Origin of the sequence: Streptomyces sp. NBC_00057 (genome assembly GCF_045041165.1) — a bacterium.
Taxonomy (GTDB): domain Bacteria; phylum Actinomycetota; class Actinomycetes; order Streptomycetales; family Streptomycetaceae; genus Streptomyces.
In genome coordinates this window covers 8,932,347-9,044,403 of the sequence record NZ_CP108256.1, presented here as the reverse complement: position 1 = coordinate 9,044,403, position 112,057 = coordinate 8,932,347, and the positions used below count along the sequence as shown (strand labels likewise).

The following is a 112,057-nucleotide window of genomic DNA, read 5'->3' as shown; positions in this document are numbered from 1 at the left end:
GACTTCGAGTTCGTAGCGGTTGTCGAGTTCGAGACCGCAGGTATAGCAGTCGAAGTAGTCGGGGAACTCACCCCTGTTCCTGCGGAGCCTTCCTCTCTTCTTCTTGCGGTAGGAGTGCTTGGGCTGGTTACCCAGGGATGCGCGGACGTCACCGTCTGCACCGCATACAGGGCACTTGACCGGCCGGTAGAGGCATTGGCCGAACTCGCTCCTGTCGACGTCCGGCTCCACGATGTCGGCCTTCGCGATCTCTTCCGAGGTCTATCTGGGCTGCTTGGAAATTTTCGCTGCGGAAGTCTTCGGCCATGGCTTCCAGGAGCCCGTCTGCCCAGTACTCCAACTCCGCCTCATCGACGGCTTCGACTCCCGCTTCCTCGATTACCTGCCCCGCCGTGATCTGGGCGCGTTGCTGCATCTGTTCGAGGTCCAGCCGGCCGTCTGCCCACGCCCCCCAGAAGGTGGGAATGTCTTCCTGGAGGTTCGGTCCGGTTGCCCCAGGCGGCGACGTACTCGACGGTGCCGGCCGTGCCGGCGGCGACGGCACAGGCGAACCGGCGGACATCGCTGTACGCCGATCGCTGTATGCAAATTTGAACGGAGCGCTCCGCTCCGATAGATTCGCATCCACCGGCCGGGCGGCATGACAGTCGCGGCGTGAGAGTGCGGCGCACGCGGTTCACGCGCGGTCGTGACGCCTCCGCGTCCCCTGCCCAGCCGCCATCACAACGGCGCCCGGGACGGCGGCCCGACCCATGCCGGGCGGACCGCCCCGCTCCCACGCGGCGTGCTGCCGCCCCCTCAACCTCAGAAGGAGTCGTCAGTGGACGACAACAGAACCCAGCACCGCGGCGCGATGGCATCGCGACCGAACTTGGTGCTGGCGGCACTGCTTGCCGCGGTGGGCTGCTTCTCGCTGATGCAGACCCTGGTCATTCCCGCGATGTCCGTGCTCGCGCAACGCCTGCACACCGACACCGCCACGGCCGGATGGCTGATCACCGCATTCCTGCTCGGCGGGGCCGTCCTCACCCCCGTACTGAGCCTGCTCGGCGACAAGTACGGCCACCGACGGCTCCTCGTGATCGTCCTGCTCATATTCCTCGCGAGCACCCTCGGGGGCGCCGCCGCCCCGAACATCGGCTTCCTCATCGCGATGCGCGCGGTGCAAGGCGCCTCCATGGCCTCGCTCCCGCTGGCCCTCGCCATCGTCCGCGAAGCGATGCCCCGGGAACGGATCGCCTCCAGTTTCGGCACCACCGCCGCCATGCTCGGCGGCGGCGCGGGCATCGGGCTGGTCCTGGGCGCCCTGATCATCCAGCACACCTCGTGGCGCTGGATGTTCGGCGTCGAAGCGGTGTTCATCGCCCTGGCGACCCTCATGGTCATCGCCTGGGTGCCGGAAAGCCCCGAACGCCACAGCAAGCACGTCGACGTGCCCGGGGCCGTTCTCCTGGCCGGCGGGCTCGTCGCCCTGCTCCTGGCGATCACCGAAGGCACGAAGTGGGGCTGGCTCTCCGCCGGAGTGCTGTCGCTCTTCGCGGCCGCCGTGGCGCTCTTCGCCGTACTCGGCGTGGTGTCGGCCCGCCGGTCCGACCCGATCCTCGACCTCCGGCACATCACCCATCTGCCGATGCTCGTCACCAACCTCGCGGCGCTACTGATCGGTGTCGTGCCGTTCTTCTTCTACGTCCTGGTCCCGCAGCTGCTGCAGCTGCCCAACGGTCTGCCGCCCGCGCTCCGCCCGGCGGCCTCCTACGGAGGCGGCCTGACCATCGTCCAGGCCGCACTGCTGGTGCTGCCGAGTTCGGTCTGCGTCGTCCTGGCCGGGCGGACCGCGCACTGGCTGCGTGGGCGGCTCGGAGCCCGGGCACCCCTGGCCGCATGCATGACGCTGATGACGTCGGGAGCCGTGCTCACCGCGTTCTTCCACGGCTCCCCGACGCAGCTCGCGCTGTGGTTCTGCCTGATCGGCCTCGGTGCGGGCTACGGGTACGCAGCGCTCGCCGACCTGGTCGCGGCCCTCGTGCCGCGCCGCGAGATCGCCGCGGGCAACGGGCTGAACACCGTCATCCGGACGGTCGGCAGCGCCGTGGGCAGCCAGCTCTCCGTCGGCTTCCTGCAGACCTTCACCGTGAACGGCACGCCCGTGCCCGCCGAGAAGGCCTTCACGGTGGGTTTCTGGGTCGCCGCCGCGCTCGGCGCCCTCGGTATCCTGCTCGTCGGGGCCCTGCGCATCCGCCCGCACCACGAGGAGCCCACGCCCGAGCCCACCGTGGCAGCACTGGCAGCACCGGTTCCGGTCCTCAGCAACCCACACTGACCCAGTCAACCCGCCCACGTGGCAGGAACCGCGTCGACTGCCGCACCGAAGGAGCACGAGCATGCGCGCCGACCGCACCGGACCGCCCCGCGGACGCCAGAAGGAAGCCGACCGCAACGACGAGCGGATCCTGCGTGCGGCACGTGAAGTCTTCGCCGAACACGGCTGGGACGCCCCCGTCTCGGAGGTCGCCCGCCGTGCCGGCGTAGGCATGGGCAGTCTCTACCGGCGCTACCCCGCCAAAGAGGACTTGGCCCAGGCGCTGCGTGTGGAGGGCATGAACGACCTGGCCTCCCTGGCCGGCACCGCCGTGGCCGACCACCCCGACCCCTGGGCCGCACTCGTCTCCTTCCTGCGAGCAACGCTGTCCGCCACCGGCACCGGCTCCCTCCTCCCTCTCATAGGGGGCCGCCTGCCCGCCACCGACGAAGTGGACGCCGCGGACGACTGCCTCCGGGCGGCACTCGACGTCCTGGTCGACGCCGCCCACCGGTCCGGCGCACTACGCCCGGACTTCAGCTCGGCCGACCTCCTGCTGCTGCTCGCCCACCTCAACGCCCGCCTGCCCACGACCACCGAGCGCGCGGTCGAACTGCACCTGCGCTACCTGGACCTCGTCCTGAGCGGTCTTCGGAACCCCGCGAACACCGGCATCCAACCGGTCGGCCCGCCCACCTGGGCGGAGCTGAGGGATCTCTGGAACGCCCCGTGACCCCGCTCTGCCCGCACTTCCAACAGGGCTGCCCGGGTGCCGAGAAGGGCTTCCAGCCGCCCGGGCCCTGGGCGGGGGCGCCACCGAATTCCCGTTGAGACTGCAGACGAGACCACCCACGTCGAAGACCCCCGTCTACCTCGGCTTCGCGCTCCTGCTGCTCTCCCTGCTGACGCTGTTCCCGCCCGGCGCCGGATACGCCCTTGCCGGCGTCACCCTCGAAGCAGCCCTCAGAGTGCTGTACGTGAATTTATGTCCGGCTTGTCATCGCTCGATGGGGTGATGTTGGGGCATCATGATCCTGCTGGCCGCGCCCGGCCTGGGAGGGCGTCCGGGCCCCCGGAACCCGATGCTGTGACCCCGACAACCCACCCGCCACAGCCATCGTCCGCTGACGTTGCCGTCACCGTTGCCGTCAAACGACCCGAGGGGCCCCTCATATGCGTAATGGCTATCGAACTCTCCATGAGGCACTGTCACGTTGACTGGCCGGGTGGGATGATCTTCTGGTTGGTCGTGCCGGGGAGGGATTCGTTCGTGTCGTCCGCGTCGCCGTCGTACAAGGGCCACCGGTACCCGGTGGAGGTGATCGCGCACGCGGTATGGCTGTACTTCCGCTTCCCGCTGTCCTTCCGCGAGGTCGAGGAGCTGATGCTCGAGCGCGGCGTCATTGTCTCCTACGAGACCATCCGCCGCTGGTCCGCCAAGTTCGGCCAGGCCTACGCGGACGGACTGCGCCGCCGTCGGCCACGGCCCGGGGACAAGTGGCACCTGGACGAGGTCTTCGTGAAGATCGACGGAGAGCAGAAGTACCTGTGGCGGGCCGTCGACCAGGACAGCAACGTGCTCGACATCCTCCTGCAGAGCCGCCGGGACAAGGCCGCGGCAGGACGCTTCTTCCGCCGCCTGATGAAGAAGACCCGTACGGTGCCGCGGGTGGTCGTCACCGACAAGCTCCGTTCCTACGGCGCGGCGCACCGCGAGGTCATGCCCTCGGTGGAGCACCGTTCCCACAAGGGCCTGAACAACCGGGCCGAGAACAGTCATCAGCCCACGCGGCAGCGTGAACGCGCCATGAAGGGATTCCGTTCCGTCGGCGGGGCCCAGCGGTTCCTGTCCGCGTTCAGCGGCATCTCACCCCACTTCCGCCCTCACCGCCACCTGATGACAGCCTCCGACCACCGAGCCGAGATGACCGTCCGCTTCGCGATCTGGGACCAGATCACCCAAGCTGCCAGCCGGCCCACCACGGCCTGACCACAGGCCCGGACCGCGGGCCCCACCAGGCCACGACGCACCGTCAGGCACCTGCAACCCAACAACGTGACAGCACCCCGCCCGGTCCAACCGCTCCAAAGCCGACCAGGACCCCGCCGAATGGCTCCCCCCGGCCATCGGAGCACTGTGCCGCTACGCCTCGGAATGGACCGCCACCAAGCTCCGCTGGGACCTGACCGTCGACGAACTGGAAAAGGACCGCCTGCTCGACATCGCAGCCGGCTGCGGCGGTGACACCGTCACCTACACCCCCGCACCCTAACCAGACACCACACGACAAGGGCCCTGGCACTCCCGGGGCCCTCCCCCCACGAACGCACGGCGGTACAGGCAGCTCAGCCGGCCTGCTGAGTGGCTGTTCCGGTTGGGGTGGACCTCGCGGGGCTGTACGTCGAGCTGTCGTACATGGAAGCTGTACGCGAGCGTCGGCGGCATCGGCTGCTGGGCTGTGTCACGGCCCGCTTCGAAAACGCCGGAACCGTGCCGTAACCCGATAGTTGGCTGAAGTTGCCCACCCGGTCGGCCCGGTCGGCCCGGTCGGCCCGGTCGGCCCGGTCGGCCCGGTCGGCCCGGTCGGCCCGGTGCTGGCCGAGCAGGAGGACGAATGGGCGGAAGCCCACCGCCCCATGGGCCGCGAGCTGTTGGCCAAGGACCGTTTCAACCCGATCGACGGAGGAACCGACGGTCCCGTCCTCCCTGCCGGACTCACCGCATAGCCTGCTAACGGATCAACGAGTGGTCATCGGCACACCATTCCGGAAGCCGTGACAGATCACGAGTGAGGTGTCATGCGAGGACGACCGGCCCTGGTCTTGGTGCACAGCCCGCTCGTGGGGGCCCTGACCTGGCAGCCCGTCGCGAAAGTGCTGCACGCCCGAGGGCACGTGACGATCGTGCCCTCGTTGGCGAAGGTATTCGGGGGCACCGGACCGTACTACCCGAGGCTTGCCGCAGCCGTCGCCAAGGAGATCGACCGACACAAGAGTGGGAGACAGATCGTGCTGGTGGGGCACAGTGGCGCCGGAGCCCTGCTGCCCGCCATCACCAGCACGACGACAACGACCGTCGTTGGCACGATCTTCGTCGATGCCCTCCTGCCACACCCCGGCCTCAGGTGGTTCGACACAGCCCCGGTAGAACTTCGTGAGCACTTGTGTGAGCTTGCTCTGGACGGAAGGCTGCCGCCCTGGAACGGGTGGTTCCCGCCGGGCACCGTCGAGGCACTGCTGCCCGACCCGCACCTACGCGCCCGCTTCTGCGCAGAGCTTCCCAACGTTCCCCTGGCCTACTTCGAGGAGCCCGCCCCGGCACATCCAGGCCCCACCCCTTCCCGGAGTGCCTACCTTCAGTTGAGCGATGCCTACGAGGCCGAAGCTCTCCAGGCCAAGCGGGAAGGCTGGCGCGTCAGTCATCGAACCGCTCACCATCTGACCATACTCACCGAACCGCAGGAGATCAGCGCAGCGCTGGAGGAATTGATCGACGGCCGTGCACTGACGGGGTCCGGATGAGCGGGCGTACCGGCATCTTGCGGATGGCCTCGGAGCTGCTGGCCAGCACCTCGCGCAGCGGCAGAGTGCCGCCCTTGGAAAGCCCTCGGCGACGTCGAGTTGGCACCCGACTTCGCGGGTGCTCCAGAACTCTCCTGGGTACGGCTACTCATGCGGCGCGCAATGCTGGCGCCTACCGTCACATGCATGTTCAAGAGCCCTGTATGTAGAGCCCGGGTCTCCGGGCGGTCCGTCCTGTATGCCGTCACAGGGCTCGTGATGGTGGCGCTGCTAGTCGCTGCCGTGGTGGCGGGGAACGTCGTGTGGAACGGCGCGCCGTATCCTTCGGCCGACCCCAACGCGGTCGCGCAACGGCTCAAGGCCCGGTCCGACGAGGTGTACGCCGGCTTCGCGCTGCCCGAAAAGTACGCCGCGGACTCGGGCAGGGTCGATACCGGCGCCTGTTACTACCGCGGGCTGAGGAGCATCGCCCACATTGACGAGGCACGAAGCGACGTCCGCAGCTTCGGTCTCGATTGGAGCGTGCCCGACGTCCCCGAAGCCACCGCCCGAGACGCGCAGCGGCGCGTGCGCCAGCGGCTGGAACAGAAGGGTTGGAAACTCACCCACGAAGGCGATCGTGCAGGCGCAACCTTCCTCGAACTGGGCTTCCGATTCGAAAACCCGGAAGGCGGCGACCAGGTCGACGTTCGGTGGAACGACTCGACCACGACTCTGTTCATCAGCGTCTACGCCCCCTGTGGGAAGGTTTCCGACGAGTTCGTGGAGTACGACTGGTCTGAGGCGGGCTGGCACCCGAAAGAGCAATTCGCTGGGCTTTGAAGGGTGCCTGCCGCCATTGAGGAAATTTCATCCTGATTTCGCTGGTCACGGGCCTGGTGTGAGCTTGTAGTGGGGTACTCGTGCTGGCCAGAACATGATCGGCAGAGGGAGATCGTCTGCCACCTCTGCACTTCGCTGTTCGCCAGGACGAGCAGGGCCCGCAGGAGGGTGGTCGCGTGGCGGGTGTTCATACGGACCTTGCTGAGGAATCGCCAGGTCCTCCTCCCCGGCCAGACAGCAGCGCGGCCGGGCCGCCATCACCGATCGGCAACTGCTCGACCCCGGTTCCTTCGTGCGCAGGAAGAAAGCCCTCCCGGCCGAGATAGAAGAGCGACGCTGGCCCGAGAGCATCGAGTACAGGCAGCACCGCACACCAGACGGAGGAATAGTCAAGACCTGTGGATCAAGTCAGTCGCGGTGGTGTCCCTGACGCAGTCGGCGACTGGCGTCGGCTCGGACCCGTCGGGTTCTTCCGGCTTCGGCGAGCAGGGTGAGGACGGCGGGTGAGGGCAGGGTCTCGACGGCCTTGCGCTGGAACCAGTCGGATCCGGTGGTGACTTCCTCCAAGCCCCACGGCTCGCCCAGGGTGATTGACCGCAGCAGGGCCCATTCGCGCAGACGGCGGGCGAGGAACTCCCGCTCCGCGCTGATCTCGGCCATCGCGCGGGCCCAGGCGGTGAACCCCTCGTCGGCCAGCAGCTGCGCCGCATGACGGTCGAGGTGGCGGACGATAGCCGACTGCGCCATCGTCGTGTCCGAGTCGCGCAGGATTCTGGTCACCAGATCGGCTTCGTCTTCGTCACGGACGACGGCCAGCTCGTGCAGGTAGCGGGCGAATCGCTGGTGCTCGTTCTCGGCGGAACGGTCATCGGCGCCGTTGGGGCCGTTCACGCGGCGGCCTCCTCGGAGCGCTCGACGAGATAGCCGCGTTCAAAACGGGCGCCGGCCCGCACCAGCGCCACAAGATGGGGTGCGTTGACCGCGCGCCAGCGGGCCTGCGCGGATTCGATCAGCTTGAAGACCATGGCGAGGGCGGCACCCCGGCTGCCGGCACCCTTGGTGACCTTCGTCCGCAACCGGACCGTGGCGAAGGTCGACTCGATCGGATTTGTGGTGCGCAAATGGACCCAGTGCTCGGCGGGGAAGTCGAAGAAGGCCAGCAACTCGTCCTCGTCGTCCGTGATCCGCTTGACGACCTTGGGGTATTTCGCCTGGTAGGCCCGCTCGAAGGCGCGGACTGCCCTGGCCGCGTGTTCCTTGTCCTCGGCGTTGTAGATCTCCTGGATCGCGCGCTTGGCCGCAGGCTGGGCCGACTTCGGCAGCGCGTCCAAAACGTTGGCCGTTTTGTGAACCCAGCACCTTTGATGGCGGGTGTCGGGGAACACCTCGTTCAGTGCGTTCCAGAAGCCGAGTGCGCCGTCTCCGACGGCCAAAACCGGAGCCCGCATGCCCCGGCGAGCGCAGTCCCGCAGCAGCCCGGCCCATGCCTCGGACGACTCGCGGTATCCGTCGGTCATCGCGATCAGTTCCTTCGTGCCATCGGCCCGCACGCCCATCAGCACCAGGACTGCGGCCTTCGCCTCCTCCAGGCGGATGCGCAGGTGGACGCCGTCCGCCCAGACGTACACGTAGTCGGTGCAGGACAGGTCGCGGTCCATGAACGCCCTGTGGTCGGCCTGCCATTGGACGGTCAGCCGCGTCACGGTGGCGGGCGAGAGGCCGGCCGAGGAGCCGAGGAACTGCTCGAGTGCGGGCACGAAGTCGCCGGAGGACAGGCCGTGCAGGTAGAGCAGCGGCAGCACCTCGCTGATCTTCGGGGACTTCCTTGCCCAGGGCGGCAGGATCGCCGAGGAGAACCGCTTGCGTTCGCCCGTGGCCTCGTCGATGCGCTTGTCGTTCACGCGCGGGACCTTGACCTCGACGACGCCGGCGGAGGTCGTGACCTTCCGCGGCTGGTGATGGCCGTTTCGCACGACCAGGCGGCGACCGCTCTCGTCCCGCTCACCGGCCAGCTCGGCTATGTAAGCGTTGACTTCCGCCTCCAGGGCAGCGGCCAACATCCGTCTCGCGCCCTCTCGGACGATCTCGTCGATCAGGGAGCTGTTTGGCGTGGAACCGTCAGCATTGACTACCGGGCGTGCCTTCCCGACCGGCGCTGCGAACGCCGGCCTACTCGGTGACCTTCCATCGATCACTCGGGAAGGTACGCCCCTCGCGTGCCACCCGAGCCCCGATCCACAGGTCTTGAGCATTGCTCAGCTCTTCGTGGGTCATCTTCCGTGCGGCGTCGTCCAGTATTCCGGCCTGGGTGTGCGACATTGATGCGCAGTCATGACTTAAAAGTGACTGTACCAAACATATTCACGCACGCTTTGCCTCATGGTCTCTCTTCCTGGACAAGCTTTGCGGGCGCACTCGCCCCCAGGCCTACGACTAGGGCTTTCCCACCCCAGCGGAGAAACCTTGAAAACGATCAGATCCCTCCTCGCGGCGATAGGCTGCGCTGTGCTCGCACTGACTGGTGTGTTGATCGCGCCGTCGTCCGCGAGCGCCGACACCGTGACACGGGTGACGGCGCCGCAGTTGCGGTTCACCAGCTACAACATCTGCGGCAACATGTGCGGCGACCCGAACTACTACGACAACCAGCGCCGCATCGACCAGGTGGTCGCCGAGACGTCGGCGGATGTGTGGGGCGCGGACCAGATCTTCCTGTCGGAGGTGTGCCGCTCGCAGTACGACGCGATCCTGGCCAAGCTCGCCCCCAAGGGGTTCAACGGCCTGTACACCGCGACACTGTCGGGCTATCCGACGATCTGCCACGGCAGCGACTACGGAATGGCGGTCTTCGTCAAGGGGCCGGCGCTGGAGACCACCGTCCTGGACCTGACCCAGGGCGGCGAGACGGAGCCGATCAAGAACCCCTGCATCAAGTCCCGGCTGCAGGGCCGGATCACCTGGTCCTGCTCGATCCACCTGTACTGGTCGGCCTCGCCGACGCTGCGCGACGCCGAGGCGCGTGAGCTCGCCGCGCAGGCCAAGGCATGGGAAGACGCGGGCATCCCGGTGGTGCTGGGCGGGGACTTCAACGCCCCGCCCGCCAGCACCATGGCCTCGTATTTCTACGAGCCCGCCCTGGGTGGCGGCGCCAAGGGAACCATGATCGAGGTCGACGAGACCGACCGCGACTACTTCACCCCCGCCTGCGTCTCGGCGGAGGTGTCGCAGTGCCGCTCGGGTCAGGACAGCAAGGACGGCGGCAAGATCGACTACGTCTTCCTCAGCGCCAAGTACTTCGCCAACCCCGAGGCCGACGTGCTGCCGATGGACACCAAGGTCTCCGACCACAAGCTGCTGCGCGGTGCAGCAACCTGGAAGCACAGCGGCCAGACCACCGGCAGTCTGTCCAGCTAGGCAGTCGGCGATGACCTGGATCAGCACGCGGGCAGCCCCACCGGCACCTCCGCCGCTCCTTGCAAGAGCGGCGGCTTCTAGCCGGCGAACCTGCCGACCGCTGCGGGGGATTTCTCTGGTGACGGCCGGGCCGACCTGGTCGGCCGGGACACCGCCGGTGACCTGTAGCTCTACAAGGGCGACGGAGCGAGCCACTGCGCACCCCGCACTCACGCGGGCAGCGGATACACCGCAGGCGAGCTGATCTTCCAGACACGGCGGTTACGACGAGATTGTCGCACCGCTCGAACCCCACGTCTGATCCGCTCCAAGAATGAACGGGAGGCCGCCACCCTCGCGGGAGTGGCGGCCTCGCCGTCCTTGCACCGCGCTGGAACCCCGGACAGCTCGGGTGGACCATCGACCGGCAACGCCACTGGGCCGGGCTCACCACACTCCTCGCGGCCGGCGGAAAGCTGGACGAGATCCTGCCCGGCATCACATACCAGGGCGATGACATCGGGCGCTGGCTGGCGAGGCAGGTGCGGGAATGGGTGCGCCTGAACCCGGAGCAGCAACACCGCCTGGACGAACTCGACGTGAAACCAACTGCACGGCCCCAGAAAGCCCCAGCACGAACCAGTGTGAAGACAGGGGAAGGAAAGGGCGCAGCACGCGGTACAGAAGCCTTCCAACGAGGCGTAGCAGCCCTGAAGCAATACATCGCCCGGGAAGGCCGAACCGTCGTCGGAAGACAGCACACCGAGGAACTCCCCGACGGCACCTCCGTACGCCTGGGCGTATTTCTCAGCAACCAAATGAGCCGCCGCGACCGCCTCACCGAAGACCAACTCAGCACGCTGGCAGCCCTCGGGTTGGGGTGGGCGCAGTGACAGGCGGGGCGGTGAAGCCGGACACGTCATACCGACCGGCAACCAACGGACCTGCATCATCACCAAAAGCGTCAGCCCCAGACCGGCATTCGTGTCACCACTCGAATCACCAACCACAACAAGCTGAACAGAAGAAACCCCATACCTGACGCACTGACATCACGATGCCGAACCACCACCGCCAAAAACCCGCAGATCATCACCACTTCCCCTTCACCGGCTGCCTCCCGGAGACCGGGAAGCCCCCGACCACCACGCCGACGCCGAGCGACACCCCCACGACGACGCCGCCGGTGGACGCCACGCCGTCCGCCTCGGTGACGCCGCCCACGGAGAGCGGCACGCCGTCCTCCGGTTCCTCCGAGCCCGCGGCACCGGGCACGCCCGCCCCGTCGTCGAGCAAGACGCCGGGCAACGGCGGCGACCTCGCCTCGACGGGCAGCAGCGGCACCGTCCCGATGATCATCGGCACCGCCGCGGTACTCGCCGTGGGTACCGGCCTGGTCGTGGCGGCCCGCCGCAGGGCCAAGCGAGCCTGACACCCGGCGGCGTCACCCGCCCCGCCCGTCCGGCAACGGACACGACCGACGGCCCGGCCCGGCCCCTGATGAGGGAGCCGGACCGGGCCGTGGGCGTCCCGCCACAGCTGTTCACGCAGATCGCGTCGGGGGTACGTCCCCGGCTCCGGGCGTACGTCCCGGCTCCGGGCCGGGGGGGTACGGGGGGCGGGGATACAGGGCACCGGAGGCCCCCAGGGGGCCGAGGAGCCGCCGTCGTGCGTGTGCCGGCTGCGGGTGGAGTGTCACCGGGTCGTCAGGGCACCCCCGTTGACGTGCAGCACCTGTCCGGTGATGTGCCGGGCGACCACAGACGCCAGAAAGCCGACCGCCTCCGCGATGTCGGCCGGTGTGCCGGGGCGGTGTGTGAGTGTGTCGGCGATCAGGCGTTCCCGTCGCTCGGCGGGAAGGCGGTCGCGGAAGAACTCCGTGTCGCCGGTGTAGCCGGGCGCGACCACGTTGGCGGTGATGTCACGAGGGCCGAGCTGCCGTGCGAGATCGAGGTTCCAGGCGGCCAGGCCCGCCTTGGACGCACCGTAGGAGCCCGCGCCCTGGTCCGCGGCGATGGAGCCGATGTGCACGACCGCGCCACCGGGTGCGAGACGGCTCTCCAGCGCCTTGGTGGTCAGGGCCGCGCTGACGAGGTTGGCGTCGAGGTTGGCGCGGAAGTCACGGGCGTACGCGGCGAGGTCGTCGACACCGTCCGCGTCGAAGTCGGTGTTGCCGCCCGCGTTGTTGACGAGTACGTCGATCCGCTCGGGCAGCTCCGTGAGCAGCGCGGTGAGCGCCTCCGGGCTGGTGTGGTCGCAGACCAGCCCGCGGCCGCCGATCGCGGCGGCCGTCTCCTTGAGCGGACCGGGTCGCCTGCCGGTGATGATCACGGACTCGCCGCGCTCGGCGAAGTGGCCGGCGAGGGCCCGGCCGATGCCCGTGGAACCGCCGGTGACCAGGATGTTGCGTGCCATGTACTGAGCTCCGTATTGTTGGTGTAGACCTAAATTTAGATCTAAACGTAACACCTGGGAGTGACACCGTGGCAAGAGAACCCCTGGTCCCGGCGTCGGACGGTCCGGCCGGCGGTTCCGGCTTTCCGTCCGCCGAGGACATCGCGGCCGCCTGGGAACGCGAGCGTCCCGGGACGCCCGTCTCCTCCATCGGGATCGTCACCCCGATCTGGCAGCTGGCCAAGCTCTTCGGTGACGACCGGCGCCGGGTCCTGGCCCACGCGGGCGTGGACACGGCCACGCTCGACCTGCTCAGCGTGCTGCGCCGCAGCGGTGACCCGTACACCCTGAGCACCCGCGAACTGGGGCACCGTTCCCTGGTCACCGCGGGCGCGGTCTCCCAGCGGGTGGCCCGTGCCGAGCACGAGGGGCTCGTCGTCCGGCAGCCCGCCCAGGGACGCCCGCGAACCGTGCTGGTCACCCTGACCCCGGCGGGCCACGCACTGGTCGAGGCCACCGTCGACCAGGTGCTCCACCGGGAGGCGGAACTGATCACCGCTCTGACGCCCGAGCAGCAGAGCCAGTTGAACGGGCTGCTGCGGGTGCTCCTCCAGGACGTGCAGCACCGGCTCGGCGACGAACGGGTCACACAGGTGGGCGAGCGGCCCTGAGGACCGTCCCGGCACCAGCGGGAGGCCCCGGCCGGGCGGTGGCGGTCAGCGCGGTCCGACCGTGGGCGCGGGCGGGGCCCAGCGCCGGGTGCGCGAGACGGCGGCGGAGACGCCGAAGTCCTTCTTCAGCTGCTCCGGAATGGCGTAGTGCATGACCCGGCCGCGGGTGAGGGAGGAGAGTTCGAGGACGGTCGTGAGTTGGCCCAGCCGGTCCAGGGCCCAGGCTCCGAGCGGGGACCGGTCCTCGATGGTCTCCAGGACACCGAGCAGCCGGGGCACGGCCTTGACCAGGGTGTCCCAGGCGGAACGCGGCACGTCCAGCCAGTCCGCGCAGGTGTCGCCGATGAGATGGCGGATCAGCGCCGGGACGACCGGGTCGAGGAGCGTCCCGGGGACCACTTCCTCGTAGAGGTCGATCAGCTGCCGGGTGAGGCGGGCGCCCTCCTCGCTGGGCCCCATGTGCCGGGTCATGTACAGGTCCAGGAACTGCCGGGCGGAGTCGAGGTCCTCGGGTACGTGGTCCTGGTCGACGCCCAGCATCGCGCCGACCACGCGCCAGGCGTAGAAGTACGCCTCGGCGCCGTCGACGCTCATGTGGATGCCCAGCCGGTGCAGGCTGTCCAGGACCAGCAGGGAGAAGAACATCTGACCGCCGATGATGTCCTCCTGGCAGATCGGGGTCCCCAGCGTCCCGACGTCCCAGCGGCCCTCCCTGCGCAGATGGTGGCGGATGGAGGCGTGGAGCAGACGGACCTTCTGCACGGCGGGGATGAAGCGGCTGCCCGCCTCGAACGCGTCGGGCCGCATCAGGTGGACGGTGAACTGCCCGGTCTCCGCCATCCGCTTGGAGGGGTACTCCAGCGAGTGCGTGGCCGACAGCAGCTTCGCCACATGCGGGACGACGTAGCAGGCGGGCATCGACGCGAAGGACAGCGCGGTGGAGATGTGCACGTTGTTGTCGATGAAGAACAGCCGCGCCTTCTCCATCTCGCCCCAGTCGACCCACGCGGGCGGCGCACCGGTCGCGTGCAGATACTCCAGCGCGACCTCGGGCAGCCCGTCGGGCAGCGGGCTCCCCGCGGTGGACACGTACCGCATGAGGGTGTTGAACTTCCCCACCTCCCCGCGCTCGAACAGCGTGGCCACGGTGGCGTCGGCGAGCTCGTCGCCCCCCTGTCGCAGTGCGTCCATCGACGACTCGGTGTAGATCATGCTCGGTTCCTCGGCTTCTTCCGGCCCGAGGCGCACGCACCCGGCACATCGCCGGAGCGCTGCCGGGCCGCGGTGCGGTGCGGCGCGGGGTTCTCAGTGGTGGCGGACGGTCGCGGACCGGGCCAGCGCGGTCAGGGCGCGTTCGGCGTGCTCGGGGATGTCCGTCCCGTCCAGGGCGCGGGTGGCTTCCTCGGCCCGCGCCCGGATCATCCGCTCGATCCGCTCGGGCGCCTTCAGGCGGCTCATCACCCCACGTACCGCCTCCAGCCCGTCCGGACCGATGTCCGCTCTGCCCAGCAGGCGGCGCAGCAGGTCGCGTTCCGGCTCACCCGCCAGCCGCCAGGTCTCCGCCAGCAGGGCGGTGGGCCGGTGGGCGCGCACATCGTCCAGGCTCGCCTTGCCGGTGCGGGCGGGGTCGCCGAACAGGCCGAGCAGATCGTCCCGCAGCTGGAACGCCTCGCCCAACGGCACCCCGTAGGCGGAAAGCCCCTCCCGCAGCCTGCCGCTCGCACCGGCCAGGGCGCCGCCGATGAGCAGCGGCTGTTCGACGGTGTACTTCGCGGTCTTGTACCGGATCACCTTCAGCGAGTCGCCGGTGTCCGGGGCGGCGCCGGTACGCAGGATCTCCAGGCACTCCCCGGCTATCAGGTCACGGGCGAGAGCCGCCCACAGCGGACGGGCGCGGGCGAGATAGGCCGCGGGCAGCCCGCTGGTGACGAACAGCTGCCCGGCCAGCGACATCAGCAGATCGCCCACCAGCATCGCCAGCGCCCGGCCCGCGCTCCTCGCGCGGGGCCGGGGCCCGAGAGCCGCGCGCAGGGCGAGGTGCGCGGTGGGTCTGCCGTGCCTGAGCGGACTGTCGTCGATGATGTCGTCGTGCACCACGGCGGCGGCGTGCACCAGCTCCATGGACGCCGCCGCCCGCACCAGCGCGTCGTTGTCCGGCTGACCGGCGGCCCGCCAGCCCCAGTAGCAGAACGCCGCCCGCAGCCGCTTGCCCTCGGCCACCGCCGCCTCCACCTGGTCCGCCACCGGGCGCAGATCGGCGTCGATGGCGAGGAGTTCGTCCGTCTCCCGCGCCACGAAACCGCTCAGCACCCCGTCGACGCGGCCCTTGAAGGCGTCCGCCCCGTACGGGTCAGACATCGTGGTCGGCCGCCCGGCGTGCCGCGGCGTGCCGGGCCAGCACCTCCAGGTACGCGGGCGGCACCGTCGTGTACCGGTCCAGCGTCAGCCGGCCCCGGGCCCGGAGGTCCGACTTCGCGTCGGCCGCGAGCTCGGACGTGTCCGACCGGCCGAGCAGCGACCGGAGCGTGCCCACGGTGGTGCCGAGTGTTTCCACCGCCAGGTCGGCCAGCCCCACCGCCATCAGAACCGTCCGCTCCCCCGGCCCTCCGCCGTGCTCCGCTCGGGTCATGTCCTCTCCCCCTGTAGCCGTTGCGCTCGGGCGGCACGGTCGTTGGCCGCCCTGTGCGAGGGTGCGGCTTCCCGGGCCCCGGTGGCCCGGGAACTCACGAACGGGTGACAGGACGGCAGGGGCGCGGGCGCCCTGCCACGTGTCCCCTCACGTCCCGTCACGTCCCGTCACGTGTCCCTCACGCATCCCCGTTGCATGTCCTGTCACGCGTCCCGTCACCTGCACGCCGTCGCGTGCGCCGGGGCTGGCAGGGGTGTTTGACTGACCCGCATGCCGACAACTCTTGGGGTTTCCACGCCCGATCAGGCCGCGTACATGCTGCGGTCCGCTGCCACCGATGCTGGCCGCGCCTACAAGCGGGAACTGCTCGATCTCCTCGCCATCCAGCCGGGCCAGACCGTCCTCGACGTGGGGTGCGGTCCGGGCACCGACCTTCAGGACCTCGCCGACCGGGTCGGTCCGGGCGGCACGGTGATCGGTGTCGACCGTGACCCGGCGATGCTCGGCCAGGCCCGGGGCCGCGTCGATTCACCGGCCGCGGTGGAATTCCGCGAAGGGGATGCGCATGCTCTGCCGGTCGACCCGGGGACGGTGGACCGGGCCAGGATCGACCGGGTCCTCATGCACGTCGACGATCCCGATGCCGTCCTCGCGCAGCTCCGTCTGGTCACCCGCCCCGGATGCCGGATCGGCCTGGTCGAGCCCGACTGGGACACCCTGGTCGTCGATGCGGAGGACATCACGACGAGCCGTGCCTTCACCCGCTACACCACATCGGAGGCGGTGCGGAACGCCACCGTCGGACGCGGCCTCGCCCGGCGGGCGGAGCGGGGTTCACCGTCGACGCCGTACGGACCACGGCCCCGGTGTTCCGCGACTTCCGGGATGCCGACCACATCCTGGGGCTGGGCCGCAACATGCAGCGCGCCATCGAGGCCGGTCACATCGACGAGACCCGTGGCCGCCGGTGGTTCGACTCCCTGTCCCAGGGGCCGTTCTTCGCCACCTTCACCCTCGTCACGGTCATCGGCTCCCGCTGACCACCGCTCAGCCCTCGCGCCAGGAACGCCGTCGGCCGTGCCGGAAACCGATCAGCCGGACCACACGTCCTGGAGGGGGCAGGAGCAAGCGGAGGGGATGCATGGTGCAGCGGGCGGACAGCGGTACGGCGTCGAGAGCGGGGGCGGCGTTCCGGTGGGCGGGCCGGGCCCGGGGCGGGGACGCGGAGGGGCGCCCGGGGAACCGGTCGGCCTGGGTACGGGGGCGGGTGCTCGCCGCGCTCGCGGTGCTGACGGCCGCGCTGCTGGTGTGCCACGGGGTCGTCGCCGACCTCGCGGGCGGTCCGGGCAGTCTGCTGGAAACGTTCCTCCCCTGGCTCGGGCTGGTGGCCGTGCTGCTGCTCGGCCTGGCCCTGCTGCGACGTTCGGCCGTCGCGCTAGTGGCCCTGCTGCTGCCGGTGACGGCCTGGACGTACCTCTTCGGCGGGCTGTTGCTGCCCGGGGACGGGCCCGGGGCGGACGAGCTGCTCGTGGTGCAGCACAACGTCAGCGACGAGAACACCGACCCGGCGGCCACGGCCCGCGCGCTGGCGGACGCCGAGCCGGATCTCATCGCACTGGAGGAGCTGGTGCCTCCGGCGCTGACGGTCTACGAGAAGACCCTCGCTCCCGACTACCCGTACCACGCGGTCCGGGGCACCGTCGGGCTCTGGTCGAAGCATCCGATGTCCAGCACCCGGCTGTTGGACATCAGACCCCGGGGAATCGCGGAGGGCTGGAGCCGCGGCCTGCGGACCGTCGTCCACACACCGCGCGGCGAGGTCGCGGCGTACGTCGCGCACCTGCCCTCGGTCCGGATCGGAGCGAGCGGCCTCGCGTCCGCCCGTCGTGACGAGAGTGCCGGGCTGCTGGGCGAGGCCGTCGCCGCCGAGAAGGTACGCCGGGTAATCCTGCTGGGCGACCTCAACAGCACGGTCGACGACCATGGGCTGGCCCCGCTGACCTCGCGGATGAACACGGCGCGACGCGGCTTCGCCCTCAGCTTCCCCGCCGCCTTCCCGGTGACCCGGATCGACCAGGTCATGGCCCGTTCGGCGACCGTCGGCCACATCCGTACGCTGCCCGCCACCGGCAGCGACCACCTGCCCGTCGCCGCCCGGATCACACTGGACTGAGGCGGGTACGGTTCCCGCCTCCGCCGCCACGGTACGAAACCGGCTGGCCCGCCTGTCCGGCCGGCTGCCAGACTCGCTCCATGCGGGTGATCATCGAAGACATGGCGGCGCGGCTGGCCGAAGTACCGGGAGTCGTGGGCGTACTGCTCGGCGGCAGCCGGGCGCGTGGGGAGCACCGGCCGGACTCGGACTGGGACCTCGGCGTCTACTACCGGGCCGGACTCGACCTGGACGCGCTGCGCGCGCTGGCCGGACCGGACGTCGAGGTGGCCGGGCCCCATGGCTGGGGGCCGTGGGTGAACGGCGGTGCGTGGCTACAGGCCGACGGTGTCGCGGTGGACTGGATCCTGCGGGACCTGGACCGGGTCGAGCGGGTGTGGGAGGACTGCCGCGAGGGCCGGTACGAGGTCGGTGTGCAGGCCGGGCATCCGCTCGGGTTCTGGTCGCCCTGCTATGCGGGCGAGGTGGCACTCGGACAGGTACTGGCCGATCCCTCGGGCGAGCTGACGGACCTCCGGCTGCGGGCGGCGGCGTATCCGGAGCCGCTGCGGGAGGCGTTGACGGCGGGAGCCTGGGAGGCGGAGTTCCTGGTCGCCGCCGCGGGGAAGGGCGCGGCCCGGGAGGACACGCTGTACGTCTCGCTGTGCCTGTCGCGGGCCGTCGGCGTGCTGGTGCAGGCGCTGTTCGCCGGGGACCGGCGCTGGTGCCTCAACGAGAAGGGGGCGCTGGCCGTCGCCGAGTCGCTCCCGGGCGCCCCGGCGGACTTCGGCCCCCGGGTCCGTGAACTGCTCGGAGCGCCGGGCGTGAGCGCCGGGGCGCTGACGGCGACGGTGGACCGGGCGCGGGCGCTGGTCGAGGAGACCCTCGCGGCGCTGCGGGACTCCGCCTGATGACGGCCCGGCCGGGGAACACCCCCGGGCCGGGCCGTCATCCGCGGTGGCCGTACGTCCGCGTGGCTCGGGGCTCAGGCGCCGAGGGCCTCGGCAGCCATGGCCGTACCCTGGATCCGTGCGGCGATCTTCGCGAACGCCAGGTCGCGTGAGGTGGAGGCGTCGTCCGCGAACGGGGAGAAGCCGCAGTCGTCACAGGTGCCCAGCTGTTCCACCGGAATGTGACGGGCGGCCTGCAACACCCGGTCGCGTACCTCTTCCGGTGACTCCACGGCCGGTGAGTTCGGGTCGGTCACACCGATGAACACCCGTGCCCCCGGCGGGAGATGGTCCGCGACGATGCTCAGCACCCGGTCCGGGTCCGCCTCGCTCGCGAGCTGGAGGTAGAAGTTGCCCGCCCTGAGCTGGTCCGAGGAACAAGACGCCGAAGAAGCGATGGTCCGGCCCTTGGCTCTGTCTATGACGAAGAGAGGCTCGCCATGCACTCGGAACCCAGACGGCCGCGAACCACAGCTCTGCGTGCTGGCGTGCCAGCACGCCATAGGGGAGCTGTCGGTGGGTTACAGGCCGCGGGCCTCGACCGCATCGTCCACGCCTCCTACACCGAAGGACTCGGCCCCCTCGACCTCGCCGCCCGCGCCGAAGTCGCCCTCCAACTCGTAGATGGCGAAACCGGCCTGGCCACCGTAGACCTGCTTGAGCCGCCTCGCTGAGCAAGCTGGCGCGGCCACTTCCTCGCCCATCGGAGTCATGGCCGGGTGTGGTCTTGCTCTAACGCCTCACCGCGGGCTCGTGAACCCTGGCCGCGTGGAGCAGAGGCCCCAGCAGCTCTTCCCGAGGACCGGCCAGAAGCATCACCACGCACCGACGCCTCTCACCATTTCTCGGCGAGTCCGTCGAGGGGGTCTTCGACGTGCGCCCGGTTGATGCGGTCCGCGGACGCGATGGCGTCGGTGATCCAGGCGCGGGCGCGCAGGGTGCTGCCGAGATGGGTGGCGAGGGCCGCGGTGATGTCCTTGAGCCGGGCGTCGCGATTGAAGACGTCGAGGACAAACTCGGCGAGCGGTTCGAAGTCGCCGTCCTGGGCCTCCTGGACGGCGGAGGACATGGTCGAACGTATGCGGTAGATGCCTGCGGCTTCCTTGAGTCCGCGCCAGAACCGGGCGTCATCATGGCCGGGAAGGCCGTTGAGGAGGGCGGCGAGCTGCTGCTCGTCGTCAGTCACGGTCGACTCCTTCACATAGACGTCCCGCCAGTATCGAAGCTGGTGGGCAGGGAGTACAGGGGCAGGCCAGGCAGTTGTAATTCAGGGGCTGACCTGGCAGTGCGGGCATCCAAACCGGGGCCGAAATCGGCCGCCAAGCAACGGGCCTGCCACGTTGTGCGCGGGGCAAGCACCCAGCGTGTGAGCGGGAACCGGACCCGACCGGAACCGATGGCCGTCTCCCCCACCGGACCAGGTCCATCTGCAGAAGCCGGCCCGGGAATACCCGGCCCGCTTGGTGTCGTATCCGCCACGCTCGTGAGTCTGCTGACGCGCCCCGCACCCACCGGCGCACCCAGCGCCGGCCAATGCGGGCGGGGTCGACCGGCTCGCGGGGCGCGGCAACGCGAGGGGCGAGCTGTCGGACGCAGAGTAGAGGTCAGTGAGGCGCGGAAATGTTGTCTGTGGGGGACTTGGTGGGCCGAACTACGTGGGGAGGGCCCGGATAGCCTGACGACGAATCCAGGTGTGCATCTGGATCAATCTCCTGACGGCCTTCCCATCTGGCCTTTTACTCGATCGGAAGAACGACATGAACCTCACCGACCGCCGTGTGGTCATAACCGGGGCCGGACGCGACTTCGGCCGGGCCCTCGCCCATCACTTCGCCGGTCTCGGAGCCGAGGTCTTCCTCGCCGCACGCACGCTGGAAGCTGCCGATCGCACCCGCGTCGAGATCCTCAACCGCGGCCATGACCGGGTGCACGCTTTCGCGTGTGACCTGTCCGACCCTGCCTCGATCCGCGAGTTCGCCAAAGCGGTCGGCCAGCACACCGATGTCATCGACGTTCTCGTCAACAACGGGGCGCGGTGGCTGGAAGGCCCAGATCTCTTGTCGGCCTCCGACGAGGACATAGCCGACACCGTCGCTTCGGGCGGCACCGGCACCATCCTGGTGACGAAGAACCTCCTGCCGCTGCTGCTGGCCTCCGAGTGCCCCGACGTGGTCACGATGGTCTCCGTCTGCGGGGTGCCCGGCATCCAACACCCCCGCGCGCATGAGGCGTACTACGCCACCAAGCACGCCCAGCGGGGCTTCACCGAAGCCCTCTCGCACCGGCTACGCCCGAGGGGCGTACGCGTGATCTCCCTGTTCCCGCCGGACTTCGACAGCAGCCGCGACCCTCTGTCGCCACAGTGGGACGAGACGCCGCGTGGCCCTCAGGACCCCCTCGCCGCGCAGTCCCTGCTCGACTGCATCACCTTCGCGATCCGGCAGCCCCGGGACTGCTACATCAACGCGTTCCACTTCGAGTCCATGAGCTCCACGGGCGACGAGCACTCCGACTGAGAGGCCCCGTCGCCTTCTCTCCCACATGGCCGCCCTGCCGCTGCCCTCCTCCGACGCCCAGCTGCTTGCCGCGGTCATCGCCATCCGGGCCGCGCGGGGCGGCACGGGCAAGGTCACGGCCGCCGATCTGCGATCGCTTCGGCTGGACGATGCGGACCGCGCCGTCGCCGAACTGCGCGGCCTGGGCTGGCAGGTTCGGCGATTCTCGACACGGCTCTGGCCCGTGCGGATGCGGCGGCCCACCTGCGGTTCGAGACGTTCCTGTCCGAGGCCGGGCGGCCCGGGTCCGCGGCCGACGGGCGGCGGGTGACGCCAGCGGGGCCGCTGGCCTGGGAGTACGAATCGTGGACTGATGACCTTGACCGGGCCGTGGTCGCTCTCTCTCGGCAGGACTTCACCTTCGCCGAGAGCCTCATCGGCCGGTGGACCAGCCGTTTCACCCCGCTCACGCTGGATGACCGGGGCCTGTATCTCTTCGCTCGCTCGACCGCTCTCCTCGGCGATCTCCAGCGTGACCAGGGCAGCGTGATCGGGCCTATGTCCGCGCAGCACTCCTACGTCACCGCTAGGTCGCTGTTCGTCCAGCTCGACATCCCCCGCCGGATCGCGCAGCTCGACCTGTCCCTGGCCGTGGTTTGCACGGCCCCCCTGTAGGGGCACAGAGAGCGAAAGACGGTGCCCGCCCGGCGGACACGACGTCGCCGCCGGCGCCCGCCCGGCAGGATGGGCCGTGAAGTTCCGGTGAACTCTCCCGCCCCGCATGCCTCCTCCCGCTTCTTGTCGCCGCATCCTCGGTCCGATCTACCGGAATCGATCGATCTTGTACGTGCGCAGCTATGACGCGATTGGGCCCGTAAGGGGAGGGGATGAGTCAGCGTGACGCGAAGTACTCGATCACGGCGCGATTGATGAGCCATGCCCCTGGTTGGATCGTTCGTGCTCCGGACTCAGCGCCGCTTCCGCGGGCGCGGCGGTGCTAATGTCTCGCGGTATGTGCAGCAGGAATCAATCTTGGTGGCCCGCCTTCGTGTGGGCTTGACTCCTCCTGCCACTTCGCAGCTGGCCAGTCGCCCCGCAAGGCGGCCGGCCACGCTGACCGGGTGACCTTGCGGGCTCCGACGTTCATTCCGCAAGGGAGCACATGATGATCAGGCTGTCGGGGATCACCCCGTCGGGCGAGGCCCATCTGGGCAACTACCTGGGTGCGGTACGACGCTGGGCCCGGGAGCCGGGTCCGGACGACCTCTACTTCGTCAGCAATCTGCACGCCATGACGACCCCCCACGAGCCGGAGCGCCTACGGAGTTTGACACAGCATCAACTCGCGTTCCTGGTCGCCTCCGGCGTCCCCTGGGAGAGCATGTTCGTCCAGTCCGACCTGGTCCGGGAGCACATGGCGCTGTCCTGGCTGCTGGAGTGCACCTGCACCTTCGGGGAGGCCCGGCGCATGGTGCAGTTCAAGGAGAAGTCCGAGGGCAACAGCTCGGTGCGGCTTGGGCTGCTCACCTATCCGGTGCTGATGGCGGCGGACATCCTGCTGCACGGGACGGCGACGGTCCCGGTCGGCAATGACCAGAAGCAGCACGTGGAGCTCGCCCGCACCCTGGCACGGCGGTTCAACACCACGTACGGAGAGGTCTTCGTGATGCCCGAGGCAGTGGTTCCGACGGCTGGCGCCCGGGTTCGCGACCTGGCCAACCCCGCGAAGAAGATGTCGAAGTCGTCGTCGGACCAGGACGGCATCGTCTACGTCCTGGACGACCCGGCCGTTGTGCGCCGCAAGTTCCAGCGGGCGGTGACGGACGGCCTCAACTCTGTGCGGTACGTGCCGCAGGAGCAGCCCGGGGTCGCCAACCTGCTGGAGATCCTGGCGTCCTGTACCGACACGACTCCTGAGGCGGCCGCCGAGGGCATCACGGGGTACCGCGACCTCAAGGAGGCGGTCGCCGAGGCGGTCGCCGCGGAGGCCGCCCCGGTCCGGGAGCGGATGCTGGACCTCCTCGAAGGCGGCGCCGAGCTCCAGAAGATCCGTGCGGCCGGAGCCGAGCGCGCCCGCGAGCGGTCCGCGGCACGCCTCAACCGCGCGCTGGAGCTCGCGGGCGTGGGCTGACCGTCCTGGAGTGGTGGCGATCGCGAGGGGCGGCCGGTGTCTTCCTGGCCGAAGATACCTGGCAAATCCGAAGGCCACTTTGTTCTTCGTGGCCAGCCTGCCGCAGTTCACCCCCGATGACAGGCCGGGTACCGCTGTTCCCGTGGCGTGCTTGCTTGCATCGCCGTGGTCTTCAGCCTGACGGGGCTGGGGCTGACCGCCGTGGCAGCCAACCGCCTTCGACGTGTCCTCAAGTCCCCGCGCATGCGTCGCGCCCAGGATGCCGCCTTGGGCGCGACGCTGGTGGCGCTCGGCGTCCGGGTGGCCGTCGAGTAGACCAGCGGCATGGTCGAAGAAGCCGGGATCCTCATCCGACGAGCTTCCGACCTGCTTCTCGGTCTCCCCGCGGCGAACCGCGCGATCGATACGACGCACCGTCACCAGGCGCTTCTGTACGGCCAAGGCCAATCCAGCCGCTGCAAGGCCGACTCAGCTGCTGGAACTCGGGCTCTGGCTCAAGTTCTGTTTGCGCCGTGAGGCGCTGTTGGTTCGAGTGGAGGTGGAAGGCCGTGCGCCACGAGGCGCTGGTGCGCCGTGAGGCGCGGTGAATCGAGGGAGGTGCAAGACCTCCTCGCCGGGTTGTCGCAGCAGCCTGGGGGGAGCTGAGCGCAGTCCGACCCGGGAGACGCCGGGGAGGGCGGGAAGCAGCGCTGACAAAGCCGGGACTGCTCGGAACTACCAGACGGGCCGGGTCCGGCAAGCGAGATCAGAGGGCATACGAGAGGAATCAGTGGTAAAGCTCCGTAAGCGTGGCACCGGCTCAAATCTGGTGGATATGGGCCGGGTTGCAGTGCACAGTCCGTTCGCTGAACGGACTGACTCCGTAGCCGACTTGGCGTGTCGGTGGGGAGGCCACGGCGAAAGTCTGCGGCGTATCCGTGGCGATGCTGCCGGGGCAAAGCTGGATGCCGGACTGATCGATCGATTCACCGTGAACACGGGAACCGTCCCGCGTCGCTCCCAAGGCCCGGAATCCATCCGGGCCGATGGGATAGATGCGTCGTCTGTCGAAGGCGCGGGATGGGGCGGAGGCCCCGTAGTAGTCCGAGCGGACGAGAGGTCCGCACATGGCGAAGGGGGCCAGCAAGTCGGCAGTAAGGATGCTGGAATGCCGGGAGGTCGTTGGTGAATACCGACGAACTGGAATACGCCTTGCTCAAGGCGGAACGCCGGGTACTGGAAATCCAGACCAAGCTGAACCGTTGGGCCAGTGATGACCCTCATCGCAGGTTCGATGATCTGTACAACCTCGCCGCGGATCCGGGCTTCCTGCTGGTGGCCTGGGACCGGGTGCGGAACAACAAGGGCGCGCGCACGGCGGGAGTGGACGGCGAGACCGCCTACTACATTGAGTCCGTGCGCGGGCTGGAAGGGTTCCTTGCGGAACTGCGGGAAGATCTCAAAGCCCGCACCTTCCGACCCCTACCGGCTCGGCGACGCGCGATTCCCAAAGCTGGCGGCAAGGTCCGCTATCTGGGAATCGCGACCATCCGAGACCGGGTTGCTCAGCCTGGATCCACCGGCTTGATGTCTGTGGACAGTTTCTCGGGGAACGAAGAAGTGCCTTGTGACCTGCGATGATGGGGTTTCTCTAGGACCACATCAGGCACGATCAGCAAGGCACTTCCGAGATGCAATCTTCCCATGCCGCAGCGGCGGTCTCATCCGCGTTCGACGACCCGAACCTGATCGCGCACGGCGGCCTGGAGCCGGTGGTGCGGTTGGCCGAGCGGTGCGGTCTGCCCGCACTGGTCGGGGAATACATCCGTCTGCCGGCCTCGAAGGACGGCACCGGTGCCTTCCCCGCGGCGAAAGTGATGTCGCTGGTGGGCGGCATGGTCGCGGGCGCCGACAGCATCGATGACATGCACCGGCTACGGCACGGCGCGATGGGCCGCCTTTTCTCCGGTGTGCGGGCCCCGTCCACGCTGGGGTCGTTTCTGCGTTCCTTCACGCACGGGCATGTGAAGCAACTGCATGCTGTGGCCCGCCGGTTCCTTCCCGAACTGGCCCGTCACGCGCCGTTGCTGCCCGGCGCGGGCCAGGTCGCCTACGTGGACATCGATGACACCATCCGCCGCACCTACGGCTACGCCAAGCAGGGAGCCGGTTACGGATACAGCAAGGTCAAGGGCCTGAACGCGCTGCTCGGCATCGTCTCCACACCCCTGGCCGCCCCGGTGATCGCCGCCACGAGGCTGCGCAAGGGACCATCGAACTCCGCGCGCGGGGCGGCGGCATTCGTCGCCGAGACCATCCGCACCGCTCGCGCCTGCGGCGCCAGTGGCCTGCTGGTGATGCGGGCGGACTCGGCGTTCTACGGCGCCGACGTCGTCAACTCCTGCCGGGCGCTGGGCGCGCGGTTCTCCATCACCGTGCGGATGAATGCTTCCGTCAAGGCCGCGATCGCCCGCATCGATGAGGGCGCCTGGACGCCGATCAAGTACCCCCAGGCGGTCTGGGACGAGGAGGGCCAGTGCTGGATCTCGGACGCCGAGATAGCCGAGACCGGCTACACCGCCTTCACCTCCAAGCCGAAGAAGCAGCAGGTCACCGCCCGTCTGATCGTGCGCCGCGTCAAACGCCTGAGCGCTGAAGCCGTCCCCGCCGGACAGGGCACGCTGTTTGACACCTGGCGCTACCACGCCGCGTTCACCGACTCCCCGCTCTCCTTGAACAATGCCGAGCGTGATCACCGACGGCACGCTGTCGTCGAGCAGGTGATCGCGGATGTCAAGAACAGCGCCTTCGCCCACGCGCCCTCCGGACATTTCCAGGCCAATGCCGCGTGGCTCGCCCTGGCAGCCCTGGCGCACAACCTGACCCGCGCCGCCGGCGCACTGGCCGGAACGTTCCATGCCAGAGCGACCACCGCCACCATCCGTGACCACCTGATCAACGTGCCCGCCCGCCTGGCCCGCTCGGCCCGCCGCCTCACCCTGCACCTACCCGAACGCTGGCCCTGGAGCACGGACTTCACCCAGCTCTTCAGCATCGTGCACGCGCCACCAGCCCTCTGACACTCCCTGACCGACCTGCCCGAAAGGGCCCGACACCTGCGGAAAAGTGGAAAAGCTGGACAGACCAGCGGCCACCTCACGCCCGAATCCGCAACTCAGCCCCGACACGCCCTGCACGACCCCGAACCAATCACACCACAATCAAGCCGGTGGATCCGGGCTCAGGCGTCCTTGAAGTTGGTGTTGGAGCCGATTTTTGAGGCGGATTTCCTCCCGTGCTCCTACGGGTTCCGTCCGAATCGCCGGGCTCACGATGCGGTGGCCGAGGTGCACCATTTCGCATCCCGCTCGTATGAGTGGGTTGTTGAGGGTGACATCAAAGCCTGCTTCGACGAAATCTCGCACTCCGCTCTTATGAACCGGGTGCGGGAACGTGTCGGAGACAAACGTGTCCTGGATCTGGTGAAGGCATTCCTGAAGGCAGGCATCCTCGGTGAGGACGGCACGCTGGTGGATACCAACGCCGGTACTCCGCAAGGGTCGATTCTTTCCCCGTTGCTGAGCAATGTGGCTCTCTCGGTCTTGGACGAGCACATTGCCCAAGGGCCGGGCGGCCCCGGAGCCAGCCCGTATGGAAGGGCCAAGCGACGCCGTCAAGGTCTGCCCAACTACCGCCTCGTGCGGTATGCGGACGACTGGTGCTTGCTCGTGAGGGCACCGAGGCGCACGCCCAAACCCTGCGGGAAGAAATCGCCGGGGTCCTGTCCACGATGGGCCTGCGCCTGTCGCCGGAGAAGACCTTGATTACCCATGTCGACGAGGGCCTCGTCTTCCTCGGCTGGCGCATCCAGCGTCACCAGAAGCGAGGCACCGGCAAACGATACGTCTACGTCTATCCGGCCAAGAAGGCCCTGGCGGCCGTCATGGCCAAGGTGAAGACAATCTGCCGGCGGAGCATGAACCTGTCGCTCGAAGACCTGCTGCGTCAGCTCAACCGGATGCTGCGGGGCTGGACCGCGTACTTCAAGTACGGGTGCTCGAACGCGACTTTCAGCTATTTGAGGGCCTACCTCTGGAAGGAGATCATCAGATGGCAGGAGCGCAAGCGGTGCGCACGAGCAGGTAGTGAAAGGCTCCGCAGGGGCGGACGCCCTCACCACAGGGGCCTGCCCAAACCGCGCAAACCTCACAGGTCGGGACACTGGGTAGCCCAGTGTCTGACCGGTCACGGACGCAGCGATGAGTTTTCCCGGCCCGGCAAGTCTCACCACCGTTGTCGACAACACAGGAGGAGCACGTGGCTCAGCTGCTGAGAGTCCAGAATTTCAACGTCTCGAGTGACGGAATCGGTGCCGGTGAGGACCAGAGCCTCGAGAGGCCATTCGGTCATGTCGAGCCCGAGAGGCTGTTCGCCTGGGCCGGCGCCACGGCGAGCTGGCCCATGCGCACCGACCCCGGGGGCAGCCGGGGCCTCGACGACTACCTCACGCGGGACTACGCACGCAACATCGGCGCCGAGATCATGGGCCGCAACAAGTTCGGGCCCCAGCGCGGGCCTTGGCAGGACCACGAGTGGCAGGGCTGGTGGGGTGATGAGCCCCCGTTCCGCACCCCGGTGTTCGTCATGACCCACCACAAGCGTCCTTCGTTCACGCTCTCCGACACCACGTTCCACTTCGTCGACGGCGACCCTGCCACGGTCCTCGAGCAGGCCCGGAAGGCGGCGCAGGGCAAGGATGTCCGACTCGGCGGCGGGGTTACCACCATCCGGCGGTTTCTCGACGCCGACCTCGTCGACACCATGCACGTGGCGGTCTCGCCGGTGAAGCTCGGGTCCGGAGTACGACTCTGGGAGTCCCCCGATGAGCTGCTCGACCGGTTCCACCTGGAGGTCGTTCCCAGCCCGAGCGGGGTGACGCACCACCTATTCTGGCGAAAGTGACCGGTCCTCAGGGCTGGCCCCGGCCGGCTGTGCCGCGACGCCGTGACGGCCGTTCGCTGCCGCCGATGTGATGGCCTACGTTCTGCCTGCGGGCAAGTGCAAACCTCCAGCCAGTTGCCCGACCTGCTTCGGCTGGGGCGTGCTGCCAGGCCGCACCTGCGGCGCCTGCCAGAGCTTTCGACGCAACGACGAACCCGCCGAGTGCCACGGCTGCCGCCGACCAGGCGACCGTTCCGTCCCCGACAGCTTCGGAGTTGCTCGTATGTCCACACAGATCACCGCGCTCGCAGTCAGCAAGTCCTTCGACGGCAGGCCGGTTCTCGACTCGGTGACCTGCTCGCTCGCGAAGGGCGAGTGCACCGGGATCGTCGGCGAGAACGGGTCCGGCAAGACCACCCTGCTGCAGCTGCTCGCCAAGCGGGAGCGCCCCGACCAGGGGGAGATCATCCTGCAGGCCGACGGCGGCGTCGGCTACCTCGCCCAGGACGGTGGCCAGCCAGCGGATGTGACAGCCCAGCAGGTCATCGACCGGGCACTGGGCGATCTTCGTGCGATCGAAGCGCGGATACGCCGCCTGGAGGCAGCGATGGCCGACGGTAACGAGTCGGCGCTCGACGCGTACGGCGAGGCCGTCTCGGCCTTCGAGCTGCGCGGCGGCTACGACGCCGATGCCCGGCTGGAACGCGCCCTGCACGGCCTCGGCCTGAGGCAGGTGGGCCGTGCCTCGACCATGGGCAGTCTCTCTGGCGGCGAACAGGTCCGGTTGCGTCTGGCTGCGGTGCTGGCAGCGGCCCCGGAGGTGCTTCTGCTGGACGAGCCGACCAACCATCTGGACGAGGCCGCCCTGGCATGGATGGCTTGAGGAGCACCTGCGCAGCCGGCGGGGCACCACAGTGGTTGTCTCCCACGATCGGGGCTTCCTCGAACACGTCGCTACAAGCCTGCTGGAGGTGGACGGGGACCGACGGAGCGTCGTCCGGTACGGCAACGGCTACGCCGGCTACGTCGCGGAGAAGGCGGCGGCGCGGCGGCGCTGAGCCCAGCACCACGACCGGTGGCGTGCCGAGGTCGACCGGGTGCGCGACTCGGCTTCGGGTACCGCCCGCCCGGGTGGCCCCCGGCCGGGCGATGAAGGACGGCAACAAACTGGCCTACAACCAGGCTGGCGCCCGCGTGCAGCAGTCCCTGGCCAGCTGCATCCGCTACGCCGAGGAACGGCTGCGCCGCCTGCTGGCCGCCCCGGTCCCGGCCCCGCCGGAGCCTCTGAACTTCTCGCCTGTGCTGCGCGCCGAACAGCTGCACGGCGCCGTGCTCGACGCCGTCGGGGTCGCCGTCGCCGGCAGACTCGACCCGATCGATCTGACAGTCCGGGCGGGCGAGCGCCTGCTGATCACGGGCGAGAACGGCGCGGGCAAGAGCACCCTGCTGCGCGTCCTGGCCAGCGACCTGGCCCCCGACCGCGGGCACGTCAACAGGCGCGGCCGGATCGGGTACCTCCCGCAGGACCCGGACCCCGGTTCGGCGGACGAGACCCTTCTGGCCGCCTACGCCCGTGGGCGGCCAGGGGAAGCCGACGACCACGCCGAACGGCTTCTGACCCTCGGGCTGTTCGACCGTGCCCGGCTGGCGGTGCCGGTCACGCGGCTCTCCACCGGCCAGCGGCAGCGGCTCGCCCTGGCGCGGTTGGTCAGCCAGCCTGCGGACATCCTGCTGCTCGACGAGCCCACCAACCACCTGTCTCCAGCCCTTGCCGAGGAACTGGAGACCGCCTTGGCCGGTTTCGCCGGCACGGAACCCTCAGCCTCTGATCGCGGGCACTCAAGCGGCGTGCAGAGCCAGGTGGGTTCCTCTCCAGCGCCGCCGAAGCAACCGGTCGTGGCTGACGAGGACGACTCCGTTCCAGAGAGGAATCGACTCACGATGCCGACCGCTCCAGCCGACCCCACCGTCCTGCACCCGATGCCCGAACAGCAGCGGGTGGTGCTGTTCAAGCCGCTGGTGAACTCCCCGCTGATCGAAGTCGGCGAGTACTCCTACTACGACGACCCGGACGACCCGGCTGCGTTCGAGACGCGCAACGTCCTCTACCACTACGGCCCCGAGAGACTCGTCATCGGTAAATTCTGCGCGCTGGGCACCGGAACACGGTTCATCATGAACGGCGCCAACCACCGTATGGACGGCCCCTCGACCTTCCCCTTCCCTACCATGGGCGGCTCCTGGGCCGACCACTTCGACCTGCTCACCAGCCTGCCCGGCCGGGGCGACACCGTCGTCGGCAACGACGTCTGGTTCGGCCACAGCGCGACGGTCAGCGGGAGCACGACGTCCTGGGCGAGGACGTCGCCCGGCTCTCCCCGCTTCGGCACGCGAACCTCAACGTGCTCGGCCGCTACAGCTTCCGGGTCTCCACCTCGGCCGGCGGCGGACTGCGTCCGCTGCGTGAGCCGGGTGCCGCCGGCGAGGAGGACCTGGACGACTAGGTGACTGGAACTTCGTCAGCGGACGACATCGAGGACCTGCTTCTGCAGGCCGTTGCTGTAGACCTCGTGCTCGACCAGCTTCAGCTTCTGGGTGTCCTTGTCCGTGGTGCTGAACAGGCGCTTGCCCGCGCCGAGCAGGAGCGGGTAGACGAGCAGGTGGTAGCGGTCGATCAGGCCCGCGTCGGACAGGGCGTGGTTGAGGGAGGCGCTGCCGTGGACGATGACCGGACCGCCCTCGGTCTCCTTCAAGGCGGAGACCTCGTCGAGCGAGCGCAGGATGGTGATCTCGCCCCAGTTGGAGACCAGGTCGTCGTCGGTGAGGGTGGTGGAGACGACGTACTTCGGCATGGCCTTGTAGTCGGCAAATTCTTCCATGTCAGGCCATACCGGGCTGAACGCCTCGTAGCTGACCCGACCCATCAGGATCGTGGTGGATTCCTTCTGCTCCCGCCCCTTGATTTCGAACGCCTCGGGGACGAACTCGACGTCCTTGAAGGTCCATCCGGAGTTCCGGTAGCCCGGTTCGCCGCCGGGGCCCTCCGCGACGCCGTCGAGCGAGATGAAGGCGGTGCTGATCAGGGTGCGCATGAGATTTCCTTTGCGTCTCGCGTCTGGTTTCCGGACAGGCGTCCGAAGCGGTTGGTGCAGGTCAGCTGACGATTCCGGTCAGCCATTGCTGCCAGGCAGCCTCGGCTCCGTCGGTGTCAGGCCCGAACAAGTGGTGGAACACCAGCGCGATGCCGGAGCCGTGGTGGAAGGTGTAGATCCCGTCGGCGGCGCGGATCTCCATGCGCTCGTCGTCGGACCAGACCACTTCGCCGTCCAGCGGCGGCAGTCCGGCAGGCCGGGCGTGTGCTTGCACGCCTACGGCGATCGGGCTCAGCAGCGTCAGCCCCCGGGCAAGTGCCTCCATCACCTCCGTCGGTGGCCGGCCGGACGGCGCCAGGGCGAAGACGGGAACGCCGGTGCGTCCGGGGAAGTGCGTCAGGTACTCGCGGAGCGTGTGGAGGTGGAAGGGCCAGCCGCGGCGCAGGGCGTCGTACTCGTCCTGCCAGTCGTCGCCGAGCAGGCCGCTGTGGACGACGCGGAGTACGGTGCTGGCGCCGTCCTGTCCCTCGATCAGGTACTCGAAGGCCATGAACCGGCCGTCCTCGCCCTCGGCAGTGCGGGTGGCGAAGCGTTCGCCGGGCTCGTAGGCGGTGATCTCCGCCTCCTCGCGGTGGCTGCCGGTGCTCATGGCGGCGATGCCGCCCTCGCGCGCCTCCACCTCGTTGCGGCCCATGAACCAGGAGTCGATCCCCGGTCCTGTCGCGATCGCTTCCCAGACCTGTTCCGGGCTCGCCGGCAGAGTCGTCTCCAGCTCGATCTCGAACGGGTGCGTCATGGTGCGGTTTCCTGTCCTGCTTCAGGTTCGGTCTTGAACGTCCCCCCGGATTGCTGCTGCGGGCCGGTCTCGCTCCCCTCGGGGCCGGGCGGCGGGGCGGGGATCTGGTGGAGCGCGACGATCACGCGGTGCTTCCGGCCTCCCGGGGCGGCCTCGTCGTGGTAACGGCTGACGAGGGCCGCCACCGCCCGGGCCAGCTCGTCGGCGAAGGCCGTCCGGTCGGCCGCGGTGGCGAACCGCACCTCGGCGTCGATACCGAAGGTGGCTAGGTGCTTGCGGGCCCGGGAGGCACCGGTCAGCAAGGAGCCGACCTCCTGGACCAGCCTGGCCCCCAGTGCCAGCAGCCAGCGGGCGGAGAGCTGGTCCGGGGAGCGGGACGGGTCCGGACTGACGGCGGCCAGGGCGCTCGGGGAGATCACGTAGGAGGCGGCGGTGGCGCGGTACACCCGCTCGGTGACGTTGCCCTTGCGCCGCTCTTCGGCGAGCTCGACCAGGCCGTGACGCTCCAGCTCCTTCAGGTGGTAGTTGACTTTTTGCCGGGGCAGCCCCAGGCGGCCAGCCAGCATGGCGGCCGAGCCGGGCTGAGCCAGGGCGGCGAGGATCCGGGACCGTATCGGGCCCAGGGACGCCTCGGCCGCGGCGGGTTCTTCGATCACAGCGACTTCCAGCACCACTCCAGCATCCATCCGACAAAATTATTTGTCAAGACAATAACTTTTGTCGGTGTATCCCCATCGGCCGCCCACCCTCCTCGCCCGCCTCGGAGAAGATCGGTCGAGGTGCGCTTTGGCGGCTCCACTTCCGTCGACACGGCCAACCCGGCGCGGTTGAGGCGGCTTCGCCGACACCTGCCTCGTCAGCGGACCCGCAGCTCGCTCGTCGAACTTCTGTCCAAGTCGCACCCGACTCGGCCGCCAGCGGTCGCCGTGCGCGCCCTCACAAACCTCCGCTCGCGTCCTCGACCGCAAAAAGGAGGTGGGAACCGTGAGCCAGCTGACTCTCATGTGCTCCCACCCCGTTCCGAGGACGCCGAGGATCTGAACGGGAGCGCGTCGCTACCCGGAAGGGCCCCTCACGTGACCGATCTGGTCATCCGCCCCCTCGCCCCAGGCGAGGAAGCACCTTTCGAATCCCTGCCCGATCCCGGCCTGGTCGGCTTCGCCGCCGGGGACAGGCGGGCGATGTCCTCGTCGCGGATCTCGTGGCCCTCGGCGCGGAGCTGGGCGACGGCCGCGTCGATGTACCGGGTCGTCCAGAGCACCACCGAATTCAAGACGAGACCCAGTGACCCCAACTGGTCTTATCCGAACTAGCCCCAATACCGGTGATTTAGGTCTTTTTCCGGGAGGTCGGGGCTGGTTTGGTGGGTCCGACGAGGGTGACGACTGGGGTGTCCGGCCGGGGCTGGTTGTTGTGTTCGGTGCGTTTGAGGGCCCAGTTGGACATCTTGCGTTTGATGACACGGGGATTGGAGCGTAACCGCCGTGGTTCCAGGAGCCGTTGACCGATTTCAAGCAGAGTCTGTGCGAGGGCTCGCGTGAGTCGGAAGGGGGGAAAATCCCGCCTGGGCGGTGACCTGGCGGCGGACAACGCGCACGGCGCGGGTGAAGGAGCTCCGGTCCGGATCGTGTCCCTCCTGTCGTGCGGCTTCGTGCATGAGGTCCCGCACGGCATGGTGAACGAGGAGGAACGCGAAGATCTCCTGCTCAGCCCCGGCCGGGTGCTGGGAGCGCAGGACCAGACGTGGCCCGCCCAGGTGGGTCTTGATCTCGTCCAGGGTGGTCTCGATCTCCCAGCGTTCGGCGTAGATCGCGGCAAGTTCCGCCGCCGGCGCGGTGTCCGGGTCGAGGAGGGTGGTGACCAGCCGGTAGACGGTGCCGTCCTTCCCGCGTGGGCCAAGGGTGTACTCGATGACGCGGACCCGGGCCGGGTCGGCCCGCCGGTTCCTGTCACGGGCGGCGACGATCTCCGACAGGTAGGAACCATCGGGCAGCGACGTCACCACAGGCAGCACCGCGTTGCTCCTGACCCGCCAGAGCAGGTCGGCGCCGGTTGCCGCGGCGGCCCGCCACAGGTCGAATCCGAGGAACCCGCGGTCTGCCATCAGCAGCATTCCCCGGGTCAACGACGAGAACAGGCGCCCGGCCAGCACGGTCTCGTGCACCGCCAGCGGACCGACCTCGGCAGCGAAGACCGCATGAGTGCCGCACTCGACCAGAGCCGCAACCCTGGCCTGCGGATACGCACTCCTGCCCTGACCACGACCGGTCCCCGGACGCCCGAAAAACCCGGCATTCGCCTCCGTGTCCGGCAGATCGAACGTCGTCCCGTCCACAGCCACCAACCGCAGCCCCCGAAACCAGGCGCCCCGCGACCCCGGGACGGCCACCGGCCGGCACACCCGGGCGAACAACGCCTTCAGTACCTCCGGCCCCAGCCGCAGCCGCGCCCGCCCAATCGCTCCGCTCGTAGGCACCCGCCACCCCTTTGCCCAGCGGCCCTGGCGCTCCAGACCCTGCGTGAGAAGACGCCCGACCTCCTCATACCCCTGCCCCGAAAACAGGCACATCGCCAGCACGAAATACACCACCACCCGTGCCGGAAGCAGCCGCTGACGCTGCTCAACACGCCCGCACTCCGCCACCACCTCGTCCACCAGATCCGGCGTAAACGCACGCGTCAAAACTCCGAGAGCGATGCGATCCGAAAACCGCTCGCCCCCGACCGACTTCACCTGTCCCGGCCTTGGCACACCCAACACAACGAGCCGACACCCTCAAAGTCACCGGTATTGGAACTAGCCCAGCTCGGCGGCGGGTCCGCCTGCGATCTGAAGTTCACGACGGAAAGTAGTCGTGAAGAAGTTGGGTGGACGCGTTCCGTCGGGCGTGTCGATCGCGTCGTCCCCGTGCGCTTCGCGGTCCTACTGTGAGAACGCGTAGGTCCGGACGGGGTCGAGGTGCAGTTCGTTGGGCCCGAAGCAGTCGGCCGCGAGGGTCGCGACCGGAGCGCCGCAGGGGCAGGCCCGGTTGAGCCCCTCGTCTCCGGTCGGTCCGCAGCACCCAGTGCTGTTTTCCCAGTTGGGCAGGGGCTGGAGGCCGGCGGCGTCGTCGGGGTGCACCAGCACTGTCTGTCGGCTGCCCGCCGAGATGACGAAGCCTTCTTCCCGGCAGACCACAGGGCCGCGCGACTGAGCTGGCTTCGGGTCCTCCTGATCGTCCTGCACGACGTAGGGGGGTCCCCAGGGCTCTGGATCGATCGCGTAGTGGCCCCGCGGAACGGTGGAAGGTGCCCGGCGTGTCTCCTTGTCCCGGTCGCGCTCGTCGTCGGAGACGTCAGGGATGGCGGCAAGCTCGGCCAGCTCCGGCGTGATCGCGGTGCCGCACTTGGAACAGAGGAAGACGGTCATCCCCTCGTTGTAGTGCTCAGGGCTACTGCTTCGCATCCTCGTTTCGCTGCTCGGAGTCGATGCGCGCGACGACGCCACGGAAATCGGGCATGCCCAGGTTGACGGTGATGTGCCGGGCCGCGAGGTCACGCATGGTGGCGAGCTTCTGCTCGGCGGCGGCGAGGCTTGCCTCGATCGCGGCGACCTCGCCGAGCCATCCCTGTTCCTTGGCCTCCTGGAGGCGGTCGAGCAGGTTCGCGTGGATCTCCTCCAGCCTGGGCATTTGCTCGGGATCGGGCCGCAGGACGGGGCATCGGATGCAGGCTTAACCGAACTGATCTTGGAGCGGCTTCTTCGCATCGCGGCCGCTGCCCGTTGACTGAAGGTGACCATAGAGATTCTCGTGCTGATGTGAGGTGCGGCGTGTCGCGTCTTTTTAGGGCAGGAGGAGGATCCGGCCAAGCTGAGACCGGTCTTCGAGTAGCCGGTGTGCTGCGGCTGCCTCGGCGAGCGGGAGGCGGGCGTGCACGGCGGTGTGCAGTTGCCCGGCAGTCGAGTATTCGGTGACCTCGGTCATTTCTCGGCGGGCCTGCTCGGGGTCGGCCGCGCGCCATGCGATGAGGGAGAACCCGGCCACGGATTTCAGGGCGAAGAAGTTGGTGACAGGCAGGCTGGTCAGCTCGCCGCTCGCAGCTCCGTAGATGACGATCCGGCCGAACGGAGCCAGTACGTCGAAGCTCCGCTGCAGGGTCTCGCCGCCGACGGAGTCGAGAACGACGTCCACGCCTCGCGGCGCGGCCTTGCGGACCTGGTCGGGCCAGTCGCTGTCCGTGTAGTCGATGGCGATGTCGGCGCCGCACTTGCGGGCGAAGTCGAGTTTGGCCGGTGAGCCGGCGGTGGCGATGACCGTGCCGGCGCCGAGCAGTTTGGCGAGTTGTACGGCCAGGTGGCCGATGCCGCCGGCCGCGGCGTGGATCAGTACCGTCTCACCCGGCGCAAGCCGGCCGGTACGCAGGGTCCGGAGTGCAACCGGGGCGCCCATGGGCAGCATGCTGGCTGCACCGAGGTCGAGTCCGTCGGGTATCGGGGCGAGCCATTGCGCGTCTGCGACGATGTAGTCGGCGAACGCGTCCTCGGCCAGCCCTGCGACTCGTCGGCCGACCTGCTGTGTGTCAACGCCAAGTCCGACGGCTTCGACGGTGCCCACCACGTCGCCGGTGAGTTTGCCGGGCAGGGGACGCTGGAAGATCGCCCCGCTGGACGGCCCGCGCCGGAACTTGGTGTCGACGAAGTTGGCCCCGATCGCCTCGGCCCGGATGAGTACCTGACCCGGCCCCGGCGTGGGGATTTCGACCTCCTCGATCGTGAGGACGTCCGGATCGCCGTATTCGTAGTAGCGGACTCGTCGCATGATGACTCTCCTGAGGGGCCAACGGGCAAGGGGTGCCACCGCCGGCAGCTAAAATGGACTTCCGGTCAACTTCGGCGACCGTACTGGACCGTCAGTCCAGTTGTCCATGCGGGGTGAGGAATCGATGACAGAAGGCCGCCGCGAACGTGCCGACGCGGCACGAAATCGGCACGCGATCCTGCTGGCGACCGAGGAACTCCTGGCGCGGCACCGGCCCGAGCAGATCTCGATGGAACAAGTCGCCGCCGCAGCCGGCGTCGGCAAGGGCACGGTCTTCCACCGCTTCGGCAACCGCATGGGCCTTATGCGGGCGCTGATGGCAGAACGGGCCCTTGCCCTGCACGAAGCCGTCACGACAGGGCCACCGCCGCTGGGCCCGGGTGCCCCGTCACGAGAGCGCCTCCTCGCCTTCCTCGACGCCGTCGTTGGCGTGGTCGCCCGCAACAAGGGACTCCTGGCCGCGCTCGGCCACGCCGTGACGACAGCACACAAGCCCGAAGAGGATCCGCGCAGCGCGCACCCCGTCTACCAGTTCTGGCACGGCCACATCACCTCGCTGATCAGCCAGGAGCGTTCGGACCTGGACGCCGAACTCCTGGCCCATATCCTGCTCGCCACCCTGCACAGCGACCCGATCCTGCGCCTGCTGGAGCAGGACGATGGCCAGCGCCTCGCCGATTCGCTGCGCACCCTGGTGACCGCCTTGCTCAACGCCTCGGCGGGCGTTGTCACGTTGTCGGGGGTATAGGCGTCTGGCGGTGCGTCAGGGCGTGGTCGAGGCGGCTCTCGGCTGTCGGTCAGGCCGTGGTGGGCCGGCCGGCGGCGCCGGTGATCTGGTCCCAGATCGTGAAGCGGACGGTCATCCCGAGGCGGTGGTCGGGTGCGGTGCGGTGGTAACGGCCGGGTCGGAAGTGGGGCGAGATGCCGCTGAAGGCGGCCAGGAATCTTTGGGCGCCACCGACGCTGCGGAAGCCCTTCATCGCGCGCTCGCGCTGCCTGTGGGCTGGTGCGAGTTCTCCGCCCGGTTGTTCAGTCCTTTGTGGGAGCGGTGCTCGACCGAGGGCATCACCTCGCGGTGGGCGGCGCTGTAGGAGCGGAGCTTGTCGGTGACGACCACCCGCGGCACCGTGCCGGTCTCTTTGAGGAGTCTGCGGAAGAAACGCCTGGCCGCGGCCTTGTCGCGGCGGTTCTGGATCAGGATGTCGAGCACGTTGCCGTCGACGTCGACGGCCCGCCACAGGTACTTCACCTCGCCGTTGACCTTGATGAAGACCTCGTCCAGGTGCCATTTATCGCCGGGCCGAGGACGGCGGCGCCGCAGGCCGTTCGCGTAGGCCTGGCCGAACTTCAGGCACCACCGGCGCACCGTCTCGTAGGACACCATGACGCCGCGCTCGAGCATCAGCTCCTCGACCTCGCGGAAGCTGAGCGGGAACCGGAAGTACAGCCAGACGCAGTGGGAGATGATCTCCACCGGGTACCGGTGCCCCCTATACGACGGCAACGCACTCTCCACAGCAGCAAGACCCTCCCGAGCATGATCAACCAGAAGATCATCCCATGCGGTCAGCCAACGTGACAGCGCCCGCTGAGACCTCCCGAAGGACCTTCAAAGCCGGGACGAGACTGGGAACCGGACCGACCAGCCGGAGCCTGACGGGTCCGTGCGCTGCGAGTAGGGCCTCCCGGACATCATCAGGCGCTGGTCCCCGACCAGCGTGTTCGCACAAGTAGGTGCCGCAGGACCCGCAAGAGAACTCCGAGTCCCGGGAGCTGCTTGCGATCTCTCGGGTTGGTGTCAGTGGTGGTGAGAGACAGTCGCCATCTCTGTGTTGTCACTGGTCAGCGGCGGTTTCGGGGTGGGGTTTCGCTGTCTTGGAAGTGAGAGATGGTGTCGGTGCCTGCTGTCACCGGGCGAGAGATGTGCAGGTCAGGCGCTGGCACGAAGGCGAGAGTTCTCAGTCAGGGCAGACGCAGGCCGGAAGGGGCCACCAGCCGTGCTCGGGCCGCGGCTCGCACTTCGGGCGTCTCCATCGGATCATCGCGCAGTACGGCGATCCGCCCCAGGGTCTCCGGGCTCGCGGGTGGCATTTCCTCGAGCGGGCGGGGAACAGCTGGCGGCTTCTCAGTCCTGGTCCGCGTCGTCCGTTGCGTGGGGAAGCAGGGGGAACAGCCGGGTGATAAGGGCCACTGGTAGAGCGCCGTCGGGCCGGGCCAGGGGGCGTTGTTCGCGGTCTTGGTAGGGCGCGAGCGCCTGTCGGATCACGTCCGCGACCCGGCTCATTTCTTCAGGTGTCAGGTAGGCGACGGCGCTGAAGGCTTCGCCGTGGCGCCAATCGGCCGGCGCCTCATCTCGCTGGGTCAGCCATCGCTGCCAGCTCTCGTCCTCCAGTCCTCGGGCCAAGTCACCGAACTGATCCTCCGCGGGCTCGCCAGCAGTGGGTGTGTGCTGCTTCAGACGCCAGGGGCGGGCGCGCCCCCCGCTGCGGGGGGCTTCTTCGATGTATCCGTGGCATGCGAGCTGCCGTAGGTGAAATGAGCAGAGACCAGAGCTGTAGCCCAGTCGGGAGGCTGCTTCGGTCGCCGTGACGGCGCCGACTTCGGCGAGCAGGTCCAGCAGGTGTGTGCGGACCTCGTGCTCGCGCAGTTCTTCGCCCGTCCTGCGTGTCTGGTCGTTCGGTGTGTTGACATCATCTTCAGTCACTTTGCAAACTCTGCTACTTTGCAAAGCGCTTGGCAAGCAGTGCTTGTTTGAAGGCATCAGGCTGCGGCGCCGTCCGCGGCGTCTGTGGTGTGCACCGAAGGGGAGACAGCTATGTCTGTTCGTCACGAGCGGTCCCATCCCGTCGACCGGCGAGTCCGTCTGCAAGGCCGTCCCGTCGACTCATATCCGGCTCTGTCGCCGGAGGCGGAACGGGGTTCGGTGCGCCGGGTCACGGTGGTGGGTGAGGAGATTCTGAACCGTTCGTGCCAGGACGTGACCGAGTTCGGCTCCCCCGAGTTGTCGGCGCTGATCGACGACATGTTCCTGACGATGTATGTGGCCGACGGTGCCGGCCTGGCTGCCAACCAGGTAGACGTCGACCTGAGGCTGTTCGTATACGACTGCCCGGACGACTACGGGGTCCGGCATGTCGGCCACATCATCAACCCGGTTCTGGACCTGCCCGATCCGGGTAGCCGCCGGCTCGTTGACGACTTCGAGGGCTGCCTGTCCGTGCCCGGTGCGGGCATGGCGGTTCCCCGCACCGATCGTGCCGTCGCTCGCGGGCTCGACAAGGACGGCAACGCCATCATCATCGAAGGAACGGGTTACTTCGCCCGGTGTCTGCAACACGAGACCGATCACCTCTTCGGCCACACGTATCTCGACCGGCTCTCCAGGCGGGATCGCAAAGACGCGCTGCGGCAGATGGCAGACCGCCGTGAGGACGTGTTCGCCCGACGCGTCATCAAGGCCGCCAGCCTGGGGCAGTGAGAGTTCGGTGCACTCACTCGCTCCGGGCTGCGAGTCTCACGATGGCTGCATAAGAGGTCGCGCAGATATGCGCGGTGGTGGACCCCGGCAGTAGTACAGGCACAGGTCCTGGCGATCATGGAGTTGCGATGATGACGCTCTTTGAAATTCCCCACCCCGTACTCAGGCGGCGGACAGCCCTGCTCACGTTGTTCCCCATCCTCCTGTTGGGAATGGGATGTCTGATCAACTCGGCACGAGAAGGAGCCGAACGCCGTAAAGTGCCCAGATGTCTGCCGCGCACGCGCGCCCTTGGCGCTCCGCTGTCGAAGCCCTCCTGACGGATCGCTATTCCTCGCCCGTCGAGGTCGACGCCTGGGAACGCCTGGAACCCCGGGCTGTCGCGCGTGCGACACTCCGTGGCGTGGCGGCTCCCAGGACTGTGGTCGTCAAATGGGTGCGGGGTCATCCGAGCGAGACTCGCACCGAACCCTGGCGACTCCGTTCCGAGCTGGCCACGCTCCGGTTCCTCTCCGACGACCTCGGTCTGACGCTTGCCCCTCGCGTCATCGCTGCCGACCTTTCCGAGGGACTCATGGTTCTGGAAGATCTGGCACCCCGCACTGCCCTGGACCACCTGCTCCGCCGTGACGGCGCTGCAGCCCATTCCGATCGACTGGCCGTCTTCGCCCGTGCCTACGGCGAACTCAACGCCGCCACTGTCGGTTACGCCGACACCTACCGCGCGCGACGGGCGTCTCTCGGGACGAGCAACCCGGAAGCCGATCACGTGGGCTGGTTCGCCCAGCTCCGGGACGAGGCGCACGGACATACCGCGGTTCCCGGCGCCGCCATCACTGGACGAGCTGAGATCGAACTCAACGCTGCTCTGACTGAGTTGAGCGAGCCCGGCCCGTTCTTGGCGCTCAGCAACGGCGATGCGGAGACGAACAACATCTTGCTCCACGAGTCAGGTCCCGCCGACGCCCGCCTCATCGAATTCGAGTCAGCGGGCTACACCCACGCCCTCCTCGACGCTGTCTGCCTTCATGTCCCCGGGCCGGCATGGATGACCGTGGGCGACCCCATGAGCACCGGCCTTGGCGACCACTACCGCGGCGCCCTGGCCAGCGGCGTTCCCCAGGCCGAGGATGACCTGCGGTACGGATTCGGCCTGGCGGCGGCTTGTATCTCCTGGGCGATCGTCCGTCTGCAACGGTTCGCCATCCTCGACGTCCGTGCACCCGGAGACCACAGCAGGCCACAGCTCGTCGAGACGTTGGAGGCCACAGCCCGTACCGCCGAGGCCCACGGCGTCTTCCCTCACCTCACAGGCTGGGCCTGCCGCACAGCCGACCTGCTGCGCCGGCGCTGGCCCGACGCGGACGTGGACTTCACCAATCCCGCTGCTTTCCCGCCCTACACGGCGCGCCGCTGACTGACCAGGACGTCTTCCAGCACGCGGCAATATCCGTGATCGCTGCCCCAGGCTGCCGATGAGGTCGGCCCCGGACCTGTTCTTGTTCAGCGGCGCAATCAAGCGGGGAAGGTGAGCGACCCTGGGGAATTTCACGAATCCTCATCACGGTCACAGGCCCCGGGTCCCACCACAACTCATCGTGAAGGATGAACTGGTTCACCTGTCGCACCGCTGTGCTGCCGCACTCGCACCGCGATGTGATCTTTGCTGTCTGACCAGTCACCCGGGCTCCCCCGTGTTCCACTCCCGCGGCAGATCCTCGCCGCAGAAGACGCAGACGAAGTCCTCCTCCCGCACGATGTTGAGCTCCCGGCAGGAGCGGCATCGGCGGAAGACCACCTCGTGCGTGAACCCGGACGGGCGATGGATCCCGATCCGGTCCAGGGCCTCGGCCACGGCTGGCCATGAGCTGACGTCCGGACAGTAGCCGGTCGACTGGTTGCTGACCTCCTCGACCACCCACCGTCCGGACTCCTCGCGGAAGCTCATCTCGCCGGCGCTCAGCACCTCTCCGCCGCCAGCGCACACCACGTGCTCGCTGCGGCGCGGAGCCAGTCGCAGTACCCCGCCGCCATCGATGACGAACGTGAAGGGCTCGGCCAACTCATTCAAGGTCAGCGCAGAGACCCACTCGCCGAAGTCCGCTGATGAGTGGATGCTCCGACCTTTACTACCCGCCTGGACGAGCGCCTTCAGCTCCGCCGGACCCACATACCGATATCTCTGCCCCCGCGTCTCCACGCACACCAATCTAGCGGCTCATGCAGCCCAGCTGACGACCCGAAGGCTGGCCCCGGCAGCCGGCCCCTTGTCCGGGTGCGCCGCCCGGCCGCGCACGCCGCGTTTCTCCTTGACCTGCCTCGCTAGCGGCCATCGTCAGACTGCGGACAAGGGGTGCCCGTGCACGCTGCTCCTTCGGATCAACGCCCCGGGCCGGGGCAGCGAAGGAGACGAGACGATGAGTCCCGGCATGGCCCGTTGCTGTACGCCTTGTCCGCGGCGAGGCTGTCGGGCTTTTTGCGCGGTCTGCCCGGACCGGTGCGCGGAACGCGGATCTTGTCGAGTACGGGGTCCAGTTGGGTGCAGTCGGCCCGTTGGCCGGGTGTGACGCTTCAGGTTCTCGTGGTGGAACAACTCGAAGCTGACGTCGCGGTCGTGTCCCACGTTCCCTCCCGACCCCAGCGGCCGGGCCGAGGCGCGTACGGAACGGCTGCCGGTCAAGAAGTCGCCGTACGGCCCACTGGGCGCCTCCGAGTACGAAACGACCCCCCGTCGGAGCGGTGCCCGAAGGGCGCTCAGATGGCAGCCTGCGGCCTCGTGTTGTGCGCGCTGGCGGAACGGAGTCAGGAGCGCGAAGCGGGGCCGGCTGTCGGTGGCGGCTGCCACAATCGGCCCGTGATCGAGAACCGCTTTGACTGGCAGCAGTTCTTCCGTCGTTGGCAGGAGGAATGGATCCCGGACGAGGACGATGTGGAGGACCTGGCGGAGGGCGGCCTCACCCTCGCCGACCTTGCCCTCGCCGCCTCGCCCGCGGCCGAGGCGGAGATAACCGCCGCTGAGGAACGCCTGGGCACCCGGCTCCCTCCGTCCTACCGGCAGTTCCTCGGGGCCAGCAACGGCTGGCGGCTCGACAAGGGGTCCATCTACCGGCTGGGCGCGGCTCACGAGATCGACTGGTTCGGGGATCCGCTTGAGCTGACCGCGATCTACCAGGAGGGGTTGACCGAGCACTCGACCGAGCAGGAGGTGCTGCTGGCCGGGATGTGGCGGCGGGCACTGCAGTTGGAGACCGACTCGGACATGTCCTACGCCCTGCTGGACCCGGGCGACACCGACGAGGACGGCGAGTGGGCTCTCTACGTCTACAAGGGGTGGAGCGGCGAACCGCCGGATCGGTACCCGTCGTTCCGCGCTTACATGCAGCGGATGTACCAGGACTTCCACTCCGCCCGGGCGGGCAGTCCCGGCTTCGTGAACGACACCACCCGGGCCCTGGACGCCGACGTGGAGCGCGCGCGGCGGGAGGCCCTGAGCGGGAGGTGGGAGAGTGCCCAGGAGCTGCTCACCGAGGCGGAGCAATACGGACGGCCCTGCGCCCGGAGCATGCTGCGGCAGCTGGAGGTGCTGTCGCGCGGCGGCGGGTACTACGGCTTCGGTGAGCTCGTCGCCGATCCGCGCTACACGGGCGAGCTGGTGCCCGTGATGGCCGCCGCGCACCTGCGGGACAACCGTTCCGGCGTCCTGCCCCGCCGGTTCGTGCTGGGCACCGAGACCGACGACGGCGTCACGGCGGGCGCGGACGCGATCCTCGCCCAGGTGCGCGACGGTTCCTACCGCTATGCGCCGGACGGTGCCTTCGGACGGGCGGTGGCCGAGGCGCGGGAGTCGGCGAGGTGGGGGGACACGGACGCGGCGTGGCGCATGATCCGTGCCGCGCTGCCGTTGTGGTCGCCGCCGGGGCCGGACCTGCTGGCGCCGCTCGGTCTGCTGGCGGACCCTGTACTGGGTCCGGTGGTGACGCGGGAACGCGGCCTGGAGCTGCTGGCCACGCCTCGGGCCGGCCGACCGGGCCCTGTGCCCGATCCGGTGCCGGACCTGGATCCGCCGGGACTGTGCTGGCTGGCGGACACTCCGCGGTGGAACGCCCCGCACGACTCCTACCGGTGCCTGTGGGTGGAGGGCACGGAACCGGAAGCGCTGCCCGGCCTGGTCGGAGAGGACGGGTGCGCGGGCCTGACCGCTCCGCCCGGCCGCCGTGCCGGGCGGTTCCACCACGGCCCTGGGCAGTGGGACGATTCGGCGCCGTGGGAGGACCGGGCCGTGGTGTCGGTGGGCCGGACGGGCTCCGGGTGGGCGTTCGCCTGCGACGCGGCCCCGCGGACGTCGGCGCCCGGGAACTTCTTCGTGTCCCCGGCCGCCGCCGCCTCGCGCGGTGGACGCGCGGTGGTGCTATGGGCGCGCCGCGCTCGCAACGGCCGCCTGACGGTGTTCCACCTGTCGGTCGCCGAGCAGGGCGAGGAGCTGTACGCGTACACGCTGCGCGGCACGGACGTCGAACGCTCGGGGCCGGTGCCCGGGACCCTCGATCCGGAATGGGTCCTGCACGGCGTCGGCGAGGCGGACCGCGAGCGGTGCCTGCTGGCCGCCGTGCAGGACGAGTTCGGTCTGTCCCTGCCCCGGCACGCCCTAGTCGAGGGCGTACTGCCGCAACTGACCACACGGTCCTGGAACCGTGCGCCGCGGGAGGGCGAGGCCTACGGGTACACCACGATCCGCTTCGGGCGGTGACGAAGACGCGCCGCCCGGCACGGGCCGGCCACGCCGGGACCACGGGAACTACCGGGAATAGTGCGGGGTGAGGGAGCCCGGTCAATGTGGCTGTCGCCACGGCAACGAGCCAGGGCTGGTGGGTGAGTGCCGAGTGTCCACGCATAGAGCGAGACCACCCGGCACTGAGCCGACGACAAGCGCGCCCACGACGAGCGCGGTGATTCCGCCGGCCCTTGTGGTAGACGGGTGCAGCGTCGACGATGCTGCTATGTCCATCGCATGCCGGTGGTGGACAACTGCTCCACCCGCTTCGACGACAGCGTCGCGATCCTGCTCCGCTGGTTACCGATCCATACCCCTAGCTTCAGCTCTCGGACCTCCTGGTTCTTGCCACTCCCGCCGCCCCCGCCGCCCCCGTCGCCCCCGTCGCCCCCGTCGCCCCCGACGACGATCCGCTCGACGTGCTTCCTCAGCACCCGAGACGCCCCTTGCGCTCGTAGAACTGCCGCGCGGCCTCGTAGTTCTGCCGGCCCGCCCCCGGTGCCGTCGGTGTGGGGCCCCTTTGCCTGCCGACGAGCCGACCTCTACGCCTCCGCCTCTGCTGCCCAGGCGCAGCCCAGCTCGGCGAGGGCCGCCCGTTGTTCCGCATCCAGCCGGTCACGCCTGGCCCTCTGATTGCTGAGAAACACACCCAGCTTGATCACCGTGCCATCCGGCAGCTCTTCAACATGCGCCCTACCCACGACGACCTTGTCCTCCCGAGCGATGTACTGGGCGAGGGCCTGCACGCCCCGCTGGAACGCTTGCTGCGCCCTGCTCGGGCCCTTCGTCGCGCGCCCCGCCGCGGGGGCGGGTGACGGTACCTGAGCGGGCTGTACGCCCAGCTTCGATAGCCGTTCCTGCTGCTCGCTCGACAGTAGCTTCCAGGTGCCTGGCTGTTTCTGCCGCTGGAGCCACCGTCCGAGGTCGTCGCCGTCGAACTGCACGCCGGGTTGGATGTCGGGCAGGCTGCCGTCGGCCTCGACCAGGTCTGCGAGGACGCGGTGGTGGCGTTGCCAGTCCAAGGGCCAGGGGCAGTTCCAGTCCGGGTCGACTGCGGTCAGCTGCTTCGCGCGCTCTGCCGCCCGCTCCGCGTCCTTGCCCAGGCCGCTGTTCCGGCGGAGGTTGGCCAGGTGTTGCCCGATGGGCATCATTGCCTCGCCCTCGCCCCAGACGGCGTCCTGTCGTGGTGCGAGGTGCCCGGTGGCGCGCCGGTACGACCGCAGCGCGGCGAGCTTGTTCTCCCACGCCTCCTCGCCCGGCTCCCAGACCATCCCGGCCTCCGGCAAGTCGAGCAGGGTCTTGCGCCGTTCCTCCAGCTCACCCGCCCGCAGCGCCTTCCGCTGCTGGTGCACCCACCTGCCCAGCGGGAAGTCCTTCGTGACCCCTACTTCGACCTCCACGTCATACGGGACGGCGTGCAGGCCGGTGATCTCGTTCTCCGCCCGCCACCGGAGCAGGGCCTGGTAGCCCTCCAGCCACACCAGGGACTCCGGCCGGTAGACCCGGGTGCGCAGGAACGCCGCGATGGTCGCCGCGTCCCTGGGAGAGGAGAAGTGGAGCAGCGCCGCTTCGGCGGCGGCCTGGGTGTCGTCCTGCTCCTGGTCCTCGCCGTCAGCCTTGCCGCCGGCCCCGACGATCCGTCCTTCCTCGTCGCGCTGGACGTGGTCCTTGCGCTGTCCGCTGGTGAGGGCGCGGGAGGCGAGCTGCTCGACCAGGTGCTCATCGTGCGAGCGCAGGCCCTGGAGTACGGCTACAAGGGGGCGGAAGCTGGCGCTGGCGACCATGTCGGTCGGGTCTTCGCCGGGCTCCAGGAAGACGGGCACGATGATGCGGGCGATCTTCGTGGTGCCGTCGCGGTTGAGTCGGAGGGCCCGGCCGATGTTCTGCACGATCTCGACCTGGGAGCCGCGGGTGTCGGCGAAGCAGACGGCCTCCACGCCCCGTTCGCCGGTGATGTCGACGCCTTCCCCGAGCACGCGAACGCTCGCGAGGAAGGCGCGGTGCACCCGGCGACCAGCCGCGTCGATGCCGTTGGCGAACTGCGGCAGCACCTCGCGCCGCTCACTGACGAGGTGGTCGCCGCACAGCCACGCCGACCAGACCCGGTCCGGGGGTACGTGGCGGCCGGCCTCCAGCTCGTAGAACTCCGCGTCGATCGACGACTTCGGCAGCCGGTCCGCGGCCGCCAGGTCGTCATCGGAGGCGTCGTTGACGTACAGCTCGGCTGCGGTCTCCGGCAGTTTCTCCGCGAAGGCCGCCGCCTCCTCCACCTTCTGGTGGAACGTCATGACTGATGATCTGTAGTTTTTTGTCGGTGGTGGTTCGGCATGGTGATGTCAGTGTGGTGGGTATCGGGTTTCTGCTGTTCAGCCTGTTGTGGTCGGGGATTTGGGTGGTGAAACGGATGCTGATCGGGGGCTGACGTTCTTGGCGATGCTGCAGGTCGGTTAGTTGCCGGTTGGTATGACGTGGCCGCTGGGCACGTGCAATCTCTCGGTTCCGTGTCAGCGGCGGTGATATCAGCGGTAAGGCCGGGCCTGGATGGGGTAGCGCCGAGGTAAGCCCAAAAGCCGCCAATAGTTGATCTTGAAGGGCGGCTCGATGCCTGGCCGTCACCCATTTGACCGAAGGTCGTTGGTGGTGATGCTGACTGCTGTCTGGGCCTGGGGCGGGACTGTGACCTCGATCGAGCGGACCGCGTATCCGCGGTTCAAGCGGCTGATCACCGCGCACGAGCTGCACTTGTTCTTCGCGCCGACGCGGGAGGAGACAGCGTGGGCCGCTGAGCGGATGGACTCCGATGGCCATCAGCTCGCGCTGTTGCTGGCGCTGAAGTCGTATCAGCACATGGGGCGGTTCCCGAAGCCGGATGAGTATCCGGAGATGGTGGTCGACTTCGTCCGCCGTACGGTCGAGCTGCCAGAGGGCACGTTCCCGCTGTACGAGACGGGCCGCACCACTGAGCGGCAACGTACGGAGGTGCGCCAGCGGGTGGGGACGAAGTACAAGCAGTCCCAGGCCCGGCGGATCGCTGAGGCGGCGATCCGTAAGGAGGCCGCGTCGAAGAACCGGCCCGCCGACCTGATCAATATCGCGTTGGAGAAGGTGGTGGCGGCCGGGCTGGAGCTGCCGGCGTTCTCCACCTTCGACACGATGACCTCCACGATCCGCACCGAGGTGAACACCTCAATCTGTTGTGGCATCCACGACCGGATGAGCGCCATGGAGCGGGCAGGGATGCTGCGGCTGCTGGAAGAGCGCGACAGCGACGGCACGACGCGGTTCAACCGGCTGAAGCAGACCGCCCAGGGACCGAGCTGGTCGCACTTCAAGCGCCTGTTCACGCACCTGGAGTGGTTGGACACGCTCGGAGACACCGCGGTGTGGGTGGACGGCGTCGCGTCGCCGAAGGTCACCGACTTCGCCGGAGAAGCAGATGTGGCGGACGCCTCCGAACTGCGGGACTACGCGGCTATCAAGCGGATCGCGCTGCTGGCCTGCCTCGCTCACAAGGCACGGATGCGGGTGCGCGACGATCTGACCACCATGCTCTGCAAGCGGGTCGCTATAAAGATCAAGAAGGCCAAGGAGGAGCTGGAGGAGATCCGGGTCGCCGAGCGGGAGATCGTCGAGGCCCTGATCGGGAACTACCGCACCGTGCTCAAGAACCTCGACGACGGCGGCCCCGCCCAGGAGGCGTTGGCGAAGGCCGCCGCGATGACCGCCGAGGCCGTGAAGGCCCTGGACGGGCGCTGTCACGTTGGCTGACCGCATGGGATGATCTTCTGGTTGATCATGCTCGGGAGGGTCTTGCTGCTGTGGAGAGTGCGTTGCCGTCGTATAGGGGGCACCGGTACCCGGTGGAGATCATCTCCCACTGCGTCTGGCTGTACTTCCGGTTCCCGCTCAGCTTCCGCGAGGTCGAGGAGCTGATGCTCGAGCGCGGCGTCATGGTGTCCTACGAGACGGTGCGCCGGTGGTGCCTGAAGTTCGGCCAGGCCTACGCGAACGGCCTGCGGCGCCGCCGTCCTCGGCCCGGCGATAAATGGCACCTGGACGAGGTCTTCATCAAGGTCAACGGCGAGGTGAAGTACCTGTGGCGGGCCGTCGACGTCGACGGCAACGTGCTCGACATCCTGATCCAGAACCGCCGCGACAAGGCCGCGGCCAGGCGTTTCTTCCGCAGACTCCTCAAAGAGACCGGCACGGTGCCGCGGGTGGTCGTCACCGACAAGCTCCGCTCCTACAGCGCCGCCCACCGCGAGGTGATGCCCTCGGTCGAGCACCGCTCCCACAAAGGACTGAACAACCGGGCGGAGAACTCGCACCAGCCCACCAGGCAGCGCGAGCGCGCGATGAAGGGCTTCCGCAGCGTCGGTGGCGCCCAGATTCCTGGCCGCCTTCAGCGGCATCTCGCCCCACTTCCGACCCGGCCGTTACCACCGCACCGCACCCGACCACCGCCTCAAAATGACCGTCCGCTTCACGATCTGGGACCAGATCACCGGCGCCGCCGGCCTGCCCGCCACGGCCTGACCGACAGCCGAGAGCCACCTCGACCACGCCCTGACCCACCGCCAGACGCCTATACCCCCGACAACGTGACAACGCCCGTAGTCCTTGTCGGTGGCGATGACTGATCACCTCAAGGACCCGCGTGGAGAAGGGCCCTGATGTGCGCCACCAGAGGCGGCGCACATGATCGAGGGGCGGCCTCCATGAGACCGCCCCTCGATCATGTGCCGGACCGCTGTACTCCAGCCGTCCAGCGGAATCCGCAGCTCAGGCAGTGAAATCCTGCCGGAGCGCTAGGAGATGGTGAACGTCTGGCTGTTGCTGCCGTCGTAGGGCCGCTGCTCGAACTGGCTGCCCTGGGTGGCGCCGGCGGTGAGGTAGAGGCCGCTGTAGCGGTTGGCGAAGTGGACGCGGCCGTTGCCGGCGTCTTCCATGCGCCATTCGTCGTTGGTGTGCGTGCCAGGGGCGTAGGAGTGCTGGATGATCTTCGCTCCGGCGGCCTGGGACGCGTCGCTCACGGCCAGGTCCTTGCCGCTGTTCTCGTTGACGATGCGCACGTAGCCCTCTTCGAGTGCCTTGAACTCGAAGCGCTGGCTAGAAACGTCGCCGATCGGCCGGCGGATGACCGGAGCGTGGTCGGCGAGGCTGCCTTCGCTCACGTCGATCACGTCGTTGGATCCGGCGACGGCCACCGTTCGGTAGCCGGTCGGTACGGGCGCCATCTGGCAGTCGACCCGGATCATGGCGGGTGCGCCGTTGGTCGGTCCGTGCTGGCTGGTGGTTACGGGGGTGATGGTGGTGCGGCCGGCGGCCTTGGCCGTGACCTTGCCGTTCTGATCGACGGTGGCGACATCCGGGTTGCTGCTCGTGTAGGTGACCGAGGGCAGCAGCGGCAGGATCTTGTCGGTGCCGTTCGTGGTGATCTCGTCGGCGGTGACCTGGGCGGCGTCCGTGGAGCTGAGGTTGGCGCGGAGGTTCAGCCCGTTGTCGAGGTTGTTGTCCTTGATGACCGCGCCGGACGAGCCGCGGTAGGAGAACAGGGCGGTGGAGTACGGCGACGCGGTGGTGACCGTACGGACGTCGGTCGTGGCGCCCGGCTCCAGGCAGCTGTTGTCGGCCCGGGCGGTGAAGGCGGTGTTGCGGTCGAGGCGGGAGACGTTGTTGCGCTCGAAGGTGATGCCGCCGACGCTCTTGGCGTTGAGGAGCTGGACGTCGCCGACCTTGAAGTCGTTGTCCTGGATACGGATGTTGCGGTGCACGGGCTTGGCGGCGTCGACGACCTGGTTGGTGGGCTCGACGAAGATCACCGGGCTGGCCGGGCGCAGGAACGTGTTGTTGCTGATCAGGACGTCCTGCACGGGACCGGACTCGTACCACTGGTACGCGTCGGAGGAGATGAAGATGCTGGACATCTGATTGGCGTCGAACACGTTGTTCTTGATGACGACGGGCTTGCGGGTGGTGACCAGGATGCCGCGGGTGGGGATGTTGACGAAGGTGTTGCCGCTGATCTCGACCTTGGGCGTGTACGAGGTGTTCTCCACCACGAAGTTCCCGGCGGTGACCGAGGCGGGGATGGCCTGGTCGAAGGTGACCGTCATGGTGGTCAGCGACTTGTCGTGGTCCAGGCCCGTCGGACCGTCGACCGAGACGACCTCGGCGGTGATACCGGGGACCGGCACCATGGTCCGCTTGTCCACGATCTCCACGTCGTCCCCCGGGTAGAACTGGGGGAACCCGGCCGTCTGCGCATGCTTATAGGCGAGGGTGAGCGTCTTGTCCGTGGGGCGGCCGGTGACCTCGACGTACGTGCCGTGGATGTTGATCGCGTCGTCGTGGGCGCCGTCGAAGATGTTGTTCCTGACGTTCACCGTGCCCTTGACGCCGGACATCTGGACGAAGTCGGCGAAACCGGCCGTGCTGCGCCCGGTGGCGGGGTCGGTGCGGAACTCGTTGCCCTCGATGGTGATGTTCTTGCTCATCTGCCCGAGGAAGCCGAACCCGTGCAGGTAGCGGGCCTTCAGGCCCTGAACAACGACATCCTTCGCCTCGAAGATGACGGCGGAAGCGGTGTCCCGGGTGTCCTCACGCATCTGGTAGACGAGGCCTCGGTCGGCCGGCGCCGTCGCGGTCGAGTAGTCGATGCGCAGCTTGTTGCCGGCAAGACTCGTCATCGAGGCGACATTGGTGAACAGCGGATTGCCGCCGCGCCAGGTGCGGTTCGCCACCGGGTCGTGAACCTGTGTGTAGCGCAGGCCGTTGACGCCGGACCAGTACGGCTGACCGGTCTCCGGGCTCTTCTCCCCGAGCCACGTCACCCGGTTGTTCGCCACGGTGAAGCCGTTGCCGGGCGGGATGTCCAGCACCCGGTACCCACGGCCGTTCGACACGCCCGTCTCACTGACGGCGGCATCGATGACCTTGGGGGCGGTGACGTCGAAGCTGAAATCGCGGACGGAGACGTTCTTGGAGCGGATGGCCGCGAACGTGGTCATCAGCCCGTGGAACTGCAGATGCGAGCCGCCGCCGTCGATCGTGACGTCACGCATGTCCTCGACGAGGATGCCGATCCGCTTGTCCCGGTACCTCTGGTCGGCGCCGACGGTGTTGGAGAGGTACAGCTCCCGCTTCTCCGCCTGCTCCGGGTAGATCTGGTAGGTCCCGCGCGGGAACAGCACCCGCACCGGCCCCTTCACGGTCTTCGCCTGGCGCAGGGCCTTCGCCACGGCTGCGGCGCTGTCGCTGTTGCCAGTCGGGTCGGCACCGAACGTCGTGACATCGACGACTGTCTCGGTGGGCTGGGCCTGTGCGGGCAGCGGCGCGGCGAGCAAGGCGCCCACGGCCGCTGCCAGGAGCGCCATCCACGCCTTGCCGCGAACGCCCTTCCTGGGCGGAAATGATCTGGCGGAGGCTGGTGTTGGTGGCACGTCGCTGTCGGGCGACATGGGACTGGTCTGCACGAAGATCTCCTATGAAGGTGAGAGTCGTGATCATGGAAGGGGCCGGGGCACGCAGCCGATCCGGCCGGACAGCGCGTTCACGGAAGCGGCCGTTGGGGACCGTTCCGTGGGGCTGTGTCCGTCGGCACCTGCCCCGCCCCTCCGCACGGGCCGGGTGCGGTCCGTGCGGAGGCGTGTGGGTGTCACGCCACAGGACGTGGCTGGCGCGAGTGTGGACGGGCCTTGCCCGTCCGGGGCGAGGGACGGGGGCCTTGCCCGTCCGGGGGGAATGCCGTGATCGGGTGTCAGTGGGGGAGTCCGACTGGGCGTTCGCCGCTGCGGCGCTGCTGGATTACGACGGCGACGATGAGGAGGGCGCCCTGGGCGACGTTCTGCCAGAAGGTGTTGATGCCCTGGACGGTGAGACCGTTCTCGAGGCAGCCGAGCAGGGCCACGGCGAGCAGGGTGCCGCCGATGCCTCCCTTGCCACCCTTGAGGGCTGCGCCGCCCAGGGCGGCGGCGGTGATGGCCTTGAGTTCGAGGCCCTCGCTGCCGGAGACGGGCTGGCCGGAGCCGGTGCGGGCGGTCAGCAGGATGCCGGCGATGGCGGCGACGATGCCGATGAGGGCGTAGACGCTGATCAGGTACTTGTTGATGTTGATGCCGGCGAGGCGGGCGGCGGTGTCGTTGCCGCCGATGGCGTACAGATTGCGGCCGATGTCCGTGTACTTGAGCAGCAGGTGGACGGTGACGGCGACGACGATCAGGATCCAGACCATGACCGGCAGACCGGCAATCTTGCCGCGCCCGAGGAAGATGAAGAAGTCGTTGTTGAGGACGTAGCCCTGGGCCCGGCCGTCGGACAGGAGTTGGGCGAGTCCCTTGTACGCGGCGAGGCCGGCGAGGGTGGCGATGGTGGGGTTGACCCGGCCGTAGACGATCACGAGGCCGTTGAGGACGCCGATGAGGACGCCGGCGCCGATGGCGGCTGCCATGCCGAGGAAGGCGTTGGAGCCGGTGGTCGTGAAGACCATGGCACTGATGACGGAGGCGACGCCGACCTGAGAGCCGACGGAGATGTCGAGGCCGCCGCAGATGATGACGACGGTTTGCACGATCGCGAGCAGACCGGTGATGGTCGCCGCCTCGGCGATGACCTGCATGTTCGACAGGCTGAGGTAGTTGTCGTTGAGGATGCCGAACAGGACGAGGACGAGGACGAGAGCGCCGACGAGGCTGATGTTCTGCCCGCTGATGCGGGAGAGCAGCTTGGGCCGGGAGGATCCGGCGCCGTTCGAGGATTCCTTCACGGCCGGGTCGGGGGTGCTGGTGAGGGTCATGAGGAGGCTCCGGAGGAACTGGCGCCGGCGATGTCGTCGGCCATGGCAAGGGCGAGGATGGATTCTTCGGTGGCTTCGTGGTGGGCGAGTTCGCCGGTGATCCGGCCGCCCTGCATCACGACGACGCGGTCGGCGAGGCCGAGGAGTTCGGGGAGCTCGGAGGAGATGACCAGCACGGCCACGCCTTCGGCGGCGAGGTCGGCGATGATCTGGTAGATCTCGGCCTTCGCGCCCACGTCGATGCCGCGGGTCGGCTCGTCCAGGATGAGCACCTTGGGCTTGCGGGCCAGCCAGCGGGCGAGGACGACCTTCTGCTGGTTGCCGCCGGAGAGTTTGCGGACCTCGTGGTCGACGGAGGGGGTGCGCACGCGCAGCCGGTCGGTGAACTCCTGGGCGAGGGCACGTTCGGCGCCCCGCTTGACGAATCGGAAGCGGCGCAGGCGGTCGAGTACGACGAGTGAGGTGTTCTCGCGGATGGTCTGCTGGAGGAACAGGGCCTGGGCCTTGCGTTCCTCGGGGGCGAGTCCGAGACCGGCGCGGATGACGGCGCCGGGCTTGCCCGAGGGCAGCGGGATGCCGTCGAGGGTGACGGATCCGCTGCGGAAGGGCAGGTCACCGGCGAGAGCGAGGGCGAGTTCGGAGCGGCCGGCGCCGATCAGGCCCGCCAGGCCCACCACTTCACCGGCGTGCACCTGCAACGAGATGTCCCGCACGTCGTCGGTGGTGAGGTCCTTCACGTCGAGGACGAGGCGGTCGGTGGCCACACGGCCGCGTACGAACATGCCGGCCAGATCGCGTCCGACCATCAGGCGCACGAGTTCGCCCTCGTTCGTCGTGCTCGCCTGCTGGACTCCGGCGAGGGCGCCGTCGCGCAGGACGGCGATGCGGTCGGCGAGCTGGAAGATCTCCTGCATGCGGTGGGAGACGTAGATGACGGCGATGCCCTGGTCCCGCAGTCGGCGGATCAGGGCGAACAGCGCGTCGACCTCGTGCTCGGACAGCGAGGAGGTCGGTTCGTCGAACGCGATCGCCTTCGGCGTCACCGAACCGGTCAGGGCCCGCATGATCTCGACCAACTGGCGCTGGGCGGGGGTGAGGCGGGAGCCGATCAGGTCGGGATCGAGGACACCTGCGAAGCCGAGCCGCTCCAGGTCGGCCCCGATCCTGCGGCGCAGTTCGGCACGGTCCAGCATCCGGCCGGCCTTGCGGGGCAGGGCACCGGCGTAGACGTTCTCGGCGACGGAGATGTGCGGGATGATCTCCGGTTCCTGCGGGATGATCCGGATGCCCGCCGCCCGCGCTTCGGCCGGAGAGGAGAGCGTGACCTCTTCGCCCCCGATCAGGACGTGCCCCTCGGTCGGCTGGTGGTCCCCGGCGAGGATCTTCAGCAGGGTGGACTTGCCCGCACCGTTCTCGCCCATCAGCGCGGTGACCTGTCCGGCCGGGAAGTCCAGGGTGACGCCGCCGAGCGCCTGCACCGCACCGAAACGCTTGGTGATGCCCGAGACCCCGACGGAGTTGGCGGCCGCATCGGCAACTTGGGGCGGCGGGGGGCCGGGATCGGCGGCCGGACTGGGGTCTGTGCTCATGATGGGGTCACCTCGAGGCGCGTCGTACAGGGCGGAGAAGAGCGGTGCCGGCCCCCACGGGCGGGTGCGGGCCGGAACTGCTGTGGTTCCCGCCGACCGCCTGTCGGCCGTCGGCGGGAGGGGGGTCAGTTGCAGGTGACGCCGCTGGACTTCCAGTTGGCGCGGTCGACCATGGTGGTGGGGGCGAAGGCTTCGGCGGGGAAGTCCTTGCCGTTCTTGAGCTTGTCGTACATGGTCTGGACGGCCAGGGCGCCGACGTCCTTGCCGTTGATGAACAGGGCCGCCTTCATGCCCGACGGCTTGTCCGTCTGCCACTCCTTGCAGGCGAGGTAGGCGCCGAGGCCGACGCCGACGACGTTGGCGGGCTTGATGCCGGCGTTCTGGAGCGCGGTCACACCGCCCATGACGTTCTCGTCGTTGCAGCCCCAGACCACCCAGTTCTTGACGCCGGGGTTGGCGGTGACGGTCGCGGCGATCTTGTCCTGTGCACCGGTGGGCGTGTTGTCGGTGGGCACGTCGATCGTCTTCACACCCGGCACGGCGGCGTCGAAGGTCTTCTTCGCCGCGTTGACCCGGTCGCCGCAGACCGTGACGTCCTGCTTCCAGGCCGAGATGACACGCGTGTCGGCCGCGGAGAAGCCGGACTTCTCGAACTCCGCCGCCGCCCGCTTGCCGACCTCGGTGCCCATCTGCTCACCGCTGAAGCCGATCCGCGGCACCAGGTCCTTGGCATCGCACTTGGTGGGGTCGGGTCCGGTGGTGCAGATCTGGTCGTCGGAAGTCAGCAGGGCGACCTTGCCGTCCATCGTCGTCTGCGCGACCTGCGGCCCCACGGCCGGGTCCGGGACGACGATGATGACGCCGTTCGTCTTCTGCGCGATGGCGGACTGGACCTCGCTGACCGTCTTGTTGGCGTCGTTGCCCAGGTTGACCACCTTCAGGTCGATCCCGAGCTCGTCGGCCTTCTCCTTCGCGCCGGCTGCCTCGCCGACGAAGTACTCCTGGTCGCCCTGCTTCTGCAGGTACGTGATCGAGATCTTGCCGTCGACCTTGGCGGCGGTGCCCTCCTTGACTTCCTCCTTGCCGGAGGAACACGCCGTGCTGAGCCCGAGGGTGAGGAGCAGGCCGATCGAGGCGGCGACGGTACGGCGGTGCGGGGTGCTGAGCATTGCGGCTCCAGAGGGATGAGCGGATGGTTCGTGGGAGCAGATGAAGGCGAGCGGTACCGGCAGCACGGCGTTGTTTTCCGCAGGCGCGGCCGGTACCTCAGGCGGTTCGGACACGGCGTCGCTCCGACCGTTTCCGAGGACCTGGAGGCTCGACGGGTGGCTGCACTGTGCTGCCCTGCTCCGTGGCGACCCTCTGTGGTCCCTGGGCGATGATCCTGCGATCGAGAAAGCCTTCTGTCAAGAGTTTGCATAATTAATGTCCACGGGTACGGTGTGGGCCATGACAGAGCAGACAAGCCGCAGGTTCCATGGCCGCGTGGCGGTGATCACCGGCGCAGCCGCAGGTATTGGAGCGGCGGCGGCAAGGCGTCTCGCCGCGGAAGGCGCGTCAGTGATCGTCGTCGACATCGCCGACGAAGCGGGCCGGGAGACGGTTGCGGCCATTACGCAGTCGGGCGGCCGGGCCGAGTACTGGCACGGGAACGTGGCGTCCGCGTCCATGTGGGCCGACCTGGCCCAGCACGTCGATTCCCGGTACGGGCAGCTGGACGTTCTCCTCAGCAACGCCTACGCGGTGGTCGTCAAACCGGCAGACGAACTGACCGAGGCGGAATGGGACACTCAGCTGGACGTCACGCTGAAGGCATCCTGGCTGGGTGTACGAGCCTTCGCCGGGGCGCTGCGCGACAGCGGCGGCTCCGTGGTCCTCACCTCCTCGGTGCACGCGCTGGTCGGCCTGCCGGGCCACACCGCTTACGCGGCCGCCAAGGGAGCGCTCTGCTCGATGGGCCGTCAGCTTGCGGTCGAGTACGGACCACAGGTCCGGGTCAACACCATCCTGCCCGGGCCGATCATGACGGCCGCCTGGGACCGCGTGGACGACGAGGGACGGTCGGCCAGCGTGGCCGAGACGGTGGCCAAGCGATTCGGCACACCCGACGAGGTCGCGTCCGCAGTCGCGTTCCTCGCCTCCCCCGAGGCCTCGTACGTCACCGGTGCCACCCTCGTGGTGGACGGCGGCTGGTCCGTCGTCAAGGCTTCCTCATAACGCGCACGAAGACCGCCCGGCCGTCGTTCGGGCAGGGAAATCAGAAGGGGAGGCCGTTCGTGAATCCGCCGACACGTAACCTGCACCATCAGATTGTCGACATCATCGGTGAGCGCATCGTCAGCGGTACGCACGAGCCGGGGTCGTCGCTCTACCCGGACCGAATGGAGCAGGAACTCGGCGTCAGCAAGACCGTGCTCCGCGAAGCGCTGCGCGTGCTCGCCTCGAAGGGCCTGATCGAGTCCCGGCAGAAGCGCGGAACGTTCGTCCGGCCCCGCTCCGACTGGAATCTGCTCGACAGCGACCTGCTGCGATGGCAGGGAACGGGCGCGGTGGACGAGAACTTCCTGACGAACCTCGGCGAGGTCCGCTCCATCGTGGAGCCCGCCGCCGCGCGACTCGCCGCCCGCCGCCGGGACGACGCCGATCTCGCGACCCTGACCGAGGCGCTGAAGCTCATGGCGGAAGCCGGCGGCGACACCCAGGCCTCCGTGGAGGCCGACCTGGCGTTCCACCGGGCGCTGCTGAGCGCGGCGCACAACGAGCTGCTGACACGCATGGAAGTGGTGATCGAAGCCGGACTGCGGGTCCGCGACCACCTCGTGCACAGCGGGGAGGGGTGGGGCGACCCCGTACCCGCACACCGGAGCGTGTTGGACGCCGTACGCGACCGCGACCCGGAAGCGGCCGAGCGTGCCGTGCAGCACCTGCTCGACCAGGCAACCGCCGATCTCGACGGCCTGACACACGACGTAAAAGATCCGCACCGAGGGGGCACCGGATGAAGATCACATCCCTGGAGACGTTTCTCGTCGCACCGCGCTGGCTCTTCCTGCGCATAGCCACCGACGAGGGCATCATCGGCTGGGGCGAACCCGTCGTCGAGGGCCGCGCGGAAACAGTCCGCGCCGCCGTCAACGAACTGGCCGATCTCCTGATCGGTGAGGACCCGCTGCGCATCGAGCACCACTGGCAGGTCCTCACCAAGGGCGGCTTCTACCGCGGTGGCCCGGTCCTCTCCAGCGCCGTCGCCGGCATCGACCAGGCCCTGTGGGACATCGCGGGCAAGACGTACGGCGTTCCCGTGCACCAACTGCTCGGCGGCCATGTCCGCGACCGGCTGCGGGTGTACGCGTGGATCGGCGGCGACAGCCCCGAGCACGTCGCCGAACTCGCCCGCGAACAGGTCGAGGCCGGATTCACCGCCGTCAAGATGAACGGCTCGGCCCAGATGCGCGCCATCGACACCCCCGCGCAGACCCAGGCCGTCATCGACCGCGTAGCCGCCGTACGCGACGTACTCGGACCCGACCGCGACGTGGCCATCGACTTCCACGGCCGGATGTCGACGGCCATGTCCCGGCGGCTCCTGCCGCTGCTGGAGCCGCTGCACCCGCTGTTCGTCGAGGAACCCGTTCTCCCCGAACACGCCCGCGATCTCCGCCGGCTCGTCGACTCCACCTCGGTACCGCTCGCGGTCGGTGAACGGCTCTATTCACGCTGGGACTTCCGCGACGTGCTGAATACCGGCATCGCCGTCGCCCAGCCCGACCTGTCGCACGCCGGCGGCATCTCCGAGGTCCGGCGCATCGCCGCCGTCGCCGAGATGCACGACGTGGCCATGGCGCCCCACTGCCCGCTCGGCCCGATCGCCCTCGCCGCCAGCATGCAAATCGGCTTCGCGACACCGAACTTCCTCATCCAGGAGCAGAGCCTGGGCATCCACTACAACCAGGGCAACGACCTCCTCGACTACCTGATCGATCCGGCGCCGTTCCGTTTCACCGACGGTCACGCCGACCGGCCCACCGGACCGGGCCTGGGCATCGACATCGACGAGGACGCCGTCCGCCGCGCCGCCGAGACCGGGCACCGCTGGCGCAACCCCGTCTGGCACCACAGCGACGGATCGTTCGCCGAATGGTGAACCACATCACCCTCACCGCCGGGACCGACCCCGACCACGGCGGCCGGTGGACCTCTCTCGCCGGCGCCGGCCGCGAGTGGCTCTGGCGCCGCCCGGACCCCGCTCGCCACACCGTGCGTCCCGGTGATGGGTTCGTCGACGCCGGTGGTCTGGAGGAGTGCATCCCCACCATCCGGGGCGTCCCCGACCACGGCGACGCCTGGTCACGCCGCTGGCGGCGGGTGGGCGACGCCGACGTGGTGGAATGCGGCGACTTCGTCCTGCACCGGAGCGTCGTGCACCGCGCGGGTGCCGTGCGGGCCCGGTACCGGCTGTCCGCGGACCCCGGATACCGCCTGCTGTGGGCCGCCCACGCACTGCTCGACCTCGGCCCCGGCGCCCGGCTCCACGCACCGGCCGGCACGGCCACCCGGATCTTCCCCGAGGCCGCCCGCCTGCTCGACGAACCGTGGCCCGGCAACGCCCCGTACCTCACCGGCGTATGGCCCGCACCGCTCGGACTGGCACTGGACCGCTTCGGGCCCGCCGACGGCACCGCCGTCGGCGCCGTCCTCACGGACTGCTCGGATGTGACGGTCACCGACGGGCCGGATGCTCTCCGTCTGACCCTCCACACCGACGCCGACGTCCCCCTCTCGGTCGCCCTGTGGCGCAACCTCGGCGGCTACCCGGACACCGCGCCCTACCGCAGCATCGGCGTCGAACCCATGCTCGGATCAGTCTTCGATCTCACGGAGGCGGGAAGGGACGATGCCGCCGTCGTTCCCGCCGACGGCGAACTGCGCTGGGAACTCGAGATCACCATGACCCGCACGACTCCTCAGGAAAGCGCCCCATGAAACTGACCGAACTGCCGTACCGCACCCTCGCCATCGTGCGTGGAAGCGACCGCGTCGCCGCACTGCGCACCGTACTCACCCTCGCGGAGGAGGGCATCACCGCGGCCGAGGTGTCCCTCACGACCACCGACGCCCTCTGGGTGATCGAACAGGCCCGCCGCGAACTCGACCCGCAGGCCCTCCTCGGCGCGGGCACCGTCCTGACCTCCGACGACGCCGCCCGCGCGACCGACGCGGGCGCCGGCTTCCTCGTCACCCCGGGCGTCGTCGAAGACCTCAGCACCGCACTGCCCGTCCTGATGGGCGTCCTGACGCCCACCGAGATCATGACCGCCACCCGACGCGGTGCCCTCGCCGTCAAGCTCTTCCCCGCCTCCATCGGCGGGCCCGCGTACCTGTCCTCGCTGCGTGCCCCGTTCCCCGACGTCCCGTTCGTGCCCGTCGGCGGCGTCGACGCCCCCACAGCCCTCGCCTACCTGTCCGCCGGAGCCGTCGCCGTCGGTGTCGGCTCGCCCCTGATCGGCGACGCCGCCGACGGCGGGGACCTGAACGCCCTGCGCACCCGCGCGGCTCAGTGGCGCACCGCGCTGGCCGAGGCGGTGACCGCATGACCGCCCCTGCCGGGCCCGAGGTGGTCACCGTCGGCGAAGCCATGGCCGCGCTCCGGGCCACCGGCTCGATCAAGCTCGCCGCGCCCATGGAACTGTCGGTCGCCGGAGCCGAGGCCAACGTCGCCATCGGCCTGTCCCGGCTCGGGCACCGCGTCGCCTGGGCCGGGTGTGCGGGCGACGACGAGTTCGGCACGCTCATTCTGCGGACACTGCGCGCCGAACAGGTCGACGTCAGCCATGTCCGTACCGACACCGACGGACGGCCCACCGGCCTGCTGGTACGCGAGGACGGCATCGGCGACCTCGCCACGGTCCGCTACTACCGCACCGGTTCCGCCGGATCGGCGATCCGCCCCGAGGACATCCTCCCCGCCCTCGACCGCGGTGTGCGCGTCCTGCACCTCACCGGCATCACCCCCGCCCTCGGCCCGTCGGCCGCCCAGGCGGTCCAGTCCGCGGCCACCCGCGCCCGGGAACTCGGCGTCACGGTCTGCCTGGACGTCAACTACCGCGCCCGGCTGTGGTCGGCCCAGCAGGCGCGCGACACACTGCTCCCGCTGTCCCGCACGGCGGACATCCTCGTCGCCTCCGCCGACGAACTGCACCTGATCAGCGACGACCCGTCACTTGACGAGGACGACGCCGTCGCGGCACTGCTCGCGCACGGCATACGCGAGGTGGTGATCACCCGCGGCGGCGACGGCGCGAGCGTCGCCACCACCGGCGGAACCGTCACCGCCCCCGCCCGGCGCGTACCCGTCAAGGACGTGATCGGCGCGGGCGACGCGTTCGTCGCCGGCTACCTCTCCGCCCTCCTCGACGGCCTCGGCGTCGAGGACCGGCTGCACCGCGCCGCGACCACCGGAGCCTTCGCCGTCGCCACGCGGGGCGACTGGGAAGGCCTGCCCACCCGTGCCGACCTCGCACTCCTCGACAGCCCCGCCGGAACCACCCTGCGCTGACCCACGAAGGAATCACCATGCACCACGACCACTCCCCGGCCGGCATCTGGGCCCAGGGCGACTACGAACTGGGAGAGGGCGCCCGCTGGGTGGACGGCCGGCTGGTCTTCGTGGACATCCTCACCGGACGCCTCTTCGAAGCCCCCGGCTCGGCCCCCTCCTCCGGCCCGGCGCGGGAACTGCTGCGCCTCGACGTCCCGCTCGGCGCCGTCGCCCCCGTCCAAGGGCGTCCTGGCCACTGGATCGCCGCGGCCGGCACGGGCATCGCCCTGCTCGACCCCGACGGACGTACGGAGTGGCTGGCCCGCCCCGAGGACCACACCCGTGTCCACACCCGGATGAACGACGGCGTGTGCGACCCCCACGGCAGATTCTGGGCGGGCAGCATGGCCTACGACGCCACGCCCGGCGCCGGATCCCTCTACCGCACCGACCCGGACGGCTCCGTCCACCGCGTGCTCGACGGCCTCACCATAGTCAACGGCCCCGCCTTCACCGCGGACGGCAGCACGATGTACGTCGCCGACAGTGCGGCAGGTGTCATCCACCGGTGCACGCTCGACCGGGCGGGAGACGTCCTGGAGAAGGCGGAGTTCGCCCTCCTCACCAACGGGGGCAGCCCCGACGGTATGACCGTGGACACCGACGGCCGTCTGTGGACCGCCATATGGGGCCGCGGCACCGTCCACCGTTACGAACCCGACGGCACGCTCACCGCGACCGTCCGGCTGCCCGTGCCCCAGCCCACATCGGTCTGCCTGCTGCCGACCGGCGGAAGCCTCCTTGTCACCACGGCCCGACACGGGCTCACCGGCGACCACGGCCTGTCCGGGGCCGTCCTGTCCGTACCGACCGACGCCGCCGCGCCCCCCGCCGCCGCGTACACGATGCACTGACCACGTTCGCCTACCGCTTGCGCAACAGCGCGCAGACGAAGTACTCCTCCACGGTCCGCAGCCGCTCCAGCAGTTCCGGCTTGTTCGTCTTGTTGCCTGGGTGGTGAGGGAGACGGTCAGCGACCGCTTGCCGTCCGGGGTGGCTGCGATGAGCGGGCCGGTTGAGCAGTGCGGAGCGCAGGAGCGCGCAGGACGGCGACGACGCCGCGTCGGTGCCAGCGGGCGAAGTGGTAGTAGACCGTCTGCCAGGGCGGATAGTCAGCGGGCAGGGCCCGCCACTTCACGCCGTGTCGCAATGCCGTTGCTTGAGCTACTGAAGTATCGCGGGCGTAAGGGTGATGACCTTCTCCGGAACCCGTCGTGTGCCTCGCCTGACCTGGTCTTTCTTGCGCACGATGTACTGCGAGACCGGATGGCGGGTGTAGCGGTCCGCCTCGCGTAGCCGTCGGAGACCGTTGTCGAGCTTGCGTACGACTTTCGTGGCCATCCGTTTCATAAACTGCCGCAGACGGCGGGCCGACCGGCCTACCTGGAGAACAACACTGCGTCGTGTGTGTTTAAGGACCTTGACGAACGAGATCCGGTCGGGGTCCAGACCTTCGCCGTCGGCCAGCCGCATGATGATCCGGTTTAGACAGTGATGGAGGGTCAGGTGAGCCCAGATCTCCTGCCGCACCAGTTCCGGCGACACCGACCGCAGCACCTCGGCCCTCCCCCGCTGAAAGGTCTTCAGCTGTCGGTAGGCGGATTCGATCTCCCAGCGCTCGTGATACAGGGCTGCCAGCTCCTCGGCGGGCCAGGCCTCGGGGTCGAGCAGGTCGGTCAGCAGCCTGGTTTCTCGCCGCCGTCGACCTGGTAGTCGATCACCCTCACTGTCACCCCGCCCGGATGGGAGCGCCGCTGCCCGGCGAGATTCATCCGGGTCAGATAGGTCCCGTCAGGCAAGACCTCCATGGGCTTCGCGGCGACGAAGGTGCGGGCTCTGATCAGCAAGTGTGCTCCGGCCTGCGTGTAGGCCTTCCACAGTGCGACGCCGGGGAAGGCCCGGTCCATGATCACCAGCATGCCGGCGGCACTGCCGGCCATCTCTGTCGCCAGGGCGGGCTCGCCACACCGCCCTTGAAACTGCCTATCCGCGCGTCGATCGTCGCGTGCGTACCGGTCTCGGTCAGCGTCACCACTCTGGCCTGCGGGCCCGATGGGCCGACCGGCACTGTCCACCTGCCCACCAAAAGCAGCACGTGTCATATCGTTTTCCGGCACATCCAGCAAGAACCCGTCGACGGCGGCAATTCTCATCCCGCGCCAGAACGCCGTCTCGAGTGGGGGCGGAGCGATCGCCCCCGCCACGCGGCGGAACACTCCTTCCAACGGTGCGGCCCCAAGGTGCTGCCGGGCCCTGGTGAACGACGACTTGTTCGGGACCGACTGGTCCATCTCGGCCAGGGCCCCGACCAGGTTCTCCGCGACATCGTCGTAGGAGTCCTGCTGGAACAGCGCCAGAGCAAGCACGAAGTAGACCATGAACCGGCTCGATAGGGGACGGGGCTTGGCGTTTCCCCGACCACACGCGGTCAGCACCTCGTCCACCAGCTCAGGAGCGATCCACTCGGTGAGCAACCCGAGCCGGACCTCATCAGATAACCCGATCCATGGATGCATCTCTGGTCAACGAATCAGCACCCCGGCGGTCACCGTGCCGGGGAGAGGGACTACGTGCACCTATCAAGCAACGGCATTGGCCGGTGTCGACCACGTAGCGGATGACGTCGACGATCTCGCGACGGTGCCACTTCTCCGGCCTGCCGCCCGTTTCGGTCTGGCAGGCCGGGACGGGCAGCAAGGGTTCGGGCAGTGCCCACTCCGAGCCGGACATCGAGGCCTGCCAGATCTGCATTCCGGAGACGGGGCTGCTACGGGAGTAGGCCGAGCGGTCAGGTGATGTCGTCCGGAGCGAGGTCGGGGCGCAGGCGGTGCCAGGAAGGATGGCGCAGCCGGCCCGCCCGGGTCCGGGTCCGGGTCGCGTAGCGGACTTCGCCGACCAGACGGGGCAGCACCCACCGTGCGCCGGCCACCTCGGGCACCTCGTCAAATGGGCACTCGTCGATCGCAGCAACCTGGAGCAGGCCTGCGAGGGTGGTGCGTTCCGTGTCACTCCAGCCTGTCCCGACACTCCCCACATACCTCAGGGCGCCCTCGCTCCACTCCCCCACCAGCAACGCGCCGGGCAACCGGCGAGCCGGCCACGGCCGGGCACCCACCCACCGACGATCACGTCGACAGTACGGACGTTGCCCTTGCCGAAAACGTCATCCATTGAGGTCATGCGGCATGTCGGTACTCGTGGAGAATGCCGCCGAGGCGATCGCGGCGGCGTATGTCGAGGCGGGCGATCTCGTCCGGATCAGTGATCGGCGTGGGCAATGGATACAGCGGGCGGGCATTCGCGATGCCCTGATGCGGCCGATGGGAGGTGTAGAACTGTTCGAACGCGCGCAAGGCGTGGAGCAGATGCCGCTGATTCCAGGTCAACGTGCGGTCCAGCAGCTCGCGCCGGCAGGTCTGCACCCACCTCTCCATAATCGAGTTCATTCTCGGCATCCGGACGCCGCTGAGCACAACCTCGATGCCCGCATCGGCGAGGATCGCGTCGAACAAGGCGGGGAACTTCCCGTCCCGGTCCCGGATCAGGAACCGCGCCCGGCAGCGTGCGTCCTCCAGGTCCATGACGAGATTCTTCGCGGCCTGCGCCACCCAGGCGGCGGTCGGGTGTGCCGTGGCGCCCAGAATCCGGATCCGCCGACTGCCGTGCTCGATCACTGCGAGCACGTACATCCGTGCCCCGGACAAGGTGACCGTCTCGAAGAAATCGCACGCCAGCAGGGCGTCGGCCTGCGAGCGCAGGAAATCCGCCCACGTACTTGAGCTCCGTTGGGGTGACGGATCGATCCCGGCCTCCCGCAGGATCTCCCAGACCGTGGAGGGGGCCACCGTCACGCCCAGCACCAGCAGCTCGCCGTGGAGGCGTCGGTAGCCCCACGTGGGATTTTCCCGTGCCAGGCGCAGCACCAGGGCGCGGATGGAGCGCACGGTGCGGGGCCGACCCGGGCGCTTCGGCTTGGACTCGGCGGCGTGGCGGCGGGCGACCAGGTCGCGGTGCCAACGTAGCACCCTGTCCGGCTGGACCAACAGCCGCAGCCTGCGCAGCACGTCCCGCGGCAGCCGGTGCAGCAGCGCCGCCAGGAACGCCCGGTCGCTCGGGCTGAACCGCACCTTCTCCTTACCGAGTTGGCGCTCCAGCACCGACAGTTGGTGGCGCAGGGCGAGGATCTCCACGTCCTTGTCCCGATCGCTCATCGGTAGCAGGCGCAGCAGGGCGAACGCGTTCGCCATGCCCAAGTAGGCCAGTCGCAGCAGCACGGTTGGTCATCATGCCGCGTTGATCGATAGCCGCGCGACGGCGCAGACTCGACCGACCGCGCTCGACATCCCGTACACCCCGCACACCAGCTCCGACCAGGGCGGATGAGGTTATCGGCAAGCGCAGTGCCCGGAGCGTCGGGCCCCGGCATCACGATCTACGTGCACAAGCGTCCATGCGCCCTGCCCGTCTCGGCCCGGCCGCAGACGTACCCGCAGCGCAGGCCCTGATCTCCCGCCCGCGACTGACGCCGATCGGTCGCGGGCGGGTTCTACTCCCGTACGAGGTCGGCGAGCGGTACACCGAGCATGTCGGCGAGCGGGGCACTTTCTCGGTCAGCCGCTCGCGTGCCGCCCAGGGACGGCGTGTGCGGGCTTCGGCGACGACCGTGACGGTTGGGGGCTCACCTGCGGGCGGCCCGCCGCCGGGTCATCCGCCCCTTCGCCGAGTGGTCCGTGCTCCGTGAGGCACGTCGGGAGGCCGCGCAAGGCCGATACAGCGCCAACTCGGCTTCCGCCAACCGCAACGACGTCCGACCGCGCAGTGACCGCTCCTGTCAGCCTCCGTTTCCGGTGCTGACTGTACCCACGGCATGGCTCAGCACGAAGTCGCGCGCCAGGCGTGCGGCCTGCTCACGGGCCTCGAAGGTGATGCCGTGCCGAGTACGCGGCAGGATCACCAGACGTGCGCCAGGGATCTCCGATGCCATGAGTTCGGCGACCTGAGCGCGGACGATGGGGTCCTCCGCGCCATGCAGCACGAGAGTAGGAGCCGTGATTTCATGCAGCCGGGCAGTGCAGTCGTGGTTCTGAATCGCTGTCATGCGGCGTGCGTCGGCGTCTACGGGACGCCCCCGCAGGGCGCGCTTGGTGTCGGCGACGAGCTGCGGGTCGTTCGCCTGCCCTTCGGGTGTGAGGAGCAGGTCCAGCACGAACTGCGCCCGCGCGTCCGGCCCCATGGCGACGATGCGGTCACCAAAGCTCTCGGTCATGGTCCAGCTCGGGGTGGCGCCTGACAGTATGAGAGACGCGACCCGCTGGGGGTAGTGGATCGCCAGGTGCATGGCGATCGCTCCGCCGTACGACACTCCCATAACATGCGCGCGCTCAAATCCCAGCGCGGCAAGGAAGTCGGCGCAGTCAGCAGCTTGCCGAACGATGTCGTACGGCTCGGGCCCGTTGAGTGTGTCGCCGGTGTCGCGCTGGTCGAAGCTGATGGCCAGGATTCCAGCACCTAACAGGGGGCGGAAGGCATCAAACTGCCCCCTATGGCTCTCCCCGCCATGCAACAGAACCAGCGGTTCACCCTGGCCGGACTCAACGTAGGCAATATCGATGTCGCCGACTTTGACGTGCTGAAACCCCTCAGAACTCACGCGCTCACCTCCACAGGCGTGCGTCCATCGCCTCGGCGAAGACGGGATCGGCACAGGACGGCGGGCTCGCTGCCACCGAGCGGTGGGAACGCTCGATCATCTGGTCACTCACTCTCCGATCGCCTCAAAGCTGAGTAAGCATGGGAACCGGGTATCGCCCAGTCGCTGGTTCACCTCTGCCCCGACCACTACTCCACAAACGAACCATTGGCTCGTTGGCCGGTATAGCCGCACCCGTACGAGGGCGTTGTCAACTTGTTCGGGGCGGGGGTGTTGAGGGCGTGGTGGGGCCGGGTGGAGGCCTGATGGTCAGGCTGCTGCGGGCAGGTCGGCGGTGCCGGTGACCTGGTTCCAAACGGTGAAGCGGGTGATCATCTCAGCGCGGTACTCGGACGCGGCCATCAGATGTCGGCGGGGCCGGAAGTGGGGCGAGATCTGGCTGAAGGCGGCGAGGAACTTCTGGGCGGCGCGGCGTGAGCGGAAGTACTTCCTCGCGCGTTCGCGCTGCCTCGTTGGCTGGCGGGAGTTCTCGGCCCGGTTGTTCAGGCCCTCGTGGGAGCGGTGCTCGACCGAGCGCATCAGCTCGCGGTGCGCGACGCCGCAGGAGCGGAGCTTGTCGGTCACCTGCACCCGCGGGACCCGGCGGTGCTTCTTCATGAGCTTGGCCAGGAACCGCTTCGCGGGGCGTTGTCACGTTGGTGCGGTGTTGATCGATTGAGGGCGCGTCAGGGTGTGTAGGGGTTGGGTGGGGGCCTGGCTTACGCTGCGGTGGGCAGGGCGGTGGCGCCGGTGATCTCGTCCCAGATGGCGAAGCGGGTGGTCATCTCGGTGTGGTATTCGGTGCCGGTCATCAGGTGGCGGCGTGGTCGGAAGTGGGGCGAGATACCGCTGAACGCGGCCAGGAACCGCTGGGCTCCGCCGACGGAGCGGAAGCCCTTCATCGCGCGTTCGCGCTGCCGGGTAGGCTGGTGGGAGTTCTCCGCCCGGTTGTTCAGGCCCTTGTGGGCGCGGTGTTCTACGGAGGGCATGACCTCGCGGTGGGCCGCGCCGTAGGAGCGGAGCTTGTCGGTAACGATCACCCTCGGCACCGAGCAGGTCTTCTTGAGCAGTTTGTGGAAGAACCGCCTGGCCGCGGCCTTGTCCCTTCGGCCCTGGACCAAAATGTCGAGCACGTTGCCATCGGCGTCGACGGCCCGCCACAGGTACTTCAGCTCACCGTTGATCTTCACGAAGACCTCGTCCAGGTGCCACTTGTCACCCGGCTGCACACGCCGGCGGCGCAGGCCGTTAGCGTAGGCCTGCCCGAACTTCGTACACCAGCGGCGGACCGTCTCGTGGGAGACGAGCACGCCGCGCTCAAGCATCAGCTCCTCGACCTCGCGGAACGACAGCGGGAAACGGAAGTACAGCCACACGCAGTGCGCGATGATCTCCACCGGGTACCGGTGCCCCTTGTACGACGGCGGCGCGCTGTCCACGGACGCCCCCTCCCAGCACGACCAACCCGAAGATCATCCCACCCGGTCAGTCAACGTGACAGTGCCATTGGAAGGTCTGCGCGCTCACGACGAAGAGGCAATCGAGCTGCTTGCCATTCCGCAGGAGCCGCAGAAGGACGTGGCGCAGCCGTCCGAATACATCGGTCCGCCGCCCGAGGAAGGCGAGGACGAATCCCGCCTGCTGCTGCGTTTTGCGGCCCCGCGTGACCCGGTGATGGTCGCAAACTGGGTGTCCTTCAACGTGATCGGCACGGAGAAGCAGGACTGGGCGCGCGGCTGGGCGTCGCTCAAGAAGTTCACCGAGCGTGAGCTTCACGCCAGGGTTCCGTACAGGCACAAGGAAGGCGCGTACCCGCTTGGGCAGTGGGTCGCTGAGCAGCGACGGGCCTACGGGGCGGGGCAGATGACCGGCCTGCGCGCGAAGCGGCTGGAGAAACTGGGCATGGTCTGGTCACTGGCCGATGAGCGGTTCCGGGAGAACTTGGAGGCCGCCAAGGCGTACTACGAGCAGCACTGGACGCTGTGCGCGCCCCGGACCGCGACCATGCTGGACAAGCCGGTGGGGCAGTGGCTGTCCAACCTCCGCCGCCCGGCGCACTGGACGGCAAGCCGGAGTGGGAAGCCGCGCTGGAGGCCGTCGACGAGGACTGGAACCCGTCCTGGTCACCGGAGTGGCAGCGGCACTACGCCGTGGTACGCGAGATGCTCGCCGAGGAGACCATCCTCGCGTACATCGAACCCGGGGTCACCGTCCACGGGATGGACATCGGGAAGTGGCTGGCCAGACAACGGAAACCGGAGATCTGGGCCGCCCTGACCTCCGGGCAACGCGAGCGTCTGGAGACCATCGGCGTCGTGCCGATGGCGGCAGAACTGGAAACGCTGGCGAAGCCGTCCACGACACCCGTGGGGGCCTTCGAGAAGGGCGTGGCAGCCCTGGCGCAGTATAAGGCGCGTATGAGCTCTGTGACCGTCCCCAGGGGCCACGAGGAGCGGATCGTGATCGACGGACAGGAACACCTCATGAAACTGGGTGTGTTCCTGAGTAACAGCAAGAGCCGCCGGGCCAAGCTCACCGCGGACAAGCTCCAGCAGCTCGCCGCGCTCGGGCTGGAATGGGCAGCAGCGGCAGAGGAAGAAGCAGTGTGATGGCCGCACGCGAAGAAGAGCAGCGCGTGCAGGCAGCCGTACAACGGCACGTCCGCACCAATGCCTTCGCGGAGGCGGACAAGGTCATCTCGTTCGTGCTGTCCGACCCGCAGGTGCAGCAGGCGAGGGCACAGATCGGGGCGGCGGAGACGGAGCTCGGCATGGAGTTGTGCGCCCGCCTTCAGCCGTTCAAGGACTGCTACGAGCAGGCCGTGCGCGATGGCGACGCGGACCGGCTCACCGGGATCTGTCCGGGCAAGCACGGCCACTGGGGCCGGATCTGTGTCCTGGATGACGGCCACGAGACATCGATGGAGGAACCGCACTGGGGCCACAACAGCGAGGGGCAACCGATCGCATGGGTGAGCAGCGCACCCGACGACTGGTGAGTCCACCAGGCCGTGCCGCCGCACTCGGACTGGAGTCGGCGGCGGCACAAGGCTGATGAGCAGGGCCCGGGGCGCGCTGTGCGGCCCGGGGTCTCTCGCTGCTCCGGGCCAGCGGCATCGCACTGGGGTTCGTGTAGGCCCTGGGATCCGGGGCTGCTCCCCTGCGGGCTACGTGACGGCGGGAAGGGGCTCCGTGAGGCGGTCCAGCCGCGTGCAGAGCGCCCGCACGAGACGGGCACGGTTCTGGACGCAGCGGGCGGTGCGCTCCAGCGCTGCGGGTATGCGTCCGTCGCGGGGCCATAGCGCGGTGGCGCCGGCAGGTTGAGTAGCCGCGGCCAGGGGCGTGGGTGGCGTTCACGAAGCGAGCCGAACGGGTCACGATGTGCCTGGCGAGGCGGCATGATCGGGTGATGCTCGAATTAGGGGAGCGCCGTGATCGGCGTAAGTGGCAGGTTGTGCGCGTTACTTGTGCGGTGTTGGTCGTGGCGGGCGTGGCTTTCGCCGTATGGAGCATCGCCAGTGGGCGTGGGCTTAAGCCCGCTGATGTTGCGACTCTTATTGGTGTGCCGATCGCTGTGACCAGTCTGGTGATCGCTGTCGTGGCGTTGCGTAAGCCGGTCGAGGACAGTGGTGCCGAGCTCGCGCGTAAGCGTGCCGAAAGGCTGGCCAAGCAGGTCGAGGACGGTGAGAGCGAGGTGTGGTGGCAGTTGCTCGGTGGCGACACTCAGCGCATCAATCTCGCCTATGTTTTGCACTCCGCGACCGAACGGGCTGCGGCGGCTCCGCCGGCCGGGCATACGTTCACCGACGGCCCCGCCATCTTGCCTGATGTTCTGGAGTATTACCGCTCCACAAGGCCCCGTCGTCTGGTTGTCACCGGGGCGGCCGGGGCGGGAAAGACTGTCCTGGCCCTGGAACTCATGCTCGCCCTCATCAAGGACCGTGCCGAGGGCGATCCTGTCCCGGTGCGGATCTCACTGGCCCAGTGGGACACCGATCAGCCCCTGGCCACCCTGCTGGTGAAGCGTCTGGTCGATGCCTATAAATGGCCTGCCGGTATGGCTGCTGGACTGGTCGGTCACGGGATGGTGCTGCCGGTCCTGGACGGGCTGGATGAGATGGATCCCCTGCGTGCGGACGGTACCCCCGACCCCGAGGCGCCCCGTGCCCGCGCGGTTCTGGAGGCGCTCAATGCCTACCAGGACGGTCGGGAGGCAGGCCCTCTCGTACTGACCTGCCGCACCGGGCACTACGACGCGCTCGCTCCCGTGTCCCGGCTGATCGACGCCGCCCGCGTCGCCATCGCTCCTATCGACACCCGCCATGCCGTTGCCTACCTTCGCGCCCGGGCCCTGGACACACTTCGTTGGCAGCCCTTGATCGACCACCTCGACACCCAGCCCGCCGGCCCGCTCGCCACCACCTTGTCCACGCCCTGGCGGCTGTGTCTGACCGCCACCGTCTACCACCGCGACGGCAACCCCTCAGAACTCCTCCACCACACCGACGGGCACGACCTCGACCAGCACCTCCTGGCCCGCTACGTCCCCGCCACCATCGCCAACACCCACAACCCCCACCGCTACCGGCCCGAAGACGTCCACCGCTGGCTCCACCACCTCACCGGCCACCTCGCCGGCACCACCACAGGAGCCCCAGCCACCGACATCACCCTCCACCAGCTCTGGACCCTCGCCGGCACCACCCGCGTCCGCATCACCGACCTCATCCTCACCACCCTGGTCCTCGCTCCCGGCTGCTGCCTCGCCACCGCCCTCGCCCTCGACCCCGACTTCTGGGGCTTCGAGAGCGGCAGCCTTCCAGTCACCGTTATCGCCGTGTGCACCGCGTTCGCCGGCGTCATCGCCTTCCGACCGACCCCCAAACCCAACCGTCTCCGCAGTATCCGGGAAACACTCCAGCACGGTTTCATGGCCAGGTTCTGGGCCAAATTCAAGACCTGGTTCATCGTCGGCCTCACGATCGGCCTCACGATCGGCTTCACCGCCGACTCCACGGCTGCCGTGACCAACATCGTGGGCAACATCGGGGCCAGCATCGTCACCGGCATCGTGATCGGCATCGTGATCGGCATCGTCGGCGGATTCACGGGCGGGCTGGCAGGTGGGTTCGCAGACGGATTCAAGGCCAGTTTCTGGGGCTGGTTCGTAGTTGGGCTTGTGGCCAGCATCGGGCTCCTGCTCGTCGAAGAGCCCGTAGACAGGTTCTCCGATCTGATCGGAATCGCGCTCTTCGCGGGGCTTGGGTTCGGGCTTTTCGGCGGGATCGCGGGTGGGTTCATACGTGGGTTCAAAGGGGAGCCCACCACCGCAGCCAGCCCTCGGTCAATCATCCGCAACGACACGGTCTACGGACTCCTGATCGGACCCCTGACCGGACTCCTGATGGGACCCCCGATCGGACTCCTGATCGTGGACGAAGCCGCGGGCGTAACACTCGCTTTCGGGTTCATAGTTTGGATTGTGGTCGGGCTCGTGAGCGGGTTCGCCGGCGCGGCGCGGCGGTACGGGGTGTTCTTGCTGTTCTCACGCGGCAAGCTGCCCTTCCGCCTCGCTGTCTTCCTCGACTGGGCCGTCACCGCCGGACTCCTGCGCTTCAGCGGGCCCGGCTACCAGTTCCGCCACCGCGAACTTCAGCAATGGCTCACCGCCCATCCGCACCCCTGAGCTCTGGCGCCGGGCATTCACACCGACGCAGACCTATGGTCCCAGGCGGTCGAAGCGGCCTGGGACCTACGGCACGTGCCGGCACCGACGAAGCCGTGCTCCAGAACGGGGCGCCCCCTGCGGCCGTCAGGCAGCAGCAGGAGGTCACGGCGCAAGACCGCCGTGACATCGAGAGGCTGGCCGCCGCCCGTTCCGCGCCGGCCAGGAACGGGCCGTGAAAGCGCTGCTCCCCGGGGGGCACGTGGAGCAGCTGGAGCACGGGAGTGCGTGTAGGCACGGGGATCCGGGGCTGCTCCCCCTGCGGGCTACGTGGCGGCCGGGAGGGGTTCTGTGAGGCGGTCCAGCCGCGTGTAGAGGGCCCGTACGAGGCGGGCGCGGTTCTGGGCGCAGTGGGCGGTGCGTTCCAGTGGGGCGGACAGGCGGCCGTCGGCTTCGCGGAGGACGACTTCGGCGAGGGCGCCGCGGCCGTCGCTCTTGGGCAGTGCGGCGGCGTGGCGCTGTCGGTTCTCGTGAACATCAACCTGCCAGACCCACGGGACAGGGCGGCCTGCTTCCCGAAACCCGCCTCTCATCATGCGCAGTGCCGGACATCCGGCCCGGCGCGCGCGGCCCCGCCGACGCGCGAGGGGAGGCCCGACGACGCCGGTCCCCCTCAGCGCACTCTCTTTCGGTGTGCTAAGGACGTCGTTCCTGATGTTGATCGTTTCTGCGGTCGCCCATAAGGGTGAGTTCGCTGCCTGGGCGTTCCCACTACGCAGGAGCCGCCGGTACGACTACGACATGATGAAATCTCTTGTGGCGAGCATGGCCGTTGTCACACTCGCGTTCGGGGCCTTCACGCTCGGCTCGACAGCACACGCAGCGGAGTCCCCCGTCGCCGCAGCGGCGTGTGCTGTCGGCGGTCCCCACACCGACTTCAAGGGCACCGACATCCGCATGCGCAACAAGCCAGGCGGGGACGAGGTCGGGTGGGCCAACCAGGGCGACTGCGCGTACTTGATTCAGAGCGATCCCGGTCCCCGGATCGATTGCCCGGACGGCTCCAACACGATCGCCTGGCATTTGGTGCGGAACGAGCGCACTGGCGTGGTCGGCTACGTTTCCGCCTGCTTTCTCTAACGGCATGCCTCATCAGGGCTGTCTGGCCACCGCCTAGCCACGATTTTTTCGTGCTGGCTGTGGGCCCGTCCGCGATGGACGGGCCCACAGTCATGTCCAGAACCCCAACCCGATGCCAACCGCGCTGACATCACGATGCCGAACGACCACTGACAAAAACCCGCAGATCATCAGTCATACCGACCGGCAACCAACTGACCTGCACCATCGCCAAAAATGTCAGCGCCAGATCGGCATCCTGGGGCGCCTGCCCGGCCGCGCGCGGCCCCCGCCGACGCGCGAGGGGAGACCCGACGGCGCCGGTCTCCCTCAGCGCGCCCACCCGCCCACCGTCCCTTCCCACCTTCTCCGGGCAGAGGACGGCAGGGGGCGCAGAGGGGGATGTCTGGCCCCCGACCACACCTCTACGGTCTGGTGACCTGCGAAAACATCCGACACTCCGGAGAGCGGGCGCAGGAGTTGCCGCAGGAGACAGTGCAGGAGATGTCAGGCCGCCCCGGGGCCGCCTGTGCGGGCGCTGCCGGACCGCGCGGCCGGGTCTTCTCAGCCTCGGGTCCACAGTTGCTGGGGCTGGTCACTGTTACAGGTGGTCACCATCACCTGCTCACTGCCAAAGGACGTGGAGGCGATCTCCAGGCAATGCCCGGTCTCAGTGTTCTTCAGGGTCTGGCCTGCCGCGGTGGTGCTCCCTATGCGCCAGTGGACATTGCCAGTCCCTCCGTACCCGTTGCAGGCGCCGAGCAAGGCTCGGTAGTCGTTGTTGTTGGGCGCTGACAGGCAGTATCCGCTCGCGCGGTTGACCAGCTTGAAGGTGTCGCCGCCCGAGGAGCGGAACGTCCACGTGTAGGCATCGCTGGAACTGCAGGTCCCGAAACCGGGGTAGACAGAACCGTCGCCGCACCCGCTCGTCCGGATCGGCGGACGGCACCGCCTCCCGAGGCTGGGCGCCCGGCTTCGCAGTCGCGGCGGTGATGCCACGGCGTTCGCGGTCCCGCAGCACCCACTCACGCAGGGTCGCCCGGTTGACACCCAGGTCAGCAGCGATGCTCTTGTAGATCGCCCCGGGTGTGGACTCGTACAGGGCCACGGCATCGGCCTTGAACTCGTCCGAGTAGTCCTTCATCGCCATCGGCGGTCTTCTCGCTTCCTCCGGATCAAGAAGATCCAGTATCAGCGTGTCCACCACTCAGGGGGAGGCCCCCTGGTCAGCGAGCATCTGATCCAGCCGCGGCTCCGCGGCGAGCGCGAAGCCCTGCGTGTCCTGCTCGCCACCCGTCACGGAGCTGTACTCGCTTCCACCGCGGCGATCAACCAGCTCAAATCGCTGATCGTGTCCGCACCGGACGATCTCCGCGTCGAGCTGCGGAAACTCAAGCGGCCGGTCCTGATCGCACGCTGTGCTCAGCTACGAGACCGCCCGGCACAGGACATCGAGCACCGCATGACCGTGCGGGCCCTACGATCCACTGCCCAGCGCATCCAGGCCCTGCAGGCCGAAGCGAAAGAGCTCGAGGGCGAGATGCTCCTCCTGGTCCGCGAGGTGGCGCCCGAACTTCTGGACCTGCTCGGCGTCGGGCCGATCACTGCTACTCAGATCCTGGTCAGCTGGTCCCACCCGGGCAGGTTCCGATCAGAGGCCGCCTTCGCCTCCTTCGCTGGCGTCTCGCCGATACCCGCCTCGTCAGGGTTGACCAACCGGCATCGACTCAACCGCAGCGGCGACCGACAGCTCAACCGGGCTCTGCACACCATCTCGCTGATCCGAATGCGACTCGACCCGACCACGAAGGCGTACGTCGCCCACAGAGTCGCCGAGGGCAAGACCTCCCGCGATGCGCAACGCTGCCTCAAGCGAGCAATCTGCCGTCAACTCTTCAAGATCCTCGAACACTCCGACCGAGAGACCGGCACGAACTCCGAGAACCTCGTCCAAGCGGCTTGACGCGATATAGCAGCCTCGGGGCACCTCACCAGGTCGTGGAGAACTGGAACAGCGCGAACACCGTGCTGCACTACGGCAAGGACGGGGCGCTCACCGGCCCGGACAAGAAACACGCCGAGACCTCGATGCTCGCCCTGCACCTGCTTCAGTCCGCGCTCGTATGCGTCAACACGCTGCTGCTTCAGAACGTCCTCGCCGAACCGAAGTGGGCGAAGAAGCTCACGGACGAGGACCGGCGCGGGCTGACCGCCCTGTTCTGGTCGGACATCAACCCTTACGGCACCTTCCGCCTCGATATGGACAAGCGGCTCGACCTGCCCCTGTCCCCCGTGGTGCCCGGACCGCGCCATGCTGCCGACGCTGGCGCCTGCACGGCGACCTGACGCGCCGTAAGGACCGTGGAAGAACATGCCCCGAGCCCGCCAAGGATGGGAGCATTCGCAACATCGTCCCCGGGCGGCTTCCGTTTGCCCAAAGGTGATGCAAGTCGGTTATCAGGTCTTAGAGTTGGTGATGCACCGGCCGGGTGCGCCCTGGTGAGGGGGAGGGGTTAGCGTGTCGCGAGGCTGGAAGACTGCGATCGTGGTGGTTGCATCGGCGGGGATCGTCTCCACACCGTTGTTCTGGCTGCTGGACAAGCCGGACACTGGGCAGCTGGTCGGCGCGTCCGTCCAGGGTGCCACGGGGATTGCCGCCCTGCTCTGGGCGCTGTTCCAGAAGCCGGCCGACCCAGGGCCGGCGGACACGGCCGTCGACACTGGCCGGGCAAAGGCTTCTGGTGGTGCTACTGCCAGAACCGGCGTCAAGCGCCGGGGTGCTGGCAGCGGGTCGGCGCGGGCCGAGCGCACCGGGGATGCCACCGCGACCGGTCCTGGAAGCACTGCCAGCACCGGCGTCGACTACAGCTGACCCGGCCGCCAGGCGGATTCGCGAGAACAAGGGGGCTCGGTTGCCATGCGCTGGTGGAAGCGCCACCCCGGTGCCGACGATGGGGCCGGCCGCCAGAAGGGGCCAGGCATTCCCGTGGCCGTCACGGACACTGGAGACGCCCACGCTACGGACGCCTCGACTGCGGTAACCGGTTTCCGCGCATCGACCCCCGAACCTGCCGCCCTCGGACCAGTCAGCGACACAGGGCACGCGTACGCAACCGCAGGCAGCATCGCCAACACCGGACACCTGCAAATCAACGCCGACTTCTCGGGCACTGCGCACACCGTCGTACAGGCCGGAGTCATAAACCGGCTCACGATCGGCGAGACGGCTGCAGCTCCTCTACCGATGCCGCATCAGCTGCCGCCCCGAGTTGCCGGCTTCCGGGACCGGGCAGATGCCCTGAGCACCCTGAATGCGAAGTTGGAGCGGCGTCGGCTGGCCGACGAGCCTGCGGTCGTGATCGTGAGCGGCATGGGCGGTGTGGGCAAGACCTCGCTCGCCGTCCACTGGATCCACGCGATCGCCGACCAGTTCCCCGACGGCCAGCTCTATGCCAACCTGCGCGGTTTCTCGGACGGGCCCACCGCCACGGCGAGCCAGGTGCTCGAACAGTTCCTGCGTGCGCTGGACGTGCCCGCGGACAAGATCCCCGACGACGAGGACAGCCGTGCCGCTCTCTTCCGGTCGATCACCCATGGCCGGTCTTTTCTGCTGCTCCTCGACAATGCCCTGGACGCTCGCCAGGTCCGGCCGTTGATCCCTTCAGCCAACACTTCGCTCACCGTGATCACGAGCCGGAACAGGCTCGCCGGACTCGCGGTCCAGCTCGGGGCGCTGCGGATTGGCCTGGAACCCTTCGACGGCCACGTGGCGATTCAGATGCTCATCGGTGACCGGGAAGGTTTGCCGGAGACCGACCTGCTGCTGGCCGACAACATCGCCCGCAAGTGCGGCTACCTTCCATTGACACTGCGGATTACTCTCGAACGGCTGGCGACCCGAGGCCTCGGCTCGTTCGGTGACTGCGCCACGGAGATCATCGGAGAGCTGCAGGACGCTCGTGCCGCTCTGGACACGTTCTCCCCACTGGACGACGACTCATCTACGGAGCTGCGTGTGGTTCTCTCCTGGTCCTATGCCGACATCCCCCATGACCTGGCCCGGACGTTCCGGCTGCTTGGACTTCATCCCGGAACTGACTTCAGCGCGGCCGACGCTGCCGCGCTGGCGGCCGTCGAACAGGCCGAGGCCGTGCGCCGCATGGACCGGCTGGTCCAGCTCAGCCTGCTGGAGCCATCGGGTTGGTCGCGCTTCCGATTTCACGACCTGCTGCGGGCGTTCGCAGCGGAGCGCGCTCAGGAGGACGAGCCCGGTGCGGAAATCGGTCTGGCGCGGCGCCGACTGCTGACGCGGTATCTCTCCCGCATCGACGCGGCCGATCGCGTCCTCTCTCCAGGGCGCCGTCACGTGTTGTCGGCCGAGGAGGCCGGTGAACCGTTCACCTCGTACGAGGAGGCCCTCGCTTGGTGCGACTCGGAGCGGCTGAACTCCATGGCGATGGTCCGGGCGGCTGCGGCGAACGGCGAGGACGACCTGTGCTGGCGCATCGCCATGGCGCTGATCACCCCCCTTGTCCTGCGCTCCTACCACGCGGACCGCCGTGAGGTCTGCGAGATCGGGCTGGACGCCGCCCGCCGGGCCGGGGACAGCTGGGGTGAGGCGTGGAGCCTAATGAGCCTCGGGGGCGCGCTGCACGAACTGGGCCTGAACGATGAGGCCGCCGAGAAGGATCGGGAAGCGGCGGCGCTGTGGCGTGCACTGGGAGATGCCGAGGGCGAGGGCAAAAGCCTGAACAACCTGGGCAGTGCGCTGATCGCCCAGGGCCGGCTGGCGGAGGCGGCCCAGGCGATGGAAGACGCGCTGCGCATTCGCCGCTCGCTCGGGAACCAGCGTGAGATTGCCATCTCGCTGTTCCTGCTCGGTGACCTGCACTTGGCGCAGGGCGACCCGGAGGCGGCTGAGCAGAACTACCGGGAGAGCCTGGAGCTGCGAGCCTCGGCCGACCGACAGACCATCGGGTTCGCCCTCACCGGCCTGGCCCAGGTCGCGCTGCTGCGGGGCGATCTGAATTCCGCACAGGCGGCCTTCGGTGAAGCCGCCAACGCCCATGGGGACTCCGGCTACCCGTACGGTCAGGCCATCGCGCTGCGCTCTCGTGCGCGCTGCCTCCGCGATCTGGGGCGTGCGGATGACGCGCACGCCACGATGGTAGACGCCTTGGCTCTGCTGCAGGCCGCCGGCGATCCGGCGGCGGACGAGGTGCAGCGCGAGCTCGGGGAGTTCGGGCGCAGCTCCGGGTGAGGGGTCTGGCAGGTAGATGGCTCTGTCCCGTAATCGGTGGTGACCGTACGTCACTGTGTGTCAGGCTGGGGCGTGCTTGAGGTCAATGCCCTTGTGGGTGTGGTGTTTTCGGGTCTGTCTGCCCTGGTCATCGAGGGTGTGGCGGATGAGGGTGAGCTGGTCCGGGTGGTGGCGCGTACCCGCGATGATCCGGTGCCGTGTCCGGTGTGCGGGACGCCGACCGGGCGGGTGCACGGCTTTCACGGCCGGACGGTGGCGGACGTGGCGGTGGACGGCAGGCGGGTGGTGGTGTCGGTGAGGGTGCGGCGCCTGGTGTGCCCGGTGCTGGGCTGTCCGCGGCAGACGTTTCGTGAGCAGGTGCCCGGCCTGCTGGGGCGCTACCAGCGCCGGACGAACCGGCTCACCGACCAACTCGGCAGCGTAGTCAGGGAGTTAGCGGGCCGGGCGGGCGCCCGCCTCTCCCGGGCTCTGGCCACCGCGGTGTCGCGCTCGACCGCCCTGCGGATGCTCATGCGACTGCCGCTGCCTCCGCGCCGGGTACCGCGGGTGCTGGGCGTGGACGACTTCGCGCTCAAGCGCCGCCACCGGTACGCCACCATCGTGATCAACGCCGAGACCGGCGAGCGGATCGACGTACTCCCCGACCGCAGCGCGGACACCCTTGAGGCGTGGCTGCGCGAACATCCCGGCGCTGAGATCGTCTGCCGGGACGACTCAGGCGCCTACGGCGAGGCCATACGCCGGGCCCTGCCCGCCGCGGTGCAGGTCAGCGACCGGTGGCACCTGTGGCACAACCTCTGCGACAAGGCCCTGGCCGAGGTCCGCTCCCACAGCTCCTGCTGGGCCACCGTCAACCCACCCCGCCCCGAGGGAGCACGCGGGCAGACCACCCGCGAACGCTGGCACCAGGTCCACGACCTCCTTGGCAAGGGCGTCGGCCTGCTCGAATGCGCCCGCCGCCTGAACCTCGCCCTCAACACCGTCAAGCGCTACGCCCGCACCCAGGAGCCCAACGCCCTGCGCCGGGCCCCGCAGTACCGGCCCACCCTCGTCGACCCCTACCGCGACCACCTGCGCGCCCGCCGGGCCGCGGACCCCGCCGTCCCCGTGCTTCAGCTCTTCCGCGAGATCAAGGAACTGGGCTACACCGGCAGCCTCAATCTGCTCTACCGCTACATCACCCAGGGCCGGGCCGAGGGCGACCGGCCCGTCATCACCCCGCGCCGCCTCGCCCGCCTTCTCCTCACCCACCCCGACAACCTGCGGGACAAGGACGCCGAACTCCTGTGTGAACTCACCGCCGCCTGCCCCGAGATGACCGAACTCGCGCGTCTCATAAAGGAGTTCGCTGAACTCCTCACCCCCGCCACCGGCAACGACACCAAGCTCACCGAGTGGATCACAGCCGTCCGCGCCTGCAACCTGCCCCACCTGCACACCTTCGCGAACGGCCTCGAACTCGACCGCGCCGCGGTCAACGCCGGCCTCACTCACCCCCACCACAACGGCCGCACCGAGGGCGTCAACACACGCACCAAGAGGATCACGAGACAGATGCACGGCCGAGCCGGATTTCCCCTGCTCCGCCACCGCATCCTCCTCCAATGACCACCACATAGCGCTACCACCGATTACGGGACAGAGCCAGGTAGATGGTGTCCGCTCAGCGGGGTTCGCCATAACCAGGGCCAACCTCGCTCTGTGACGGGGGGGTGCCCCTATCTCTTTCGGCAAGCCTGGTGGGGGCGGTGTGACCAACGATGAGCGGCAGGGGGGATCTGGAACCGTTCCAGGTGGGCTTGCCGGTCCGGGGCGGCGGCTGATCCTAGAGATTGTTGAAGTCCGGGACAGTGATTGATCCGTCTGCGGCAAGTGGGAACCCCGGGTTGTGAGCGACTTCCCAGGCATGGCCGTCAGGGTCGACGAAGACTCCTGCGTAACCGCCGTAGAACGTGGTAGCCGCAGGACGCGTGACGGTAGCGCCTGCTTGCTCCGCCGTAGCGATGAGCTCGTCGACTTCGGCCGGGGATCGCACGTTGTGAGCGAGCGCGATCCCGCCGAACCCGGCCGACTGATGATCTTCAACGCCGCAGTCGAGCGCGAGCTTGTCGCGATCCCACAGGACCAGCGCGAGACCGCCGGCCTGGAAGAAGACGGTTTCCTGAACCGTCTGCCCCTGCCAGCCCAGGGCCTCATAGAACGACCGGGCACGTCCGAGGTCGGAAACACCCAATGTGATCAGACTGATACGCGGTTCCATTGGTTCATTTAACCGCCCTTCGAGTCCTTGCCCGGGCCCGTTGCGGAACTTCCCGACGTGTGTCAGGCGGCGGCTGCGGGTCGTGATTCGTAGAAGGTTCCGTCGCGGAGCATGGCGAACAGCACGTCGATACGGCGTCGTGCGAGGCAGAGGAGTGCTTGGGTGAGGGTCTTGCCTTGTGCGCGTTTGCGGTCGTAGTAGGTGCGGGAGGCCGGGTCGGCGAGGGAGGCGAACGCGGCGAGGAAGAAGGCGCGTTTGAGCTGCTTGTTTCCGCGTCTGGAGGGTTGTTCGCCGCGGATGGAGGAGCCGGAGATGCGGGAGGCGGGGGCCAGCCCGGCGTAGGCGGCGAGGTGGCCGGAGGTGGCGAAGGTGCTGGCGTCGCCGACGTCGATGAGGATGCGCGTGCCGGTCCTGACGCCTATCCCCGGCATCGACGTCAGGAGCTTCGAAAGAGGGTGGGCCTCCAGAAGGTCGGCGATCTGCCGTTCCAGGGCAGCGCGTTGAGCGAGGTGGGCGCGCAGTTGGGCGGCGAGGCCGGGCACGATGATGGTGGCCGCGCCGGTGCCCGCGACGACGACGGTCTGCTCGTCCAGAGCGGTGAAGATGTCCTCGACCAGGCGCTCTGCCATCCGTGGTGCCTCGGGCCGGATCAGGGTGATCAGGCGGCGGCGTCCGGCTTTGCGGATCAGGGCCGGGGAACCGTATCGCTCCAGGACGGTGAGTACGGCCGGGTGCTGGATGCGTGGGCCCAGGACCCGTTCCAGCGAGGGGTGGATCTGGGTGAGCAGGCCGCGCAGCCGGTTGGCGGTGCGGGTGACCTCGCCGGCGAGGTCGTCGTCGTATCCGGCGAGCATGTCCAGCTCGGCGATGGTCTCGTCGGTGGCGGCCAGGGCGCGCAGGGTGTGGGGCATGGTGCGGGCGGCGTCGGCGATGATGAACGCGTCGCGGGCGTCGGTCTTGGCCTCGCCGGGGTAGAGGTCGGCGATCCGGCGCATGGTCAGCCCGGGCAGGTAGGCAACCAGGCATCCCGCGTCGCGGGCGACGGCCAGCGGCAGGGCGCCGATGTTGGCGGGCTGGTCGACGACCACCAGCACAGTGCCGTACTTCGCGCTCAGCTTGTCGAACAGGGCCCGCAGTTTGGGCTCGCTGTTGGGCAGCCGCTTGTCGAAGACGGTCTTGCCGGCCGGGGTCAGGCCCCGCCCGTGGTGTTCGCCCTTGCCGACGTCCAGGCCGAGGAAGACGGCCACCTCGCTGATCTCGATCACCAACAGCCTCCGCTGACGCGCTCGTGTCCCCGGCCTCACCTACGGCACCAGATGCCGGCATCCACGTTACGAAGGCCTGCCGTACCCGTCTCCGGGTCGGCGGTCGTGCCCCTAATCAGCGGTCTACCGGTGCCTCCGGTGCCCGGTGACACCACCCCCCGGATCATGCGTACGACAGGGGGACTCAGCCTGGATCCACCGGCTTGATGTCTGTGGACAGTTTCTCGGGGAACGAAGAAGTGCCTTGTGACCTGCGATGATGGGGTTTCTCTAGGACCACATCAGGCACGATCAGCAAGGCACTTCCGAGATGCAATCTTCCCATGCCGCAGCGGCGGTCTCATCCGCGTTCGACGACCCGAACCTGATCGCGCACGGCGGCCTGGAGCCGGTGGTGCGGTTGGCCGAGCGGTGCGGTCTGCCCGCACTGGTCGGGGAATACATCCGTCTGCCGGCCTCGAAGGACGGCACCGGTGCCTTCCCCGCGGCGAAAGTGATGTCGCTGGTGGGCGGCATGGTCGCGGGCGCCGACAGCATCGATGACATGCACCGGCTACGGCACGGCGCGATGGGCCGCCTTTTCTCCGGTGTGCGGGCCCCGTCCACGCTGGGGTCGTTTCTGCGTTCCTTCACGCACGGGCATGTGAAGCAACTGCATGCTGTGGCCCGCCGGTTCCTTCCCGAACTGGCCCGTCACGCGCCGTTGCTGCCCGGCGCGGGCCAGGTCGCCTACGTGGACATCGACGACACCATCCGCCGCACCTACGGCTACGCCAAGCAGGGAGCCGGTTACGGATACAGTAAGGTCAAGGGCCTGAACGCGCTGCTCGGCATCGTCTCCACACCCCTGGCCGCCCCGGTGATCGCCGCCACGAGGCTGCGCAAGGGACCATCGAACTCCGCGCGCGGGGCGGCGGCATTCGTCGCCGAGACCATCCGCACCGCCCGCGCCTGCGGCGCCAGTGGCCTGCTGGTGATGCGGGCGGACTCGGCGTTCTACGGCGCCGATGTCGTCAACTCCTGCCGGGCGCTGGGCGCGCGGTTCTCCATCACCGTGCGGATGAATGCTTCCGTCAAGGCCGCCATCGCCCGCATCGATGAGGACGCCTGGACGCCGATCAAGTACCCCCAGGCGGTCTGGGACGAGGAGGGCCAGTGCTGGATCTCCGACGCCGAGATAGCCGAGACCGGCTACACCGCCTTCACCTCCAAGCCGAAGAAGCAGCAGGTCACCGCCCGTCTGATCGTGCGCCGCGTCAAACGCCTGAGCGCTGAAGCCGTCCCCGCCGGACAGGGCACGCTGTTTGACACCTGGCGCTACCACGCCGCGTTCACCGACTCCCCGCTCTCCTTGAACAATGCCGAGCGTGATCACCGACGGCACGCTGTCGTCGAGCAGGTGATCGCGGATGTCAAGAACAGCGCCTTCGCCCACGCGCCCTCCGGACATTTCCAGGCCAATGCCGCATGGCTCGCCCTGGCAGCCCTGGCGCACAACCTGACCCGCGCCGCCGGCGCACTGGCCGGAACGTTCCATGCCAGAGCGACCACCGCCACCATCCGTGACCACCTGATCAACGTGCCCGCCCGCCTGGCCCGCTCGGCCCGCCGCCTCACCCTGCACCTACCCGAACGCTGGCCCTGGAGCACGGACTTCACCCAGCTCTTCAGCATCGTGCACGCGCCACCAGCCCTCTGACACTCCCTGACCGACCTGCCCGAAAGGGCCCGACACCTGCGGAAAAGTGGAAAAGCTGGACAGACCAGCGGCCACCTCACGCCCGAATCCGCAACTCAGCCCCGACACGCCCTGCACGACCCCGAACCAATCACACCACAATCAAGCCGGTGGATCCGGGCTCAGTCATGCCGGGCCCGGAGGCCGGGAGCCCCATTTCGGGGCCACGAAAAAGGTAACGGGGAAGCTGGAGATGCGGTTGGGGCGGCAGCCGCCTTCGCCGAGCTGCTGGCCGACCCGCACACGAGTGCTGGTCCCCCACCGACCCAAAGCCGTTACCACACGAAAGAACCTTGACGTCTGGGAGGCAAGGCTGCGGGATCGTGTGTCGGATAACGACCGCCTATCGACACTCAGGGAATCGATCACGAACCTGTAGATGGACAGTGCCAGCAACTCGTGCCGAAAATCAAAGTCGGTGAACGGTCCCGCCGATAGATTCCGGCACATGCTCATCCGCTACGCGCGGGGCTCGACCGCCGATCAGAACCCCGACCATCAGATCGACGCCCTGCTGCGAGCCGGCGTCGACCATGGCCGCCGGGTACGAGCTGGGTCAGCCGCAGTTCGGGGTCTGGCGGTATGCGTGTAGCCAGGCCCGGAGCCCCAGGATGCGCACCTCTTGGCGCACAGCTTCCGGGGAGACCTGACAGAGCGCAATCAAGCCATCGGCATCCGGGATCAGCCCTTGCACGTCCCGGTTCACCGCTTCGGCGACGAAATGGAGATAATCATCGGGTAATTCGGCCCACTCCTGCGGAATCGCCTCCGGGAATCGCTCGAAGACGTCGGCGGCCTCGAGCAGGTAGTACTCGGGCTGGAAGGGCCTGACGTACGATCCTGGCAGGTAGGTAGGCCGCATGATCGCGTGCCGGAGCCGCTCTGCTGCAAGGCGAGATGGAACCGACCAGTCCAGAAGGGGCGTCCCCGGAACGGCTACGTGTTCATCAATGATTTCTTGAGCGAGCGGCACAGAGCGCGCCAAGATCTCATTGATCGCTTCCCGCTCGACGCGGGCTTGGTTCAGGTTGATGCGGCCGACTTGGAGCTCATTCGGTAGTCTGCTGTACCCCTTGGCCCCGAACGCGAGCGGCTGACCAGGCGCGGGGTCCAGCGGACTCGTTTCGGTGTGCACACAGACTTCCCGCAGTGCGAGATTCAGAATGAAGACAATTCCTCTCGAGTCGTGGGGGGATGACGGCTCGGGCCGGACCCAAGAGTCTTCCAAATAACGAACAGTCACCTGATTCCCCAGCATTAACGCGTCCTCTCGAGTCATTGATTCACGCACTGAGGGCGATCTACAGTTCCCGAAGCGTTGGGTCACGGCCAGGATGGCGGAGGACGTGCCAGTAGTCGATCCTCAGCGCTTGCGGCGGGCAGCCGGGTCGCGCCCGGCGATGTGCCGGGCGACAGCGTCGACGCCGGGGCGGGCGTACCGTTCCACGAAGCAGACGGAGGCGTGGCGGGAGCGGGCCAGCAGCATCGGGGTGGAGGTGCCGCCCTCGGCGTCGTAGGTCAGGGCGCTGTGGCGGAGCCGGTGCAGGGTCCAGCCGTGTGGGGCTCGAAAAGTCGTCGTTGCAGGTCACGCGGCGTATCGATACTCGTTGATGATGCCGCCGAGGACCCTGGTGCGGAGCAGGCTTCGGCCGTCGAAGTCGTGCACGATTGCGGGCTGCTCGGTCGCGCTGGGCGGTAGCTGTTGCCGGGATCAGTGCGGCCGGTGTCCGTTGTAGTGGTCCTGGTAGTCAGTCAGGACCTTTCTGGCGTGGTCAGGAACGTTGAGGTTGCCCGGCACGAGAGGCTGATCGCGAAGGGCAGCTGCCGCCTGGACCTGGACCACTACCTCGAAGCCCTCATCCGCAAGCCCGGCGCCTTCCCCGGTGCCACGGCCCTGGAACAGGCCCGGTCCGCAGGCAAGTTCACCCCGGTCCACGACGCCTGGTGGGCCCCGGCCCGCAAGGTCCACGGTGAGCGGGACGGCACCCGGGCGTTGATCGAGGTCCTGCTGCTGAACCGGCACCTCGCCCACGAGCACGTCGTCGCGGGCCTGGCCACCGCGCTGCGGGCCGGCGCCCTGACCGCCGACGCCGTTGCTCTGGAGGCCCGCAAAGCTGCCCAGACGGAGGACGAGCCAACCATCGGCGACTCCGTTCCGGGGCTGCCCGGCGAGACGTCGGCGACCGTCACGTCGCTGCACGAGTGGCGGCTCGCGCACCTCCCGCCGGACACCAGACCGCTGCCGTCGGTGACCCCTTATGACCAACTGCTCCGACGTCGCCGCACCAGCGGCAGCGACCACCATGAGGTAGAAGCACAGTGACCACCCTGCCCCGCCAGCGAGGCTTGACCGAGCAGGCCGCCGACGCCGCGATCGACACCGCCTGCCGCCTGCTGCGGCTGCCCTCGATTCGCACGAGTTCAACGAGATCGCCGACCAGGCGATCAAGGACCAGATGACCTACCGCGGCTTCCTCGCCGAGCTACTGATGACCGAGTGCGACGACCGGGCCCGACGTCGTTCAGAACGCCGCATCAAGGCTGCGGGATTCCCGCGGGAGAAGTCCCTCCGCTTATCTGGGGTAGCGATGAAGGAGCCTTGCAAAGTCGCTGTTCAGGAAGCTGCGGACGCGTCCGAAAGGCGGCTGAGGTTCACCCTCTGCCCAGTTGGAGATAAGTCGCTGTCCTGTTGGGGTGGGGCATCCGTAGGATCGCGTCATGACTGCCGATGCCCCGCTCACCCGAGAGTCGTTCCGGCGCCTCCATCCGATCAACGCGCCCAGGCCGGTGTCTCAGTTGCCCGATCGTGTCTGGACTGACGAGGACTGGGACCGGATCCGGCGCGGATATCGAGCCCGGGACATGGATGAGAAGTGGAACGTCTTCGCCGAAGCTGATGTCGTTTTCATGCACCGGAGTTGGACCGGTCACGGCGTCTATGAGGCGTCCTTTGCCCCCGTGACTGGTGGTGGGAGGAGGATCGCCTCTGCTGTGGTGGAGGCCGATGGTGAGCGCTATCGGAGCAAGGGCGACGAGTACGACCGTCTGATGATGGAGCGGATCATCAGCGCGATCGTCCTTGGTGAGCCAGCCACCGACCTCCGAGCCGGACTCGTGGAGCTGACTGCTCGGGCTTCGGGGAAGAGTGATCTTCCCTCGGGTGTGGTGGAGCACAGTGCTCTGGGTTTGCGTTCCGGGTCGTGAGCTCTGCAGCCAGGCGAGTGCTGTCACGGTCGCGGGTTATGTGACTGGATCACGCGTTGCAAGCGCAGGATCTCTCCGTGTGCCGCGGCCAGTCGTTGTTCGAGCTCTTGGACGCGCTCTCGGTGGGTGGTGCGCTCACGGCGGAGGGCTTCGGTAAGGGTATGAATCACGGTGCCGTCGTCAGCTGAGGGTGCCTGCGGGGGAGACTGGTTGTCGGTACGTTGCTGGCCGCGCAAGGTCTCGATGCGTTTGCGCAGGTCGGTGTGGGCATAGAGGAAATCCAAGCTGACGCCCGCTGCGCGGGCGACGGCCCGGAAGTTGATCTCCTCGCCCTCCTTGACCAGCCTTCGGATGCCCGCCTCCGCTCGTTGGACGGCCTGCTGGTGCTTGTCCTGTGCGGCCTGCCGCAGAGCGGCGATCCGCCGGTCAGCAGGAGGCACGGTCTCCGGGACCGCGTCGTTCGGCCGCTCGTTCATGAGCGTGATGCCCCTCTGCTGTCCGAGGAGTCGGTGGCGTCCTGGTAGCCGGTGCGACCGAGCACGCCGGCGCCGCGGACGGCAATCGTGCTGTCGGTCGGCTGAACTTCGAGGGCGGCGATTTCGAGCTGCATGCTGCGGATCTCCGCGTTGCGCTGTTCCAGCCAGACGTTGGCCCCGCTCATCGGCTCGCCGTACCGCTCGGTGTGGCGAGCCTGCCGGCGGCGACCAGGGACTGGGTCTCGGCGAGTTGACGCTGGATGTCCGGCAGGAAGGTGCGGTCAGTTGCGAAGTGGTCGCAGCCGTGGCATGCGTTTCCCTTGTCGCAGGACCGCGTGGGCGGTAGCAGGCAGTAACCGTTGGGCAGGATGCGGTCGGTGCGGCGGTCGAGCTGCACGAGGTCGAGCATGTCGCGGCGGTCCATGCCGATATCGCGCCCGTCGCGCCCGACCTTGGCCAGGGCGAGGAACTCGCGCTCGGCAGTGCTCGCAAGGGTCGCCGCGTATCGCATCGTCATCTCCGGGGAGAGGTGGCCGAGGTAGCGCTGGACGACGTGGATGGGGGCACCGGCGTTGATGAGCGTGGTCGCCTTCGTGTGGCGGAGCCGGTGGCTTCGTGAGTAGAGGAGGAGCTCGCCGCGCGAGTCGCGCAGGTCCAAGTGGTGGCTGAAGTCCTTCAAGACGTGGTTGTAGTTGCTGGTCTCCCAGGACTTGGCGCCGTGCCGGTTGCCGATGGTCTTCGGGAACAGGTAGCGGATGGTCTCGGAGGGGCCCAGGCGCCAGCGCTCGCGCACCCATGCCTGCTGTTCCCGGATGATCTCGACCACGTCCCGGCCGACCAGGATGGTGTTCGGCGCCGCGTCGATCTTCGTCTGCTGGTAGCGGAGCCGCGCGACTATCCCGCCCTCCGGGACAGCGGCGGCGTCCAGGGCGGGGATGTCAGACAGCGGCTCGAAGTCCATCATCAGCACTTCGCTGGCCCGGCGTCCGGTCATGGCCTGGATGAGCCAGGCCCGCATGACCGCGGGATGTCCGAGCCCGGCCAGCCCGACCTGGCGGGCGTCGCGGACGACGGTGCGGGTCTGCTCGGCCGGCAGTCCGAGGAGCTCGATGTGGGTGAGCATGCTGCTCAGGTCGGTGTCGTTGATGTAGTTGCGTTCGTCGGCCTCGCGGACCTCGCGCGGACGGGGCCGGTCGGCGGGGCGGAACATGCGGGCATGGCTGTCGGTGAGCGCCAGCCACCGTGCATCGTTCAGGGCTTCGGCGGCCTCGGTGCGGCAGTCGGTCATGACCCGGTAGAACAGGTCGATCGTCTGCAGGTTCTTGTTGATCGTCCTCGGCTGGAGGCTGCCGCCGACCTCGGCCCGGCCCGGTGTCTCGCGCTGCCAGTTGTGCAGGAAGGTGCCGAAGTCCAGCGCGAGAGCGCGCAGGCTCCGCTCGGAGCCGTCCGCCAAGGCGGGGTGGTCGATTTCGCGCTTGGTCACGAACGCGGCGAAGCGTGCCGTGTTCACGCGGTGCTGCATCACTGTCGACCAGGTCAGCTGCCCGGATTCCATCTGCAGCCGCAGGTAGAACTTGGTCCCCTCCCGCAGCCAGGGCGGGGTGATGTCGCCCCAGCGGACGGCGGTGTTGGCGCGTGGTTCGTGTTCGCGCCGCGGGATGCGTGGGTCCAGCCGCAGCGACCAGATGTCGTGGCGCCACCAGTCGACCTCGCTGGCGTACTGCCGCAGTAGCCGTTCCAGCATGCCGCGCAGGGCGTGCTCGGCCCGGAGCCGGTGCCCAGGGGCAGGCATCCGGCCCCGGTCGGCGTGGAATCTGCGGGCCCAGGCGGTCATCCACTCGGCCAGCGACCGGTCGGCGAAGGAGGCGACGTGCGCGTGACGTGCAATGACGTCGGCGGCGGTGGCCGCCCAGCGGTTCCACTCGCTGGCGTGGGCCTGGCGTTCGCCGGTTCGTGCGCAGGTGGCCAGCCACCATCCGACCTCGCGGCGCATGACCAGCGGGAGGGCGGTGATGTCCAGCCGGACCTGCCGCGATCCGCGCATGAACACGCCGGCCAGCCGCGGGTCCCGCCCATCGAAAAGCGGCCCGGCGAAGACCGGGTCCAAGCCGTCGATCAGCGCGGCGCTCTGCGAAAACCGGTCCGGGTCGGTCGAACCGCTGGCAGGAACTGACGGAAGGTGGTGGTCGGTCATGCCGAACTTCCTTCCAGACCACGCCAGTTGGTGGTGAACGACTCCCAGTTCGCCAGGGTCTTCAGCTCGGCGTCCTCGGTGACCCAGCCGTAGAGGGTCAGCGTCGCGCCTTCACCGCGTGTGGGAGGACACCGGTTCGAATCCGGTCAGCCCCATCCCGCCTCCCGCGTGGTAGCTCGGCCACCTACCTCCGAATGCCACGCCCTGGCCGGAACAAGAGCCGATGAACGGTCAGGCGGGCGAGACCGTCACGTTTGCCGCCGTCGCCAAGCAGGCCGGAGTGTCGACCTGGCTCGTCTATGCCCCCGGGGCACTGTCACGTTGACTGACCGGCCTGGGATGATCTTCTGGTTGGTCGTGCTGGGAGGGGGCGTCCGTGGACAGCGCACCGCCGTCGTACAAGGGGCACCGGTACCCGGTGGAGATCATCGCGCACTGCGTGTGGCTGTACTTCCGTTTCCCGCTGTCGTTCCGCGAGGTCGAGGAGCTGATGCTTGAGCGCGGCGTGCTCGTCTCCCACGAGACGGTCCGCCGCTGGTGTACGAAGTTCGGGCAGGCCTACGCTAACGGCCTGGGCCGCCGGCGTGTGCAGCCGGGTGACAAGTGGCACCTGGACGAGGTCTTTCTCAGGATCAACGGTGAGCTGAAGTACCTGTGGCGGGCCGTCGACGCCGATGGCAACGTGCTCGACATTTTGGTCCAGAACCGGCGGGACGCCGCTGCGGCCAGGCGGTTCTTCCGCAAACTACTCAAGAAGACCTGCTCGGTGCCGAGGGTGGTCGTCACCGACAAGCTGCGCTCCTACGGCGCGGCCCACCGCGAGGTCATGCCCTCCGTAGGACACCGCGCCCACAAGGGTCTGAACAACCGGGCCGAGAACAGTCATCAGCCGACGAGGCAGCGCGAACGCGCGATGAAGGGCTTCCGCAGCGTGGGCGGGGCCCAGCGGTTCCTGGCCGCGTTCAGCGGCATCTCACCGCACTTCCGACCACGCCGCCACCTGATGACCGGCACCGAATACCACACCGAGATGACCACCCGCTTCGCCATCTGGGACGAGATCACCGGCGCCACCGCCCTGCCCATCGCAGCGTAAGCCAGGCCCCCACCCAACCCCTACACACCCTGACGCGCCCTCAATCGATCAACACCGCACCAACGTGACAACGCCGTTTGCGGAACTGTCACGCTTCCGGGGTGAGTTCTACTCCTGTCTGCCCCGGCGTGCGGATGCGTTGTTCGAGCTTGCGGACGCCGTGTTGTGTGCGGATGGTCCGGTCCGGTCGCTGGTGGAGCTGTCGCTGGTGGGCGAGCATCGTCGCGGGCACGGTGGGCTCTACGACGCCCTGGCCGCGGGCGAGGTCGATGTCGGCAGGCTGCGGTGGGCCCTGGCTGCGGTGTCTTTGCCGCGGGCGGCGGACGGCCGCCTGGTCCTGGCCGCCGACATCACCTGCTGGCTGCGCCCCAGCGCGCATACCTCACCGCAGCGGATCCTGTGCCACACCTACGGACGGGGCAAGGACCAGCACATCCCTGTTCCCGGCTGGCCGTACTCGGTGATCTGCGCGCTGGAAACGGGCCGCAGTTCGTGGACCGCCCCGCTGGACGCACTGCGTCTGGCCCCAGGGGATGATGCCGCCACTGTCACGGCCGGGCAGATGCGTGAACTCGTCGAGCGGCTGATGGCGTCCGGGCAGTGGAAAGACGGCGATCCGGACGTTCTGATCGTGGTGGACGCCGGATACGACGTGCCGCGGCTGGCCTTCCTGCTGAAGGATCTGCCGGTGCAGGTGCTGGGCCGGATGCGTTCGGACCGCGTCCTGCGCCGCACGGTCCCGCGCCGTATGCCGGGCGCCCGGGGCCGCCCGCCCCGCCACGGTGGCGAGTTCGTCTTCGGCGACCCCGCCACCTGGAACACACCCGACGCGCAGACGGTGACCGGGACCCGTCTCTACGGCACTGCCACCGCACGGGCCTGGGACCGGCTCCACCCGAGGCTGACCCATCGATCCGCCTGGACTGCCCAGCTGGGCGCCCTGCCGGTGATCGAAGGCACCGTGATCCGCCTGCAGGTCGAGCACCTGCCCAGCGGCGCGACACCGAAGCCGGTGTGGCTGTGGTGGTCGGGTACCGATGCCACCACAGCCGACGTCGACCGTCTGTGGCAGGCGTTCCTGCGGCGCTTCGACATCGAGCACACCTTCCGGCTGTTCAAGCAGACCCTGGGCTGGACCTGCCCCAAGATCCGCACCCCCGAAGCAGCCGACCGGTGGACCTGGCTGATCCTCGCTGTGTTCACCCAACTACGTCTGGCCCGCCCGCTGGCAGCCGACCTGCGACGGCCGTGGGAGAGACCGAGCCCGTCCGACAGGCTCACTCCCGCCCGAGTCCGCCGCGATTTCCGGCACCTCCGCCCGAAGGCCGGCTGTCCCGCCGGAGCACCGAAATCCTCCCGCCCCGGCCCAGGCCGGCCGCCCGGCCGCAAGAACACCCGGCCCACCCCACGCTATGACGTGCACACAGTCGACAAACCGGGCCCCGCAAAACGACGGACGAAGAAGCCAACAACCCCACGGGCGTTGTCACGTTGGTGCGGTGTTGATCGATTGAGGGCGCGTCAGGGTGTGTAGGGGTTGGGTGGGGGCCTGGCTTACGCTGCGATGGGCTGGTCGGTGGCGCCGGTGATCTCGTCCCAGATGGCGAAGCGGGTGGTCATCTCGGTGTGGTATTCGGTGCCGGTCATCAGGTGGCGGCGTGGTCGGAAGTGCGGTGAGATGCCGCTGAACGCGGCCAGGAACCGCTGGGCCCCGCCCACGCTGCGGAAGCCCTTCATCGCGCGTTCGCGCTGCCTCGTCGGCTGATGACTGTTCTCGGCCCGGTTGTTCAGACCCTTGTGGGCGCGGTGTCCTACGGAGGGCATGACCTCGCGGTGGGCCGCGCCGTAGGAGCGCAGCTTGTCGGTGACGACCACCCTCGGCACCGAGCAGGTCTTCTTGAGTAGTTTGCGGAAGAACCGCCTGGCCGCAGCGGCGTCCCGCCGGTTCTGGACCAAAATGTCGAGCACGTTGCCATCGGCGTCGACGGCCCGCCACAGGTACTTCAGCTCACCGTTGATCCTGAGAAAGACCTCGTCCAGGTGCCACTTGTCACCCGGCTGCACACGCCGGCGGCCCAGGCCGTTAGCGTAGGCCTGCCCGAACTTCGTACACCAGCGGCGGACCGTCTCGTGGGAGACGAGCACGCCGCGCTCAAGCATCAGCTCCTCGACCTCGCGGAACGACAGCGGGAAACGGAAGTACAGCCACACGCAGTGCGCGATGATCTCCACCGGGTACCGGTGCCCCTTGGACGACGGCGGTGCGCTGTCCACGGACGCCCCCTCCCAGCACGACCAACCAGAAGATCATCCCAGGCCGGTCAGTCAACGTGACAGTGCCCCTCGATGGTCTTGATCGCGGGGAAGTGGGCAGCCCGGGTGCGGCCCTCGCCGCCGTGGCTGTCGCGGGCGGACACCTCGCGTTGCAGGCAGGCGACCAGGTATTCGGTGTGGGTCCAGGACTCGGCGCGGGCGCGTTCGGCCAGACGTTCGGCGGCGTCCAGCAGAGTGGGAGCCTTCATCGCACGGGCAAGGAATGCCAGGTCCGAGGCAGTCTGACGGCCAGTGGGCGCTGTTGTGTCCGCAGTTTTCGCCGTGCCGGGCCGGGAGCCGGCCGCTGAGGTGCGGGGCATCAGGTGTCCGCCTCCTCTTTCCCGCCGCCGCCCTCAATGAGGGTGAACATCCGGTCATAGGTGCCCAGTTCACGCTGTTCGACCTCGACGCCGAGGTTGTCCGGTGCCAGGGCGGCAGTATGGGCGGTGGCCGTTCGGGCGGCCTGCTGATGCCAGACCTCTCCGCGCAGGAGGCGGGCCGCCTCGGCGTGCGGGAAGTGGTGGAGGCAGCGGGGCCGATCGGCCGGGTCGGCCCGGCGGCGCCGGCCCACCCCGTGGGCCGCCCGGAAGCGAGGAGTTGGACATGAGCAATCCATCGGCCCGGGAGGTCGGCGAATGGTACGACCGCTTCGGGGGCCTGTACGGCCTGACCATGGGCGACAGCATGCACCTGGGCATGTGGACCGACGGCGTGCGGACGGAGACGGGGGAGCTGACGGCCGACGAGATGTGGGAGGAACTCACCCGGGCCCAGGACTCCTGGACCGGCACCCTCATCGACGTGGTCGGGCTGCTGCCGGGACAGCGGATGCTGGACGTCGGCTGCGGCACCGGCCGGCCCACCGTGCGGATCGGCACCGAGTCGGGCGCGAGCGTGCTCGGCGTGACGGTCAGCGCCGCGCAGGTCCGGGCCGGCCGCGACCGTGCCTTGAAGGCGGGACTGTCCGACCGCGTCACCTTCGAACAGGCGGACGCCATGGCCCTGCCCCAGGAGTCCGAGACCTTCGACGCCGCGTGGGCCATCGAGTCCTTCGCTCACTTCTCCGACCGCCCCGCCGCGATCCGCGAGGTTCGGCGGGTGCTGCGGGGCGGGGGCCGCTTCGTCCTCGCGGACTGCTACGAAGCCGTGCCCTTCACACCCGAGGAAGTCCAGCTCTTCCAGGCCGCGTTCGCCCTCTCCCGCCTCCCCGCCGGACCCGAGGACTACTCCCGCATGCTCGGCGAGGCCGGCTTCGCCATCCAGGACACGCGCGACATGTCCCGGGCGTTCAAGCCCACCTACGAGCTCATCCCGCGCCTGTTCGCCGCAAGGCGCGCCCAGATCGCGGAGCTGGTGGGCACCGACGCGATGGCGCAGCTCGACACCGTCTACCCGCGCATCCTCGCCCTATGCCGGGACAAGATGGGATACACCATGGTCAACGCCGTAAAGTCCCCCTGACTGCGGCCAGTCCCGCCCCCGACTCCCGATTCCGTCGCCGCCAGGCCAGTCACCAAACCACCCGGCACAGCACCCCATCGCCAGCTGCCACCCCGGACTGGCCGGGCCATCGCCTGTAGGGAGGCGCGGTTCAGCGTGGAACGGGCCGGTCAAACTAGCCTGGCAAACGGTCAAGATTACTTGTCAGAGGACACACAGGCCCTGGCCGATGGCTGCTCGCACAGCTGTCCCGTCTCTGTCGACCTGGCCCCGTCTCAAGTGATCTGGTCTGATTCGCTCGTCATCTCAGATGATCTGACTCACCGCGAGCGGCGGTGTCGGCTACAGCGGGTCTTGCTGTTCGCCCTGTTCGGCCTGTTCGGCCTGTTCGGCCTGTTCGGCGGGGAACAGGATGGGGCTGAGGAGGTAGCGGGTACGTTCCCGCGAGGATTCGTTGGCGAGGAGGGGCGCGATGGCGGCCTGCATCGTGCCGATCAGCGCTACGAGCTCGTCCTTGCTGAGCCAGATCGCGTGCTGCCGATAGCCGACGAGGTCGTCCACGGGATCGCTGCCTTCGCGCTCCAGGTAAGCGCCGAACTCCGCAATCAGGGCGGCCATGGCGGCAGCGAATGCCCGCTCGTGGTGCTGCGGGGTGAGCGCGCGCGCGGTTTCCGTGTCGATGCCCGCGCGTTCCTGCCGTAGCCGGTAGCTGCGTTCGACGGCGCCCCGCACTCGCCGTTCGTCGGCGACGTCGAGGATGCCGCCCGCGGCGAGAAGGCCGACGTGCCGGTAGACGGTCGCCTTTGACACGTCCGGGATCAGAGCGCACAACTGCCCCGTTGTCAGGGCCCGCCCGCCACGCAGTGCGTGGACCACGCGGAGGCGGACAGGATGCGCCAGGAGTTCCAAGGTGTCCATCACTCCACTTTCTCACGCATGCTAACTTTCTCAAATCTAAGAAAGGTGAGGGGATGCGGACTGCAGAGGACACCGCCGTGCTGGTGGTCGAGTGGGCAATCGATGGCCGTTTCAGGGAGATCGCTGCGCTGTTCGCCAAGCCGTTGCGCGCTGCGCTGACCGCCGAGACCCTCCAGGCGGCCTGGCTCGCCGAGACCGCGGGAACCGGTCCGGTCACGGACCTCGGCGAACCGTCGAGCGAGCGCCTGCGGCCGGACCTGATCCGGGTTAGCGTTCCCGTGGTCTGCGAACGGGGACAGTTCACCGCCGTTATGTCGGTCGACTCCGCCGGCCTGCTGAACGGGCTGCGCCTCGCGCCCCCTGCCTGCGAACCATGGGAGGCGCCCTCCTACGCGGATCCGGATGCCTTCGAGGAGCACGACGTCACCGTCGGAGCCGGTGCTCTCGCAGTGGCCGGCACCGTCACCGTTCCGCGCGGTGACGGCCCGTGGCCCGGGGTCGTGCTTCTCAGCGGCGGAGGTCCCTTCGACCGGGACGCGACCAGCGGACCCAACAAGCCCCTGAAGGACCTCGCCTGGGGTCTGGCCAGCCGCGGCGTGGCGGTGCTGCGCCACGACAAGGTGGCCTTCGCACACGCGGCGGAGGTGGCTGCCGCGGACGACTTCACGATGACACGCGAGTACGTCCCCCATGCCGTCGCCGCCGTGCGTCTGCTCCAGGAGGAGCCGTGCGTCGATTCCAGCCGGGTGTTCGTCGCCGGGCACAGCATGGGTGGCAAGGTCGCCCCACGGGTCGCCGAGACCGAGCCGTCTGTCGCGGGCGTCGTGATCCTGGCGGGTGACGCCGAGCCCATGCACCGGGCGGCCGTCCGGGTCGTGGGCCACCTCGCCGCCCTCGACCCCGGCCCGCACTCCGAGGCGGTCCTTGCGGAGATAACCCGGCAGGCCACAACCGTCGAGACTGCCCTGTCACCCCGTACGCCCCGAGATGACCTTCCCTTCGGCCTTCCGGCCTCGTACTGGCTGGACCTGCGCTCCTATGACCCGGTTGCCACCGCCGCCCGCCTGGACAAGCCGCTGCTGATCCTTCAGGGCGGCCGCGACTACCAGGTCACCGTCGAGCACGACTTGTCCCTCTGGCGAGATGGACTGACCGGGCGTCCGGACGTCACCATCCAAATCCACGAAGCCAACGACCACCTCTTCTTCCCAGGGACAGGACCGTCGACGCCCGCCGGGTACATGGCACCCCAGCACGTCGACGCGGCGGTCATCACGGACGTTGCCGCATGGCTGGGCTGCCAGCTTGAGCGCGACCCCAGCAAGCGGGCGGAAACGCCCCAGGCGAACCAGATCACCTGAGACGGACACAGGTATCCACTCTCCCCGGACCAGATCACCTGAGACCTTCAATGCCTCCGCGTCTCACTTGATCTGGCCGATCCAGGTCAGAGCCGGCCTCGAAGACCAGATCCTTTGCGACGGGACAACAGCTATCGCACCTCACAGGGCAGCGCTCCTACCTGGGGAAATGGGCTGTGAGACTCACAGATTTCAAAGCGCGCGGGGGCGGCCGGCGCGCACCTACGGTTCCTGTCTGTCTCACTGGACGCGGCCGCGCATCTGACCTGCCGCACTGGCGCGCGAAGCGATCTCAGCCACGACTGTCAGGGGCACGGGAGCGTGCTTCTCAGGAGTGGGACACCGCCTACTACGGCCGGACGGTCGACGCACTCACCTGCGGGGACGACGAGATGGTGAACCTGCCAATGCGCAGAAGCGAGCTGAACGCGCTGGCGCACCTGCTCGAGTTCGCCGAGGGCGGCAGCCATCTGCCGGTCCGTCTGATCGCCGCCCGTCTGGGCAACGACATCACCCAGCGGAGCTCCAACCCCGCTGGTCTTCCCCAGCAACAACAGGCGAGGTCCTACGCGTACGAGGCCGCGGCCCGGCGCGAGGAGGCCCGCCGACGCCTGGAACACGGCAAGGAGTAGCTGCAACCCGCAACCGCTCATCCAGGACGGCCAGGACCGGGATGAGGCACGAGCTCAATATGCGCACCGGTCTGATCGTCCGATTGTCCGGGGCGCCGCGCGGCGTGTATGCCGCGCGTTCCGGAGAAGAAAGGGGTGAGTGTGTCCGAACATGACGGTGCACAGACGGCGGAAGCGTCGCTCAGGAAGGCCGTGGAGCAGCTGAGCGATGGAGCGGGTGACGGTGCCAAGGTCGTGCAGGAGGCCGTGCAGGCGCTTCATGACGGTGCTGGGCGGGAGTGGACGCCGGAGCAGGAGGCGCAGATCCGGGCCTTGGTGGGGCAGATCCGCAAGGTGCGGGATCTGAACCGGCCGGGCGGGGGCTGGTGGCGTCGGCAGCGGGAGGGGTGGGCCCGGGACCGGCTGGTCGACCTGATGATGGCCGGCGACCCGGAGATGGTGAACGAGGCGGAGCTGCGGCACTGGAAGAGCCACGCGATGGTGGAGGTGCTGCTGGAGTTCGCCGGCAGCGCGATGAAGCAGAACAACACCGCGAGGGTGCTCACCCGGATGGAGACGCTGCAGGCCGCGACGTACGAGGACTACCAGCAGGCCAGGAAGATGCTGGCCGACCGGCAGGCCGTCGGCTGACCCAGCGACGGCACAGAAAGGGGGCCCCGAACCGCGTGCTGGGACGCTGTTGGTTTATCCGGGGCCAGGTGTGACGTCGGCCTTCGAGACCCGGTTGTGGTCTTGAAGGCCGACGTTGCCGTATGGGGTGGGTGCGGGTGTCGATGCGGCCGAAGGGGTCGGGCAAGGTACGGGCGGAGACGGCGGGACCCAAAAGACCGCCGCCATGTGCGATGCGCAGCGTGGCGGCGCAGATTCGGGCAGACCTCGGGCGCTGCCACGACAAGTGGGCGAGACGACACCTTGTCTCATGCGGTGGCATGCTCGGTCTACCGCATATCAGTGATCCAGGGTCCGCAGCCGAGTGATGCCGTCGGCGTTAACCGCCAGCTCACTACCGTCAGCACTGAGCGCAAGAGATTTGACGGAATGGTAACCGAACCACAACGGATCATTTTTCTTGCAGTCATTGAACGTTCCCGTGATGACGTAGTTGTCAATCGCGAAGGCCAAGCGTTCGCCGTCATCGCTGACGTGCCACACTTCGGGCCACGCTTTGATTAACTCTTCGAGGCGAAACTTACAGTGTGGCCTTCTCCCGGTTTTCTTATCGCGCCAAGTGACGGACCCTTGCGAGAGCCAGTCGATGTCCACATAAGGGTTGGAATAGATTTCGGCGAGAAGCTTTTTGTTTGGAAGCGCAGAGGGATCGCTTTTCCATTCTGTGCCATTCCATGGAAATATTTTTGCGTTGAAAGAGGGCGGGTTTCCCGCTTCGTCGACGTTGTCCACGCCATCCATAAACGCCAGGAGTCCATTCGGGAGTGCCACGAAGAGGTCGAATTTCTCGTAATCTTCAGGCAAATCCCATTTACCGACGGATGGGATGGCCTTCTTGCGGCCGAGCTCCTTGCCGGTTTTCGTGTTCCATTGCCGCACCTCTTGCTGCTCATTGACCGTAATGAGAGTGTCGGTTCCTGGCCGACCGAAGGTCATGTACTTGACATCGCCTGTGTTCATGAAGTCGCGCGCGGAACGGTCGGGGGAGCTGTCGGGCACCGCGAGTGCAACGGCCAGGAGCAGAGTGGCCGCGGTGGCTGTGGTGGTTGCCTGGATCGTGCGGCGCCGACCGGTCCGGACGCGGGTGGGGAGTGCGCGGTCCTGAGCCAGCGCTCGGCTCGCGAGCCGGTCCTGCAGGCGGATGTGCCGGAACTGATACGCACCTGCTGACTGCCGTAGCAGTTGCCGGTCCCGGGCGTCGGAAAGAAAGCGGATGAGGTTCCAGGGCAGTTTTCCCCGGGCGGCGAGGGTCAGGCGGAGCAGGAGGAATCTTGGCCATGCCCTGGTCAGCAGAACCAGCAGGGCGAAAACCGCTGCGGGCAGCAGGGTGCTCATGACGACGGCCGTTTCCGAGCTGTAAGCGGCGTTGCTGTGGAACCTTTCGGCGATGAAGCCGGTGGCTGAAGGAGCAGCAGGACCGTATGTGAGTCCGGAGAAGACAATGAACGCGGCCGACCAGCCGAGAATGGTCAGCGGTGCGGCGGAGGCTCCGAGAACCGCTCCGGCTGCCAGGGCTCCGGCCAGTGACGATGTCCGGTCCTGGTGCAGGAGGCCCGCGGGGCTGGCCTTCTTGGAGTGGTCCGACGGCGCATCGAGCCAGGCGTGCGCGGCGAGGGCGAGGCTGATCGCGAGAGCCGCCCCGCATGCTGCCGCCACCGGCATGACGTAGTCGGCGAGATTCGGCTCGGTCCACTTGCCCGAGAACGCGAGGGCGACGGCCCCCGCTGCGCCGACGGGGACGATCAGGATGGCGGTCAGCCTCAGACCGGCGGCGAAGCCCTTTCCGAGCCGCCCCAGGGAACCGTGCCACCTGAGTGACAACCTCCCCGGCGACCCGCCCGGTGCCGCGTACCAGACAATCATGGTCAGAATTGCGCTGCCGAACCCGATCATCATCGCAACGTCAGGTCCGTCGGAGCCGTAGAAATTTGTGCCCGTGAGGGACATCCCACCGATCACGGTGAACGCCGCGAGCAGGCCAACAGCGATTCCCAGTCCGAAGCCGGTGAGGCGGGACGACAGGCGCTGGCTCATTTGCCACCAGACGAGGTCGCGTTCGCGGTACCGGTGAAGGTAGGTCGCCAGGTAGGTCAGGTACGCCTCGGCCTGCTTCGCGCTGCGCTGCCATTCGCCCGTGTTCCGTTGTCCGCCGCTGCCCGGCGCCGGGGCGTACGCGGCGGTGATGATGTGGTCCAGAAGGTGGTCCTCCACCGCGTGCGAGCTGTCGAAGTCGAGGAGTTCATTCGGGTCGCGGTCGCAACTGCTGTACACAGTGCGGGTCAGGGTGAGGGCCAGCGGAGTGGACAGGGCAACCGCCGTTGGGCTGTCGGGGTTCGCCCGCAGATGCGTGTACACCGGCTCCCATACGACACCGGCGGGCCAGCTGACATCGCTCAGGTAGGCGACGGCGTCCGCGGCCGACACCGGTGCCACCTCCACCACCGGAGCAAAACGCAGGACGGGCGAGCCTCCCTCGATGACGTCCTGGTACTCGGCCGAGCGGCAGGTCAGCACGACCCCGGCACCCTCACCGCAGGATTCGTTGATCACACATACGGCGCTGCGGCGCGATGCCTCGGGCATCTCGTCCAGGCCGTCCAGGATCAGCAGCAAGCGCTGTCCACGCAGCAGCAGCCTGGGGATGTCGATCCGTCCGCCGTAGTAGGCGGTGCCCAGTGTGCGCTCGATCCAGTCTCTGAGCGATTCGCTCACAGGGTCCCAACTGGACAACGTGAGCAGTACGGGAACCGGCGCTCCCGGCTCGCGTTCGGCGAGCAACCCCAGGTTGAGCATGGCGGCCAGCACGGTCTTGCCCGAACCGGGTTCGCCCAGCACCACGAGACGGCCAGTGGGCACGCGCCGGTACCCTTGGGCCAGCCGTCGAGCGGCCTGGTCGAAGTCGCCCTCCAGCCGGCCGTTCAGCGACAGTCGCAGTACACGGGCGTCGACGGTGCCTCCGTGCGTCTCCTCGGGCGGCGCGGCCACCGGTCGGCGGGTAGCGGACCAGGACAACGGAATCACGCGCGGAACACGTAGGTTGCGGGCCGTGACCTCTTCCTCCCACTGCTCACGCACCGAGACCGCCAGGTCGTCCGCGAGCTGCGCCGCGTCGGTGGGCGGCGGCAGTGGCGGGAAGAACTGGGCCAGGGACACCGCCAGGGCGGCCAGTGACACAAACAGGCCGAACCAGGCGACCAGTTGCTCGTTATCCAACTTCTGATCGGAGGCCAGCAACACCCAGCCGAGCGCCACCGACACCAGCGCGCACAGCACCAGAAGTCCCAGCCGCACCCACCGCCGCCGCTGGTGTAAGGGAAGTCGAGTCACCGCAACAGGATGCCGGACGAGATCCGCCTCTACGCACGGAACAGCCTGCTCCGCACCAGCGGTGAGCGAGATCCGGACAGGATGAAACCTCGCCGAACTTCCCGGTACCGGCCTCCCCGGGCCGGTCCCTGAATTCCGACGGCACCGAGAAGTTGGCCCGGATCATCCAGTGCCAGGCACGGCGGCGTACGTGAAGTCGATCCGTGCCCGCACTGCTTGTGCGGCCTGCCGGTCCGTCAGCTCCTCGACGAACTACAGCACCAGCACCAGTGCCAGCTGCCCCAACGACCAGGCGGGTTTCCCCGGCACTGGGAACAGGTCCGCGAACTTCTCGTCCGTGAATATCGGCCCCAGCTCGTCCCGGACCCGGATCGCCGGACTCCCCTTCGGGAATGCGGCCCGCGCCACCCACACCGTCTCCGCTCGAACCTCGCCCCGACCCTTCGGCTGCATCGATACCCGCACCCACCCCATACGGCAACGTCGGCCTTCAAGACCACAACCGGGTCTCGAAAGCCGACGTCACACCCGGCCCCGAATAAACCAACAGCGTCCCGCGTGCTGGCTCGGGGCCCCTCCCACGGGCGGGCGGTCACAGCTGGATGTCGATCCGCTCCACGTCGGTGAACTCCACCCCGAGCCCGTGCGCGCGGGAGTTGTTGGCGCGGAAGTACATCTGGGCGAGGCCGTCGGCCGCGATCTGCTGGAGTTGACGCTCGTTGGCTCCCTGCTCGCGGGCGGTGAACAGGCGGTCTGCCCACTCGGGTGGCAGGGCCTGGGTGATGTCGCGGATCCGGGCGTCGTCGGTCGTTCCCGAGGCGGCGGTGAACCCGAAGCGGGCGCGGGTGGAGACGACCAGCCCGCCCGTGGACGCCGCCTTCTTCCTCGCCTTCGCGCGGATCTGCGGCTGCCACCTCTTCTTGACCTCACGTTCTATGCGGTCGCGCAGGTCGCGGCGGGGCCGCTTCAGCTTTCCCGCGACGTAACGTTCCACCGTGCGCTGGGAGATCCCGAGCGCCTGCGCAGCGGCCTTGGTGCCCTTGAGCTGCTTGACCAGGTACTTCATCTGCGCCTGGGCGCTCTGCGGGATGCGGCGGGTGAACGCCCCCTCCAGCGCGCGGTCCAGACTGTCCCCGAGCGAGTCGACCATCGGTTACTCCCCTTCTCCGGCGCTCTGGTCGGTCTTGTGTAGGGTCTCGCCGCCGATGACATGTCGATCTTCTGTGACCTGCTGGTTCTCTGTTGTCTCACCGCGATGTCACCCAAGATCAGTCTCAGATCGATGCCATTTCCTCGGCGGAACGATGAGTCTGCGGCTGAGCCACCGAGCACGAGGACTACATGTGAGCTCAGGTCGCGCACCGATGAGTTTCCCGCGCCGCGCCGGTCTGTACGCGTGAGACCGACTCACGGAAGGCTGGCGCCATGCGGAAACTGATCTACGGCATGAACCTGACCCTGGACGGCTACATCGCCGCGCCCGGCGACGACATCGGCTGGAGCGTGCCGAGCGACGAGCTGTTCCAGTTTTGGTCCGACCAGTTGCAGGCGACCGACCTGTCGCTGTACGGGTGCAAGCTGTGGCAGACGATGAGCTCCTACTGGCCGACCGGCGACCAGCAGCCCAACGCCACCCCGGCGGAGATCGAGTTCGCGCGCCGCTGGCGGGACATGTCGAAGGTGGTGTTCTCCTCGACGATCGACAAGGTCGACTGGAACACCCGCCTGGTCACCGGCGACGCGGTCGCCGAGATCACCCGGCTCAAGGCCGAGGACGGCGGCCCGATGGACATCGGCGGCGCGACGCTCGCCGGGGCGGCCATGCGGGCCGGGCTGATTGACGAGTACGTGCTGGCCACCGCGCCGGTCCTGGTGGGCGGCGGCACGCCGTTCTTCACCGCGCTGGACAACTGGGTGAACCTGAACCTGGTGGAGACGCGGACGCTTCCCTGCGGCGTGATCCTGACCAGGTACGAGACGAGGCGCTGAGCGCCCGTCACGCGACTCGACCGCCTGCCGCTCGCGGGCCGCCGCCAGGGCGGCCTTCATCTCGGGGCGTTCCCTGACCCGGGTGCTGATCTGTTCCTGGAACAGCCGGTGCACGCCGGACGCTTCGAGGGCGTCGATCTGAGACTGGATCTCCTGTGTCCGGCTGGAGACGCGGGCGTACGCGAGGCGGACCTCCATTGCCGTGGCCGGCGCCGCGAGCTTCTGCACCGGCAGGGCCGTCCAAACGGAGCCGGGATGCCGTACGGCCGGGGTGGCGACGTGGAGTTCGGAGCGGAGCGCGGGGACGAGCTGAAAGCGGGCGGTGTGGTACTTGAGTGCGACTCTCAGGGCGGGCCGGGTTGTCAGCCCGTCTGGGCCGTTCGGGCGCGGTCGGAGAGGAGTCGGGTGAGGCTTTCGAGGTCTGCGCTGCTGTAGCTGCGGCTCTCGTTGTCGTTGCCGACGACGCTGGTGAGGACCGTTCCGGTGCGGACCACAGTGCTGCGGGTGGTGTGGGTGACGTAGGCGTCTCCCTGACTCGTCGAGATCGAGAACGCTGCGACCCGGTCCCCGATCTGCGCCATGGTCAGTGAACTCGCACCTTCCTTCCGCGCCTTGGAGGATATCGCGTCGAAGGCCGTCTGTGCCGTGTCCTCGTCCGGGTAGGAGCGAACCAGGAACTGGGTCTCCATGCTGTAGCGCCCCAGATATTCGGCCTCGCCTTCGAAGGTGGAGCCGTCATCCTGCGCGGAGACGTCTGCGGTGGGTGCTGAGCTCTCGGTCCAGCCCGACGGCAGGCTTGTCGCGTCCGGCAGTACGTTGCGGACGGCCTCTGCGTCGGCGAGTGGCATCGCGCGGTCCGCATTGCCGATGCCTGCTGTGTCGTTGCCCGTTTCGTTGCTGTCGGTCCCGGTCTTCTGTTGGCCCTGCCCCGGCTCCGACCCGCCTCTGGCCTGGGAGCCTGGAGAGTCACCGTCCAAGGCTTGGATACTGCCGTAGACCAAGAGCGCCACCAAGGTCGCCAGCGCGACGCAGATCGCACCGAAGGCGGTGCGTCCCGCAGGAGTGTTGTTGAAGGTCACCGGCCCGAGCGAAATGGTGTTGCCGCGCACCCGCGACCCACCGTCGATCACCACACTGTTCTGGATGGTCTGCATGGGCGGCTCCTCGGGCGGCGGCCCGGCAAGAACCGGAGCAAGGGCCGCAGTCAACGCGGCGGAAAAGTCCTGGTCGGCCGCGACCCCGGCGTTGAGCTCGTTGTGCAGCCCTGCGACGGCAGCCGGGTCATCAGGCTGCGCGTCCACAGCTGCCAAGGCCGCCTGTCCCGATGGCGTACCGCTGAGCCGCTGCCGTACGAGGTCGGAGACGGCCTGCCCGACTCCGGTGGCCGCCGCGGTGGCTGCGCCCCCGGCAAACTCTGTTACTACTCGCACGGTCTGTGACGCGAGCTCCGTTGGATCCATCGTTTCCCCCATGAGTCGGCTGTGTACATGCTAAGACCGGAGGTGGCCTCCTCTAAGTCAACTTACTGAGAAGCAAGGCGAGTTAGCTGAATCGAGCCCCTGGAATGCGTTGCCCCAGATCCTCGCGGACACCGAGCGAGCACAGATTCCACGTCTGGCTCGCCAACGACTACGACCCGGCCAGCTACCCCGCCGCCCTGCGCAAGCCGGTCCCGCCGGTGCGCTGGCGAGGGCCGGTCACCGAGATGACCGACCTGGTCCTCTCCCGCATCGATGGGCGGTGGTCTGAGGCGTAGATCGTCCGTCACCGCGAGGCCCGCGCCGCCCCACTACAGGCACGGTTCCGTGTTCTCAACGAGAGACAGATCGCCTTTGCCGGGGCGGGAGACGAAACCGACGGCCGATGTACCCAGCCTGAATTCTGTTCTCGGCTGGGAATCCGTCCCGCCTTCACAGACCGAAGGGCGTGTCAGTGCTCGCCCTTAACCTTCCGCCATGGGAAGCACACAAAGTCAGGATGATGGGCGCTGCTACGCATGGCGGGATCTGCTGCAACGGTGGAGTGACGAGTGGCTCGACCCCGTACTGCACGAACAAGAGCGGGCCGAGCCGTTTCCCGACAAAGTGCGCAAAGCTCGCTGGCTGGGGGCTGCTGGGGCTACCGGCGAGGAACTCAGCGCGCTCGAACAGCGACTGGGCACCGTTCTGCCGGCGAGCTACCGGCAGTTCCTGCTGACCAGCAACGGCTGGCTCAACACAACCCATGGCATCGACCGAATCTTGCCGCTCCAGGAAGTCGGATGGGCCCGGGACCTGGACCCGGAGCTCATCACAGGCTGGACGGGTGGACCCACGGAGACGGCGCCTCGGGTGAGTGACAAGGAGTACTTCGTCTACGGCGAGGCCCAGGACCCCGCCTCGCTCCGCCCCGAATACCTGCCGCACACCCTGACGATCAGCCATACCCCGAACGCCACCGACGTCTACCTGCTCAACCCCTGCGTGGTCACCGCAGACGGAGAGTGGGAAGCCTGGTATCTCGCCCACTGGCTGCCCGGAGCGGTCCGCTACCGGTCCTTCTGGGACCTGATGAATGACGAATACAACAGCTTCCGCGACGAACAGTGAAAGTCATGGGTCATCGACCCTGTGAGGACAGGGCAGGGATCGTGCTGCTGGATCAGCGTGCGATCCCACCGCGTCAGAGGTGGGGGTGATCAAAATCCGCGGTTGACTTCGAGATTCGTCAACACGAGCAGGGCGCGCAGGAGCTGGGTGGAGCGGGCGGGGTCGGTACGGAGCTTGAATCACCGCCGCCCGCCACGACTACGTCCTGGCCCACCTGCGCGCCGCCGGACTCGGCGCTCTCGCGGACCTCGGCTTCCGCGGCCTGGACAACGACGTACGCAATCCTGTGATCGTCACCGGCTTCACCGCCAGCCGCACCCACAAACTCACCCCCGGCCAGAAGACCGCCAACCGTGTCCTCGCCGTCGGACGCGCACCCGTCGAGCACGGCTTCGCCCACCTCAAGAACTGGCGGATCCTCACCAAGCTTCGCGCCGACCCCGTCCGCACCACCTATCTTCTGCGTGCCCTGCTCGTCCTGACGAACCTCGAAATCAACCGCTGACGACGCTCTGGAAGGGGACCCCCCTTCCTGTTCGCTTGCCCCACCAGGTATCTTGCATCGCATGGAACCAGGTGATTCGACCAAGCAGGCCCGGGCAGCCGCCCAGCTGCGCAAGGGTGTCCTGGAGTACTGCGTACTCGCCCTGATGCGGGACCGCCCCCGCTACGGCGTGGAACTCCTCCACGCCCTGGAGGACTCCGGCGCCCTGGCCACCAGCCAGGGCACGGTCTACCCGCTGCTCTCCCGGCTCCGCCGCGACGACCTGGTCACCACCACCTGGCAGGAGTCCGCCTCCGGACCACCCCGTCGCTACTACGCGCTCACCGACAGCGGCCGGGCCGCGCTCGACGAGTTCACCCGCGTCTGGCCCGGCTTCCGCAACGCCGTCGACGCCTTCCTCACCACCCCGCACCCCTCCACCGGAGACCCCGCATGAAGACCTCTGCCGACCCCGTACGCGACTACCTCTCCGCCGTCGAACGCGAGAGCTCCGCGCTCCCCGCCGACCGTCGCCAGGAACTCCTCGCCGACCTCGCCGAACACATCGAGGTGACGCGCACCGAACGCCCCGATGCCGCGATCGGCGAGGTCCTGGCGGAGCTGGGGGACCCCCGCACGATCGCGGCGACGGCGCTGGCCGAGGCGGAAAACGGGGCCGCCGGGGCCCCGGCCCGGGGCGGTGCCGGTGCACCCGCCCGGCGTGGCAAGGTGCACCCCCTGGTCCCGCTCCTGATGCTCACCCTCTCGCTGCCCTTCACGATGATCTTCTCCATCGGCCCCGACGCGGCGTTCGACCCCGGCCCGGTGTTCGGCTTCCTGTTCCGTGTCACCGGCGCGGTACTTCTTTGCACCTCAGTGCACTGGACCGCCGTCCAGAAGACCACCGGCGTGCTGCTCACCGTCATCGTGCCGACCACCGTCATCGTCACCTGGAACCTGATCAGCGGCTGGGCGGCGGGCGAAGTCCCGGCCCTCCTGGGCAACCTGGGAAGCCTCGCCCTGATGGTCGGCACGGCAGTATGGCTCTGGCGGGCCCGCCGCGCCTGAGCGCGGCCGCCGACGTCCCGGTCCACCAGGACGTTTCGGCGCAGACTTAGAAGACTGCTGAAAATCTTGTTGTGTGGGCTGTCCGGCCGCAGGCCGGGCGGCCCTTTTCGCTATGGGGTGGCTGGGGCGAGGTGCCAGGTGGTGCTCCTACTTCTCATCAACTTTCATGCGCTCTACGGACAGTGAGTGATGCCGAAACCCACCGACAAGTGCTCTCGCTTCTAGGTTCTGGCACAGATCTTGGGGAGCGGTCGCGGAGAGTGACCTGTCGTTCGATTGCAGGGGAGGGTCACGAGCCGGGACCCCATCAGCGCTCGCGCATTCCGGTGCGCCGCACTCGATGTCCCGCACCGCACCGGTGCGTGCGCCGCTGACCGACCTCTTGACCAGGTTTCGGCCCGGCTCGCATTCCCCCTTGACCAGGTCCGCCACCCGGCACGTTTCCTTGACACAGCCCGTCCCGGCCGCCGATCAGGTCGCGGTCAAGAGGGTGTGTGATAGAGGCCGCCGTCGTGAAATGCGCACCCGGCGCGGTGCAGTGGGGGCGCACCCGATGCATGCGATGCGGTGCACCGAGCCTCTGCCAACTTGAAGTCACAGGTCAAAGGGCTGGTGTGACGGTCTTCCGGAGTACTCGCGCTGGTCGTGCGCGGCAGTCTGCGGAGTAGATCGTTTGTCAGCGGTCGGCTCGATGGTTCTTGAGGTACGCCTCGCCATCCCAGCCAGGTGCACGGAAACGTGCTCGGGCAGCGAGGTTCGGGGCCGCATGATGTCGGCCTCTCACGGGCGGGCGGGTTCACACCTGGGACCATGAGCGCATGTCCGAGGAGTCGAACCTGATGTCAAGCCTGTGGCCGCGCGTGCCGTCCGGGGCCACCGACTGGCTGCTGGAGCTGTGCGGCGACGGCATCACCGGGTTCATGCCTCCGGCGATGCCTGACGCGGTGTGGGTACTCAACGCCATGTATGAGCACGAGCAGGGGCCGGCCGATGTGTCGTACGACGAGTACCACCAGGCACGTCATACCGACGGAAGCACCCTGCCCCACATCGTCGCGGGCATCGACCTCGACGCCGTGGGCGTCGCCACAGGAGGAGGACTGGGCCGAGCCCAGCACCCGGGCCCCGGCTGGCGACGGCTGCGCTGGGCCGAACTTGCCCGGCGAACCGGCGGCCCGGCCGTGCCCGACGGCTGATGCCCTCCTACCGTTGCTTTCCCTCGGCCAAGAAGAAGGACAGCTGGCCGCTGGGCATTGTCCCGCCGACCGAGGGAAGCCTGGACCGTGAGACCTGGAACCGGCTGATCGTCACCCTCACCCAGTACAGTCCCGCGGGCCCCGACACCCGCTGCCTGGCCTACTACAACCCGCTGACGCTCGGAGCCACCGACTTCGACAACCTCCACGTGCGTGCGGGCCGGCTCGGCGACGCCGAGATCCTGTACGACCAGTCCGAAGCCGACTTCAGCCCGTCCAACCTCTGGGCCGATGACCGCTCCTGGGTCCTGTGCACCGACTACGACCTGTGGGCCACCAAGATTGCCGGGCTCCCAGCCCTCATCAACGCATTGCTGAACGACTCTGAAATCGAGGCGGTTCGGCTGCCCTGGGCGCACTGACGACGAGCCGCTTGGGACCCTTCTCCAGCCCCGAAGCGCGAGGGAGGATCGCGGTGATCGTTCTGGCTGTGCTGCGTCACGACCAGCGCCTGGCCGACATGGCTGGCGGCAACAACGTGTCCGAGTCCACGGTCCGCCGCTGGCGCGACGAGCTGATCACCCTGCTCGCCGCGCAGGCCCCGCGCCTGGACCGCGCCCTGAAGAAGATCGCCAAGCAGGGCGGGGAGGTGGTCCTGATCGACGGCACTCTCGTCCCCACCCAGCGCCGCACCGGAAGAGCCGACCGACGGAACTACTCCGGCAAACACCGCCGCCACGGCCTGCACTTCCTCGCCCTGACCGACGAGAGAGGCCGCCTGATCTGGATATCCGCCGCCCGGCCCGGCAGCACCCACGACAACACCGCTGCCCGCCACGACCACATCCTGGACCACCTGCGCGCCGCCAGCCTCGGCTTCCGCGGCCTGGACAACGACCTGCGCGACCCCGTGATCGTCACCGGCTACACCGCCACCCGCACCCACAAGCTCACCCCCGGCCAGAAGACCGCCAACCGCGTCCTCGCCGTCGGACGGGCACCGTCGAGCATGCCTTCGCCCACCTCAAGAACTGGCGGACCCTCAGCAAACTCCGCACCGACCCCGCTCGTGCCACCCACCTCCTGCGCGCTCTGCTGGTACTGACGAACCTCGAAGTCAACCGCTGACTGTCTTCGATGGGTGGAGAGGTCTCCCTGCAGGAAGGGGAGTCAGCTCCACTGTCGATATGCGCTCTAGCTGGATTCCTCGCTGCTGCGCCGATCCGTAGGTTTCACGTCATGACGCTTTCAACCAGGCACTTACCGCTCGTCAACCGGCGACGTGGTCTGTTCATCTTCCTCGGCGTCGCTTACATCGGCATGTGGGCGGCCATGTCACCACTCCTGGCCAGCGGTTACCAGCGCGGTGACGCACGCGAGGAGACTGGTGCACTGGAGCAGGTGTGCATCGCGGCCGCGATGTTGGCGCCTGCCCTCGCCGCAATCCTCGTCGTCCGCTGGGTCGAGCGCAGCGGCCGGGTGCGGGAAACGCTCGCCCTGCGCTGGACGAAGCCCTGGGGGCGTGCTGCACGGGCGTGCCTGATGGCTTTCGTCGTCCCCGCCGGCCTCACCACGGCTGCTCTTGTCATCGGCACCTTCGCCGGCCGCTACCCGTTCGGTGGAGTGCACTGGAACGGGCTCGGCTCGTGGGCGGCCGCAGCGGTGCTGAACATGCTGGTGTCGCTTCCGCTGTTCTTCGGCGAGGAACTGGGCTGGCAGGGCTACCTTTTTCCGCGCCTCGCACAGGACGGTGACCGCCGGAGCCTGATACGGGCGTACGCAATCACCGGCGCGGCCTTCGCCCTGTGGCAC

At 68.4% G+C, this 112,057-nt stretch carries 106 protein-coding genes and 20 pseudogenes (2 of these 126 only partly in view); 69 read left to right on the top strand and 57 right to left on the bottom strand.

The window, feature by feature from the left end:
* Positions 1-231: the 5' portion of a hypothetical protein gene (locus OG953_RS42900; protein ID WP_405691499.1), read on the bottom strand. It extends 45 nt beyond the left edge of the window; only the first 231 of its 276 coding nucleotides appear in the window; its start codon is at positions 229-231; its stop codon lies off the left edge, out of view.
* Positions 232-820: 589 nt separating this feature from the next.
* Here OG953_RS42900 and OG953_RS42895 point away from each other — a divergent pair.
* From OG953_RS42895 to OG953_RS42865, 7 genes and pseudogenes are all read left to right on the top strand, one after another.
* Entirely contained in the window at positions 821-2,320 is a 1,500-nt protein-coding gene (locus OG953_RS42895; RefSeq protein ID WP_405691497.1) for an MFS transporter, read from the top strand.
* Between the two features lie 61 nt (positions 2,321-2,381).
* Entirely contained in the window at positions 2,382-3,032 is a 651-nt protein-coding gene (locus OG953_RS42890; RefSeq protein WP_405691495.1) for a TetR/AcrR family transcriptional regulator, read from the top strand.
* A 498-nt stretch (positions 3,033-3,530) separates the two neighbouring features.
* Complete coding sequence (locus tag OG953_RS42885) at positions 3,531-4,289, top strand: IS6 family transposase (RefSeq protein ID WP_405691493.1); 759 nt, start codon at positions 3,531-3,533, stop codon at positions 4,287-4,289.
* A gap of 79 nt (positions 4,290-4,368) precedes the next feature.
* A pseudogene (locus tag OG953_RS42880) lies at positions 4,369-4,572 on the top strand (HNH endonuclease); the annotation flags it as partial.
* A gap of 235 nt (positions 4,573-4,807) precedes the next feature.
* Positions 4,808-5,026: a hypothetical protein gene (locus OG953_RS42875; protein WP_405691491.1), complete on the top strand. Its 219-nt coding sequence runs from the start codon at positions 4,808-4,810 to the stop codon at positions 5,024-5,026.
* A 72-nt stretch (positions 5,027-5,098) separates the two neighbouring features.
* Positions 5,099-5,821 carry an alpha/beta fold hydrolase gene (locus OG953_RS42870; protein WP_405691489.1) on the top strand — a complete coding sequence of 241 codons (723 nt, stop codon included), beginning with the start codon at positions 5,099-5,101 and terminating at the stop codon, positions 5,819-5,821.
* Positions 5,822-6,007: 186 nt separating this feature from the next.
* Positions 6,008-6,643 carry a hypothetical protein gene (locus tag OG953_RS42865; protein ID WP_405691487.1) on the top strand — a complete coding sequence of 212 codons (636 nt, stop codon included), beginning with the start codon at positions 6,008-6,010 and terminating at the stop codon, positions 6,641-6,643.
* A 408-nt stretch (positions 6,644-7,051) separates the two neighbouring features.
* On the opposite strand, the gene OG953_RS42860 is transcribed toward OG953_RS42865, so the two are convergent.
* Positions 7,052-7,534, bottom strand: a complete 483-nt coding sequence (locus OG953_RS42860; protein WP_405691485.1) for a hypothetical protein — start codon at positions 7,532-7,534, stop codon at positions 7,052-7,054.
* The gene (locus OG953_RS42855) at positions 7,531-8,739 is read right to left on the bottom strand and encodes an IS256 family transposase (protein WP_405692424.1); all 1,209 of its coding nucleotides are present in this window, start codon (positions 8,737-8,739) and stop codon (positions 7,531-7,533) included. The genes OG953_RS42860 and OG953_RS42855 overlap by 4 nt, the downstream gene beginning before the upstream one ends.
* 367 nt (positions 8,740-9,106) lie before the next feature.
* On the opposite strand from OG953_RS42855, the gene OG953_RS42850 reads away from it, so the two are divergent.
* From OG953_RS42850 to OG953_RS42840, 3 genes are all read left to right on the top strand, one after another.
* Positions 9,107-10,057 (top strand): endonuclease/exonuclease/phosphatase family protein, encoded by a 951-nt coding sequence (locus tag OG953_RS42850; protein WP_405691483.1) that lies wholly within the window; start codon positions 9,107-9,109, stop codon positions 10,055-10,057.
* A 533-nt stretch (positions 10,058-10,590) separates the two neighbouring features.
* Positions 10,591-10,929: a Helicase associated domain protein gene (locus OG953_RS42845; RefSeq protein ID WP_405691481.1), complete on the top strand. Its 339-nt coding sequence runs from the start codon at positions 10,591-10,593 to the stop codon at positions 10,927-10,929.
* A 164-nt stretch (positions 10,930-11,093) separates the two neighbouring features.
* The gene (locus tag OG953_RS42840) at positions 11,094-11,468 is read left to right on the top strand and encodes an LAETG motif-containing sortase-dependent surface protein (RefSeq protein WP_405691479.1); all 375 of its coding nucleotides are present in this window, start codon (positions 11,094-11,096) and stop codon (positions 11,466-11,468) included.
* 263 nt (positions 11,469-11,731) lie between these two features.
* On the opposite strand, the gene OG953_RS42835 is transcribed toward OG953_RS42840, so the two are convergent.
* Positions 11,732-12,451, bottom strand: a complete 720-nt coding sequence (locus OG953_RS42835) for an SDR family NAD(P)-dependent oxidoreductase (protein WP_405691477.1) — start codon at positions 12,449-12,451, stop codon at positions 11,732-11,734.
* Positions 12,452-12,519: 68 nt separating this feature from the next.
* Here OG953_RS42835 and OG953_RS42830 point away from each other — a divergent pair, with 68 nt between their 5' ends.
* The gene (locus tag OG953_RS42830; protein WP_405691475.1) at positions 12,520-13,101 is read left to right on the top strand and encodes a MarR family winged helix-turn-helix transcriptional regulator; all 582 of its coding nucleotides are present in this window, start codon (positions 12,520-12,522) and stop codon (positions 13,099-13,101) included.
* Between the two features lie 45 nt (positions 13,102-13,146).
* Here the strand turns inward: OG953_RS42830 and OG953_RS42825 are convergent, their stop codons facing one another.
* The 3 genes from OG953_RS42825 to OG953_RS42815 form a co-directional block, all read right to left on the bottom strand.
* Complete coding sequence (locus OG953_RS42825) at positions 13,147-14,313, bottom strand: oxygenase MpaB family protein (RefSeq protein WP_405691473.1); 1,167 nt, start codon at positions 14,311-14,313, stop codon at positions 13,147-13,149.
* A gap of 93 nt (positions 14,314-14,406) precedes the next feature.
* Positions 14,407-15,459 carry a polyprenyl synthetase family protein gene (locus OG953_RS42820; protein ID WP_405691472.1) on the bottom strand — a complete coding sequence of 351 codons (1,053 nt, stop codon included), beginning with the start codon at positions 15,457-15,459 and terminating at the stop codon, positions 14,407-14,409.
* On the bottom strand, positions 15,452-15,730 hold the full coding sequence (locus OG953_RS42815; protein ID WP_405691470.1) for a polyprenyl synthetase: 279 nt from the start codon (positions 15,728-15,730) through the stop codon (positions 15,452-15,454). Before OG953_RS42815 ends, OG953_RS42820 begins: the two co-directional genes overlap by 8 nt.
* A gap of 270 nt (positions 15,731-16,000) precedes the next feature.
* Between OG953_RS42815 and OG953_RS42810 the strand changes: the two are divergent.
* The 4 genes and pseudogenes from OG953_RS42810 to OG953_RS42795 all read left to right on the top strand — a co-directional run.
* Positions 16,001-16,378 (top strand): annotated as a pseudogene (locus OG953_RS42810) (methyltransferase domain-containing protein); the annotation flags it as partial.
* A gap of 218 nt (positions 16,379-16,596) precedes the next feature.
* Positions 16,597-16,770, top strand: a complete 174-nt coding sequence (locus OG953_RS42805) for a hypothetical protein (protein ID WP_405691468.1) — start codon at positions 16,597-16,599, stop codon at positions 16,768-16,770.
* Between the two features lie 101 nt (positions 16,771-16,871).
* Positions 16,872-17,903 carry an endonuclease/exonuclease/phosphatase family protein gene (locus tag OG953_RS42800; RefSeq protein ID WP_405691467.1) on the top strand — a complete coding sequence of 344 codons (1,032 nt, stop codon included), beginning with the start codon at positions 16,872-16,874 and terminating at the stop codon, positions 17,901-17,903.
* An 80-nt stretch (positions 17,904-17,983) separates the two neighbouring features.
* Positions 17,984-18,793: a nucleotidyltransferase domain-containing protein gene (locus OG953_RS42795; protein WP_405691466.1), complete on the top strand. Its 810-nt coding sequence runs from the start codon at positions 17,984-17,986 to the stop codon at positions 18,791-18,793.
* A gap of 74 nt (positions 18,794-18,867) precedes the next feature.
* Here the strand turns inward: OG953_RS42795 and OG953_RS42790 are convergent.
* From OG953_RS42790 to OG953_RS42780, 3 genes and pseudogenes are all read right to left on the bottom strand, one after another.
* Positions 18,868-19,200: pseudogene (locus OG953_RS42790) on the bottom strand (5-methyltetrahydropteroyltriglutamate--homocysteine methyltransferase); the annotation flags it as partial.
* 153 nt (positions 19,201-19,353) lie between these two features.
* Entirely contained in the window at positions 19,354-19,536 is a 183-nt protein-coding gene (locus tag OG953_RS42785) for a hypothetical protein (RefSeq protein ID WP_405691464.1), read from the bottom strand.
* Positions 19,537-19,667: 131 nt separating this feature from the next.
* Entirely contained in the window at positions 19,668-20,018 is a 351-nt protein-coding gene (locus OG953_RS42780) for a hypothetical protein (RefSeq protein WP_405691462.1), read from the bottom strand.
* 571 nt (positions 20,019-20,589) lie between these two features.
* Here OG953_RS42780 and OG953_RS42775 point away from each other — a divergent pair.
* From OG953_RS42775 to OG953_RS42725, 11 genes and pseudogenes are all read left to right on the top strand, one after another.
* On the top strand, positions 20,590-21,348 hold the full coding sequence (locus OG953_RS42775) for an SDR family oxidoreductase (protein WP_405691460.1): 759 nt from the start codon (positions 20,590-20,592) through the stop codon (positions 21,346-21,348).
* 132 nt (positions 21,349-21,480) lie between these two features.
* Positions 21,481-21,984, top strand: a pseudogene (locus tag OG953_RS42770) (hypothetical protein); the annotation flags it as partial.
* Between the two features lie 505 nt (positions 21,985-22,489).
* The gene (trpS, locus tag OG953_RS42765; RefSeq protein WP_405691458.1) at positions 22,490-23,458 is read left to right on the top strand and encodes a tryptophan--tRNA ligase; all 969 of its coding nucleotides are present in this window, start codon (positions 22,490-22,492) and stop codon (positions 23,456-23,458) included.
* Positions 23,459-23,605: 147 nt separating this feature from the next.
* Positions 23,606-23,773, top strand: a complete 168-nt coding sequence (locus OG953_RS42760; protein ID WP_405691456.1) for a hypothetical protein — start codon at positions 23,606-23,608, stop codon at positions 23,771-23,773.
* 849 nt (positions 23,774-24,622) lie between these two features.
* Positions 24,623-25,078 (top strand): hypothetical protein, encoded by a 456-nt coding sequence (locus tag OG953_RS42755; protein WP_405691454.1) that lies wholly within the window; start codon positions 24,623-24,625, stop codon positions 25,076-25,078.
* Between the two features lie 50 nt (positions 25,079-25,128).
* A complete protein-coding gene (locus OG953_RS42750) occupies positions 25,129-26,517 on the top strand; it encodes an IS1380 family transposase (protein WP_405691452.1) in 1,389 nt (462 codons plus the stop codon).
* Between the two features lie 180 nt (positions 26,518-26,697).
* Complete coding sequence (locus OG953_RS42745; RefSeq protein ID WP_405692422.1) at positions 26,698-27,261, top strand: reverse transcriptase domain-containing protein; 564 nt, start codon at positions 26,698-26,700, stop codon at positions 27,259-27,261.
* Positions 27,156-27,770 carry a group II intron maturase-specific domain-containing protein gene (locus OG953_RS42740; protein ID WP_405691450.1) on the top strand — a complete coding sequence of 205 codons (615 nt, stop codon included), beginning with the start codon at positions 27,156-27,158 and terminating at the stop codon, positions 27,768-27,770. The genes OG953_RS42745 and OG953_RS42740 overlap by 106 nt, the downstream gene beginning before the upstream one ends.
* Positions 27,755-28,399, top strand: a complete 645-nt coding sequence (locus OG953_RS42735; protein ID WP_405691448.1) for a dihydrofolate reductase family protein — start codon at positions 27,755-27,757, stop codon at positions 28,397-28,399. Before OG953_RS42740 ends, OG953_RS42735 begins: the two co-directional genes overlap by 16 nt.
* 262 nt (positions 28,400-28,661) lie before the next feature.
* Positions 28,662-30,187: pseudogene (locus OG953_RS42730) on the top strand (ABC-F family ATP-binding cassette domain-containing protein); the annotation flags it as partial.
* 132 nt (positions 30,188-30,319) lie between these two features.
* Positions 30,320-30,712, top strand: a pseudogene (locus tag OG953_RS42725) (antibiotic acetyltransferase); the annotation flags it as partial.
* Positions 30,713-30,897: 185 nt separating this feature from the next.
* Here the strand turns inward: OG953_RS42725 and OG953_RS42720 are convergent.
* The 8 genes and pseudogenes from OG953_RS42720 to OG953_RS42685 all read right to left on the bottom strand — a co-directional run bounded on the left by OG953_RS42720 (position 30,898) and on the right by OG953_RS42685 (position 37,065).
* The gene (locus OG953_RS42720; RefSeq protein WP_405691447.1) at positions 30,898-31,470 is read right to left on the bottom strand and encodes a dihydrofolate reductase family protein; all 573 of its coding nucleotides are present in this window, start codon (positions 31,468-31,470) and stop codon (positions 30,898-30,900) included.
* Positions 31,471-31,531: 61 nt separating this feature from the next.
* Positions 31,532-32,266, bottom strand: a complete 735-nt coding sequence (locus tag OG953_RS42715; RefSeq protein ID WP_405691445.1) for an SRPBCC domain-containing protein — start codon at positions 32,264-32,266, stop codon at positions 31,532-31,534.
* Positions 32,263-32,937 (bottom strand): ArsR/SmtB family transcription factor, encoded by a 675-nt coding sequence (locus OG953_RS42710; protein WP_405692420.1) that lies wholly within the window; start codon positions 32,935-32,937, stop codon positions 32,263-32,265. Before OG953_RS42710 ends, OG953_RS42715 begins: the two co-directional genes overlap by 4 nt.
* Positions 32,938-33,338: 401 nt before the next feature.
* A pseudogene (locus OG953_RS42705) lies at positions 33,339-33,566 on the bottom strand (Tn3 family transposase); the annotation flags it as partial.
* Positions 33,567-33,776: 210 nt separating this feature from the next.
* Positions 33,777-35,018 (bottom strand): IS4 family transposase, encoded by a 1,242-nt coding sequence (locus OG953_RS42700; RefSeq protein WP_405692418.1) that lies wholly within the window; start codon positions 35,016-35,018, stop codon positions 33,777-33,779.
* A gap of 171 nt (positions 35,019-35,189) precedes the next feature.
* Positions 35,190-35,675 carry a hypothetical protein gene (locus OG953_RS42695; RefSeq protein ID WP_405691443.1) on the bottom strand — a complete coding sequence of 162 codons (486 nt, stop codon included), beginning with the start codon at positions 35,673-35,675 and terminating at the stop codon, positions 35,190-35,192.
* A gap of 22 nt (positions 35,676-35,697) precedes the next feature.
* A complete protein-coding gene (locus tag OG953_RS42690) occupies positions 35,698-35,937 on the bottom strand; it encodes a hypothetical protein (RefSeq protein ID WP_405691441.1) in 240 nt (79 codons plus the stop codon).
* 153 nt (positions 35,938-36,090) lie between these two features.
* Positions 36,091-37,065 (bottom strand): zinc-binding alcohol dehydrogenase family protein, encoded by a 975-nt coding sequence (locus OG953_RS42685; RefSeq protein WP_405691439.1) that lies wholly within the window; start codon positions 37,063-37,065, stop codon positions 36,091-36,093.
* Between the two features lie 124 nt (positions 37,066-37,189).
* Between OG953_RS42685 and OG953_RS42680 the strand changes: the two genes are divergently transcribed.
* On the top strand, positions 37,190-37,813 hold the full coding sequence (locus OG953_RS42680) for a TetR/AcrR family transcriptional regulator (RefSeq protein WP_405691438.1): 624 nt from the start codon (positions 37,190-37,192) through the stop codon (positions 37,811-37,813).
* 49 nt (positions 37,814-37,862) lie between these two features.
* Here the strand turns inward: OG953_RS42680 and OG953_RS42675 are convergent.
* From OG953_RS42675 to OG953_RS42665, 3 genes and pseudogenes are all read right to left on the bottom strand, one after another.
* A pseudogene (locus tag OG953_RS42675) lies at positions 37,863-38,581 on the bottom strand (IS6 family transposase).
* Positions 38,582-39,027: 446 nt separating this feature from the next.
* A complete protein-coding gene (locus OG953_RS42670; RefSeq protein ID WP_405691436.1) occupies positions 39,028-39,156 on the bottom strand; it encodes a hypothetical protein in 129 nt (42 codons plus the stop codon).
* A gap of 34 nt (positions 39,157-39,190) precedes the next feature.
* Positions 39,191-39,769: an ArsR family transcriptional regulator gene (locus tag OG953_RS42665; RefSeq protein WP_405691435.1), complete on the bottom strand. Its 579-nt coding sequence runs from the start codon at positions 39,767-39,769 to the stop codon at positions 39,191-39,193.
* A gap of 111 nt (positions 39,770-39,880) precedes the next feature.
* Here OG953_RS42665 and def point away from each other — a divergent pair, with 111 nt between their 5' ends.
* Both def and OG953_RS42655 read left to right on the top strand, forming a co-directional pair.
* Positions 39,881-40,543 carry a peptide deformylase gene (def, locus tag OG953_RS42660; RefSeq protein WP_405691433.1) on the top strand — a complete coding sequence of 221 codons (663 nt, stop codon included), beginning with the start codon at positions 39,881-39,883 and terminating at the stop codon, positions 40,541-40,543.
* A gap of 268 nt (positions 40,544-40,811) precedes the next feature.
* Entirely contained in the window at positions 40,812-41,960 is a 1,149-nt protein-coding gene (locus tag OG953_RS42655; RefSeq protein ID WP_405691432.1) for a hypothetical protein, read from the top strand.
* 261 nt (positions 41,961-42,221) lie between these two features.
* On the opposite strand, the gene OG953_RS42650 is transcribed toward OG953_RS42655, so the two are convergent.
* On the bottom strand, positions 42,222-42,743 hold the full coding sequence (locus OG953_RS42650) for a hypothetical protein (RefSeq protein ID WP_405691430.1): 522 nt from the start codon (positions 42,741-42,743) through the stop codon (positions 42,222-42,224).
* 654 nt (positions 42,744-43,397) lie between these two features.
* Here OG953_RS42650 and OG953_RS42645 point away from each other — a divergent pair.
* The gene (locus tag OG953_RS42645; protein WP_405691428.1) at positions 43,398-45,290 is read left to right on the top strand and encodes an SMI1/KNR4 family protein; all 1,893 of its coding nucleotides are present in this window, start codon (positions 43,398-43,400) and stop codon (positions 45,288-45,290) included.
* Positions 45,291-45,538: 248 nt separating this feature from the next.
* Here the strand turns inward: OG953_RS42645 and OG953_RS42640 are convergent, their stop codons facing one another.
* Positions 45,539-45,748 (bottom strand): hypothetical protein, encoded by a 210-nt coding sequence (locus tag OG953_RS42640; protein WP_405691427.1) that lies wholly within the window; start codon positions 45,746-45,748, stop codon positions 45,539-45,541.
* A gap of 108 nt (positions 45,749-45,856) precedes the next feature.
* Positions 45,857-47,608 (bottom strand): annotated as a pseudogene (locus OG953_RS42635) (Helicase associated domain protein); the annotation flags it as partial.
* Positions 47,609-47,957: 349 nt separating this feature from the next.
* Here OG953_RS42635 and OG953_RS42630 point away from each other — a divergent pair.
* Positions 47,958-49,082, top strand: coding sequence for a DUF4158 domain-containing protein (locus OG953_RS42630; protein ID WP_405691425.1), 1,125 nt, complete (start codon positions 47,958-47,960; stop codon positions 49,080-49,082).
* Positions 49,083-49,132: 50 nt separating this feature from the next.
* Positions 49,133-49,850 (top strand): annotated as a pseudogene (locus OG953_RS42625) (IS6 family transposase).
* Between the two features lie 272 nt (positions 49,851-50,122).
* Here OG953_RS42625 and OG953_RS42620 read toward each other — a convergent pair.
* The 4 genes from OG953_RS42620 to OG953_RS42605 all read right to left on the bottom strand — a co-directional run bounded on the left by OG953_RS42620 (position 50,123) and on the right by OG953_RS42605 (position 56,980).
* Positions 50,123-52,690 (bottom strand): RICIN domain-containing protein, encoded by a 2,568-nt coding sequence (locus tag OG953_RS42620; protein ID WP_405691423.1) that lies wholly within the window; start codon positions 52,688-52,690, stop codon positions 50,123-50,125.
* Between the two features lie 383 nt (positions 52,691-53,073).
* On the bottom strand, positions 53,074-54,108 hold the full coding sequence (locus tag OG953_RS42615; RefSeq protein ID WP_405691421.1) for an ABC transporter permease: 1,035 nt from the start codon (positions 54,106-54,108) through the stop codon (positions 53,074-53,076).
* Entirely contained in the window at positions 54,105-55,697 is a 1,593-nt protein-coding gene (locus OG953_RS42610) for a sugar ABC transporter ATP-binding protein (protein ID WP_405691419.1), read from the bottom strand. Before OG953_RS42610 ends, OG953_RS42615 begins: the two co-directional genes overlap by 4 nt.
* A 125-nt stretch (positions 55,698-55,822) precedes the next feature.
* Positions 55,823-56,980 carry a substrate-binding domain-containing protein gene (locus tag OG953_RS42605; RefSeq protein WP_405691417.1) on the bottom strand — a complete coding sequence of 386 codons (1,158 nt, stop codon included), beginning with the start codon at positions 56,978-56,980 and terminating at the stop codon, positions 55,823-55,825.
* A gap of 166 nt (positions 56,981-57,146) precedes the next feature.
* On the opposite strand from OG953_RS42605, the gene OG953_RS42600 reads away from it, so the two are divergent.
* Genes OG953_RS42600 through OG953_RS42570 form a run of 7 tightly spaced genes read left to right on the top strand, consistent with a single transcriptional unit; the run spans position 57,147 to position 63,149 of the window.
* Complete coding sequence (locus tag OG953_RS42600; protein ID WP_393702504.1) at positions 57,147-57,914, top strand: SDR family NAD(P)-dependent oxidoreductase; 768 nt, start codon at positions 57,147-57,149, stop codon at positions 57,912-57,914.
* Positions 57,915-57,973: 59 nt separating this feature from the next.
* A complete protein-coding gene (locus OG953_RS42595; RefSeq protein ID WP_405691415.1) occupies positions 57,974-58,699 on the top strand; it encodes a FadR/GntR family transcriptional regulator in 726 nt (241 codons plus the stop codon).
* Positions 58,696-59,841: a galactonate dehydratase gene (gene dgoD, locus OG953_RS42590; RefSeq protein ID WP_405691413.1), complete on the top strand. Its 1,146-nt coding sequence runs from the start codon at positions 58,696-58,698 to the stop codon at positions 59,839-59,841. The genes OG953_RS42595 and dgoD overlap by 4 nt, the downstream gene beginning before the upstream one ends.
* Positions 59,835-60,680 (top strand): hypothetical protein, encoded by an 846-nt coding sequence (locus tag OG953_RS42585; protein ID WP_405691411.1) that lies wholly within the window; start codon positions 59,835-59,837, stop codon positions 60,678-60,680. Before dgoD ends, OG953_RS42585 begins: the two co-directional genes overlap by 7 nt.
* Positions 60,677-61,291, top strand: a complete 615-nt coding sequence (locus OG953_RS42580) for a bifunctional 4-hydroxy-2-oxoglutarate aldolase/2-dehydro-3-deoxy-phosphogluconate aldolase (RefSeq protein WP_393702512.1) — start codon at positions 60,677-60,679, stop codon at positions 61,289-61,291. Before OG953_RS42585 ends, OG953_RS42580 begins: the two co-directional genes overlap by 4 nt.
* Positions 61,288-62,253: a sugar kinase gene (locus OG953_RS42575; RefSeq protein WP_405691409.1), complete on the top strand. Its 966-nt coding sequence runs from the start codon at positions 61,288-61,290 to the stop codon at positions 62,251-62,253. The genes OG953_RS42580 and OG953_RS42575 overlap by 4 nt, the downstream gene beginning before the upstream one ends.
* 17 nt (positions 62,254-62,270) lie before the next feature.
* Entirely contained in the window at positions 62,271-63,149 is an 879-nt protein-coding gene (locus tag OG953_RS42570) for an SMP-30/gluconolactonase/LRE family protein (RefSeq protein WP_405691407.1), read from the top strand.
* A 194-nt stretch (positions 63,150-63,343) separates the two neighbouring features.
* Here the strand turns inward: OG953_RS42570 and OG953_RS42565 are convergent.
* The 10 genes and pseudogenes from OG953_RS42565 to OG953_RS42520 form a co-directional block, all read right to left on the bottom strand.
* Positions 63,344-63,445: pseudogene (locus OG953_RS42565) on the bottom strand (transposase); the annotation flags it as partial.
* Between the two features lie 14 nt (positions 63,446-63,459).
* Positions 63,460-63,966, bottom strand: coding sequence for a transposase (locus OG953_RS42560; protein ID WP_405692416.1), 507 nt, complete (start codon positions 63,964-63,966; stop codon positions 63,460-63,462).
* Positions 63,967-63,971: 5 nt separating this feature from the next.
* Complete coding sequence (locus tag OG953_RS42555; protein ID WP_405691405.1) at positions 63,972-64,811, bottom strand: transposase domain-containing protein; 840 nt, start codon at positions 64,809-64,811, stop codon at positions 63,972-63,974.
* A 79-nt stretch (positions 64,812-64,890) separates the two neighbouring features.
* Positions 64,891-65,046, bottom strand: a pseudogene (locus OG953_RS42550) (transposase); the annotation flags it as partial.
* Between the two features lie 37 nt (positions 65,047-65,083).
* Positions 65,084-65,436, bottom strand: a pseudogene (locus OG953_RS42545) (ATP-dependent DNA ligase); the annotation flags it as partial.
* 35 nt (positions 65,437-65,471) lie between these two features.
* Positions 65,472-66,569, bottom strand: a complete 1,098-nt coding sequence (locus tag OG953_RS42540; protein WP_405691403.1) for a helix-turn-helix domain-containing protein — start codon at positions 66,567-66,569, stop codon at positions 65,472-65,474.
* A gap of 557 nt (positions 66,570-67,126) precedes the next feature.
* Positions 67,127-67,945, bottom strand: a complete 819-nt coding sequence (locus tag OG953_RS42535) for an alpha/beta fold hydrolase (protein WP_405691401.1) — start codon at positions 67,943-67,945, stop codon at positions 67,127-67,129.
* 309 nt (positions 67,946-68,254) lie between these two features.
* Positions 68,255-68,626 (bottom strand): annotated as a pseudogene (locus OG953_RS42530) (DDE-type integrase/transposase/recombinase); the annotation flags it as partial.
* A gap of 77 nt (positions 68,627-68,703) precedes the next feature.
* A complete protein-coding gene (locus OG953_RS42525) occupies positions 68,704-69,423 on the bottom strand; it encodes an IS6 family transposase (RefSeq protein WP_405691399.1) in 720 nt (239 codons plus the stop codon).
* A gap of 46 nt (positions 69,424-69,469) precedes the next feature.
* Positions 69,470-69,760, bottom strand: coding sequence for a hypothetical protein (locus OG953_RS42520; RefSeq protein ID WP_405692522.1), 291 nt, complete (start codon positions 69,758-69,760; stop codon positions 69,470-69,472).
* Here OG953_RS42520 and OG953_RS42515 point away from each other — a divergent pair.
* The 4 genes and pseudogenes from OG953_RS42515 to OG953_RS42500 form a co-directional block, all read left to right on the top strand.
* Positions 69,659-69,985 (top strand): annotated as a pseudogene (locus tag OG953_RS42515) (helicase associated domain-containing protein); the annotation flags it as partial. The gene OG953_RS42520 and the pseudogene OG953_RS42515 overlap by 102 nt on opposite strands.
* A gap of 26 nt (positions 69,986-70,011) precedes the next feature.
* Entirely contained in the window at positions 70,012-70,593 is a 582-nt protein-coding gene (locus tag OG953_RS42510) for a helicase associated domain-containing protein (protein ID WP_405691398.1), read from the top strand.
* Positions 70,593-70,982: a hypothetical protein gene (locus tag OG953_RS42505; protein WP_405691396.1), complete on the top strand. Its 390-nt coding sequence runs from the start codon at positions 70,593-70,595 to the stop codon at positions 70,980-70,982. The genes OG953_RS42510 and OG953_RS42505 overlap by 1 nt, the downstream gene beginning before the upstream one ends.
* Positions 70,983-71,545: 563 nt before the next feature.
* Positions 71,546-73,669, top strand: coding sequence for an NACHT domain-containing protein (locus OG953_RS42500; protein ID WP_405691394.1), 2,124 nt, complete (start codon positions 71,546-71,548; stop codon positions 73,667-73,669).
* A gap of 305 nt (positions 73,670-73,974) precedes the next feature.
* On the opposite strand, the pseudogene OG953_RS42495 reads toward OG953_RS42500, so the two are convergent.
* Positions 73,975-74,169, bottom strand: a pseudogene (locus OG953_RS42495) (restriction endonuclease); the annotation flags it as partial.
* A gap of 193 nt (positions 74,170-74,362) precedes the next feature.
* Here OG953_RS42495 and OG953_RS42490 point away from each other — a divergent pair.
* Positions 74,363-74,788 carry a hypothetical protein gene (locus tag OG953_RS42490; RefSeq protein ID WP_405691392.1) on the top strand — a complete coding sequence of 142 codons (426 nt, stop codon included), beginning with the start codon at positions 74,363-74,365 and terminating at the stop codon, positions 74,786-74,788.
* A 543-nt stretch (positions 74,789-75,331) separates the two neighbouring features.
* Here the strand turns inward: OG953_RS42490 and OG953_RS42485 are convergent.
* Together OG953_RS42485 and OG953_RS42480 are read right to left on the bottom strand one after the other, a co-directional pair.
* Positions 75,332-75,766, bottom strand: a complete 435-nt coding sequence (locus OG953_RS42485; RefSeq protein WP_405692415.1) for an RICIN domain-containing protein — start codon at positions 75,764-75,766, stop codon at positions 75,332-75,334.
* Positions 75,759-75,911: pseudogene (locus tag OG953_RS42480) on the bottom strand (transposase); the annotation flags it as partial. The pseudogene OG953_RS42480 and the gene OG953_RS42485, both read right to left, overlap by 8 nt.
* Positions 75,912-76,118: 207 nt before the next feature.
* Between OG953_RS42480 and OG953_RS42475 the strand changes: the two are divergent.
* The 5 genes from OG953_RS42475 to OG953_RS42455 all read left to right on the top strand — a co-directional run bounded on the left by OG953_RS42475 (position 76,119) and on the right by OG953_RS42455 (position 81,635).
* Positions 76,119-76,730, top strand: coding sequence for a transposase (locus OG953_RS42475; RefSeq protein WP_405691390.1), 612 nt, complete (start codon positions 76,119-76,121; stop codon positions 76,728-76,730).
* Entirely contained in the window at positions 76,727-77,113 is a 387-nt protein-coding gene (locus tag OG953_RS42470; RefSeq protein ID WP_405691388.1) for a Tn3 family transposase, read from the top strand. The genes OG953_RS42475 and OG953_RS42470 overlap by 4 nt, the downstream gene beginning before the upstream one ends.
* 202 nt (positions 77,114-77,315) lie before the next feature.
* Positions 77,316-77,639 (top strand): hypothetical protein, encoded by a 324-nt coding sequence (locus tag OG953_RS42465; protein ID WP_405692413.1) that lies wholly within the window; start codon positions 77,316-77,318, stop codon positions 77,637-77,639.
* 114 nt (positions 77,640-77,753) lie between these two features.
* On the top strand, positions 77,754-80,027 hold the full coding sequence (locus OG953_RS42460; RefSeq protein WP_405691386.1) for a tetratricopeptide repeat protein: 2,274 nt from the start codon (positions 77,754-77,756) through the stop codon (positions 80,025-80,027).
* Between the two features lie 102 nt (positions 80,028-80,129).
* Positions 80,130-81,635 (top strand): ISL3 family transposase, encoded by a 1,506-nt coding sequence (locus OG953_RS42455; RefSeq protein ID WP_405692412.1) that lies wholly within the window; start codon positions 80,130-80,132, stop codon positions 81,633-81,635.
* 217 nt (positions 81,636-81,852) lie between these two features.
* On the opposite strand, the gene OG953_RS42450 is transcribed toward OG953_RS42455, so the two are convergent.
* Together OG953_RS42450 and OG953_RS42445 are read right to left on the bottom strand one after the other, a co-directional pair.
* Complete coding sequence (locus OG953_RS42450) at positions 81,853-82,287, bottom strand: VOC family protein (protein WP_405691384.1); 435 nt, start codon at positions 82,285-82,287, stop codon at positions 81,853-81,855.
* Positions 82,288-82,349: 62 nt separating this feature from the next.
* On the bottom strand, positions 82,350-83,552 hold the full coding sequence (locus OG953_RS42445) for an IS110 family transposase (protein ID WP_405691383.1): 1,203 nt from the start codon (positions 83,550-83,552) through the stop codon (positions 82,350-82,352).
* A gap of 310 nt (positions 83,553-83,862) precedes the next feature.
* Between OG953_RS42445 and OG953_RS42440 the strand changes: the two genes are divergently transcribed.
* Entirely contained in the window at positions 83,863-85,251 is a 1,389-nt protein-coding gene (locus OG953_RS42440; protein ID WP_405690785.1) for an IS1380 family transposase, read from the top strand.
* 595 nt (positions 85,252-85,846) lie between these two features.
* Here the strand turns inward: OG953_RS42440 and OG953_RS42435 are convergent.
* Together OG953_RS42435 and OG953_RS42430 are read right to left on the bottom strand one after the other, a co-directional pair.
* A complete protein-coding gene (locus OG953_RS42435; protein WP_405691381.1) occupies positions 85,847-86,548 on the bottom strand; it encodes a hypothetical protein in 702 nt (233 codons plus the stop codon).
* Between the two features lie 105 nt (positions 86,549-86,653).
* Positions 86,654-86,776, bottom strand: coding sequence for a PmrA (locus OG953_RS42430; protein WP_405691380.1), 123 nt, complete (start codon positions 86,774-86,776; stop codon positions 86,654-86,656).
* 282 nt (positions 86,777-87,058) lie between these two features.
* Here OG953_RS42430 and OG953_RS42425 point away from each other — a divergent pair, with 282 nt between their 5' ends.
* From OG953_RS42425 to OG953_RS42415, 3 genes and pseudogenes are all read left to right on the top strand, one after another.
* Entirely contained in the window at positions 87,059-87,613 is a 555-nt protein-coding gene (locus OG953_RS42425; RefSeq protein ID WP_405691378.1) for a hypothetical protein, read from the top strand.
* Positions 87,610-87,863 (top strand): annotated as a pseudogene (locus OG953_RS42420) (ATP-binding protein); the annotation flags it as partial. The gene OG953_RS42425 and the pseudogene OG953_RS42420, both read left to right, overlap by 4 nt.
* Before the next feature lie 145 nt (positions 87,864-88,008).
* Entirely contained in the window at positions 88,009-88,494 is a 486-nt protein-coding gene (locus OG953_RS42415) for a hypothetical protein (RefSeq protein ID WP_405691376.1), read from the top strand.
* 23 nt (positions 88,495-88,517) lie between these two features.
* Here OG953_RS42415 and OG953_RS42410 read toward each other — a convergent pair whose 3' ends face one another.
* From OG953_RS42410 to OG953_RS42400, 3 genes are read right to left on the bottom strand one after another with little or no spacing between them, the layout of a single operon-like run.
* Positions 88,518-88,970 carry a DUF6262 family protein gene (locus OG953_RS42410; RefSeq protein ID WP_405691374.1) on the bottom strand — a complete coding sequence of 151 codons (453 nt, stop codon included), beginning with the start codon at positions 88,968-88,970 and terminating at the stop codon, positions 88,518-88,520.
* Positions 88,967-89,155, bottom strand: a complete 189-nt coding sequence (locus OG953_RS42405) for a hypothetical protein (RefSeq protein WP_405691372.1) — start codon at positions 89,153-89,155, stop codon at positions 88,967-88,969. Before OG953_RS42405 ends, OG953_RS42410 begins: the two co-directional genes overlap by 4 nt.
* On the bottom strand, positions 89,152-91,164 hold the full coding sequence (locus OG953_RS42400) for a tyrosine-type recombinase/integrase (RefSeq protein ID WP_405691370.1): 2,013 nt from the start codon (positions 91,162-91,164) through the stop codon (positions 89,152-89,154). The genes OG953_RS42405 and OG953_RS42400 overlap by 4 nt, the downstream gene beginning before the upstream one ends.
* A 376-nt stretch (positions 91,165-91,540) precedes the next feature.
* Between OG953_RS42400 and OG953_RS42395 the strand changes: the two genes are divergently transcribed.
* Both OG953_RS42395 and OG953_RS42390 read left to right on the top strand, forming a co-directional pair.
* Positions 91,541-92,260 (top strand): IS6 family transposase, encoded by a 720-nt coding sequence (locus tag OG953_RS42395; protein ID WP_405691368.1) that lies wholly within the window; start codon positions 91,541-91,543, stop codon positions 92,258-92,260.
* A 64-nt stretch (positions 92,261-92,324) separates the two neighbouring features.
* Positions 92,325-93,794, top strand: a complete 1,470-nt coding sequence (locus OG953_RS42390; RefSeq protein WP_405691366.1) for an NF041680 family putative transposase — start codon at positions 92,325-92,327, stop codon at positions 93,792-93,794.
* A gap of 20 nt (positions 93,795-93,814) precedes the next feature.
* Here the strand turns inward: OG953_RS42390 and OG953_RS42385 are convergent, their stop codons facing one another.
* From OG953_RS42385 to OG953_RS42375, 3 genes are read right to left on the bottom strand one after another with little or no spacing between them, the layout of a single operon-like run.
* Positions 93,815-94,534, bottom strand: coding sequence for an IS6 family transposase (locus tag OG953_RS42385; RefSeq protein ID WP_405691365.1), 720 nt, complete (start codon positions 94,532-94,534; stop codon positions 93,815-93,817).
* Between the two features lie 47 nt (positions 94,535-94,581).
* Positions 94,582-94,893, bottom strand: coding sequence for a hypothetical protein (locus OG953_RS42380; RefSeq protein ID WP_405691363.1), 312 nt, complete (start codon positions 94,891-94,893; stop codon positions 94,582-94,584).
* A complete protein-coding gene (locus OG953_RS42375; protein ID WP_405691361.1) occupies positions 94,893-95,144 on the bottom strand; it encodes a hypothetical protein in 252 nt (83 codons plus the stop codon). The genes OG953_RS42380 and OG953_RS42375 overlap by 1 nt, the downstream gene beginning before the upstream one ends.
* 32 nt (positions 95,145-95,176) lie before the next feature.
* On the opposite strand from OG953_RS42375, the gene OG953_RS42370 reads away from it, so the two are divergent.
* Positions 95,177-96,034: an SAM-dependent methyltransferase gene (locus OG953_RS42370; RefSeq protein WP_405691221.1), complete on the top strand. Its 858-nt coding sequence runs from the start codon at positions 95,177-95,179 to the stop codon at positions 96,032-96,034.
* Positions 96,035-96,355: 321 nt separating this feature from the next.
* Here OG953_RS42370 and OG953_RS42365 read toward each other — a convergent pair whose 3' ends face one another.
* Positions 96,356-96,931 carry a helix-turn-helix domain-containing protein gene (locus OG953_RS42365; protein ID WP_405691359.1) on the bottom strand — a complete coding sequence of 192 codons (576 nt, stop codon included), beginning with the start codon at positions 96,929-96,931 and terminating at the stop codon, positions 96,356-96,358.
* A gap of 53 nt (positions 96,932-96,984) precedes the next feature.
* Here OG953_RS42365 and OG953_RS42360 point away from each other — a divergent pair, with 53 nt between their 5' ends.
* The 3 genes from OG953_RS42360 to OG953_RS42350 all read left to right on the top strand — a co-directional run bounded on the left by OG953_RS42360 (position 96,985) and on the right by OG953_RS42350 (position 99,554).
* Complete coding sequence (locus OG953_RS42360) at positions 96,985-98,292, top strand: dienelactone hydrolase family protein (RefSeq protein WP_405691358.1); 1,308 nt, start codon at positions 96,985-96,987, stop codon at positions 98,290-98,292.
* Between the two features lie 392 nt (positions 98,293-98,684).
* Positions 98,685-98,924 carry a hypothetical protein gene (locus tag OG953_RS42355; RefSeq protein ID WP_405691357.1) on the top strand — a complete coding sequence of 80 codons (240 nt, stop codon included), beginning with the start codon at positions 98,685-98,687 and terminating at the stop codon, positions 98,922-98,924.
* Between the two features lie 141 nt (positions 98,925-99,065).
* Positions 99,066-99,554 (top strand): hypothetical protein, encoded by a 489-nt coding sequence (locus tag OG953_RS42350; RefSeq protein ID WP_405691355.1) that lies wholly within the window; start codon positions 99,066-99,068, stop codon positions 99,552-99,554.
* A gap of 318 nt (positions 99,555-99,872) precedes the next feature.
* Here OG953_RS42350 and OG953_RS42345 read toward each other — a convergent pair whose 3' ends face one another.
* The 3 genes and pseudogenes from OG953_RS42345 to tpg all read right to left on the bottom strand — a co-directional run bounded on the left by OG953_RS42345 (position 99,873) and on the right by tpg (position 104,070).
* A complete protein-coding gene (locus OG953_RS42345; protein ID WP_405691353.1) occupies positions 99,873-102,920 on the bottom strand; it encodes an NACHT domain-containing protein in 3,048 nt (1,015 codons plus the stop codon).
* A 97-nt stretch (positions 102,921-103,017) separates the two neighbouring features.
* Positions 103,018-103,394 (bottom strand): annotated as a pseudogene (locus OG953_RS42340) (transposase); the annotation flags it as partial.
* A 118-nt stretch (positions 103,395-103,512) separates the two neighbouring features.
* The gene (tpg, locus tag OG953_RS42335; RefSeq protein ID WP_405691351.1) at positions 103,513-104,070 is read right to left on the bottom strand and encodes a telomere-protecting terminal protein Tpg; all 558 of its coding nucleotides are present in this window, start codon (positions 104,068-104,070) and stop codon (positions 103,513-103,515) included.
* A 275-nt stretch (positions 104,071-104,345) separates the two neighbouring features.
* Here tpg and OG953_RS42330 point away from each other — a divergent pair, with 275 nt between their 5' ends.
* Positions 104,346-104,909 carry a dihydrofolate reductase family protein gene (locus OG953_RS42330; RefSeq protein ID WP_405691349.1) on the top strand — a complete coding sequence of 188 codons (564 nt, stop codon included), beginning with the start codon at positions 104,346-104,348 and terminating at the stop codon, positions 104,907-104,909.
* A gap of 36 nt (positions 104,910-104,945) precedes the next feature.
* On the opposite strand, the pseudogene OG953_RS42325 reads toward OG953_RS42330, so the two are convergent.
* Positions 104,946-105,107: pseudogene (locus OG953_RS42325) on the bottom strand (recombinase family protein); the annotation flags it as partial.
* 164 nt (positions 105,108-105,271) lie between these two features.
* Positions 105,272-106,369 (bottom strand): hypothetical protein, encoded by a 1,098-nt coding sequence (locus OG953_RS42320; protein ID WP_405691347.1) that lies wholly within the window; start codon positions 106,367-106,369, stop codon positions 105,272-105,274.
* Between the two features lie 104 nt (positions 106,370-106,473).
* On the opposite strand from OG953_RS42320, the gene OG953_RS42315 reads away from it, so the two are divergent.
* From OG953_RS42315 to OG953_RS42275, 9 genes are all read left to right on the top strand, one after another.
* Entirely contained in the window at positions 106,474-106,665 is a 192-nt protein-coding gene (locus OG953_RS42315) for a hypothetical protein (RefSeq protein ID WP_405691346.1), read from the top strand.
* A gap of 199 nt (positions 106,666-106,864) precedes the next feature.
* Entirely contained in the window at positions 106,865-107,497 is a 633-nt protein-coding gene (locus OG953_RS42310; RefSeq protein WP_405691344.1) for an SMI1/KNR4 family protein, read from the top strand.
* A gap of 178 nt (positions 107,498-107,675) precedes the next feature.
* Positions 107,676-108,002: a transposase family protein gene (locus OG953_RS42305; RefSeq protein ID WP_405692410.1), complete on the top strand. Its 327-nt coding sequence runs from the start codon at positions 107,676-107,678 to the stop codon at positions 108,000-108,002.
* A gap of 61 nt (positions 108,003-108,063) precedes the next feature.
* Positions 108,064-108,438, top strand: a complete 375-nt coding sequence (locus tag OG953_RS42300) for a PadR family transcriptional regulator (protein WP_266360896.1) — start codon at positions 108,064-108,066, stop codon at positions 108,436-108,438.
* Positions 108,435-109,049 (top strand): HAAS signaling domain-containing protein, encoded by a 615-nt coding sequence (locus tag OG953_RS42295; RefSeq protein WP_405691342.1) that lies wholly within the window; start codon positions 108,435-108,437, stop codon positions 109,047-109,049. The genes OG953_RS42300 and OG953_RS42295 overlap by 4 nt, the downstream gene beginning before the upstream one ends.
* Before the next feature lie 818 nt (positions 109,050-109,867).
* Positions 109,868-110,245, top strand: a complete 378-nt coding sequence (locus tag OG953_RS42290) for a hypothetical protein (RefSeq protein ID WP_405691340.1) — start codon at positions 109,868-109,870, stop codon at positions 110,243-110,245.
* A complete protein-coding gene (locus OG953_RS42285; protein WP_405691338.1) occupies positions 110,245-110,667 on the top strand; it encodes a hypothetical protein in 423 nt (140 codons plus the stop codon). Before OG953_RS42290 ends, OG953_RS42285 begins: the two co-directional genes overlap by 1 nt.
* Before the next feature lie 53 nt (positions 110,668-110,720).
* Positions 110,721-111,350, top strand: coding sequence for a transposase family protein (locus OG953_RS42280; RefSeq protein ID WP_405691336.1), 630 nt, complete (start codon positions 110,721-110,723; stop codon positions 111,348-111,350).
* 134 nt (positions 111,351-111,484) lie between these two features.
* A protein-coding gene (locus OG953_RS42275; RefSeq protein WP_405691334.1) for a CPBP family intramembrane glutamic endopeptidase crosses the window boundary here: on the top strand, positions 111,485-112,057 show its 5' portion. Its footprint extends 360 nt past the window's final position; only the first 573 of its 933 coding nucleotides appear in the window; the start codon lies at positions 111,485-111,487; the stop codon falls past the right edge of the window.

Excerpts from the sequence above, each read along its gene's own strand:
- OG953_RS42285 (WP_405691338.1), top strand. The coding sequence starts at position 110,245 with ATGCCCTCCTACCGTTGCTTTCCCTCGGCCAAGAAGAAGGACAGCTGG.
- OG953_RS42695 (WP_405691443.1), bottom strand. The coding sequence starts at position 35,675 with ATGACCGTCTTCCTCTGTTCCAAGTGCGGCACCGCGATCACGCCGGAG.
- OG953_RS42450 (WP_405691384.1), bottom strand. The coding sequence starts at position 82,287 with ATGGAACCGCGTATCAGTCTGATCACATTGGGTGTTTCCGACCTCGGA.
- OG953_RS42785 (WP_405691464.1), bottom strand. The coding sequence starts at position 19,536 with ATGGGCGAGGAAGTGGCCGCGCCAGCTTGCTCAGCGAGGCGGCTCAAG.
- OG953_RS42655 (WP_405691432.1), top strand. The coding sequence starts at position 40,812 with ATGTCTGCCGCGCACGCGCGCCCTTGGCGCTCCGCTGTCGAAGCCCTC.
- OG953_RS42775 (WP_405691460.1), top strand. The coding sequence starts at position 20,590 with ATGAACCTCACCGACCGCCGTGTGGTCATAACCGGGGCCGGACGCGAC.
- OG953_RS42555 (WP_405691405.1), bottom strand. The coding sequence starts at position 64,811 with ATGCATCCATGGATCGGGTTATCTGATGAGGTCCGGCTCGGGTTGCTC.
- OG953_RS42715 (WP_405691445.1), bottom strand. The coding sequence starts at position 32,266 with ATGACGCACCCGTTCGAGATCGAGCTGGAGACGACTCTGCCGGCGAGC.
- OG953_RS42315 (WP_405691346.1), top strand. The coding sequence starts at position 106,474 with ATGCGTTGCCCCAGATCCTCGCGGACACCGAGCGAGCACAGATTCCAC.
- OG953_RS42410 (WP_405691374.1), bottom strand. The coding sequence starts at position 88,970 with ATGAACGAGCGGCCGAACGACGCGGTCCCGGAGACCGTGCCTCCTGCT.
- tpg (WP_405691351.1), bottom strand. The coding sequence starts at position 104,070 with ATGGTCGACTCGCTCGGGGACAGTCTGGACCGCGCGCTGGAGGGGGCG.
- OG953_RS42615 (WP_405691421.1), bottom strand. The coding sequence starts at position 54,108 with ATGACCCTCACCAGCACCCCCGACCCGGCCGTGAAGGAATCCTCGAAC.
- OG953_RS42835 (WP_405691477.1), bottom strand. The coding sequence starts at position 12,451 with ATGGCACGCAACATCCTGGTCACCGGCGGTTCCACGGGCATCGGCCGG.
- OG953_RS42430 (WP_405691380.1), bottom strand. The coding sequence starts at position 86,776 with ATGCTGCTGGCCCGCTCCCGCCACGCCTCCGTCTGCTTCGTGGAACGG.
- OG953_RS42680 (WP_405691438.1), top strand. The coding sequence starts at position 37,190 with ATGACAGAAGGCCGCCGCGAACGTGCCGACGCGGCACGAAATCGGCAC.
- OG953_RS42620 (WP_405691423.1), bottom strand. The coding sequence starts at position 52,690 with ATGGCGCTCCTGGCAGCGGCCGTGGGCGCCTTGCTCGCCGCGCCGCTG.
- dgoD (WP_405691413.1), top strand. The coding sequence starts at position 58,696 with ATGAAGATCACATCCCTGGAGACGTTTCTCGTCGCACCGCGCTGGCTC.
- OG953_RS42400 (WP_405691370.1), bottom strand. The coding sequence starts at position 91,164 with ATGACCGACCACCACCTTCCGTCAGTTCCTGCCAGCGGTTCGACCGAC.
- OG953_RS42600 (WP_393702504.1), top strand. The coding sequence starts at position 57,147 with ATGACAGAGCAGACAAGCCGCAGGTTCCATGGCCGCGTGGCGGTGATC.
- OG953_RS42885 (WP_405691493.1), top strand. The coding sequence starts at position 3,531 with ATGATCTTCTGGTTGGTCGTGCCGGGGAGGGATTCGTTCGTGTCGTCC.
- OG953_RS42505 (WP_405691396.1), top strand. The coding sequence starts at position 70,593 with ATGGCCGCACGCGAAGAAGAGCAGCGCGTGCAGGCAGCCGTACAACGG.
- OG953_RS42435 (WP_405691381.1), bottom strand. The coding sequence starts at position 86,548 with ATGCTGGGGAATCAGGTGACTGTTCGTTATTTGGAAGACTCTTGGGTC.
- def (WP_405691433.1), top strand. The coding sequence starts at position 39,881 with ATGTCTGTTCGTCACGAGCGGTCCCATCCCGTCGACCGGCGAGTCCGT.
- OG953_RS42585 (WP_405691411.1), top strand. The coding sequence starts at position 59,835 with ATGGTGAACCACATCACCCTCACCGCCGGGACCGACCCCGACCACGGC.
- OG953_RS42750 (WP_405691452.1), top strand. The coding sequence starts at position 25,129 with ATGCAATCTTCCCATGCCGCAGCGGCGGTCTCATCCGCGTTCGACGAC.
- OG953_RS42865 (WP_405691487.1), top strand. The coding sequence starts at position 6,008 with ATGTTCAAGAGCCCTGTATGTAGAGCCCGGGTCTCCGGGCGGTCCGTC.
- OG953_RS42295 (WP_405691342.1), top strand. The coding sequence starts at position 108,435 with ATGAAGACCTCTGCCGACCCCGTACGCGACTACCTCTCCGCCGTCGAA.
- OG953_RS42720 (WP_405691447.1), bottom strand. The coding sequence starts at position 31,470 with ATGCGCACCCTGATCAGCACCGCCTTCATCTCGCTCGACGGCGTCGCG.
- OG953_RS42630 (WP_405691425.1), top strand. The coding sequence starts at position 47,958 with ATGCTGACTGCTGTCTGGGCCTGGGGCGGGACTGTGACCTCGATCGAG.
- OG953_RS42795 (WP_405691466.1), top strand. The coding sequence starts at position 17,984 with ATGCGGGTGATCATCGAAGACATGGCGGCGCGGCTGGCCGAAGTACCG.
- OG953_RS42800 (WP_405691467.1), top strand. The coding sequence starts at position 16,872 with ATGGTGCAGCGGGCGGACAGCGGTACGGCGTCGAGAGCGGGGGCGGCG.
- OG953_RS42610 (WP_405691419.1), bottom strand. The coding sequence starts at position 55,697 with ATGAGCACAGACCCCAGTCCGGCCGCCGATCCCGGCCCCCCGCCGCCC.
- OG953_RS42575 (WP_405691409.1), top strand. The coding sequence starts at position 61,288 with ATGACCGCCCCTGCCGGGCCCGAGGTGGTCACCGTCGGCGAAGCCATG.
- OG953_RS42840 (WP_405691479.1), top strand. The coding sequence starts at position 11,094 with ATGCCGAACCACCACCGCCAAAAACCCGCAGATCATCACCACTTCCCC.
- OG953_RS42320 (WP_405691347.1), bottom strand. The coding sequence starts at position 106,369 with ATGGATCCAACGGAGCTCGCGTCACAGACCGTGCGAGTAGTAACAGAG.
- OG953_RS42365 (WP_405691359.1), bottom strand. The coding sequence starts at position 96,931 with ATGGACACCTTGGAACTCCTGGCGCATCCTGTCCGCCTCCGCGTGGTC.
- OG953_RS42415 (WP_405691376.1), top strand. The coding sequence starts at position 88,009 with ATGACTGCCGATGCCCCGCTCACCCGAGAGTCGTTCCGGCGCCTCCAT.
- OG953_RS42490 (WP_405691392.1), top strand. The coding sequence starts at position 74,363 with ATGTTGATCGTTTCTGCGGTCGCCCATAAGGGTGAGTTCGCTGCCTGG.
- OG953_RS42870 (WP_405691489.1), top strand. The coding sequence starts at position 5,099 with ATGCGAGGACGACCGGCCCTGGTCTTGGTGCACAGCCCGCTCGTGGGG.
- OG953_RS42360 (WP_405691358.1), top strand. The coding sequence starts at position 96,985 with ATGCGGACTGCAGAGGACACCGCCGTGCTGGTGGTCGAGTGGGCAATC.
- OG953_RS42825 (WP_405691473.1), bottom strand. The coding sequence starts at position 14,313 with ATGATCTACACCGAGTCGTCGATGGACGCACTGCGACAGGGGGGCGAC.
- OG953_RS42570 (WP_405691407.1), top strand. The coding sequence starts at position 62,271 with ATGCACCACGACCACTCCCCGGCCGGCATCTGGGCCCAGGGCGACTAC.
- OG953_RS42290 (WP_405691340.1), top strand. The coding sequence starts at position 109,868 with ATGTCCGAGGAGTCGAACCTGATGTCAAGCCTGTGGCCGCGCGTGCCG.
- OG953_RS42690 (WP_405691441.1), bottom strand. The coding sequence starts at position 35,937 with ATGCCCAGGCTGGAGGAGATCCACGCGAACCTGCTCGACCGCCTCCAG.
- OG953_RS42890 (WP_405691495.1), top strand. The coding sequence starts at position 2,382 with ATGCGCGCCGACCGCACCGGACCGCCCCGCGGACGCCAGAAGGAAGCC.
- OG953_RS42300 (WP_266360896.1), top strand. The coding sequence starts at position 108,064 with ATGGAACCAGGTGATTCGACCAAGCAGGCCCGGGCAGCCGCCCAGCTG.
- OG953_RS42355 (WP_405691357.1), top strand. The coding sequence starts at position 98,685 with ATGGTGAACCTGCCAATGCGCAGAAGCGAGCTGAACGCGCTGGCGCAC.
- OG953_RS42310 (WP_405691344.1), top strand. The coding sequence starts at position 106,865 with ATGGGAAGCACACAAAGTCAGGATGATGGGCGCTGCTACGCATGGCGG.
- OG953_RS42820 (WP_405691472.1), bottom strand. The coding sequence starts at position 15,459 with ATGTCTGACCCGTACGGGGCGGACGCCTTCAAGGGCCGCGTCGACGGG.
- OG953_RS42670 (WP_405691436.1), bottom strand. The coding sequence starts at position 39,156 with ATGCCACCCGCGAGCCCGGAGACCCTGGGGCGGATCGCCGTACTGCGC.
- OG953_RS42440 (WP_405690785.1), top strand. The coding sequence starts at position 83,863 with ATGCAATCTTCCCATGCCGCAGCGGCGGTCTCATCCGCGTTCGACGAC.
- OG953_RS42380 (WP_405691363.1), bottom strand. The coding sequence starts at position 94,893 with ATGCCCCGCACCTCAGCGGCCGGCTCCCGGCCCGGCACGGCGAAAACT.
- OG953_RS42370 (WP_405691221.1), top strand. The coding sequence starts at position 95,177 with ATGAGCAATCCATCGGCCCGGGAGGTCGGCGAATGGTACGACCGCTTC.
- OG953_RS42330 (WP_405691349.1), top strand. The coding sequence starts at position 104,346 with ATGCGGAAACTGATCTACGGCATGAACCTGACCCTGGACGGCTACATC.
- OG953_RS42580 (WP_393702512.1), top strand. The coding sequence starts at position 60,677 with ATGAAACTGACCGAACTGCCGTACCGCACCCTCGCCATCGTGCGTGGA.
- OG953_RS42815 (WP_405691470.1), bottom strand. The coding sequence starts at position 15,730 with ATGACCCGAGCGGAGCACGGCGGAGGGCCGGGGGAGCGGACGGTTCTG.
- OG953_RS42405 (WP_405691372.1), bottom strand. The coding sequence starts at position 89,155 with ATGAGCGGGGCCAACGTCTGGCTGGAACAGCGCAACGCGGAGATCCGC.
- trpS (WP_405691458.1), top strand. The coding sequence starts at position 22,490 with ATGATGATCAGGCTGTCGGGGATCACCCCGTCGGGCGAGGCCCATCTG.
- OG953_RS42685 (WP_405691439.1), bottom strand. The coding sequence starts at position 37,065 with ATGCGACGAGTCCGCTACTACGAATACGGCGATCCGGACGTCCTCACG.